Origin of the sequence: Shimia haliotis (assembly GCF_900114415.1) — a bacterium.
GTDB lineage: Bacteria > Pseudomonadota > Alphaproteobacteria > Rhodobacterales > Rhodobacteraceae > Shimia > Shimia haliotis.
This window is the reverse complement of the sequence record NZ_FOSZ01000005.1, coordinates 227,723-317,691: the sequence shown is the minus strand read 5'-3', so window position 1 is coordinate 317,691 and position 89,969 is coordinate 227,723. Positions and strand designations below refer to the sequence as shown.

General features: G+C 58.4%; 92 protein-coding genes, 3 tRNA genes and 1 riboswitch (1 of these 96 cut by a window edge). Of the genes, 36 read left to right on the top strand and 59 right to left on the bottom strand.

Annotated elements, in window-relative coordinates:
* Positions 1-275, top strand: a 275-nt coding sequence (locus tag BM069_RS14045; protein ID WP_139216207.1) for an integrase core domain-containing protein, incomplete at its 5' end; no start/stop codon positions are given.
* A 131-nt stretch (positions 276-406) separates the two neighbouring features.
* Here BM069_RS14045 and BM069_RS14040 read toward each other — a convergent pair.
* Positions 407-480: transfer RNA gene (locus BM069_RS14040), tRNA-Cys, on the bottom strand.
* 222 nt (positions 481-702) lie between these two features.
* Here BM069_RS14040 and BM069_RS14035 point away from each other — a divergent pair.
* The 3 genes from BM069_RS14035 (at position 703) to BM069_RS14025 (ending at position 3,972) form a co-directional block, all read left to right on the top strand.
* Positions 703-1,356 (top strand): protein-L-isoaspartate O-methyltransferase family protein, encoded by a 654-nt coding sequence (locus BM069_RS14035; RefSeq protein WP_093324579.1) that lies wholly within the window; start codon positions 703-705, stop codon positions 1,354-1,356.
* A gap of 46 nt (positions 1,357-1,402) precedes the next feature.
* Positions 1,403-2,812: a TolC family outer membrane protein gene (locus BM069_RS14030; protein ID WP_093324636.1), complete on the top strand. Its 1,410-nt coding sequence runs from the start codon at positions 1,403-1,405 to the stop codon at positions 2,810-2,812.
* 74 nt (positions 2,813-2,886) lie between these two features.
* Positions 2,887-3,972: a hypothetical protein gene (locus tag BM069_RS14025; protein ID WP_093324577.1), complete on the top strand. Its 1,086-nt coding sequence runs from the start codon at positions 2,887-2,889 to the stop codon at positions 3,970-3,972.
* 72 nt (positions 3,973-4,044) lie between these two features.
* On the opposite strand, the gene BM069_RS14020 is transcribed toward BM069_RS14025, so the two are convergent.
* On the bottom strand, positions 4,045-4,365 hold the full coding sequence (locus BM069_RS14020; protein WP_093324576.1) for a DUF6280 family protein: 321 nt from the start codon (positions 4,363-4,365) through the stop codon (positions 4,045-4,047).
* Between the two features lie 216 nt (positions 4,366-4,581).
* Here BM069_RS14020 and efp point away from each other — a divergent pair, with 216 nt between their 5' ends.
* Entirely contained in the window at positions 4,582-5,145 is a 564-nt protein-coding gene (efp, locus tag BM069_RS14015; protein WP_093324574.1) for an elongation factor P, read from the top strand.
* 133 nt (positions 5,146-5,278) lie between these two features.
* On the opposite strand, the gene ygfZ is transcribed toward efp, so the two are convergent.
* Complete coding sequence (gene ygfZ / locus BM069_RS14010; RefSeq protein WP_093324573.1) at positions 5,279-6,016, bottom strand: CAF17-like 4Fe-4S cluster assembly/insertion protein YgfZ; 738 nt, start codon at positions 6,014-6,016, stop codon at positions 5,279-5,281.
* Between the two features lie 80 nt (positions 6,017-6,096).
* On the opposite strand from ygfZ, the gene BM069_RS14005 reads away from it, so the two are divergent.
* Positions 6,097-6,771 (top strand): TIGR04283 family arsenosugar biosynthesis glycosyltransferase, encoded by a 675-nt coding sequence (locus tag BM069_RS14005; RefSeq protein ID WP_093324571.1) that lies wholly within the window; start codon positions 6,097-6,099, stop codon positions 6,769-6,771.
* Positions 6,772-6,835: 64 nt separating this feature from the next.
* Here BM069_RS14005 and truA read toward each other — a convergent pair whose 3' ends face one another.
* Complete coding sequence (gene truA / locus BM069_RS14000; RefSeq protein WP_093324570.1) at positions 6,836-7,609, bottom strand: tRNA pseudouridine(38-40) synthase TruA; 774 nt, start codon at positions 7,607-7,609, stop codon at positions 6,836-6,838.
* Positions 7,610-7,717: 108 nt separating this feature from the next.
* Between truA and BM069_RS13995 the strand changes: the two genes are divergently transcribed.
* The 3 genes from BM069_RS13995 to BM069_RS13985 are packed head-to-tail and all read left to right on the top strand — an operon-like array spanning position 7,718 to position 10,844.
* Positions 7,718-9,133 carry a YcjX family GTP-binding protein gene (locus tag BM069_RS13995; RefSeq protein ID WP_170846750.1) on the top strand — a complete coding sequence of 472 codons (1,416 nt, stop codon included), beginning with the start codon at positions 7,718-7,720 and terminating at the stop codon, positions 9,131-9,133.
* The gene (locus BM069_RS13990; RefSeq protein ID WP_093324569.1) at positions 9,130-10,125 is read left to right on the top strand and encodes a YcjF family protein; all 996 of its coding nucleotides are present in this window, start codon (positions 9,130-9,132) and stop codon (positions 10,123-10,125) included. The genes BM069_RS13995 and BM069_RS13990 overlap by 4 nt, the downstream gene beginning before the upstream one ends.
* 5 nt (positions 10,126-10,130) lie before the next feature.
* Positions 10,131-10,844: a VIT1/CCC1 transporter family protein gene (locus BM069_RS13985; RefSeq protein WP_093324567.1), complete on the top strand. Its 714-nt coding sequence runs from the start codon at positions 10,131-10,133 to the stop codon at positions 10,842-10,844.
* Positions 10,845-10,868: 24 nt separating this feature from the next.
* Here the strand turns inward: BM069_RS13985 and BM069_RS13980 are convergent, their stop codons facing one another.
* Positions 10,869-11,276, bottom strand: coding sequence for a group III truncated hemoglobin (locus BM069_RS13980; RefSeq protein ID WP_093324566.1), 408 nt, complete (start codon positions 11,274-11,276; stop codon positions 10,869-10,871).
* A gap of 233 nt (positions 11,277-11,509) precedes the next feature.
* On the opposite strand from BM069_RS13980, the gene ileS reads away from it, so the two are divergent.
* Together ileS and BM069_RS13970 are read left to right on the top strand one after the other, a co-directional pair.
* Positions 11,510-14,416: an isoleucine--tRNA ligase gene (ileS, locus tag BM069_RS13975; protein ID WP_093324565.1), complete on the top strand. Its 2,907-nt coding sequence runs from the start codon at positions 11,510-11,512 to the stop codon at positions 14,414-14,416.
* A 72-nt stretch (positions 14,417-14,488) separates the two neighbouring features.
* On the top strand, positions 14,489-14,941 hold the full coding sequence (locus tag BM069_RS13970) for a methylated-DNA--[protein]-cysteine S-methyltransferase (protein ID WP_093324564.1): 453 nt from the start codon (positions 14,489-14,491) through the stop codon (positions 14,939-14,941).
* Here the strand turns inward: BM069_RS13970 and BM069_RS13965 are convergent, their stop codons facing one another.
* From BM069_RS13965 to BM069_RS13830, 28 genes are all read right to left on the bottom strand, one after another.
* Positions 14,942-15,637 carry a CDP-alcohol phosphatidyltransferase family protein gene (locus BM069_RS13965; protein WP_093324563.1) on the bottom strand — a complete coding sequence of 232 codons (696 nt, stop codon included), beginning with the start codon at positions 15,635-15,637 and terminating at the stop codon, positions 14,942-14,944. It abuts the gene before it with no gap.
* A gap of 101 nt (positions 15,638-15,738) precedes the next feature.
* Positions 15,739-16,566 carry an NAD(P)-dependent oxidoreductase gene (locus tag BM069_RS13960; RefSeq protein ID WP_093324537.1) on the bottom strand — a complete coding sequence of 276 codons (828 nt, stop codon included), beginning with the start codon at positions 16,564-16,566 and terminating at the stop codon, positions 15,739-15,741.
* Positions 16,567-16,606: 40 nt separating this feature from the next.
* Positions 16,607-17,260: a ribosome biogenesis GTP-binding protein YihA/YsxC gene (gene yihA, locus BM069_RS13955; protein WP_093324536.1), complete on the bottom strand. Its 654-nt coding sequence runs from the start codon at positions 17,258-17,260 to the stop codon at positions 16,607-16,609.
* Positions 17,260-18,003 (bottom strand): MOSC domain-containing protein, encoded by a 744-nt coding sequence (locus BM069_RS13950; RefSeq protein WP_093324534.1) that lies wholly within the window; start codon positions 18,001-18,003, stop codon positions 17,260-17,262. Before BM069_RS13950 ends, yihA begins: the two co-directional genes overlap by 1 nt.
* On the bottom strand, positions 18,003-19,814 hold the full coding sequence (gene yidC, locus BM069_RS13945; RefSeq protein ID WP_093324533.1) for a membrane protein insertase YidC: 1,812 nt from the start codon (positions 19,812-19,814) through the stop codon (positions 18,003-18,005). Before yidC ends, BM069_RS13950 begins: the two co-directional genes overlap by 1 nt.
* A 118-nt stretch (positions 19,815-19,932) precedes the next feature.
* The gene (locus BM069_RS13940) at positions 19,933-21,477 is read right to left on the bottom strand and encodes a putative bifunctional diguanylate cyclase/phosphodiesterase (protein WP_093324531.1); all 1,545 of its coding nucleotides are present in this window, start codon (positions 21,475-21,477) and stop codon (positions 19,933-19,935) included.
* Positions 21,478-21,537: 60 nt separating this feature from the next.
* A complete protein-coding gene (gene ttcA / locus BM069_RS13935) occupies positions 21,538-22,407 on the bottom strand; it encodes a tRNA 2-thiocytidine(32) synthetase TtcA (protein WP_093324529.1) in 870 nt (289 codons plus the stop codon).
* A 361-nt stretch (positions 22,408-22,768) separates the two neighbouring features.
* Entirely contained in the window at positions 22,769-23,272 is a 504-nt protein-coding gene (locus BM069_RS13930) for a hypothetical protein (protein ID WP_093324528.1), read from the bottom strand.
* 63 nt (positions 23,273-23,335) lie between these two features.
* On the bottom strand, positions 23,336-23,578 hold the full coding sequence (yidD, locus tag BM069_RS13925) for a membrane protein insertion efficiency factor YidD (protein WP_093324526.1): 243 nt from the start codon (positions 23,576-23,578) through the stop codon (positions 23,336-23,338).
* Between the two features lie 92 nt (positions 23,579-23,670).
* Positions 23,671-24,564 (bottom strand): metal ABC transporter solute-binding protein, Zn/Mn family, encoded by an 894-nt coding sequence (locus tag BM069_RS13920; RefSeq protein WP_093324525.1) that lies wholly within the window; start codon positions 24,562-24,564, stop codon positions 23,671-23,673.
* Positions 24,561-25,463, bottom strand: a complete 903-nt coding sequence (locus BM069_RS13915; RefSeq protein WP_212611544.1) for a metal ABC transporter permease — start codon at positions 25,461-25,463, stop codon at positions 24,561-24,563. The genes BM069_RS13920 and BM069_RS13915 overlap by 4 nt, the downstream gene beginning before the upstream one ends.
* A complete protein-coding gene (locus tag BM069_RS13910; protein WP_093324523.1) occupies positions 25,456-26,214 on the bottom strand; it encodes a metal ABC transporter ATP-binding protein in 759 nt (252 codons plus the stop codon). Before BM069_RS13910 ends, BM069_RS13915 begins: the two co-directional genes overlap by 8 nt.
* Before the next feature lie 306 nt (positions 26,215-26,520).
* Positions 26,521-26,728, bottom strand: a riboswitch (cobalamin riboswitch).
* Between the two features lie 254 nt (positions 26,729-26,982).
* Positions 26,983-28,290: an ATPase gene (locus BM069_RS13905; protein WP_093324522.1), complete on the bottom strand. Its 1,308-nt coding sequence runs from the start codon at positions 28,288-28,290 to the stop codon at positions 26,983-26,985.
* Positions 28,291-28,406: 116 nt separating this feature from the next.
* A complete protein-coding gene (locus BM069_RS13900; RefSeq protein ID WP_093324521.1) occupies positions 28,407-28,940 on the bottom strand; it encodes a prepilin peptidase in 534 nt (177 codons plus the stop codon).
* 14 nt (positions 28,941-28,954) lie between these two features.
* Positions 28,955-29,803: a tetratricopeptide repeat protein gene (locus BM069_RS13895; protein ID WP_093324519.1), complete on the bottom strand. Its 849-nt coding sequence runs from the start codon at positions 29,801-29,803 to the stop codon at positions 28,955-28,957.
* 30 nt (positions 29,804-29,833) lie between these two features.
* Positions 29,834-30,241 carry a tetratricopeptide repeat protein gene (locus BM069_RS13890; protein WP_342028858.1) on the bottom strand — a complete coding sequence of 136 codons (408 nt, stop codon included), beginning with the start codon at positions 30,239-30,241 and terminating at the stop codon, positions 29,834-29,836.
* Positions 30,242-30,412: 171 nt separating this feature from the next.
* Positions 30,413-31,387: a type II secretion system F family protein gene (locus tag BM069_RS13885; protein ID WP_093324516.1), complete on the bottom strand. Its 975-nt coding sequence runs from the start codon at positions 31,385-31,387 to the stop codon at positions 30,413-30,415.
* A gap of 13 nt (positions 31,388-31,400) precedes the next feature.
* Positions 31,401-32,369: a type II secretion system F family protein gene (locus tag BM069_RS13880; protein ID WP_093324515.1), complete on the bottom strand. Its 969-nt coding sequence runs from the start codon at positions 32,367-32,369 to the stop codon at positions 31,401-31,403.
* Positions 32,370-32,375: 6 nt separating this feature from the next.
* Positions 32,376-33,854: a TadA family conjugal transfer-associated ATPase gene (locus BM069_RS13875; protein WP_093324513.1), complete on the bottom strand. Its 1,479-nt coding sequence runs from the start codon at positions 33,852-33,854 to the stop codon at positions 32,376-32,378.
* A 15-nt stretch (positions 33,855-33,869) separates the two neighbouring features.
* The gene (locus BM069_RS13870) at positions 33,870-35,117 is read right to left on the bottom strand and encodes a CpaE/TadZ family protein (RefSeq protein ID WP_093324511.1); all 1,248 of its coding nucleotides are present in this window, start codon (positions 35,115-35,117) and stop codon (positions 33,870-33,872) included.
* Positions 35,118-35,398: 281 nt separating this feature from the next.
* Entirely contained in the window at positions 35,399-36,064 is a 666-nt protein-coding gene (locus BM069_RS13865; RefSeq protein WP_093324509.1) for an OmpA family protein, read from the bottom strand.
* Positions 36,065-36,076: 12 nt separating this feature from the next.
* On the bottom strand, positions 36,077-37,474 hold the full coding sequence (locus tag BM069_RS13860) for a type II and III secretion system protein family protein (protein ID WP_093324508.1): 1,398 nt from the start codon (positions 37,472-37,474) through the stop codon (positions 36,077-36,079).
* Positions 37,475-37,668: 194 nt separating this feature from the next.
* Positions 37,669-38,526: a Flp pilus assembly protein CpaB gene (cpaB, locus tag BM069_RS13855; protein ID WP_093324506.1), complete on the bottom strand. Its 858-nt coding sequence runs from the start codon at positions 38,524-38,526 to the stop codon at positions 37,669-37,671.
* A 257-nt stretch (positions 38,527-38,783) separates the two neighbouring features.
* On the bottom strand, positions 38,784-38,987 hold the full coding sequence (locus tag BM069_RS13850; RefSeq protein WP_093324504.1) for a hypothetical protein: 204 nt from the start codon (positions 38,985-38,987) through the stop codon (positions 38,784-38,786).
* 94 nt (positions 38,988-39,081) lie between these two features.
* A complete protein-coding gene (locus BM069_RS13845; protein WP_093324502.1) occupies positions 39,082-39,285 on the bottom strand; it encodes a hypothetical protein in 204 nt (67 codons plus the stop codon).
* Positions 39,286-39,395: 110 nt separating this feature from the next.
* Positions 39,396-39,599, bottom strand: coding sequence for a hypothetical protein (locus BM069_RS13840; RefSeq protein WP_093324500.1), 204 nt, complete (start codon positions 39,597-39,599; stop codon positions 39,396-39,398).
* Between the two features lie 93 nt (positions 39,600-39,692).
* The gene (locus BM069_RS13835) at positions 39,693-39,896 is read right to left on the bottom strand and encodes a hypothetical protein (RefSeq protein WP_093324630.1); all 204 of its coding nucleotides are present in this window, start codon (positions 39,894-39,896) and stop codon (positions 39,693-39,695) included.
* Between the two features lie 94 nt (positions 39,897-39,990).
* Positions 39,991-40,194: a hypothetical protein gene (locus tag BM069_RS13830; RefSeq protein ID WP_093324500.1), complete on the bottom strand. Its 204-nt coding sequence runs from the start codon at positions 40,192-40,194 to the stop codon at positions 39,991-39,993.
* A 347-nt stretch (positions 40,195-40,541) separates the two neighbouring features.
* Between BM069_RS13830 and BM069_RS13825 the strand changes: the two genes are divergently transcribed.
* Complete coding sequence (locus BM069_RS13825) at positions 40,542-41,360, top strand: lytic transglycosylase domain-containing protein (RefSeq protein ID WP_425288683.1); 819 nt, start codon at positions 40,542-40,544, stop codon at positions 41,358-41,360.
* Positions 41,361-41,419: 59 nt separating this feature from the next.
* Here BM069_RS13825 and BM069_RS13820 read toward each other — a convergent pair whose 3' ends face one another.
* Together BM069_RS13820 and BM069_RS13815 are read right to left on the bottom strand one after the other, a co-directional pair.
* Positions 41,420-42,793: an L-serine ammonia-lyase gene (locus BM069_RS13820; RefSeq protein WP_093324498.1), complete on the bottom strand. Its 1,374-nt coding sequence runs from the start codon at positions 42,791-42,793 to the stop codon at positions 41,420-41,422.
* Positions 42,793-43,491, bottom strand: coding sequence for a glutathione S-transferase family protein (locus BM069_RS13815; protein WP_093324497.1), 699 nt, complete (start codon positions 43,489-43,491; stop codon positions 42,793-42,795). Before BM069_RS13815 ends, BM069_RS13820 begins: the two co-directional genes overlap by 1 nt.
* 199 nt (positions 43,492-43,690) lie before the next feature.
* Here BM069_RS13815 and rpiA point away from each other — a divergent pair, with 199 nt between their 5' ends.
* From rpiA to BM069_RS13785, 6 genes are all read left to right on the top strand, one after another.
* Positions 43,691-44,479: a ribose-5-phosphate isomerase RpiA gene (gene rpiA, locus BM069_RS13810; protein WP_093324495.1), complete on the top strand. Its 789-nt coding sequence runs from the start codon at positions 43,691-43,693 to the stop codon at positions 44,477-44,479.
* Positions 44,480-44,494: 15 nt separating this feature from the next.
* On the top strand, positions 44,495-45,850 hold the full coding sequence (gor, locus tag BM069_RS13805; RefSeq protein ID WP_093324493.1) for a glutathione-disulfide reductase: 1,356 nt from the start codon (positions 44,495-44,497) through the stop codon (positions 45,848-45,850).
* A gap of 83 nt (positions 45,851-45,933) precedes the next feature.
* Positions 45,934-47,070: an FtsH protease activity modulator HflK gene (gene hflK / locus BM069_RS13800; protein WP_093324490.1), complete on the top strand. Its 1,137-nt coding sequence runs from the start codon at positions 45,934-45,936 to the stop codon at positions 47,068-47,070.
* Position 47,071: 1 nt separating this feature from the next.
* Positions 47,072-47,944, top strand: a complete 873-nt coding sequence (hflC, locus tag BM069_RS13795; protein ID WP_093324488.1) for a protease modulator HflC — start codon at positions 47,072-47,074, stop codon at positions 47,942-47,944.
* Entirely contained in the window at positions 47,944-48,138 is a 195-nt protein-coding gene (locus BM069_RS13790) for a DUF2065 domain-containing protein (RefSeq protein ID WP_093324486.1), read from the top strand. Before hflC ends, BM069_RS13790 begins: the two co-directional genes overlap by 1 nt.
* A gap of 206 nt (positions 48,139-48,344) precedes the next feature.
* Entirely contained in the window at positions 48,345-49,769 is a 1,425-nt protein-coding gene (locus tag BM069_RS13785; protein WP_093324485.1) for a Do family serine endopeptidase, read from the top strand.
* A gap of 56 nt (positions 49,770-49,825) precedes the next feature.
* Here the strand turns inward: BM069_RS13785 and BM069_RS13780 are convergent, their stop codons facing one another.
* Positions 49,826-50,368 carry a peptidoglycan-binding domain-containing protein gene (locus BM069_RS13780; protein ID WP_093324483.1) on the bottom strand — a complete coding sequence of 181 codons (543 nt, stop codon included), beginning with the start codon at positions 50,366-50,368 and terminating at the stop codon, positions 49,826-49,828.
* A 71-nt stretch (positions 50,369-50,439) separates the two neighbouring features.
* On the bottom strand, positions 50,440-50,814 hold the full coding sequence (locus BM069_RS13775; RefSeq protein WP_093324482.1) for an OB-fold nucleic acid binding domain-containing protein: 375 nt from the start codon (positions 50,812-50,814) through the stop codon (positions 50,440-50,442).
* 109 nt (positions 50,815-50,923) lie between these two features.
* Between BM069_RS13775 and BM069_RS13770 the strand changes: the two genes are divergently transcribed.
* Positions 50,924-51,247 (top strand): 2Fe-2S iron-sulfur cluster-binding protein, encoded by a 324-nt coding sequence (locus tag BM069_RS13770; protein WP_093324481.1) that lies wholly within the window; start codon positions 50,924-50,926, stop codon positions 51,245-51,247.
* 26 nt (positions 51,248-51,273) lie between these two features.
* Positions 51,274-52,002, top strand: coding sequence for an FG-GAP repeat domain-containing protein (locus BM069_RS13765; protein WP_244503626.1), 729 nt, complete (start codon positions 51,274-51,276; stop codon positions 52,000-52,002).
* Between the two features lie 258 nt (positions 52,003-52,260).
* On the opposite strand, the gene purD is transcribed toward BM069_RS13765, so the two are convergent.
* Positions 52,261-53,523 (bottom strand): phosphoribosylamine--glycine ligase, encoded by a 1,263-nt coding sequence (purD, locus tag BM069_RS13760; protein ID WP_093324478.1) that lies wholly within the window; start codon positions 53,521-53,523, stop codon positions 52,261-52,263.
* A gap of 74 nt (positions 53,524-53,597) precedes the next feature.
* On the opposite strand from purD, the gene xseA reads away from it, so the two are divergent.
* Entirely contained in the window at positions 53,598-55,115 is a 1,518-nt protein-coding gene (xseA, locus tag BM069_RS13755) for an exodeoxyribonuclease VII large subunit (protein WP_093324476.1), read from the top strand.
* Here the strand turns inward: xseA and BM069_RS13750 are convergent.
* The gene (locus tag BM069_RS13750; protein WP_093324475.1) at positions 55,112-55,504 is read right to left on the bottom strand and encodes a hypothetical protein; all 393 of its coding nucleotides are present in this window, start codon (positions 55,502-55,504) and stop codon (positions 55,112-55,114) included. The two genes, xseA and BM069_RS13750, sit on opposite strands and share 4 nt — an antisense overlap.
* Positions 55,505-55,536: 32 nt before the next feature.
* Positions 55,537-56,577, bottom strand: coding sequence for an alkane 1-monooxygenase (locus tag BM069_RS13745; RefSeq protein WP_093324473.1), 1,041 nt, complete (start codon positions 56,575-56,577; stop codon positions 55,537-55,539).
* Positions 56,578-56,777: 200 nt separating this feature from the next.
* Between BM069_RS13745 and rpmG the strand changes: the two genes are divergently transcribed.
* Together rpmG and BM069_RS13735 are read left to right on the top strand one after the other, a co-directional pair.
* Positions 56,778-56,945, top strand: a complete 168-nt coding sequence (rpmG, locus tag BM069_RS13740) for a 50S ribosomal protein L33 (protein ID WP_007814563.1) — start codon at positions 56,778-56,780, stop codon at positions 56,943-56,945.
* Between the two features lie 104 nt (positions 56,946-57,049).
* A complete protein-coding gene (locus BM069_RS13735; RefSeq protein WP_093324472.1) occupies positions 57,050-57,562 on the top strand; it encodes a GNAT family N-acetyltransferase in 513 nt (170 codons plus the stop codon).
* Here the strand turns inward: BM069_RS13735 and BM069_RS13730 are convergent, their stop codons facing one another.
* The 3 genes from BM069_RS13730 to BM069_RS13720 form a co-directional block, all read right to left on the bottom strand.
* Complete coding sequence (locus tag BM069_RS13730; protein WP_093324470.1) at positions 57,563-57,949, bottom strand: hypothetical protein; 387 nt, start codon at positions 57,947-57,949, stop codon at positions 57,563-57,565.
* Between the two features lie 109 nt (positions 57,950-58,058).
* Positions 58,059-58,838 carry a Bax inhibitor-1/YccA family protein gene (locus BM069_RS13725; protein ID WP_093324469.1) on the bottom strand — a complete coding sequence of 260 codons (780 nt, stop codon included), beginning with the start codon at positions 58,836-58,838 and terminating at the stop codon, positions 58,059-58,061.
* A gap of 139 nt (positions 58,839-58,977) precedes the next feature.
* A complete protein-coding gene (locus BM069_RS13720) occupies positions 58,978-59,187 on the bottom strand; it encodes a DUF1127 domain-containing protein (protein WP_093324467.1) in 210 nt (69 codons plus the stop codon).
* 124 nt (positions 59,188-59,311) lie between these two features.
* Between BM069_RS13720 and BM069_RS13715 the strand changes: the two genes are divergently transcribed.
* Positions 59,312-60,205, top strand: coding sequence for a LysR family transcriptional regulator (locus BM069_RS13715; RefSeq protein WP_093324466.1), 894 nt, complete (start codon positions 59,312-59,314; stop codon positions 60,203-60,205).
* 17 nt (positions 60,206-60,222) lie between these two features.
* On the opposite strand, the gene BM069_RS13710 is transcribed toward BM069_RS13715, so the two are convergent.
* Entirely contained in the window at positions 60,223-61,185 is a 963-nt protein-coding gene (locus tag BM069_RS13710) for an NADPH:quinone oxidoreductase family protein (RefSeq protein WP_093324464.1), read from the bottom strand.
* A gap of 314 nt (positions 61,186-61,499) precedes the next feature.
* Between BM069_RS13710 and BM069_RS13705 the strand changes: the two genes are divergently transcribed.
* The 3 genes from BM069_RS13705 (at position 61,500) to BM069_RS13695 (ending at position 64,184) form a co-directional block, all read left to right on the top strand.
* Entirely contained in the window at positions 61,500-61,865 is a 366-nt protein-coding gene (locus BM069_RS13705) for a helix-turn-helix domain-containing protein (protein WP_093324463.1), read from the top strand.
* A gap of 73 nt (positions 61,866-61,938) precedes the next feature.
* A complete protein-coding gene (gene hisN / locus BM069_RS13700) occupies positions 61,939-62,733 on the top strand; it encodes a histidinol-phosphatase (RefSeq protein WP_093324461.1) in 795 nt (264 codons plus the stop codon).
* A 107-nt stretch (positions 62,734-62,840) separates the two neighbouring features.
* Entirely contained in the window at positions 62,841-64,184 is a 1,344-nt protein-coding gene (locus tag BM069_RS13695) for an 8-oxoguanine deaminase (protein WP_093324459.1), read from the top strand.
* 41 nt (positions 64,185-64,225) lie between these two features.
* On the opposite strand, the gene BM069_RS13690 is transcribed toward BM069_RS13695, so the two are convergent.
* Both BM069_RS13690 and BM069_RS13685 read right to left on the bottom strand, forming a co-directional pair.
* Positions 64,226-64,300 (bottom strand) — tRNA-Gly (locus BM069_RS13690).
* Between the two features lie 140 nt (positions 64,301-64,440).
* Positions 64,441-64,515 (bottom strand) — tRNA-Gly (locus tag BM069_RS13685).
* A 132-nt stretch (positions 64,516-64,647) separates the two neighbouring features.
* Here BM069_RS13685 and BM069_RS13680 point away from each other — a divergent pair.
* The gene (locus tag BM069_RS13680) at positions 64,648-65,001 is read left to right on the top strand and encodes a hypothetical protein (RefSeq protein ID WP_139216206.1); all 354 of its coding nucleotides are present in this window, start codon (positions 64,648-64,650) and stop codon (positions 64,999-65,001) included.
* A gap of 214 nt (positions 65,002-65,215) precedes the next feature.
* On the opposite strand, the gene BM069_RS13675 is transcribed toward BM069_RS13680, so the two are convergent.
* Complete coding sequence (locus BM069_RS13675) at positions 65,216-68,656, bottom strand: pyruvate carboxylase (RefSeq protein WP_093324456.1); 3,441 nt, start codon at positions 68,654-68,656, stop codon at positions 65,216-65,218.
* Between the two features lie 303 nt (positions 68,657-68,959).
* Entirely contained in the window at positions 68,960-70,093 is a 1,134-nt protein-coding gene (locus BM069_RS13670) for an alpha-hydroxy acid oxidase (protein WP_093324454.1), read from the bottom strand.
* 112 nt (positions 70,094-70,205) lie between these two features.
* Here BM069_RS13670 and BM069_RS13665 point away from each other — a divergent pair, with 112 nt between their 5' ends.
* Entirely contained in the window at positions 70,206-72,866 is a 2,661-nt protein-coding gene (locus BM069_RS13665; protein WP_093324453.1) for an ATP-dependent helicase, read from the top strand.
* A 158-nt stretch (positions 72,867-73,024) separates the two neighbouring features.
* Positions 73,025-73,654 (top strand): glutathione S-transferase family protein, encoded by a 630-nt coding sequence (locus BM069_RS13660; RefSeq protein ID WP_093324451.1) that lies wholly within the window; start codon positions 73,025-73,027, stop codon positions 73,652-73,654.
* Positions 73,655-73,713: 59 nt separating this feature from the next.
* On the opposite strand, the gene BM069_RS13655 is transcribed toward BM069_RS13660, so the two are convergent.
* A complete protein-coding gene (locus BM069_RS13655; protein ID WP_093324450.1) occupies positions 73,714-75,021 on the bottom strand; it encodes a serine hydroxymethyltransferase in 1,308 nt (435 codons plus the stop codon).
* 96 nt (positions 75,022-75,117) lie between these two features.
* On the opposite strand from BM069_RS13655, the gene BM069_RS13650 reads away from it, so the two are divergent.
* On the top strand, positions 75,118-75,987 hold the full coding sequence (locus BM069_RS13650; protein WP_093324448.1) for a LysR family transcriptional regulator: 870 nt from the start codon (positions 75,118-75,120) through the stop codon (positions 75,985-75,987).
* Between the two features lie 606 nt (positions 75,988-76,593).
* On the opposite strand, the gene BM069_RS13645 is transcribed toward BM069_RS13650, so the two are convergent.
* A complete protein-coding gene (locus tag BM069_RS13645) occupies positions 76,594-76,812 on the bottom strand; it encodes a DUF1127 domain-containing protein (protein ID WP_093324446.1) in 219 nt (72 codons plus the stop codon).
* A 247-nt stretch (positions 76,813-77,059) separates the two neighbouring features.
* Between BM069_RS13645 and BM069_RS13640 the strand changes: the two genes are divergently transcribed.
* A complete protein-coding gene (locus BM069_RS13640; protein WP_170846749.1) occupies positions 77,060-78,145 on the top strand; it encodes an Mrp/NBP35 family ATP-binding protein in 1,086 nt (361 codons plus the stop codon).
* A gap of 62 nt (positions 78,146-78,207) precedes the next feature.
* Here BM069_RS13640 and BM069_RS13635 read toward each other — a convergent pair whose 3' ends face one another.
* The 4 genes from BM069_RS13635 to ctaD form a co-directional block, all read right to left on the bottom strand.
* Positions 78,208-78,516: an EthD family reductase gene (locus BM069_RS13635; RefSeq protein ID WP_093324445.1), complete on the bottom strand. Its 309-nt coding sequence runs from the start codon at positions 78,514-78,516 to the stop codon at positions 78,208-78,210.
* Between the two features lie 98 nt (positions 78,517-78,614).
* Positions 78,615-79,097 (bottom strand): DUF2244 domain-containing protein, encoded by a 483-nt coding sequence (locus tag BM069_RS13630; RefSeq protein ID WP_093324443.1) that lies wholly within the window; start codon positions 79,095-79,097, stop codon positions 78,615-78,617.
* A gap of 91 nt (positions 79,098-79,188) precedes the next feature.
* Complete coding sequence (locus tag BM069_RS13625) at positions 79,189-79,803, bottom strand: class I SAM-dependent DNA methyltransferase (protein ID WP_093324442.1); 615 nt, start codon at positions 79,801-79,803, stop codon at positions 79,189-79,191.
* Positions 79,804-79,884: 81 nt separating this feature from the next.
* Complete coding sequence (ctaD, locus tag BM069_RS13620; protein ID WP_093324440.1) at positions 79,885-81,564, bottom strand: cytochrome c oxidase subunit I; 1,680 nt, start codon at positions 81,562-81,564, stop codon at positions 79,885-79,887.
* A gap of 231 nt (positions 81,565-81,795) precedes the next feature.
* Between ctaD and BM069_RS13615 the strand changes: the two genes are divergently transcribed.
* Positions 81,796-82,647 (top strand): isocitrate lyase/PEP mutase family protein, encoded by an 852-nt coding sequence (locus BM069_RS13615; protein ID WP_244503625.1) that lies wholly within the window; start codon positions 81,796-81,798, stop codon positions 82,645-82,647.
* Positions 82,648-82,729: 82 nt separating this feature from the next.
* Here BM069_RS13615 and BM069_RS13610 read toward each other — a convergent pair whose 3' ends face one another.
* Positions 82,730-83,644: a manganese-dependent inorganic pyrophosphatase gene (locus BM069_RS13610; protein WP_093324438.1), complete on the bottom strand. Its 915-nt coding sequence runs from the start codon at positions 83,642-83,644 to the stop codon at positions 82,730-82,732.
* A gap of 117 nt (positions 83,645-83,761) precedes the next feature.
* Positions 83,762-84,769 carry a TraB/GumN family protein gene (locus BM069_RS13605; RefSeq protein ID WP_170846748.1) on the bottom strand — a complete coding sequence of 336 codons (1,008 nt, stop codon included), beginning with the start codon at positions 84,767-84,769 and terminating at the stop codon, positions 83,762-83,764.
* Positions 84,770-84,866: 97 nt separating this feature from the next.
* On the opposite strand from BM069_RS13605, the gene BM069_RS13600 reads away from it, so the two are divergent.
* Positions 84,867-85,529, top strand: coding sequence for a DUF2161 domain-containing phosphodiesterase (locus tag BM069_RS13600; protein WP_093324434.1), 663 nt, complete (start codon positions 84,867-84,869; stop codon positions 85,527-85,529).
* A 135-nt stretch (positions 85,530-85,664) separates the two neighbouring features.
* A complete protein-coding gene (gene bla / locus BM069_RS13595) occupies positions 85,665-86,549 on the top strand; it encodes a class A beta-lactamase (RefSeq protein WP_093324433.1) in 885 nt (294 codons plus the stop codon).
* 32 nt (positions 86,550-86,581) lie between these two features.
* Here the strand turns inward: bla and BM069_RS13590 are convergent, their stop codons facing one another.
* Positions 86,582-86,935: a hypothetical protein gene (locus BM069_RS13590; RefSeq protein ID WP_093324431.1), complete on the bottom strand. Its 354-nt coding sequence runs from the start codon at positions 86,933-86,935 to the stop codon at positions 86,582-86,584.
* Between the two features lie 171 nt (positions 86,936-87,106).
* Between BM069_RS13590 and BM069_RS13585 the strand changes: the two genes are divergently transcribed.
* Complete coding sequence (locus BM069_RS13585) at positions 87,107-87,607, top strand: fasciclin domain-containing protein (protein WP_093324429.1); 501 nt, start codon at positions 87,107-87,109, stop codon at positions 87,605-87,607.
* Positions 87,608-87,671: 64 nt separating this feature from the next.
* On the opposite strand, the gene BM069_RS13580 is transcribed toward BM069_RS13585, so the two are convergent.
* Positions 87,672-89,747 carry a bifunctional sulfate adenylyltransferase/adenylylsulfate kinase gene (locus BM069_RS13580; RefSeq protein WP_093324428.1) on the bottom strand — a complete coding sequence of 692 codons (2,076 nt, stop codon included), beginning with the start codon at positions 89,745-89,747 and terminating at the stop codon, positions 87,672-87,674.
* Between the two features lie 117 nt (positions 89,748-89,864).
* Positions 89,865-89,969, bottom strand: the 3' end of a protein-coding gene (locus BM069_RS13575) for an adenylate/guanylate cyclase domain-containing protein (RefSeq protein ID WP_244503624.1). The gene runs 1,593 nt beyond the window's last position; the window shows 105 of its 1,698 coding nt (coding positions 1,594-1,698); its start codon lies beyond the right edge, outside the window; the stop codon is at positions 89,865-89,867.

The window sequence follows — 89,969 nt, the reverse complement described above, 5'->3', positions numbered from 1 at the left end:
ACAATGGCCCTGAATACGTCAGTGGTCGATTGCAGACTTGGGCCGAGAACGCCGGGATCGGCCTAATCTACATCCAACCCGGAAAGCCGCAGCAGAACGCCTATGTCGAACGCTACAATAGGACAGTCCGGACAGAATGGCTGGGGCGGTATCACTTCAACAGCATCGAGGAGGTGCAAGACCACGCCACTCACTGGCTCTGGACATACAACAACGAAAGACCAAACATGGGGATCGGTGGCGTGACGCAGATACAGAAATTGAAAGCAGCTTAGATTCTACTGACGCGCCCCTCTAAAAATGGGGGGATTACCCATACATTTGGGCACATTTAGGTAAATGTGACGAGGTTCGTAAAATCACCGCATTTTTGGGGATTTAGTGTTGATTTTTCTAGGAAAATGCTTGGAGGCGAGTACCGGAATCGAACCGGTGTACACGGATTTGCAATCCGCTGCGTCACCACTCCGCCAACTCGCCACCGTGGTGTTTCGAGGCACCGCCCCGAAGTGGCCGCATACATGAAATGAATCCGCAGGACGTGCAAGCGGTTTTTTGTCGTGCGGCTTCCTAAGTCCGGGCCTTGGGCTGCAACAAGCGACAAATTTGACGAATGATCTAAAATCCGCCGAAGCGGCGTTGCCCAAGTTTGGGCTTTGTGGCAAGACAGAATGACACGAGTCCGATCAAAACGAGTTTGGAATGACGAACTATACTGCCCTTCGCACAACCATGGTCGACACGCAGATCCGGCCTTCTGATGTGACCAAATACACCGTCATTGAAGCGATGTTGTCGGTGCCGCGGGAATCTTATGTGCCCAGCACCAAACGCGATGCGGCATATATGGGTGAGCACGTCGAGCTGGATGGTGGTCGCGTTGTGCTTGATCCGCGGGTTTTGGCGAAGGTGCTTGATGAATTGGACATTCAGGCTGATGAGTTGGTGCTCGATATCGGCACGGGGCTTGGTTATTCGGCGGCAGTGATGGCGCGGATGGCTGAAGCTGTTGTGGCGCTGGAAGATGACGAGTCGCGCGCGGAAGATGCGCAGACAACCCTGTCCGAGCATGGGGTGGACAACGCGATTGTGCATGTGGCGCCGCTGACTGAAGGGGCGGCTGAGCATGGACCCTATGATGTTGTAGTTCTTCAGGGTGGCGTTGAAACGCTTCCGGAGGCCATAGTGGATCAAATCAAAGACGGCGGGCGTATTGCGGCGCTGTTTGTCGAAGGCGCCCTTGGCGTCGTGCGGGTCGGTTACAAGATCGACGGTGAATTGAACTGGCGCTTTGCATTCAATGCTGGAGCCCCCGTATTGCCTGGCTTCAAAAAGAGCCGAGCGTTCGAACTTTAAAACACTGCGCGACATGTGCGCAAAAAAGGCGGAGCGACAAGAAAACATGCTGCAAAAGCTATTTCAAGCGGTTCAAGTTAGCGCGGTTGCGCTGACAGTTTCTTTTGGCACGGCGCAGACAGCCGCCTCTCAGACGCTCGCGGACGCCATGGCGACCGCCTATGAACATAGTGGGCTGCTGGATCAGAATCGCGCGCTCTTGCGGGCAGCTGACGAAGATGTGGCCATTTCCATGGCGGCCCTGCGTCCGGTGGTAAGCTGGATCAGCAACGTGCAGCACAACTATGGAAACGGCGGCAACTCGACAGTCTCATTGACAAGCAACAAGTCCTTTATCGATTTTGGCGTTTCCGCCGATCTTCTGATCTTTGACAATGGCGTGTCCAAGTTGTTGACGGAATCTGCCAAAGAAACGGTTTTGGCTACGCGTCAGGGGCTGGTTTCGGTTGAGCAATCAGTTCTCTTTAATGCGGTGCAGGCGTTCATGGACGTGGTTGCAAACCGCGAAATTGTAGAGTTGCGCCAAAACAACCTGCGCCTTCTGCAGCGTGAATTGCAGGCTGCACAGGATCGCTTTGAAGTGGGTGAAGTGACGCGTACCGACGTGTCGCTGGCAGAGGCCCGTTTGGCCGGAGCCCGTGCACAACTGGCGGCCGCGCAGGGTGACTTCGCTGCGAGCCAGGAGTTTTATGCGGCTGCGGTTGGTGTCCGGCCAGGCAATTTGATCGCGCCGCGGTCTTTGCCGCGATCTGCGAAATCGATCGAAGACGCAAAAGAAGTGGCGATCCGCGCCCATCCGTCCATGCTTCAGGTGCAGCACCAGATTGCGGCTGCTGAGCTGGCAGTGGATCAGGCGCGCGCTGCTATGGGTCCTTCGGTCACTCTGCGGACCGGGGTGTCCGTTGAACGTGAGTTTGGCAATTCCAATTTCACTGATGGTGCCTTTGTCGGCCTGCGAGCGTCTGCGCCAATCTATCAAGGCGGACGGTTGTCCGCATTGGTACGGAAATCTCAGGCCGTCCGTGATCAGCAACGGGCCAACCTGCACGTCACGCGTCACAACATTCGCCAAAATGCGGGGACCAGTTGGTCGCAACTTTCTGCTGCAGGGGCGCAAATTCAAGCCTCCGTTCAGCAGGTGGAAGCCTCCCGTATCGCTTTTGAAGGTGTACGCGAAGAAGCAAAGCTCGGCGCACGTACCACATTGGATGTTCTGACTGCGGAGCAGGATCTTCTGGACGCGGAAACAGACCGGATTTCGGCGCAGGCAACGCAGGTTGTTGCCGCTTATGCGCTGTTGTCCTCGATGGGGCAGTTGACGGTGGATCGTCTGAACCTGAAGGTCGAGCGCTATGATCCGGAAGCGTATTACAACATGGTGAAAGATGCGCCGACCATTCGTTCGGAGCAGGGGCAGAAGCTGGATAAGTTGCTCAAAGCCATTGGGAAAGAATAACAATTCTTCCTATCTGTTGTGTGGTCGGGCGCCTATCGTTACACTCTTTCCGAGGTTAAGAGTGGTGACAGAATATGCCCGATCCCGTCAGCAACGCTGAAATTGAAGATGTTTTGACGTCTATTCGCCGACTCGTTTCAGAGAATCGGCCTGTAGACAGCGCGCCCGTTGTAGATGATGAAGCAACGGATGATGAAACTGCGCATCAGGGCCAACCTTCTGAAGTTCCTGCTAAATCCGTGCCTATGGCGCTTGTTCTCACGCCTGCGTTGCGGGTTGAGGATGCGCAAGATCGCGCGTTTGATGAGTTTGATGCCGAAGCTGGCGACGAAGACTCATCCGAGATTCTGGATGTGGCAGAGTTTGAGAGTGACCACGCCGAGTCGCTGGAGATTCCCGAAGAAGAGGAAACTTTGGAGGCGGACCGGTTTGATGATGTCGAAGAGGTCGCGGAAACCACAGAGGCCTTTGCCGACCCAGAGATCGAGGGGCCTGAGCTCGTGGCCGAGGACGACGATGGCACCGATGACGTGGAGCCAGCGTTAGAGGACGGTCAGGATGACGCAGAGCATACGTCGGACATGGACGCTTATGGTCTTCAAGAGACAGCAGATGAGTTGAATGGCGAGCTGGCGACGGATGATCTGGAAGACGTGAGTAAGCCAGAAGGCGAGGATGGCGACGCTCTGGGCAATTCAGGGTTTGTGGAAGCGACAGACGAGTCTTTTGACGAAAGCGACGTAGAGGAGCCTTTTGATTTCAAAAAGGTTCTTGAGGCGCGGCTGGTCAACTGGCGAGATGGTGAAGAAGCAGTCACTGTCGAAGGTGAGCCCGTGGATAGCGACTATGCCGAGGCGGAGCTGACGGTATCTGCCGAGCCGATTACGCCCTCTGCAGAACCATTGGATGCGATGGCATATGCTGCAGAGACCCAGATTGAAACCGAAGCGGTCGAGGGAATCGCCGAGGAGGTGGAGCAGGGGCTTGCGGACGCTTTGGATGATCCCGCGGTCATCGACGAAGAGGCGTTGCGCGAGATGGTTGCGGATATTGTGCGCCAGGAGCTTCAGGGCGCGTTGGGTGAGCGGATCACACGCAATGTACGCAAGCTCGTGCGGCGGGAAATCCACCGGGCATTGGCGGCGCACGACCTCGACTGATCAGAGATCTAGGAAAAAGAAAAAGACGCGCCCGTTTTGGGCGCGTCTTTTTTCGGGCAGCTTGAAAACTGCTTAGGCGGCTTCAGCCTGAGCAGCAGCATTGCGACGCTCGCTTTCCTCGCGAGACAGCGCAACGGAAGTCCGGACGCCTTTGGCGACAAACTCCATCAAGCCAGACACAACCCGTTCGTTCGGGTCGATGCCAGCGCAGGACAGCACTTCGCGACCATCGCGAGAGCGTGCCCAACGAGCGATTTGCTCGGGACCATTGCCGTACTTTTTGTCGTCGGCAATTGCATCATCAAGCGCAGCCAACACAACGGCTGCAAACAGTTTACGGGCGCGGTTGCCTTGTTCGTTATTAAAAGCCGCTCCGTCAACGAAATCTCTCATCTCGTCGTCCTTATATTATTGCTCTTGTGTTTTTGGCGTGCCGCTCCTTATGGAGCAAAACGTATGATTCGGGTAGGCTGATAATGCATAGCTCTTATGCTGCGTGTGCATAACCAAAGTCTTGTCGCACAATCCGCAGGCTGCCTTGCCACCTGCCGACTGGGCAGATATAGGACATCAAATCCTTCAATCAACCTTAATGATAAGGTTTTCGACATGCCCAAAATTAATGGTAACGAAATTCGCCCCGGCAATGTGCTGGAACATAACGATGGTCTTTGGGCCGCGGTTAAGGTGGATCACGTGAAACCCGGCAAAGGCGGCGCCTTTGCTCAGGTAGAACTGCGCAACTTGCGAAACGGCTCCAAACTGAACGAACGCTTCCGGTCTGCCGACAAGGTCGAGCGTGTACGTCTGGAACAGAAAGACCAGCAGTTCCTCTATGAGGATGACGGCATGCTGATGTTCATGGACACGGAAACTTATGAGCAAATTCAACTGCCTGCGGACCTTTTGGGTGATCGTCGCCCGTTCTTGCAGGACGGTATGACCATCGTCGTGGAATTCTACGAAGAGGAAGCTTTGAACGCCACTGTGCCGCAAAAAGTGACCTGCAAGATCGTGGAAACCGAGCCGGTCGTGAAAGGTCAGACGGCTGCAAACTCGTTCAAGCCGGCAGTTTTGGACAATGGTGTAAAGGTGATGGTACCGCCGTTTGTGGGGCAGGACGAGATGATTGTGGTCAACACAGAGACCATGGAATACTCCGAACGCGCCTGAATTCGGGCACCTGAGACAAGCGAAAAGCCGCCCCGATTGGGCGGCTTTTTGCTGTTTTGGGCTGTCTGCATCACGTCGGTACTACGTCGGTATCGCGACGGTGCGGATTTAACGGGATCGATGATTCGTAAATTTATGGCATTTGCAGCGTCGCGTTGCCCGCCTGCATCCCGTCGCCGGCGCGGTCAAAACGCAGATACGCCAGCGCTTGGCCGTTGGCCTGAGTGAAGAGAGTCCCAACAGTGCGGCCGTCGCGTGTGATCTCTGAGCCTACCGGAGCTTCTCCGTCGATAGATAGCAGAGCCAACCCTTTGCGCAGTTCGGTTTTGTGCTTCATGCGGGCGGTCACTTCCTGACCGACATAGCAACCTTTGCGGAAATCGACTCCGTTCAGGCGTTCGAAACCGTTTTCCAGAATGTAGCTGTCGCCGGTCAACTCAACGCCCGACATGGGGATTTGGTGGGCGACATAGTGCGCGGGCCAATCGGTTTGATCGTCCGTCTGGGGCGCATCGCGATAGGCGCGCCAGCCGAGGCCGTCTGCGCGGGGGTCGGCAAAGCCGTCGGCGGGCGTGTCGCTCAGGCCCCGATGTAGGTTAAGGGCGGGGTCCTCGATCGTGACATCGGCGCGCAGTTTGTACATGTTCAGTCGCTGCATAAGCGATGGGGCCTGTTCTGCGTCGACATCCATCAGGATCGCGTCATGGGCGCGACAGAGAAAGAAGTCGGCGAGATATTTGCCCTGCGGCGTCAAAATGGCCGCATAAAGCAGGCCATCATCCATCTTTTCGAGATCGTTGGTTATGAGTCCTTGCAGGAAGGTCTCTGTATCGGTGCCTGAAAGGCGAAGTATTTTACGGGGTCGGTCCATGGGTTCGGAGCCTGTTCTGTTCTTGCGCGTCTTCGTTCATATAGACAGGAGAGGTCAGTGCAACAGGCTGGAGGTCACAAATGCGCGCACCATTGTCAGTGGTGATCCCCACTTTGAACGCAGAGAAAGCTCTGCCGGTCAGTCTGGCGGCCATTTATGAGGGCGTCGAGGCGGGTCTGCTGCGGGAGTTGATTGTGGTGGACGGGGGATCTGAGGACGATACCTGCAAGATCGCGGAAGAGGTCGGTGCGGAGGTTTTGCAGCGTGCGCCCTCGCGGGGCGGGCAATTGAAAGCCGGCGCGGAGGCCGCGGGCGGGGATTGGGTGTTGTTTTTGCACGCGGACACGGAACTGGCCCCTGGATGGACCGATGTGGTGGGCGCCCATATGGCCCGCACAGCGGAGCGCGCGGGGTATTTCAGGCTTGGATTTGACGAAGGGGGCGCGGCGGTGGCCGGATGGGCCAATCTGCGTTCTCGGGCGTTCGGATTGCCTTATGGGGATCAGGGATTGCTGGTGTCTGCGCGCCTTTATCGGGAGGTCGGCGGATTTCGAGAGATGCCGTTGATGGAAGATGTGGCCATGGCGCGCGCTTTGCGTGGACGGTTGAAAGCGTTGGATCATCTGGCGGTGACAAGTTCGGCAAAATATCGGGCGCAGGGGTGGATCCGTCGTGGCGCACGCAATCTCTGGACGCTGGCGCGCTATTTCTGCGGGGTCTCGCCGGAGAGGCTGGCAGCGGCGTATCGGAAATAGGGGGCGTTGCCCCCGTCACAGCAAGCTGTGACTCCCCCAGAGTATTTGAAGCAAGCGAGAAGCATTAGGATTGGGCGAAAACATCGGTGGGGTAGGTGACGCCGGCAAGGTAGAGACCTTGTGGCGGGCAAACCGGACCGCAAGCGGCGCGATCGCGGGCTTCGAGCGCGGTTGTTACATCGTCGGGCGTCCATGCGCCTGCGCCGACACGTTCGAGTGTGCCCACAAAGCTGCGGACCTGATTGTGCAGGAAGGAGCGGGCACGGACATGGAAGTGGATTTCCGGGCCGCTTAAGGTGTCGACATATTCCACGCGCAGCTCATCCAGTGTTTTCTGCGGCGATGCGGCCTGACAAATGGAGCTGCGGAATGTGGTGAAGTCGTGGTTGCCCAACAACCGATCCGCGCCGACTTGCATGGCGGCGACGTCGAGGTCGTTTTTCACTTGCCAGACGAGGCCGGCCTGATGAGTGGCCGGAGCGCGGCGCATCAGCAACCGGAATAGGTAGCGCCGCTCCAACGCCGAAAAACGGGCGTGCCAATCCTCCTCCACCTGCGCGCAGGCGGTGATGGCCACGGGAGCGGGTTTGAGTTGGAAATTCAGAGCCTCGGACAGGCGGAAAGGATCCCAATCTTTGTCGAGATCGCAGTGGGCGACTTGCGCCAGCGCATGAACGCCTGCGTCGGTGCGACCCGCGGCAGCGATGGTGTGCGCGCCCGGCTGCAGTTTCGCCAGCGCAGCCTCTATTGCGCCTTGAACCGAGGGTTGGTCGGCTTGGCGTTGCCAGCCGGCGAAGGGCTGACCATGGTATTCAACTTGGAGCGCATATCTAGGCATGGCGGGGCAATAGCTCAACTTAGGGGGAAAGAGAAGAGACCCGTGCCCTAGCAATGCAGGCGGGCAGGGCCTAGGTTTTGGAATGAAACAGGAAAAGGGGCCGGACGTTTGGTCATTTCCAGCATTGCCGACGGAGTTTTGCGTCGGGTGGAAGCGGCAGGCGATGGCCTGTCGGAAGCATTTTTTGAACCGGTGGTCCGGTTGGGTGTGACCGGCATGGCGCGCTCGGGCAAGACTGTGTTTATCACGTCCCTTGTGGCGAACCTGCTTGATCGCGGACGCATGCCGCAGTTGGCGGCACACGCGGAGGGGCGGATCGAGGCGGCATTTTTGCAGCCACAGCCCGATGATCTTGTGCCGCGGTTTGACTATGAAGCGCATTTGGCGGCGATGACGGGGGCGGCGCCGGTCTGGCCCGAGAGCACACGCGCCATCAGCGAACTGCGGGTGACGATGAGGGTGAAGCCCTCGGGCATGTTTGCCGGGCTTCAGGGCGCACGGACCGTGCATCTGGATATTGTTGACTATCCCGGCGAATGGCTTCTGGATCTGGCGCTTTTGGACAAGAGTTTTGCGCAGTGGAGCAGTGAGGTGCTTACGCGTCTGCAAGGGCGGGAGGAAGCAGTCGGATATCTGGCGATGCTTGACGGGATCGACGCTGCGGCGGAACTGGATGAGCCCAAAGCGCAGGCCATGGCCGCGAGTTTTACTGACTATTTGCATGAGGCGCGCGGGGCGGGATACAGCGATTGCACGCCGGGGCGGTTTTTGTTGCCAGGAGAGTTGGAAGGCTCGCCCGCGTTGACTTTTGCGCCGTTGCCGGAGGTCGAAAAAGCATCGCGGCGGTCACTGTGGCGGGCGTTTGAGCGTCGGTTTGAGGCCTATAAGGCGCGCGTTGTGGCGCCATTTTTCCGTGATCATTTCTCGCGACTGGACAGGCAGGTGATCCTTGTCGATGCACTGGGGGCCATCCATGCGGGGCCGCGCGCGGTTGAAGATCTGCGGAGTGGGTTGCGGGACACGCTTGCGGCGTTCAGGCCGGGGCGTAATTCGTTCCTGACTCGGCTTCTGCGGGGAAAACGGGTGGAAAAGGTGCTTTTTGCCGCGACAAAAGCGGATCATCTGCATCATTCGCAACACCCAGAACTGACCGCGATCATGCAGGCACTGACGCGCGATGCCGCGGATCGGGCGCAGTTTGCCGGCGCGGGCACGCATGCCATGTCGCTTGCGGCGGTGCGGGCCACGGTGGAGGAAACCGTGGCGCATGACGGCAAAGCTTTGGAGTGTGTGCGCGGGCGGTTGCTGGAGAGCGGCAAGCAGGCGGCGTTGTATCCCGGGGCTTTGCCGCAGGATCCGAGCGTGTTGTTGACACCGGCGCGGCAGGGGGCCGTGGCATGGTTGGGGCAGGATTATCAGGTGATGAAGTTTGCACCAGCGCCGTTGACCTTGCGTCCCGGTGAAGGGCCGCCGCATATCCGGCTGGATCGCGCGGCGCAGTTTTTGATTGGAGATCTGTTGTGACACAGGGACCGGTTCTGATCGACCTGGACGAGGGGCAGACGCCCGATGTGGCTGAGGCTGCACCGGTTCCGGAGCTTGGCATGCCGGCGCCGGAAGGACAGGCGATGCAGGTGGCTGCGCGGCTGGGCGCGCGCAAAGTGAGTTGGCTGGGAAGTCTGTTCTGGGGCTTGTTGGCGACCTTTGTGAGTGCCGCTGTGACCGTCGCCGCGTGGGACTTTGCCGTCGGACTGGTCGGCCGGTCGCCTGCGTTGGGCATGGCGGTGAGCGTTATTGGCGTCGCTTTGCTGGTGGTGGCAGGCCTTATGGTTTTGCGCGAGTTGGCCGGTTTTGCGCGGCTGCGTCGGGTGGATGGTCTAAAGACAATTGCTGCACAAGCGGTGGAAGCCGGAGAGTTGGCGCAGGCGCGGGGGCTGGTGGACAGTCTCTTGCAGTTCTATCGCGGTCGGGACGATTTGCGGTGGGGCCGTGACACGCTGGCGAAACAGCGGGCGGACATGCTGGATGGTGATGCTCTTTTGAAAGTGGCAGAGGCTGAATTGATGGGGCCGCTCGATAAGGCGGCGCAATTGGAGGTGGAGGCGGCGGCGCGGCAAGTGGCGGCGGTGACGGCGCTGGTGCCGCTTGCGTTGGCGGACGTGGTGGCGGCCCTGACGGCGAACCTGCGGATGATCCGGCGAGTGGCCGAGATTTACGGCGGACGGACCGGCGTGCTGGGCAGTTGGCGGCTTTTCCGGGCGGTGATGACACATTTGGTGGCGACCGGAGCCGTGGCTGCCGGTGACGACTTGATCGGGTCGATGGTGGGTGGCGGGGCTTTGGCCAAGGTGAGCCGCCGCTTTGGCGAGGGTATCGTCAACGGGGCATTGACCGCACGCGTTGGGGTTGCCGCGATGGAAGTGTGCCGACCGATGCCGTTTGGCGAGGGACGCAGGCCCGCCGTGACGGGGTTGGTCAAACGCGCGCTGACCGGATTGTTTGGCAAGGAAGGCTAACGGTCATGGCACCGCATGGTCACTCGCAAAAAGAAGTTGAACACAGGATCGGCAACCCGCCTGGGCGAGGTTTGTTGCGGGATGTCGTCTATGGCGGCATCGATGGCTCGGTCACGACCTTTGCCATTGTGGCGGGCGTCGCCGGTGCAGGGTTGTCGCCCTTTATCATTGTGGCGCTGGGCATTGCCAATGTGCTGGCAGACGGGTTTTCGATGGCGGCAGGCAACTTCCTTGGCACGAAGGCTGAGTTGGATGACGCAAAACGCTTGCGGGCGGTGGAGAAGCACCATCTGAAAGAATGGCCCGAGGGCGAACGGCGGGAGATCCGAGAGATTTTGCGCCTGAAGGGACTTGAGGGCGAAGTGCTGGAAGCCGCCACAGATGCGATTGCGGCCAATGAAGAGGCGGCGGTGCAGTTGATGCTTGAGGGCGAATACGGTCTGGCTGGCGTGGACCCGCACCCGCAACGCGCGGCGATGGCGACGTTTCTGGCGTTTCTGGTGGCGGGATTTGTGCCGCTTTTGCCGTTTATTTTCGGCGTGCCGGATGCGTTCACTTGGTCGGCTATGATGACCGGCGTGACGTTCTTTGCGATTGGCACAATGAAAGCGAAGTGGTCGCTGGAGCCGTGGTGGAAATCGGGGCTTGAGACGCTGGCGATTGGCGGTGTGGCAGCGGCGATTGCCTATGGTGTGGGCAGCTTGTTCAACGTCGGGTGACGGAGAGAGGCTCTTGGCCTTAGATCACTTGAGGATCGGGATGCCACCTGGCCCTTTGACTTTTTCAACAACGCCAGCGCGCAGGCTGCGGCCGATGTTGTGGGCCAGTGCGGACCATGCGGCGGCTTGGGTCTCGTTGAGTTCTTGCACCAGTATTCGGTCAAAGAGTGCCAACCATGTTTCAAACATGCCAGGCTGCACGTTGCCTGCCTTGCGGTGAACGGCGAGCGGGTTGCCGTCGTAGGATCGCTCAAACAGGATCGCATTGGCCCAGAAGTTGGCCACTTTGGCCTCGTGCGGCTCCCAATCAGAAATATGTGCAGCAAAGACCGGTCCCAATCCGGGGTGTTCGCGGATGCGTGCGTAAAACGCGGCCACAACGCGTTCGATCTCGGGGCGGGTGATGTCGAATTTCGGGGGGATGGTAGCCATGGTACTCTCCGTCTTGGCACCGAGATAGGCGATTTGCACAGATGCGACAAGGATCGCGGCTTTACCCTGTGGTCGCAGGGGCCTATAACGCGGCCATGATGAAGATACATGCCATCATTATTCGAATTATCAGCCCGGCGCTCTGATCCATCGAGCCGCCGGGACAAGGCGTATGGACTGCCGCGCCGCCCCTAGACCTTTCCGAATAAGACTTCCTGAAAAGGACCGGACACATGTGTGCCGAAACACCTGACTACAAAGAAACTCTGAACCTGCCGAAAACTGATTTCCCGATGCGCGCGGGGCTGCCCAAGCGCGAGCCTGCGTGGCTGGAGCGTTGGGAGAAGATCGGCGTTTATGATCGCCTGCGCGAGAAGGAAGGCCGCACGCCTTTCACGCTGCATGATGGCCCGCCCTATGCGAATGGCCACCTGCACATCGGTCACGCGCTGAACAAGACCATCAAGGACATGATCGTGCGCTCCCATCAGATGATGGGCCATGACGCGCGTTATGTGCCGGGTTGGGATTGTCACGGTCTGCCGATCGAATGGAAGATCGAAGAGCAGTACCGCAAGAAGGGCCGCGACAAGGACGCAGTTGATATCGTCGAGTTCCGTCAGGAATGCCGCAAGTTTGCCGAGGGCTGGATCGACATCCAGCGTGAGGAGTTCAAACGGCTTGGCATCACCGGCAACTGGCCTGCGCCCTATATCACCATGGACTACCATGCCGAGGCGGTGATCGCCGAGGAATTCATGAAGTTCCTGATGAATGGCACGCTTTATCAAGGCTCTAAGCCTGTGATGTGGTCGCCGGTTGAAAAGACCGCGCTGGCCGAGGCTGAGGTCGAATACCACGACAAGGAAAGCTTCACGATCTGGGTGAAGTTCAAGGTTGCCAACGAAGACACTGACCTGAAAGACGCACAGGTAGTGATCTGGACCACGACGCCATGGACGATCCCGTCCAACAAGGCGGTCGTTTATGGTGCCGACATTGCCTATGGCCTTTATGAGGTCACCGGCACGCCCGAGGAAAGCTGGGCCAATGTGGGCGATCGCTTCTTGCTGGCCGATAATTTGGCGGCGGATGTGATGACGCGGGCCCGTCTGGACGGCGACATGTGGACGCGTGTGCGTGATGTGGCGGCGGATGAACTGGCTGCGCTTGATCTTAAACACCCGCTGCATGGTGCCGAAGGTGGCGAGGGTGAATGGGATGATCTGCGTGATTTCCGCGCCGCACCTTTTGTGACCGACACCGAAGGCACCGGTTTTGTGCACTGTGCGCCGAGCCACGGTATGGAGGAATTCGAGCTCTACCGTGATCTGGGCATGTTGGAGAGTGTGCTGACCTATAACGTCATGGATGATGGCGGTTTTCGCGCAGACCTGCCGTTCTTTGGTGGCAGCTACATCCTGAACCGCAAGGGTAAGGAAGGCGACGCCAACAAGAAGATCATCGACAAGCTGGTCGAGGTTGGCGGGCTGCTGGCGCGTGGCAAGATCAAGCACTCCTATCCGCACAGCTGGCGCAGTAAGGCGCCGATCATCTATCGCAACACGCCGCAGTGGTTTGCGAGTGTGGATCGCGCGGTGGGTGACGGTCAGGACACATTGGGCACGACGATCCGTGAGCGGGCGCTGAACGCGATTGACCAAGAGGTGAAATGGTGGCCGCAGACCGGGCGCAACCGTCTGTATTCCATGATCGAAGCGCGGCCCGATTGGGTTCTGTCGCGCCAACGGGCGTGGGGCGTTCCGCTGACCTGTTTTGTGCGCAAGGGCAAGCTGCCGACCGATCCGGACTTCCTGTTGCGCGATACGGCGGTGAATGCGCGGATTTCCGAAGCGTTTGAGGCCGAAGGCGCGGATTGCTGGTACATGGACGGCGCGAAAGAGCGCTTCCTTGGTGGCGATTACAATGTGGACGAGTGGGAGCAGGTCTTTGACGTGCTCGACGTATGGTTTGACTCAGGTTCCACGCATGCGTTTGTACTGCGCGATCGTGAGGACGGCACCGCCGACGGCATCGCGGATGTCTATATGGAAGGCACCGACCAGCACCGTGGCTGGTTCCACAGCTCGCTGTTGCAGTCCTGTGGCACCAATGGCCGCGCGCCTTACCGCAATGTGGTGACGCATGGGTTCACGCTGGACGAGAAGGGCAACAAGATGTCCAAATCGCTCGGCAACACCATCGTGCCGGAAGAGGTCATCAAACAGTATGGCGCGGATATCCTGCGTCTTTGGGTGGCACAGACCGACTACACCGCTGATCAACGGATCGGGCCGGAAATCCTCAAAGGTGTGGCGGACAGCTATCGCCGGTTGCGCAACACCATGCGGTTTATGCTTGGCTCGCTCAGCGAGTTCACAGAAGCGGATCGTGTGGATGTGGCGGATATGCCCGAGCTTGAGCGCTGGGTTCTGCATCGTCTGGCCGAGTTGGATCATCAGGTTCGCAAGGGCTATGCCGAGTTCAACTTCCAAGGTGTGTTCAGCGCGATCTTCAACTTTGCGACCGTTGAGTTGTCGGCGTTTTACTTCGATATCCGCAAGGATGCACTGTATTGCGACGGAGACACGCTGCGTCGCCGGTCGGCGCGCACGGTTCTGGATATTCTGTTCCACCGCCTGACCACATGGCTTGCACCGGTTCTGGTGTTCACCATGGAAGAGGTCTGGCTTGAACGCTTCCCGGGTGATGACAGCTCTGTGCATTTGATCGACTTTGCCGACACGCCTGCGGATTGGTTGAACGAACCGCTGGCGGCGAAATGGGCCGGTGTGCGTGACGTGCGTCGCGTCGTGACGGCTGCGCTGGAGATCCAGCGGACAGACAAGGTGATCGGGGCCAGCCTTGAGGCGGCGCCGGTGGTGCATGTGCGCGACGCTGAGGTGGTTGAGGCGCTGAAGTCGGTGAACTTTGCCGATATCTGCATCACCTCGACCATTCAGGTCACGAACGACCCAATGCCCGCAGAGGCGTTCCGCTTGCCAGAGATCGAAGGCGTCGGCGTGGTGTTTGAACGTGCCGAGGGCGAGAAGTGCCAGCGTTGCTGGAAGATCCTGCCCGACGTTGGTCAAAGCGGCCATGACGGCGTTTGCGGTCGGTGTAGCGAAGCGTTGGGCTGAGCCCACTCCGAATGATGCTTAATCAGAGGCGTCCCGCTTGCGGGGCGCCTTTTTCTTGGGCAGGGTGAGACTATGTTTGAAACCACTGTTGCAACCCCGACCGGCCCGATGGTCCTGCGTGAAAAGGACGGCGCGGTTGTGCGGGCGGAGTGGGGGACGGGCGGGTCTGATGACACACCCTTGCTGCGGAAGGCCGCAGCTCAGTTGGCAGCGTATTTTGAGGATGCGGCCAACGGGTTTGACCTGCCGTTACGGGTGGAGGCGTCTGAGTTTCAGCAAGCCGTTTGCGACGCGATGCTGGCCATACCGCTTGGCGAGACGAAAACCTATGGAGAGTTGTCCAAAGAGTTGGGCGTACCCGCGCAGGCGATTGGTCAGGGCTGTGGCGGCAATCCGATACCGGTGATTATCCCCTGTCATCGGGTGCTGGGGGCAAATGGTCTTGGTGGGTTTTCCGGTGAAGGCGGTGTTGAGACCAAAGTTTGGCTGCTCAAACATGAGCGCGCCGGTGGCTTGCTGATCTGATTAGAGAGTTTCGCGGTAAATGATTTGTTGCGCGGCGCCGGCCAAGGTCAGATAAACGGAGGTGGCGACAAGCCCCTGAATGGCCCAGCTTTCCGGATGGAAATCGACCCAAGCGGCCCAGCCGGCAAAAAAGGTCCAGCCAAGCGCCATCGGCAGCGTGACCATGCGCCAGCGCTCGGTGCGTACGGGATGTACGAATTTCACCGGCACAAACATGGCAATGGCCAAGGCGGTAACAAGGCCGAAGCTGACCCAGAAGTTGGGTTCAACCGCGAAGATCACAATCACCAGCATGTTCCAGCAACCGGGAAAGCCGGAGAAAGAATTGTCTTTTGTTTTCATGCGGGTATCGGCGAAATAAAGCGCCGAAGCGAAAGTGATTATGATGATCGCAAACCACCCGGTCCAGCCTGCCATGAGCCCTGATTTAAAAAGAGCAAAGGCGGGAATGAAAACATAGGTGAGATAGTCGATGATCAGATCGAGCAACACGCCGTCAAACTCTGGCGCGTTTTCTTTCACGTTATAGCGGCGCGCGAGAGGGCCGTCGATGCCATCCACCACAAAGGCCACCACAAGCCAGAGGAACATGAGGCTCCACTTGCCATCGACGGCGGCAAGCATGGCGAGCATGGCAAAAACCGCACCAGTGGCAGTGAATAAATGGACGGCGAGGGCGCGGCTGCGAAGTGTCATTGGGACGTCATGCAGGAAATGGGACGATTTGGCAACGGCTAGGTCGCGGCCACAACGTTTCAGATTTTCGGCGAAATCTTGAGAGGTAACAAAACCTTTTGCTAAGCGTCTGGTTTGTCGGCGCGTGGCTTGAGAGCGCGGACGGTTGACTGCACGGTTTCGGGCAAAGTGGTGTCCGCGTTTTGCGGAGCAGCATCCAGTGCGGAGGCGACGTCTTTGGTCAAGATGCCGATGGTGTTGTCCGCCTGCCAGCCATCGCGGGAAAATTCGATCGTATCAAATCCGGAAGCGAACCAGTTTTGGCCCGAGCTTGTGTTGATCAAATCCAGAAGGGCGGTTTCTTCAATGCCCGCCTGATCGGCCCAATCGAGCACCAGTCGCGTCATGGCGGTGTTTGAGGCGGCAAGCAGGTTGTTGAGAACCTTGGCTTGCATACCCGCGCCGTAGCCGCCCATGCGATGAAAGTGTGCGCCCATTGCGTCAAAGAGCGGCTGGTGTGTGTCGAGGTCGGATGTCGCGCCGCCGAGCATGAAAGAAAGGCGGGCTTCTTGTGCAGCGATGGCGGCGCCGGACATCGGTGCGTCAATGAGAGAGATGTGATCAGGGACACGGGCACGCAGGTCGGCAACGTAGCGCGGCGAAAGCGTGGAGGAGACAATGATCGTGCGCAGATCGGGCGCGGTCTTGATCAGGTTTTGGGCGCCAAAAAGAACGTCGTCGGTTTGGGCGATGTCGCGTACCACCGTGATCAGGATTTTCAGGTGATTGCGAAATTCAGGCAGAGTGCGCATCTGCGGCGCGCGGGTGCCAAAATCACTCGCGGGCCGGACATCAAAGCCATTGGCGTCAAACCCAGCCGTGGTGAGCGCATCAAGCATTGGGCCGCCCATCCGTCCGCAGCCCGCAATTCCGATGCCTGTGAGTGTCATGTGTCCCCCCGCGTAGTTGGGGGGAGCTTAGCGATTGGGATCAGTCCAGACCAGCAATGATGGCCCGCAACGTCGCGATGCCGTCGCCTTTTTCCGAGCTGGTCAGCACCAGTTCGGGGTAGGCTGCGGGGTGCTTGGAGAGTTTCTCGCGTACCTGATTAAGCGTCTTTTCGCGGTCTTTGTCTTTGACCTTGTCGGCCTTGGTCATCACCACCTGAAAGGTCACGGCGGAGCTGTCCAGAAGGCTCATGATCTCTTCGTCAACGGCTTTGACGCCGTGGCGGGTGTCGATCAGGACAAAGGCGCGGCGCAGGTTGGCGCGGCCCGAAAGGTAGCGTTTTAGAAGGCGCTGCCATTTTTCCACAACAGGAATCGGCGCATTGGCGTAGCCATAACCTGGAAGGTCCACGAGGTAGTGGCTGTCCATCAGGGTGAAGAAGTTGATTTCTTGTGTGCGGCCCGGGGTGTTAGAGGCGCGTGCCAGACCCTTGCGGTTGGTCAGCGCGTTGATGAGGCTGGACTTCCCGACGTTGGAGCGGCCGGCAAAGCAAACTTCCATACGGTCGCCGGCGGGCAGGCCGTCCATGGCGACGACGCCTTTGAGGAAGTCGGAGTTGGAGCCGTCAAAGAGTTTGCGGCCACGCTCCAGCGCGATGGGTTCTGGCTCGTCGACCAGCGGGAAGGGCAGTTGCATCAGAGAACCTCTGCGATGTCGCCGACAGTGATGTCGCCGGATTTGGTCACAACACCGTAGACGCCAAAGTCCTGATGGCCAAAGGAGTCGTTCAGAACGCCAAGCGTGTCGGCGTCTCGCCGGCCGGTGTCGGGGTTGGATGTGGTGGCGAGGCAGCGGGTGATGCGTTCGCGCACTTCGATTTCTGTGGTGCCGATGCGGAGGGTTTTGCCGATCCAGTCGAACTCCTCCCACGGGGCAAAACCGTCAAGCCAGATGTTGCCGCGCCAGCGCTCGGTGGAGAGCGAGCGGCCAAGGCGGCCTTCGACAGCGCGGTGGCTGGCGGTGGTGTGGATGGCGATGGACGGGAAGGGGCTGTCGGTCATGCCGACCTCGCCTGCTGGCACCAGTTTGGTGGAGGCGGCGCGGTCGGCGGGCATCAGAGGGCGCACCCACTGTATCAGCTTGTCGCCTTGGGTCTCGGGATCAAAGGTCAGCTCCCACAGCTCGGGGTGCTGCAGGGTGATCTTGCCGCTGCGCTCATCCACTTTGGCGGTGATCGCCTGCAAGGCAGGAGCTTTCGCAGCGCGGGAGAAGTTGGCGCAGGAGGCCCATTCTCCGCCCTCGGTTTTGGCAGCCTCGTGGGCGACGGCATAGCAGCGGTCCCACGGGAAGGTCTGGCCCTCAACCAAAGAAACATGACCCACGGACTCGCGTCCGTGGGCCTTGATTGGGTGTCGCCAAAGAGCTGTTACCAGGCCCATTACTTGGCGTCCTCCTTGGGCTTTTTCTTGAAGCTCGACCTGATGTTGCCAAAGACGTCAGGCTTGTAGCCGTGCTGACGCATGATCGCATACTGCTGCACGAAAGTGATGACGTTGTTGGTGATCCAGTAGACAACCAGACCGGAGGCAAAGCTGCCGAGCATGAACATGAAGACCCACGGCATCCATGCAAAGATCATTTGCTGGGTCGGATCGGTGGGGGCCGGATTCAGTTTCTGTTGCAGCCACATCGAAATACCCAGCAGGATCGGCAGGATGCCGAGGCTGAAGATTTCGAAGAAACCAAGATCGCCAATCACAAACGGTAGAAGGCCGAACAGGTTGAAGATCGAGGAGGGATCGGGCATCGACAGGTCGGTGATCCAGCCGAACCATGGCGCGTGGCGGAGTTCGAGCGTGACGAAAATCACCTTATAGAGCGAGAAGAAGATCGGAATCTGGATCAGGATCGGCAGACAGCCGGCAGCTGGATTGACCTTTTCCTTCTTGTAGAGCTCCATCATGGATTGCTGCATCTTCTGGCGGTCGTCGCCCGCAGCTTCCTTGAGCTTTTCCATCTGTGGCTGAAGTTCCTTCATCTTCGCCATGGAGGCGTAGGATTTGTACGCCAGCGGGAAAACGATGATCTTGAGGATCACAGTCAGGGCGATGATCGCCCAGCCCATGTTGCCGATCATGGCGTTCAGCCAATGCAGCAGGGCAAAGATCGGTTTGGTCAGGAAGAAGAACCAACCCCAGTCGATGGTGTCGAGGAAGCGGAAGATGCCTTGGTTTTTCTCGTAGTCGCGAATGGTTGACCATTCTTTTGCACCCGCAAACAAGCGGCTGTCGATTTCGGCGCTTTGGCCGGCCTCAACCGACATGGTCGGGAAACGCGCGATGGCTTCATATGTGTCGTGGCTGTCGCTGTAGCGGAATACAGAGGTGAAGGGTTGATCCGACTGCGGGATCATCATCGCCATCCAATAATGGTCAGTGAAACCCATCCAGCCGTTGGAGGAGACTTCTTCTGCTTCGGCTCTGCGTCCCCATACGGGGTCCGCGCCAAAGTCGGCGATATCGGAATAGTCGATGTCGTTGCGTTCTTTTTCACCCTGACGCATCGCCCCTTCGTGCAGAATGAAGAAGTTCTTCATGTCTGCAGGTTCGCCGTGGCGGGTCAATGTACCGTAGGGCGCGAGGGAAATGGTGCTGGAGCCGTTGTTCTCGACGCTTTGTTTGACGGTGAAAAGATAGTTGTCATCCACCGAGATTGTACGGCGGAAAACCTGGCCGTTGCCGTTGTCCCACGCAAGAACGATGGGGGCATCGGTGGTCAGGGTGTCGTTGCCCTCAACTGTCCACAGTGTGTTGGCGCCGGGAACCTGATCGGGGGTGAGACCTGCACCAGGTGCCCAACCGTAAAGCGCATAATACGCGTTTGGCTCACCGCTTGGCGTCAGGAAGGATACGATGGGCGAGTCCTCGTCCAGCGTATCGCGGTAGTCGTTGAGTTTCAGGTCGTCGATCCGGCCACCCTGCAAAGAGATCGAGCCGGACAGGCGATCGGTGGCAATATCCACGCGTGGCGCATCGGCCACTTCGGTGGCTTCCTCGGTGACGCCGCCCGCCTGCGTTGTTGCCGCTGGTGTACCAGACGCAGTTGGCGCGGCGGGCACTGTGGCTTCTGCCACAGGGAGCGCGTTGGGGTCTTCGACCGCTTCGGGGGGCGGAAACAGGAGGAACCAGATCAGGATGACGCCAAAGCTGAGCGCCGTCGCGAGAATGAGGTTCTTGTTCTGATCGTCCATTGCCACTTGCCATCTGTCGTTGAAACGTTGGGGAGGTTCAACAGAGATGGGGGGCAAAGGTCAAGTGGATTCCGCCGGTGGAGCCGCTTGTAGGCAAGGTTTGTCAGGGATTCTTGGGTCAGTTGGACTTTTGCCCGATCTGGAGGGCGGGGCCTAGTTTTGCTTTGTGCTCTTCCATCCATGAAATGGTGTCGTCAAACGGCATGGGGCGGGCAATGCCGAACCCTTGCACATGAGCGCATCCCAATTGTGAGAGCATCGCGTGCTCCGCCGCGTTTTCAACGCCTTCTGCGAGGGTCGACAGATCAAGACGTTCTGCCATGGTGACGATGGCGGCGATCATGCGTTGCTGATCAGTGTCGCGGTCGACGTTGGTGACGAAAGACCGGTCAATCTTGATGCGTTTCACCGGCAGACGGCGAATCGAAGAAATCGAGGCATGGCCTGTGCCGAAATCATCAAGATCAATGTTACAACCGAGTTTTGCGATTGCTTCGACGTTGCGCACCACCATGTCGTCGGGCGTTCCGGCAATCACGCTTTCAAGAACTTCGATGCCAAGTCTGCTTGCGTCCAGTTCGTTGCGGTCCAGTTCCCAGTGAATACGGTCCACCAGTGTTGGGCTGCGCAGTTCATCTCCGGCAAAATTCACGCCAACGCAAGGCACGTGCAAACCCGCGTCATCCCATGCCCGTACCGCATTAAGTGCCTGTCTGGTCATCAGGTCGGCAAGTTCGCCCATCTGGCCGGTCTGGTTCAGTACATCGAGGAACTGGACCGGAGCCAAAATTCCGCGTTCGGGGTGCTCCCAACGGGCCAGAACTTCGAAACCGGTCACTTCGCCGGTGTCTGTGGAAATCTGCGGCTGGAACCAAGCCTTGATTTGATCTTTTTGCAGGGTGCGGGCGGCCTCAGATTGCGTTTTACGGCGCGATATCACCTTGCGGCCCATGTCGGCGGTATAAGCGCGGATACTGGACGGGCCGGACAGACGCGCCTCGGACATGGCCATCTCGGCGCCTTGGATCATCGCTGTGGCGCTTGGTCGGTTCAGGCGCGATGACAGACAAAAGCCGACCGAGCAGGTGACATAGATTGATGCCATCTGGAGCGGGATCGCCTCTTCGATGCTTCCTTGAAAACGCTTGGCCATTGTGATCGCGGTTTCCAGATCAAGGTGCGGCACCGGATCAAGCGAAACCAGAAAGGCGCTGTCGCCCGAACGGGCAACGATGTCTTTGGTGCGCAGTGCCTCGCGGATGCGGTTGGCGAGCACACGCAGCACTTCTTCTGCGGTTTGATCGCCATGGTTTTCCCGCAGGCGGGCAAAGCTGTCGATCTTGATCGAAAAACACACAGAAGCGTTGCCGACTTCGGCAAGATGCGCCATTTGGGCGTCCATCCGGCGTTCCAGCGCAGACTGCAAAAGCAAGCCGGTCAGGCCGTCAAAATCCGCCTCTTCCCCAGAGGAGGCAGCGCTGTCGCCTAGGGGTGCCAGAAGGAAAGGCAGGGGCAGCACGGTGGCTGCCAGCAGAAGGCCATACTCACCAAACGCCATCCAAAAAGCCAAAGTCAGAAAAGGAATAGACGCAGGGAACACGCGGCGGCGCAGAAATTCCCGTCCATCAGTGGACTTCAATGATCTGATGAGTTTTGCCGGCATGAGGCTTCCTGATCAAGGTATAGTCGGTGAGGAGCTTACGTGAGTTTTCTCATTCCGGGGTTAACGAAGCAGCGGAACGTCCCCATCCTTTTCTTCAAATTTGAATGAGTTTGTTAACAAACCGGCGAAATCGAAAAGCTTCGGGTCCAGCATATGCGACGGGCGCACGTTGGTGAGCGCACGGAACATAACCTGTCGCCGTCCCGGGCTGTTGCGTTCCCATTGATCGAGGATCTGCTTGACCTGTTGGCGTTGCAGACCATCCTGTGATCCGCAAAGGTCGCAGGGAATAATCGGGTAATTCATGGACTTGGCGAACTTTTCGCAGTCGGCTTCGGCGACATGAGCGAGGGGGCGGTAGACGAAGAGATCGCCCTCTTCGTTGACGAGTTTCGGCGGCATCGTTGCGAGGCGTCCACCATGGAACAGGTTCATAAAGAAGGTTTCAAGAATGTCGTCGCGGTGATGGCCGAGAACAACAGCAGAGCAGCCTTCCTCGCGGGCGATACGGTAAAGATTTCCGCGTCGCAATCGGGAGCAGAGCGCACAATAGGTGCGTCCGGCGGGCACCTTGTCTTTGACGATCGAGTAGGTGTCCTGATATTCGATTCGATGCGGAACCTGCATTTTTTTCAGAAATTCGGGCAGCACGGTTGCCGGAAACCCTGGTTGGCCCTGATCCAGGTTACATGCCAGTAGATCCACAGGCAGAAGGCCGCGCCATTTGAGTTCATGCAATACCGCGAGCAGGGTGTAGCTGTCTTTGCCACCGGACAGGCAAACCAGCCAGCGCGTGCCGCGTTGGATCATCCCATACTGTTCGATGGCTTCGCGGGTTTGTCGGACAATTCGTTTGCGCAGCTTCTTGAAAGAGGCCGAAGAAGGCGCGCCGTGAAAGAGCGGGTGAATATCGTCAAGATCATCAAGCATGTCTTGCCTTACGTGACTTACAACTCGGCGGTCAATCACAGACCAGCTTGGTTGCGGTGCGGTCGAACGAAACTTTTGGCGCGGCGTTTCTTGGGTTGGGTCATATTTATTAAAAAATTCAGGAAATTGCATTTGTGCAAGAGTGCCAAAAAGCTGCGATTCCCTGCCGTGTGCGCTGTGGATAGCGAAGTCCTGCCATGAAATCGGCTGCGTTGGCGGAGAATCCTATGCGGCTGTTAACCTTTTGGGCGCGGGGTTTTGCAGCTTAGTCGCGAACCGGCCTTCGGTGATTCCCCTAAGAAGGAAAAGGCCGCACCCATGGGGATGCGGCTCGGCTTGAATTGTTCGATCGTGACGGTCGTCAGTTCATTTGCGCTTGGGTACATTCGCGGGCCAACTCAAGAGCCTTGTATGTGCCGTCAAGGTTCACAATGAAGGAAAACTCTTCTTCGGGAAACACGACCATCACGCGCTCCTTGGCAATGTCTTCGATCACCTGAGGATTATCGGTAAGGACGTAACCGCCGCTGTAGCCCTTGGTGATGTTGCCACGCATGCCGGTGGCTTCGCCGAGATACACGTTTTCACCAAGTAGGATGGCGACTTCTTTTTTGAAACCGCGCTGAATGTCGGTCTTGTCCTTGGTAAAGATACCAATGTAGGCGACATCTCTTTCTTCGGTGAGGCCCATTTGCACAACGTTGTCGAGATCATCCTTGGTCTCGATCATACAGCTCTTTTTTTCCGTGTCCACGTAGACATTCCAGCCTTCGACAGCGCCATAGCCGACAAATTTGTCAGCGAAAGCGGGGGCAGCAATGAGTGTGGCGAAAAGGGCAGCAATTGCGGTTTTAAAAATACGCACGGGAACCTCCAAGTTTCAAAATGAGGACAATGCTAATGCGCAGATGCCGGATTGTCTATCGGTCTAGGAGTCGTCATGGTTGCAAGAGGGCGGAACAGGGTCATACCCGCTTCCGCCCAAGGGGTGGCACCTGCCGATCCGGCGCAGAGTGAGCCAGCTTCCTTTGATCGCTCCGTGGTTTTCCAGCGCTTCCAGCGCGTAGGCGGAACATGTCGGCTGATAGCGGCAATTGAACCCGACCCAAGGGCTGAAGAGCAGGCGATATGCGCGAACTGGCAAAGCAGCAATATGGGCGAGTGGGGTCATGGGGGATATGTAGGGCAGGCCGGCGGCCGAGGGAAGGGCAGGCTTAGAATTGAGGGGCGGCACAGACATGACCGCCCCCACAGAAGAGTGGATCAGCTGTTGCTGTCAGAAAGAGCCGTCAGCAAAGTGCTCAAGTTGTGTTCAAACATCGCGAGGTAGCTTGTGGCAGGGCCGCCGCGCTCGGACAGGGCGTCTGAGAACAGACGCCCGCCAATATCGATGCCGGTTTCGTCGGATACCTGTTTGATCAACGCGGGGCTGGTGATGTTTTCAACGAATAGGGCCGCGACTCCTTCGGATTTGATCTGACGGATCAGAACGGCAAGGTCTTTGGCCGAAGGTTCCGCCTCTGTGTCGATGCCAACGGGGGCAAGGAAAGTCAGGCCATAAGCCTCTGCCAGGTAACCAAACGCATCATGCGCGGTCACGACGGTGCGGCGGTTATCGGCCAATTCCGCGAGCTTGGCTTTCGTTGTGGTATCCAACGCTTCGAGCTTGGCGATGTAGGCGGCTGCGTTGGCAGAAATTTCGTCGGCGTGGTCGGGGAGGGCTGCTTTAAGGGTGTCCGCCACATTGGTCACATAGATGACTCCGTTCAGCAGTGAATTCCACGCATGCGGGTCGATGGCACCGTCCACTTTGACCGGTGTGATCCCCGTTGTCGCAACATGGACATCCGCTGTGGTGCCGGATTCTGCAATCAGGGTATCGGACCAGGTTTCAAAGCCGAGCCCGTTCACAAAGATAATGTCGGCCTGAGCCACCGATTTGGCGTCTGCCACGGATGGCTGATAAACATGCGCATCCGCGTCAGGGCCGACGATTGTTGTCACGCTCGCCAGATCGCCGACGACCTGCTCAACCATATCACCCAAGATGGAAAAGCTGGCGACGATTTTCAGATTGTCTTGGGCCGCTGCCGGAAGGGCGCTGAGCGCGATCGAGGTGGCGGTCACACAGGCAAAAACGGATTTCATCAGGGTCATTGTGCTTTCTCTTCCTGTTGAATTGTCGCAACCGGGGCGTCTTTGGAAACGGAGGGTTTGCGGAGTTGGCGGCCAAAGCCGAGCGGGCCGACAACTGCGGAAACCAGAAAGAACCCGCCGGCGACCAAAACAATTGCGGGGCCAGACGGGGTTTCAGGGAACAAGTAAGACAGAGTCAGGCCGATCCAGCAGCTGGACACGGCAAAGATAAAGCCGAGGATAAGCTGTGCCGTGATCGTGCTTGCCCAATACCGCGCGGCGGTGGCTGGCAAGATCATGAGGCCAACGGCCATGAGCGTGCCAAGTGTTTTGAATGCCGCGAGAAGGTTCAGCACCAGCAAGAGCATAAAACCCTGATCAACAAGCCAAGGGCGGCGCGTCTGGGTTTCGAAGAAAACCGGATCGCAGGTACTGACAATCAGGGGGCGCAGAAGAAACGCGAAGGACACAAGTGTGACGGTGGCGACGCCCCCGACCAACAACATTGATGGATCGTCGATGCCAAGAATGGAGCCAAAAAGGAAGCTTTTGAGCGGTACGGCGGAGCCGGCGGCCGAGAGAATGAAAATGCCGACCGCCAGCGCGATCAGATAGAGCGACGCGAGACTCGCGTCACTGCGCAAAATGGTGCGACGTGCGAGAAACGCGGTCAGGATTGCCACGCCGACACCTGCAATCAGGCCGCCAATCAGGAGGGACATAACCGACAGGCCGGCGGACACGAAACCGATGACAATGCCAGGCGTGATCGCGTGGGCCATGGCTTCACCGGCCAAAGACAGACGGCGCAGAACCAAAAAGGCGCCGACGGGGGCGACCGATGCGGACAAAACGGTGGTCACGACAAAGGCGCGGCGCATGAAGGCGAAGCTCCACATTTCCTGCAAGAGTTCAAACATGTGCGGCCTCCTGCATCGGCGTGGGGCTTCGGAACATCCAGGACGCCTGACTCTCGGACATATAGCCCTGTGCCACCAAGCGGGCGGGAGTGAGCACGTCTTTGACGGTACCATAGGCCGCTTCCTGACCTCCGAGCAGCAGCGCGTGGCTGCAATGATCAAGTACGGAGGAGAGATCGTGCACAACCAAGACCACGGCGCGGCCTTCGGCCCGCCACCGGCGGATGATCGACAAAAGATGGGCTTCGGTGCTTTGGTCGACGGCTGCGAACGGTTCATCCAAAAGGATCAGCGGCGCATCCTGCATGATGACACGGGCAAAAAGCGCGCGTTGCAATTGGCCACCGGACAGTTGGTGCAAAGGGCGGTCTGCAATGTCGAGAACACCGGCCTCATCCAAAGCCGCAGAGACACGTTTCTGGGCCGCGGCGTCCAAGCCGCGGCGCAGGCCAAATCCGCGCCATGCGCCCATCGCAGCAAGATCGCGCACCCGGATCGGAAAACGACGGTCAAATTCGGTCATTTGCGCCAGATAGCCGATCTCTCTTGGTTTGCCCTGTGTCCAGTTCAGGTTTCCCGCCAGCGGATCAATCAGGCCGAGCAACATTTTGACGAAGGTGCTTTTGCCTGATCCATTGGCGCCTAGGACCGCCAGAGTGGAGCCGGACTCGATGTCCATGGACAGGCCGCGAAACAGGGTCAGGTCGCGGTAGCCGAGCGCAAGGTTGCGAAGTTCAAGAACCGACGACATTCAAAGCACCGCATATATGGCAAGCCAGAGGATGGCCGAGACAACAAGAGCGCCAGCTATCAGGATCGGCAGGCTAAGTTCTGTGAGGCATCGCAGCGAAGGGCGCGAAGTCGGTGTTTTGGCAGCCCGCATTAGTGCACCCCCAAAAAAGGTGCGTCGGCGCGAGAGCGCGGCATCCGAATTTCAAGTCTAGCGCAATGCAACAGCATGGCCTCCTCCGGTTGGACGGGAGCAAAGCGAGCGCAAGGTTTGCACGGAAAAGACCGCCGGAAACTTTGTCATCTCCCTCCGGGACACCCCGCCCAGGTTCGTTTAGTGCGGATGGCAGGTCTCCTGACTTGCGGGTCAAAGCTGTCCCGATCCTTCCCAGACAAAATGTCCAGTGGTCGATCTCGGGTCGCTCGCCGCCTACAGTTGCGGGGGCAGTCGCGGAGTTGATCTTTGGGGATCGCACCGCATTCCCTTTTACACCTCACCACGCGCGCGGTTCGGAGCCATCTCTTTCGTCAAAGCATGATTAGGTGTGATTCGCCAAGAGTCGTTGCCGGATGACGAAGTGTCGCTGCGGGTTTAAGGGGCTGAAATCACGGCGGAAACACCCGCGAGGGTCGGTAGGGTTTCTAGCGTTTTATTGTGCGAATTGCTCAAAAGGCCGTTGGCGCTGTCTTTTGTGAGGCCGCGCTCCGCTTGCCTTTTGCCAAAAGCGGGCGGGCCTTAATCCACGGATCGGGCTGCGCGAAGAACGCCAGCAGCCCGGTCTTGTCGGGCTTATTTGACGATGTGTTCGTCCTTGACGAACATGTTTGCCCAAGCGCGGTCAATCAGGTCGGGCGACATCTGATAGGGGATGCCTTCGAACTCGCAAATCGAAATCATCTGATCGATCAGGAAGACCGGCTGGTAGTTGGCATAGATGTTGTCGATCGTGGGATATTTGTGTTTGAGCAAGTGGATGAGCGCACTTTCGTCGAGCGGCATGCCCTTTTTCTTGGCCACGAGCGCAAAGATTTTCAGGAAGTTTTCCTGACTTGGTCCATCGATTTTGATCTTGTAGAAAATCCGGCGCAGGGCGGCTTGGTCAAAGATCTCATTCGGATGGAAGTTGGTGGAGAAAATCACCAGCGTGTCAAACGGCACCTCGAATTTTTCCCCAGATTGCAGCGCGAGGATGTCCTTGCTTTCCTCAAGCGGAACAATCCAGCGGTTTACCAGGGACTGCGGGGGCTCTTCCTGGCGGCCAAGGTCGTCGACGATGAAGATGCCTCCGGTGGATTTTAGTTGCAGGGGGGCCTGATATGTGCGCGCGGTGGGATTGTAGACCAGATCCAGCATGGACAGTGACAATTCACCACCGGTGATCACTGTGGGGCGGTCGCATTTGACATAGCGGCTGTCAAACCGCGCGGTGCGGCGCAGGCTGTTGGCGTCTTGCAAATCGCCCTCGGCCGCAGAATGCACGATCGGGTCGTAGACGGTGATCACCTGACCGGAATATTCGATCGCGTGAGGCACGTAGACCTTGTCACCCATTGCGTCGCGGATGCCGTTGGAAATCGAGGATTTACCGTTGCCCGGCGGGCCATACATCAGGATCGAGCGACCAGAGCTGACGGCTGGACCCAATTCCGACAGAAGGGTCGGCGGCAGGATCAAGTGACCCATAGCGTTGGTCAGCTGATCGCGGGTGATTTGGATGTTGCGGATCGACTGACGCTTGATCTGCTCACGGTAAACATCCAGCGGCACGGGCATGGCGCCAAAGTATTCGGACTGTGCCAGAGCATCGAGTGCGCGGGCTTTGCCTGCATCGGTGAGCTGATAGCCCATTTCGTTGCCGCTGTTGGCGTTCAGGGTGCCGGTGGCCTCCAGAAGGCGCTGTTCGCGGGCCATATCAACGAGTTGTTGGGTCACCGCCAGCGGCAGGCAAACCGCCTTGGCCACATCCGACACCATATCGACGTTTTTGCGGAACATGGTTTTCAGCAGGATGTCCCGCATCATCACGGCCGAAAGCTGCATGTCTTCCAACCTCTTGGGAGGAGGAGGGGCCATGACGTTGCTGGTCTGCATGTTCATCGTCGAAAACTCCAAGTTCGAGGCATTCTGCCCCTTTCGTGTTTCCAAATCTTAAACAGTGAAAAATGGGCGAATTTGGGGCCAGTTGTGGCCAGTAGCGGGGAAAGTGACGTGCCTTACTGGCCTGTCAAAGCGCCGAGGATCAGGTAGGTGCAGAGCATGAGGCCAAGACCGGTGCCCATTGGCACGGTGAATTGTTTGCCGCCGCCCACTGCGTTCGGATCGTCCTGGTCCGGTGTGTGCCATGCCGCCCAATCGGGGGCCAGCCGCTTGAGCGGTGTCCAGCGCGCCAAGAGCGTGGCCGCTGTGGCGCCGAGTATGGCCGCGAAAGCAATCCAGAGCACACTGTTGGCATCCGCCCGATCAATAAACAGCGCCATAACAGCCCCGAGTTTGACATCTCCGGCCCCCATCTGACGAGCCATCCACATGATAAACCCGACAGCAAAAACAACGGCATAGTTGGCAAATCGCCAGAGGAATGTTTCAAACGGAAGGAGGGCTAGACCGAAGACCACAAAGACAAGGAACAGCACCCAAACGACCCTGTTGCTGATCTTTTTGTATTTCATGTCCACATAGAAGATATGCAGACAGATCGGCAGCACCGGCAAAAGAAACCAGAGCGCCGTTGTGGCTTCGATGTGCATAGGCTCTGCTCGCGTCAGGCGTCTTCGAGGGCACGCAGCGCACGCACGGCGGCTTCAAAGTGCTGCGGGTGGGTCGAAATCGCGTCGCGCAAAAGGGCTTTGCCGGTTTCGGTGTCACCCTGTTTGATGGCTGACAATGCCATTGTGTGCAGCAACTGAGCGCGTTCGGTCTGGACCATCGGGAAGACCGGAAGCGTGTAGTTGCGCTGGGCGCCGCGGGCCAAAACCATGTTGTTCTTGGCCGTGAACAAGGTGCTGTCCTGACGAATGGCGTCCCCAAACAGACGTTCGGCTTCGGCATAGTCGCCGCGGGTCAGTTTGGAATAGCCCCAGTTGTTCATCACACCGGCGGGGCGGGTCGTCAGACCAACAGCGGTTTCATAAAAGCTGTCGGCCTTCTTCCACTCTTGATTGCTGTCCGCAATCATCGCTTCGAGGCGATAGCGTTTGAAAGTTTCATGCGTGGGCGGTACCGCGTCCAGTGTGGCTTCAGCCTCGTCCCATTGACCTGCACGGATCTGCGTGTCCGCAAGATCGACGCGATCGCTGTCGGTGCTGTCAGCGTGCTTGACCACGCGCTGCCATGCTGGCACGGCCTCGGTGAACCGTTTCGCCCTGACAAAAGAAATTGCCAGACCTCTTTGCAGGTCGATCCGGTCCGGATTGTCCTGAAGGGTGCGTTGGAAATACACAACGCCTTCGTCCGGATCCGCCACCGTGAGCATCACGTCAGAAAGATTTGTCCCGTCGACCGCGTTCACGTCCTGAATCGCGCGTTCAACATTGGCCTCTTCGTTGTCTGTGCAAGCCGACAGAGCGAACGCTCCGACAAGACAGACTGTCCCAATGAAAGGATGGCGCATGCTGTGCGTCCCCTACTGCTTCAACCTCGATCATGGTGTTTGCCGGATCAGGTAGTCGCTGCTACCCCGCCGCACCAATTTGTATTCTTGTGTGTTTCCGCCATCATAAGCAGGATTTTCCGCTTTTGCGAGTGCTAAGCGTAAATTATCGCGAATTGCGTCACTTTCGCCATTGTCCAGTGCGAAAGCCTTTTTGAGGATGAGTTCAGCCTCGGGCAATTTGCCTTGTTCCATGAGCGCGACACCGAGATTGTTCCATGTTTCGGCGTGATCCGGTTCCAGGTCGAGTGACTGGCGGAGCAGGTCTTCGGCTTGTCCAAGGCGCCCCAGTCCAAGGTTGGCGGTTCCTGCCGCCGCAAGGAGGTCTGCTGTAGCTCCGGTTTGGGCTGCCGCGCGGTAGAACGATTGCAGGGCCAGTTCAAATTCTCCGGCCTCCATCAGGCGCCAGCCCACGACAACGGGATCTACAGCCTCTTTGGACGTATCGACAGGCGGTGCAAAGGGGCTGTCTGCAGGCGCAGACTGGCCGCCCGAAAGACAGGCGGCCAGAAGCAAGGGGGATATCAGTAGGGCAAGGGCCCGGAGTATCATAAGCACGTCAGTCAGTTGTTATTGTGCCCCGAAGCTTGTGATCCCGATAATGGATGGGGACACCAGAATGATCAGAAGTGGAGGCACTGTCAGCATCATTGTGGCAAGCGTCATTTTGGTTGGCAACTTGTTTGCGGCCTCTTCGGCACGCATCACACGTTTGTCACGCATTTCCCCCGCATAGACGCGCAGCGCGTCGGCGATAGATGTACCAAAAGTGGCAGACTGGATGAGCACGGTCACAAAGGAACTCACGTCCTGCACACCGCAACGCTCGCCCATATCGCCGAGAACCTGTGCCTTGTCTTTGCCGGCCTTCATTTCATGCGCGACGATCTGGAATTCCTGAGACAAGGCAGGATAGGAGGCGCGCAACTCGGACGCGACGCGGACAATGGATTGGTCCAGAGACTGACCGGCCTCGACGCAGACAAGCATCATGTCCAGACTGTCGGGAAAACCTGCAGTGATTTCTTCTTTGCGGCTTTCGACACGCCGCGTCACCCAGTATTTCGGGAGCATATAGCCAGCGGCGCCGGGACCCAGAGTCCACATAAGCATGTCTTTGGTGGTCGAGGCATCGGTCTGTTTTACAAGAATAAAATAGGTAACGCCTAGAACAAGGCCGCCGATGCCCAGAACCATTTGCGCCAAGTGAAAAGCGCGCACGGCGTCGCGGCTCGGATAGCCCGCCTGCATCAATTTGAGGCGCACCGAAGACAACTCTTCTGCGTTCTGCGGTTCAAGGAACGCCTTGTACTTGTCGAGCTTGGCGTTTGCCGACTTGCGGCGCAGCTGTTCTTTTTTGCCGTCCCTTTTGGACCCGCCTGCTTGCTGGCGCTTGAGTTTCTCGATGGGATCGTCGCGGCGCGACAGGATCATCGGGATAAAAGCCAACCCGAAGAAGGCAATCATCACACCTGCTGCGATCATGGGGCCGTTGGGGCCGAGCATGTCGGTGAGCATCAGTTGGAGTGCTTCCATTGTTGTCATGGTCGTCTCCTCCTCAGACTTTGATGTTGGTGAGCACGCGCATCACGAACAGGTTGCAGGCCAGGAACATGCCCACGGCGATACAGCCGGGAATGAACAGTTCATGGGTTTTCACTTCGTCATAGTAGTTCGGATCCATCACGTTGATCGCGATCAGCGCGGCAACAGGGAAGCCGGACAGGAACTTGCCGGACCATTTTGCTTCGGCGGTGATGGCTTTTACGCGGCGGAACAGGCGGAAACGGGCGCGGATCACCTTGGACAGGCCGGCCAGAATTTCGGCAAGGTTACCACCGGACTGCTGCTGGATGGTGACGGCGACGGCAAGGAAGCGTAAATCCTGCATGTCCAGACGTTCGGCCATATCCTTTAGCGCCTCGCCTACATCGCGGCCATAGGCGCTTTCGTCTGCGATCACGCCAAATTCCGTGGCCAGCGGGTCTTCGATTTCCTTGGAGACAATCTGGATTGCAGAGCTGAACGGGTGGCCGACGCGCAGCGAGCGGACCATAAGTTCAATTGCGTCAGGCAGCTGTTCTTCGATCAGCGAGATGCGTTTGCCTGCCTTCATGCTCACCCAAGTATAGACGCCGCCGACACCAACCATAATTGCAATCGCAATGCGCACGGTCAGGCCGGTGCTGGTGCCAATAGACAGACCTGCGAAGGCAAAAACGGTCATGCCTGCCATCATCAGCATAAGCTGTTGCGGCGTGAAGGCGATCGCGGCCTTTTGGGCTTTTTCGGCCAGAAGTGAATAGAGCGGGATTGTTCTGTTTTCGGAGTGTTGGCTCATCTCCTTGCGGAGCTGTTCGAGAACCTCGTCGCGCTTGGCGCCTTTGTCCATCATCTCCAGCCGGCGATTGACGCGGCTGTTGAGGCTGATGGATTTGCCAAAAACGGTCAGATAGACGCCTTCGACGAGGACGAAGACACCGATGAAGATCGCTCCATAAACGAGGAGTTCGGGAGAAAATGGCATGGTCGCTTACCCCGCGGTCGGTTCATAAATCGCTGCGGGGAGGTCGTAGCCCCACAGGCGGAAACGCTCAGAATAGTGGCTACGCACACCAGTGGCGGTGTAGTGGCCGATGATTTTGTTGTCGGGTGTCAGGCCTGTACGCTGAAACCGGAACAATTCCTGCATGGAGATCACGTCGCCTTCCATGCCGGTGATTTCGGTGATTGATGTCATGCGACGTGAGCCGTCTTGCAGGCGGGAGGCCTGTACAATCAGGTTCACAGCCGAGGAAATCTGGCTCCGCACGGCCTTAAGCGGCATTTCAATGCCGGCCATGGCGATCATGTTTTCCAGACGGGAAATGCCGTCACGCGCATTGTTGGCGTGGATCGTGGTCATCGAGCCGTCGTGGCCGGTGTTCATTGCCTGAAGCATGTCGATCACTTCTTCGCCACGCGTCTCGCCCACGATGATGCGGTCAGGGCGCATACGAAGCGCGTTTTTCAGACAGTCGCGCGGGGAGACTTCGCCTTTGCCTTCGACGTTGGGCGGGCGGGATTCCATGCGGCCGACGTGGGTCTGTTGCAGCTGGAGTTCCGCCGTGTCCTCGATCGTGAGAATGCGTTCGGCGTTGTCGATGAAAGAGGACAAAGCGTTGAGCGTTGTGGTCTTACCGGAGCCAGTACCGCCAGACACGATCACATTGAGGCGGGTGGACACGGCAGCCTGCAAAAAGGCGGCCATCTCTTCGGAAAAGGCGCCAAAACGCACTAGGTCGTCGATGCCCAGCTTGTCCTTTTTAAACTTACGAATGGACACCAGAGAGCCGTCCACGGCGATTGGTGGCACCATGGCGTTGAAACGCGAGCCGTCCTGCAAGCGGGCATCCACATACGGGTTGGATTCATCAACGCGACGACCAACGGCCGACACGATTTTGTCGATGATGCGCAGTAGGTGCTTTTCGTCTTTGAACACGATGTCGCTGAGTTCGAGCTTACCATCGCGTTCCACAAAGATCTGCTTGGGACCGTTCACCAGAATATCGTTCACGGTATCGTCTTGAAGCAGTGTCTCCAGGGGACCGAGGCCGGTGACTTCGTCATACAGCTCCTGAAACATCGTGGTCCGCTCTTCGCGGTTCAGCACGATGGCTTTTTCCTGCAGGACTTCGGTCGCAATTGACCCGATTTCGGCGCGCAGGTCTTTTTCTGTCGCTTTGTCGAGAGCGGCAAGGTTCAGGTTGTCCAAAAGCTCGCGGTGCAGTTCAAGCTTGATTTCGCCAAGACGCTCCTTGCGGCGCCGCTCTTTGTCGCCGGATTGGGCGATGGCGGCTTTCGGCGCGAGAGGGCGGCGCATGACTTTGGATTCTTCGCTCACCGCTTCCGGGCGCGGAGCTGCGGTCGGGGTTTTGGGTGCCGACTTGGCTTGAGCGGCTGCCTTGGGGGCGGCCGTGGCCTTTTCTGCCGGCTTGCCAGCCTCAGGCTTTTTGTAACGTGAAAACATCTAGGTCACTCCGGGTCACGCGGCCTGTTCGTCGGTCTGATCCAGATCGAGCAGGGATTTTGCGAGTTTCGCGATTTCTTTGCGCAGCGGATTTTTCGGCGCATTTTCAGCCAGTGTTTGGCCATGATCGGCGGCTTGGCCGACTTGTTTTGAGCCGTCAGGCAGGTGTACGTCGATGGCGATGCCAAGGCTTTCGGCAAGACGTTTCACCCGACTTTTTCCAGCCAGATCGGTGAATTTGGGCGCACGGTTCATCACGTAGCGCAGTTTTTCAAATGGCAGATCTTCGGCTTGGAACGCGCGTTTGATGCGCATGGCGTTCTGCGCCGAGCGCATGTCGATTTCCATGGTCGCGAAATACACGTGCGCGGCGTTCAGGATGACCTCGGTCCAGACCACGAGGGTCGATGGCATATCAATGATCACATAGTCATAGTGTTTGCGTGCCATGTCGATCAGACGTTCCACGTCTTCCGGCCCGATCAGGTCGAGTGGGATCACATCAGACGGTGCGGTCAGGACGTGCAGCTTTTCTTCGTAGGTCTGAAGCGCCTGCCCGAAGCTTTCGCTGTCCATGCTGTCGGTGTCGGTGATCAATTCGAAAACCGATTCAATGCGTGGCAAATCCAGAAATGTCGACACCGATCCAAATTGCAAATCCAGATCCAGAACGCAGACGGACGGCGATTTCTTTTTGTCGATGTTCGCCAGTTCCCAGCCAAGGTTCACGGCCAAAGTGGTCGCGCCTGTGCCGCCAGCAAGACCATGCACCGCAAGCACCACACCTTCGCGCGATTCGCCGTTGGTCGAAAGCTTCACGGACTGCTGTGGCTGTTCTATTTCAGGTTCGGACGGGGCCGAGCGGATCTTGTCGATCGCAGCCTGCAATTCGCCTGGGGGAATGGGGTAGGGGATGAACTCATCAGCGCCGTGGCGCAACAGATGGTGCAGCGATGCGGGGGTGACATCCTCGGCAATGAGCAAAATTCGGATGTTGCGATTGCGCGCTTCTGTGATGATATCGGTCAGGACATTCAGGTCGTCCTCGTCCATGTCATCGATGGCAAGTGCAATAAATTCAAGGTGATGGGCGTCGGGCTGGGCCATAAACGGAATAGCGTCCTCGAACCCTAGGTCGCCCCATTGTTCTCCAAGCGCCTCTTCCATGTCCACGATCAGAAGCTCAAAATTCTGAACGTCCCGGCAAATGGTACATGCCAGGATCGGACTTGGTTCGGTCTGCATTGCGTCGTTACTCGACATCAGCCTCAAGTTCCTTCTTCGCGCTTGTTGCGCATTATTGGTGGGGACACGGCCTAAAAAAGCTGACCGGTCTCCTTATTCATGTTCAGACACATCGACTCTGCGTAGACATACCTTTCCCATGTTTAAGAAAGTCACCTCCAAGTTGGGCAACATTGGGGCCAAAAAGCCGAAATTGTGCGGAATTGTGCGACGATCGGGGGAAATGCTTGCCATCGTTTCCGCAACGAAAAAGGCCGCATCCCTTCGGAAGCGGCCCTTAGCAAGGTGTTTGATGCGATTTATTCGCTTGTGCCAGTTGAGGTCAGGCCCGCCAAACCGGTCGGTGCAACGCCGCTTCCGACGTAGTCGCGATAGATGATTTCGGCGTATTTTCCGTCAAGTACAGTAGGGTGGCGATCCACAAAGCCGGTGACTTCGGTCACGGTGCGACGGTTTTTGCGCTCGCGGCCCTGAGTGACGATCAAAGGCTGAGTTTTTCCAAGCGACACGACTGCCTCAAGTCTGGAGCGATCGACGCCTTGCGAAACCAGATAGTTCACAACAGCGCGTGCGCGGCGCAGACCAAGAGATTTGTTATAGCTGGCGCTTCCGACGGCATCTGTGTGCCCATATACGCGGAACCGGACCTCAGGGAATTGGCGGATCCAGTTGGCCTGTTCGTTCAAAACAGGAATGGCAGTGGCATCAACAACCGCGCTGTCGAATTCAAAATTGACGGTGCTGTCAACTTCTTCGGCAAAACGGGTGGCCAGTGACAACACATAGCTGCGATCACCGTTGTGAACGCCGATATTGTTGTTCACCGCTTGACCAAAACTTTCGGAATCGATCACGGAGCCGGCTTCTCTGAACCAGGACGGCGTGACCGCCCCGTCGCCGTCAGAACATGCCGAGAGCGAGAAGGTTGCAAGGATCAGGGCAAGGGTTGCAATTTTCTTGAACATCGCGTGTCTCCCTTAGTCCATCACGTAGCCGTAGGACCCGGAAAAGTCCTGTTTCGCCACTTCGCCAGCTGCGCCTTTTTGCTTGCGCTCGCCACCGGTTACATGACCAAACAGGAAAAGTTCCTGTTCTGTCGGTGGTTTCACCCGATCGGTGGGTAGGGCAAGAGCCTCGCCGCGAGTCGGCGTCACGAGGTGCGCTGTTACGATGATCACCAACTCGGACTGCGAACGCTGGAAATCGGCGCTGCGGAAAAGGGCGCCAAGAACCGGAATGTCACCAAGCCAAGGCACCTGTGCGGTGTTGTCGGTAAAGTCATCCTCGAGAAGACCTGCGATGGCAAAGCTTTCACCATCACGCAGTTCAACTGTGGTTGATGTTTCACGACGCGAAAAGGCGCTGATGGTGAAGGATCCGTTGGTAAAGCCATTGGCCGGATCGATCGCGGAGACAGCCGCGGCCAGTTCAAGGTTGATCAGGTCGTTGTCGACAACGCGCGGAATAAAGTTGAGTTCCACACCGAAGGGTTTGAATTCAACGGAAATTGTGCCTTCTTCCTGCGCCACGGGAACCGGATATTCGCCGCCCGCAAGGAATTTGGCTTCTTGACCGGAGAGGGCGGTCAGGTTGGGTTCTGCCAGTGTGCGCACAACGCCTTTTTGTTCCAGAGCTTCGAGCAGCACGCTGACTTGGAAGCCGCCGGATCCGAAGCGAATGAGCGACGAGCCTGCCTGACTTGTGCGTTGCAGCAAGTTGCCGTCCGCATCGAGGTTGTTCAGTACTGTGCCTGCAAGGAAGTTGCTGGTGCCATCGGTGATACCGATACCGGCGCTCAGGGATTTGGACACATTGCGCTGCATTTCTGCAAAGCGAACCTTGAGCATGACCTGCTGAACGCCGCCGACAACCATCAGGTTGGACACCCGTTCGGGCGCATAGCGCTGTGCCAGATCAAGCGCGCGTTGCTGACGTTGAACTGAGGATACTACGCCTGACAGAACGATGCCGTCATTCGCGGTGCGTACTTCAATTTTCTCGCCAGGGAGAATTTGCTGAAGACGTTCTTTGAATTCGGAAATGTCAGGAGCGACGCTCACTTCGACGTTTGTGATCAGCTTGCCCGTCGCATCAAGCAGCGTCAGTGTGGTGCGCCCTGGGGATTTCCCAAGAACATAGATGGTGCGGTCCGACAGGGAAGAGATGTCGGCAATGGCCGGATTGGCGATGGACAGCTCGGCAAAGGGAACATCGCTTTCGACAACAACCGCGCGGTTCATTGGAACGCCCAGTGTTGAAGATGTCCCCGAGCGGACAACGCGCAGGGTTTCAGCCAAAAGGGGAGTCGACACCAATGGCATGACCCCGACGGCAAGGCCCAGCAGGGCCGCCTTGATAGAACGTAGATATGTCATGTGACCTGCCTCTCGATCACGCCTCAGATTGCGGGTCTTTTGCCCACGATTGCATCCACTGTGCGTCAGTTCCGGAAATTTTGCAATAATCAATGACTTCGGACGCGAAACGAATGTGTGAAGGATGCCACATATTGACGGACGAAAGGCGCCCGAAGGCGCCTTTGGATGTTCTTTGATCGATTGGGGCTGGATCAATTCGTGCACGGAATGACGATCTTGATCTTCTCGGTGCCTTTGTTGTTGGTGATCGTACAAACCCGTTCTTGCTCGATCTCGGCGACCTCTTCGACGATCTCTTCCTCGACGATGCCAAGCAGTTGACGTTGGTCGATTTCAACAGCCGTGGACACTGTGTCATCCGTCGCGCCAACGAGGGTCAGGGACAGGCGTCCCGTTTGCTGAGCCAATTCGAGGGCGGCGACCTGTTGCAGAGTGCCGGACACGGTCACGGTGCGGGCCACACGGCCGGCTTCTTCTTCTTCGTTTGTGGATTGGTCAATCGCCACGATGCTGACGTTTGCGTCAATCAATTTGGTAATTTCGCCGCGGTCGCGGTCGCCGCTGGGGTTGCCTGTCCACAGGACATCAACGCGGTCGCCAGGGCGCAGGAAGCCGGACACGCCGGAAGTTGCGTCGACTTTGATGGTGAACGCCCGCTGTCCGGAGCTGAGACGCGACGTGATGCCCGCATGCTGTCCAGGTTGTGTGACCTTGGCCGCAATCAAAAGCTCACCCTTCTCCATGCTACGCAGCATCACACGACGGCGGTCGTCGTTGGGGGGGAAGATTTCCTCGGCTTTGAGGAACATGCCCTCGGGCATGGCTTTCTTTGGCCATTTGACGCGAAGGAGATCTTTGGGCTCAAGTGTTTCACCGTATTTCATCGGGCGGGACACAATGAAGCCTTCGACCAATTCAATGGACGGGGTTTCGTTTTTTTGTCTGGCCAGAGCGGATTCGTAGCCTTGAATGTAGTTCTGGGCCATGTAGACCGCGAAACCGGCGATCCCGAGACCGACAAGCAATACTGCAGCAAAAATAGCGCGCATGGCGATTTACCTCGATGTTATTGTCACGCTGACAAAGCGGTCGGCGGACGTGTGCTCGACATGTGTTTTGGGGGTCAAATGTGGCGATTTGTGGGTCGCGGCGGTGTCGTTTTGTGACGGATTCTAGAAAATCCGCGCATTTAGGCGTGATTGGTTCGTATGGCGCAACCAAAGAGAACGGTGGCGATGTGCAAGAAAACAAAAGGGACCGTGCCAGTGACGGCAAGGTCCCTTTTAGGTCGTACGGCAGGCCGCAATCACGGAGTCGTTGGTATCGTGGTCGGGCTTGCATCCTGGGCGCCGACCTGATCGGCGGCGGCCCCCGCGAGGGTAGCGGTGTTGCTTTCGACTGCGGCGAATGCACCGATCGCAAGGCCAACAATGCCAGCGGTCAGCACGACCCAGTCCACGGTGACAGCGCCCGCGTCATCGTCGCGGAAGCGTTTGGAAAACAGTTTCATAGCATCCTCCTCGGTGATGTCATTCTGACATCGGGTCAGAGCTCACGTGGGCGTCGCTTTGACGTCCACGCGAACTGATAGTGCCCACACCCTATTACGGAGTAGTCGGGATCGTGGTCGGCGATGCATCCTGAGTTGCCAGAGTGTCGGCGGTTGCGCCGGCAAGGTTGGCAGTCTGAGTTTCGATCGCGCTGTACGCAGCCACGGCCAGACCGACAACGGCTGCAGTCAGAACAACCCAATCCACGGTGACAGCACCGGTTTCGTCTTTGCGGAAGTTCTTGATAAACTTGATCATGGTTAGTCCTCCAATTGATCAGTTGAGAAAGCAGACGTTCTGTCCGAAAAGACGGGGTGATCCGAAAGATCCCCCGCCTCCGCATTCTGCGACTTAAGACCCGGTTCCTATTACGGAGTGGTCGGGATGGTTGTCGGTGCGGCATCCTGAGTAGCCAGGGTGTCAGCCGTTGCACCAGCCAGAGCGGCAGTGTTTGTTTCGATTGCAGAGTAAGCTGCTACGGCCAGGCCAACTACGGCGGCGGTCAGAACAACCCAGTCAACGGTGACTGCGCCAGCTTCGTCTTTGCGGAAGTTTTTGATGAATTTGATCATGTTGATCTCCAAATGTTCGAGTGTCTTTCACGGCGTTAACCTCAGGCAGCGCTGGAGGAGCTGCCTGAGGGAATTTGTGCTATCCAACCGCTATTACGGAGTGGTCGGGATAGTTGTGGGTGCCGCGTCCTGTGTCGCCAGCGTGTCGGCAGTTGCGCCTGCCAGAGCGGCGGTGTTTGTCTCGATGGCGGTGTAAGCTGCAACAGCCAGGCCAACTACGGCGGCGGTCAGAACAACCCAGTCAACGGTGACTGCGCCAGCTTCGTCTTTGCGGAAGTTTTTGATGAATTTGATCATGTTGATCTCCAAGAATTCTAAATACTGCATTAAGCGTGACTTTCAGGCGATCCGAACTGAGGTGCCTGAAAGCGCGCGGTCAATCACACCGTTATTACGGAGTGGTCGGGATGGTTGTCGGCGCGGCGTCCTGAGTTGCCAGGGTGTCAGCCGTTGCACCAGCCAGAGCGGCAGTGTTTGTTTCGATTGCAGAGTAAGCTGCGACGGCCAGGCCAACTACGGCGGCGGTCAGAACAACCCAGTCAACGGTGACTGCGCCAGCTTCGTCTTTGCGGAAGTTCTTGATGAACTTGATCATGGTTTCGTCCCTCCAAAGGATCAGTTGTGTAATCCACCTTGTCGAACCTTGGTGGCGTCTCTCTCATGCCAGCCCGACTTGGTATGAGAGCAATATGTTGGTGGATTGGGGCGGGATTTGGGCGCAAGTGGTTCCATTTTGGTTCTTGTGCAAAAAGTCCCTGATTGTTTTTTAACCATCTGTTATTAAAGCATAAAAGTCTTAAGATTGTGTGTCTGGAAGCGGTAGATTGGGCGCAACTGTGCACAATCAGAGCGATTTTGGCGCTGTTTTGATGCGGAAACTGGCCCTGAGAGGCGATTTTTGGGATACTTACAGAAAAACAGAGCTATGCAGGTGCAGGTATGATGGGATTTCGCGCGGTTTGGGGCGGTTTGGCAATGCTGTGCGCTTTGGTGATTCCTCTTCAGGCTGAGTCGCCGCCGCCTTTTCCCGACTTCTCCGCAAAAAGAGTGACCCCTCCTAAACCCGGCCAATCCAAACGGATTACAGTGCAGATCACACCCACAACACCGGAAACGGTTGGGGTGGTGGCCTCGATCCCGACGCCAGAAGCAGGCGCGCAGGTTGTGCCATTGGGAATTTATGGCTGGTTCTGGTCTGCGATTTCGCCAGATGTCGGGGATGCCGGGCCAGGGCGGCTAGAGCCTGCTTTGGTGGCCATCGGCAACGCACCGGCAGAGGCGCGTGTGAAAACACCACGGTTGGACGAGTTGCGCGCGACGATAGAAGCCTACGGGACGGATATTCTCTTGGCGACGATTGGAACGCAGGTGTCGCCCGCGCTGGCGCTCGCGGTGATTGCAGTGGAGTCCGGCGGCCGATCGGACGCTGTGAGTTCAGCCGGCGCGCAGGGTTTGATGCAGTTGATGCCTGCGACAGCGGAGCGTTTTGGGGTAGATGATCCGCTGGTCGCCAAAGACAACATCGGAGGCGGGGTGCGATTTCTTGATTTTCTGATGACAGAATTTGACCGCGATCCGATTCTGGTGCTTGCCGGATACAACGCCGGCGAGAATTCAATCCCTGCCCACGATGGTGTGCCGCCATTTGCTGAAACGCGGGACTATGTGCCCAAAGTGCTGGCCGCGTTTCAGGTGGCGAAAGCGTTGTGTGTCACGCCGCCTGAGTTGATCACGGATGGATGCGTGTTCGCGCGCCACTAAGCGGAGCGCGGGAAGCAGTTATCGTGAATTGGGTATCTGTCGCCAGAAAAACGCGGTCTTTAACAGTTGGGCACGTTGACCGCGAGGCCGCCCAGCGACGTCTCTTTATACTTCTCGTGCATGTCGTCGCCGGTCTGGCGCATGGTTTCAATCACCGAATCCAAAGGCACGAAATGTGTGCCGTCCCCGCGCAGGGCGAGCGAGGCCGCGGAAACGGCTTTGATTGCACCTAGGCCGTTGCGTTCGATGCAAGGGACTTGCACCAGACCCTTGACCGGATCACAGGTCATGCCGAGGTGATGTTCCAGCGCGATCTCGGCGGCATTTTCCACCTGTTCGGGGGTGCCTCCCATTACCGCACAGAGGCCTGCGGCGGCCATGGCAGAGGCGGAGCCGACTTCGGCCTGACACCCTGCTTCGGCGCCGGAGATGGACGCGTTGAATTTAACAAGACCGCCGATGGCTGCCGAGGTCAGCAAGAACTCGTCGATGCGGGAGGCGCTGGCACCAGGCACATGATCGAGCCAATAGCGGATCACCGCAGGCAGCACGCCGGCCGCGCCGTTTGTGGGAGCGGTCACGACCTGACCACCGGCGGCGTTCTCTTCATTGACGGCCATGGCATAGGCACTCATCCAGTCGTTGATGGTGTGAGGTGCATTCAGGTTCATGCCGCGCTCGGCCTGTAGCGCATCGTGGATCGATTTGGCGCGGCGCTTAACGCTAAGCCCACCGGGTAATATGCCATCGGTGGTCAGGCCGCGTTCGATACAGTCGTTCATCACCTGCCAAAGTCGCGCGCAGCCTTTGGCCAGGCTGTCGGCACAGCCTCGGGCCACTTCGTTGGCCTTTTTCATCTCGGCAATGGTTTTGCCGGAGGTTTGAGCCATCTCCAACATTTCGGCGGCGGACTTGAACGGATAAGGCACAGGAGGGCCTTCGTTTGTGTCCTTGCCAGCGGCCAATTCGGCCTCGGTCATCACAAAGCCGCCGCCGATCGAATAGAAAGTCTCCTGCAGCAGCACGTCGCCCTGTGCGTCTGTCGCCATGAGGATCATGCCATTGGCGTGACCCGGCAAGTTGGGACCGAAGTCGAATTTCAGATCTTCACGCGGATCAAATTTCAGGGCGGGCAGGTCCGGTGGGTGCACAAGGCCGGTTTCGCGGATTTGCTCGAGGGCCTCTTCGGCTTTGGTGTTGTCATATGTGTCAGGCTGAAAACCCGCGAGGCCCAGAATGGTGGCGCGATCGGTGGCGTGCCCGACGCCGGTGAACGCAAGTGACCCGTGCAGGGACGCCTTGAGGCCGTGAAATTCAAAAGGCGCGGCGCGCAGCATGTCGAGAAAATCGGCGGCGGCCACCATGGGCCCCATGGTGTGAGAGGAGGAGGGGCCGATGCCGACCTTGAACATGTCAAAGACAGAGAGAAACATTACAGAGCGGATCCTTCTGGCGGGGTCGGCGGTTTTGGGGCCGTGAAAGGGTTAGGGGCCATGCCTTCGGCGGCGCAAAGCGCGGCTGTGCTGAGGCGTTGGTCGAGTTTGGCGGTGATCTGGGCGAGGTGGGGCCAGTCTGCAAGGCTGAACCAGTTGGTGTCGCCCTTAGGATAAAGAGCCATCCAGCGCAACATGGCGGCGAGATAGAGATCAAGAGCGCTGGGCGTTAGGGCATTGAGCCAAGTAAAATCCCGGGCGGCGAGGTTATCAAGCAGGGAAAGAGCTGTCTTGAGGTTGTCGCGCGCGCCCGCGCGCAAGGCACTTTGATGCGCTGCGGCGATGTATTGATCCGGATAAAATGTCATGCGCAGGTTGGAGTGCACGGTATTTGACAGATAAAAGAGCCAGCTTACAAAGCCTGCCCGATCAGGGGCATCGGTCGCGGGCGCAAGACCTTTATATGTGTCACAAAGCCAGAGCAGGATGGCTGCGGTTTCAAAAACCGGCCCGTCCGGCGTTTCCAGAGCGGGGATTTTCCCAGCAGGGTTTATGGCCCGGTAGGCTTCGGACCGGTGCGCCGCAACTGAGCGGTCAACCAACAGGGTTTCATATGGCACGCCAAGTTCTTCGAGCGTTAGACGCACGATTAGGGAAGCGTTGTCCGGAGCATAATGAAGGCGCAGCGGTTGGGTCATGGGGGCACTATGTCTGAGTGTCGAATTGCACAGGGGTCGATTTGCGACGTTTCCTATAGGAAACGCGCTCCAAAGGCACGCGCAAGTGCAAAGCTGTGTTGCCTGAGGGGAGCGAATTGCGCAAGTTTTGCCCATTCAGCACTCGCGCGGCGGCAGCTTCTTTCTTATAACCGTTGGAAAGCAATGAGGAGTCGCCGCAATGACCGGAGAACTGTCGCCCATCGACAAGGCAAAATTCGTGGCCGCGAAACAGGCGACTGACTATGTCGAGGACGGCATGCGAGTTGGCCTTGGAACCGGATCAACGGCCGCATGGCTGGTGCGGTGTCTTGGGGAAATGGTGCGAGATCATGGATTGCGGATCAAAGGCGTACCGACGTCTACGCGCACAGCACAATTGGCGCGCGAAGTCGGTATTGAAGTGATCAGCCTGGATGAAGCCAAGTGGCTGGATGTGACCATTGATGGCGCTGATGAATTTGATGCGGATCTCAATCTGATCAAAGGTGGCGGCGGGGCATTGCTGCAGGAAAAGATTGTGGCCACCGCATCCGATCAAATGGTTGTTGTCGCGGACATCGGAAAAGAGGTCGAAACTCTGGGCAGTTTCCCGCTTCCGGTTGAGGTGGTTCCTTTTGGCTGGCAAACGACACAGGCATTGATAGAGGAAACCCTTGTCAGCATGGACGTTCTGGGGCGTACCACGACAATGCGAATGAACGGGGCGGCGCCGTTTGTGACCGATGAGGGAAACCACATTCTGGACCTTCACCTTAACCGGATCGGCGATGCGCGACAGCTTGCCATGGTGCTAAACCAGATGCCGGGCGTGGTTGAAAATGGGCTGTTTATAGATATCTGTGACGCTGTGGTCGTCGGATACGGCGATGGGCGCGTGGAAGTGCGTGACATCAACGCCGGCACTATTGAAGAGGCGATGCTTGATTTCGCCGAGACAGACAATCTGTTCACCGATCTGGTGGACTAAGGGAACGCGAAAACTATGTCGTTTGACTATGATCTATTTGTCATCGGTGGTGGCTCCGGTGGTGTGAGGGCTGCGCGGGTTGCGGCGGCTGGTGGGGCCACTGTGGCTTTGGCTGAAGAGGACCGCTATGGCGGGACCTGCGTGATCCGAGGCTGTGTTCCCAAAAAGCTGATGGTTTTTGCCAGCGAATATTCCGGCATGGTCGAGGATGCTCAGGCGTACGGCTGGGACATTCAATCAGGCGATTTCAACTGGGGCAGCTTCAAAGGCAAATTGCATGCCGAACTGGACCGGTTGGAGGGGATATACCGCAATCTTCTGAAGAACAGCGGCGTAGAGACTTTTGATCAACGGGCCAAAGTGGCGGATGCCCATACGGTTGAGTTGGCAGACGGAACAAAGAAAACCGCCAAACATATTCTTTTGGCTATGGGCGGACGGCCGGTCTGGCCGGACATGCCTGGCGCTGAACTGGGCATCAGCTCAAACGAGATTTTCCACCTTGAGACATTGCCTGAGAGCATTCTGATCATTGGCGGTGGCTATATTGCCTGCGAATTTGCCGGCATTATGAACGGGCTGGGTGTGAAAACCACCCAATATTATCGCGGGGCGCAAATCCTGCGGGGCTTTGACGAAGAAGCCCGCGGTCTGGTTTGTGAGGAGATGTGTCAGCGCGGCGTGGACGTGCATCTCGGCACCAACATTCTCGAGATGCGCAAAGAAGGCGACAAGATCTGGGTGAAGGCCACAAACGGCGATGAACGACTGTTTGATCAGGTGATGTTTGCCACAGGGCGCGCGCCTAATTCTGACAATATGGGTCTTGAAGAGGTCGGTGTTGAGCTGGGCCGTAAAGGTCAGGTTGTCGTGGACGCCTATAGCCAGACTGGCGTGCCGTCGATCTATGCGATCGGTGATGTGACGGATCGGGTGAACCTGACTCCGGTGGCGATCCGTGAGGGCATGGCGTTTGTAGAAACCGTGTTTAAGGGCAACCCGACGCCGGTGGATCACGACCTGATCCCGACCGCAATTTTTACCCAACCCGAGATGGGCACAGTCGGATTGAGCGAGGAAGACGCGCGGGAGCAGGAACCTATTGAGGTCTATGCCACGAGCTTTAAGCCGATGCAGCAGGCCTTTGCAGGGCGGGCGGAACGTGTTCTGATGAAACTGATTGTCAGTCAAGCAACGCGCAAAGTTCTAGGATGTCACATTGTGGCCCCTGGGGCTGGCGAGATGATCCAGCTGGCGGGCATTGCGGTCAAAATGGGCGCGACCAAGGAAGATTTCGATCGGACCGTGGCGGTGCATCCGACCATGTCCGAAGAACTTGTGACGATGAAGGAGCCGGTGCGCACGGCGTGAGCCCGCGCATTGGCTTGATTTTTCCGGTGTAATCCTCAGGTTTAGAGGGACGCCAGAGATGTTTAAGAAAGGGAAGATCCTTTATGGCAGGTAACAACGGCGGCCCCTGGGGCGGGGGCGGCGGCAACCAAGGCGGTGGCAATCGCGGAAACAACGGGAACGGGCAACGCCCGCCCGAAGGCGATGGCCCGCAAATCCCCGATATCGATGATCTGATGAAAAAGGGTCAGGACCAATTGCGCGTCCTCATGGGCGGACGTGGCGGTGAAGGCGGCGGCGGAAAGCGCGGCGGTCAGGGCGGCGGACAAGGTGGTCCGGGCCTCAACAGAGGCACCGTGTTTATCGGCCTCGGCGTTGCAGCCGTACTTTGGGGCATGGCGAGTTTCTATACCGTTAAGCCGGAAGAGAAGTCGGTTGAGCTGTTCCTCGGCGAGTATTACGCCACGGGTGAGCCGGGCCTGAACTTTGCGCCATGGCCGCTGGTCACGGCAGAAGTTGTGCCGGTCACAACCGAACAAACCGAAGACATTCCGGCGCGGGCAGGATCGACTGATGGTCTGATGCTGACCGGTGACGAGAACATCGTTGATATCGATTTCCAGGTGGTCTGGAACATCAGCGATCCGGCGCAGTATTTGTTCAACCTGCGAGACCCGCGTGAAACCATTCGCGCTGTGTCTGAATCTGCGATGCGTGAAATCATTGCACAATCCGAACTGGCACCGGTGCTAAACCGTGACCGTGGTGTGATTGCTGATCGACTGTTCGAACTCATTCAGTCGAATATGGACAGCTATAACTCGGGCGTGAACATCATTCGTGTGAACTTTGACGGTGCGGATCCGCCCGAGCCGGTCAAAGACGCCTTCCGCGAAGTTCAGTCGGCGTCGCAGGAACGTGACCGTTTGCAGAAAGAGGCGGATGCCTATGCGGCGCGTCGGACTGCGTCGGCCCGTGGTGAAGCCGCGCAAATTCTTGAAGAAGCGGAAGCCTATCGTGCACAGGTTGTTAACCAGGCCGAAGGTGAGGCAAGCCGCTTTACTGCCGTTCTGGAAGAATACAGCAAGGCACCTGAAGTAACACGCAAACGTCTGTATCTGGAAACTATGGAACAGGTGCTGGGCGATATCGACAAGGTCATCATCGACGAGCAAAGCGGTGGGCAGGGTGTCGTCCCGTATCTGCCGCTGAACGAGTTGAACAAGAAGGCGGAGAAATAAGATGCGGAAAACAACTTATCTTCTGCCGATTCTGGTGATTGCCATCGCAGCGCTTTTGTCTTCGATATTTATCGTGGACGAACGCGAAAAAGCTTTGGTGCTGCAATTTGGTCGTGTGGTGACAGTCAAGGAAGAGCCCGGATTGGCGTTCAAGCTGCCGCTCATTCAAGAAGTGGTTACCTACGACGACCGCATTCTGAGCCGCGAAGTTGGTCCGCTTGAGGTCACGCCTCTGGATGATCGTCGTTTGATCGTGGACGCCTTTGCGCGCTATCGCATTGCGGACGTCAATCAGTTCCGTCAGGCCGTTGGTGCCGGAGGTGTTCAGGTGGCGGAAACCCGTTTGGACAGCATTCTGCGCTCGCAGACTCGTGAAGTTCTGGGTTCCGTGCGTTCGGATTCGGTTCTGTCGACCGATCGTGTGTCTTTGATGAACCGCATTCGCGATGCGGCCATTACTGACGCGCGAGCTCTGGGTCTTGAGGTCATTGATGTTCGCCTGAAACGTACCGACTTGCCGCAAGCCAACCTCGAAGCGACTTTTGCACGGATGCGTGCAGAACGTGAACGGGAAGCAGCGGACGAGATCGCTCGTGGTAACGAAGCTGCACAGCGTATTCGTGCGCAAGCGGATCGTACTGTGGTCGAGCTTGTGTCTGACGCCAAACGTCAGTCCGAAATCACCCGCGGTGAAGCGGACGCCGAACGCAACGCAATCTTTGCGCAATCTTACGGTGCGGATCCGGAATTCTTTGAATTCTATCGTTCTTTGAGTGCCTATCGCAGTGCGTTGCAGGCTGACAATTCTACGATGGTTATGTCGCCTGACAGTGACTTCTTCGACTATCTGAAGAGCGATCAGGGTCGGAACTGATGACGGTCGCGCTTTATGCGATTGGACTTGTATTGATTGTGGAGGGGCTGGTCTATGTACTGGCCCCTTCAATCGTTGAAGACCTTTTGGCGATGTTGCGGTCCCTTCCGGAAGGGCAGCGTAGGACGCTTGGATTGCTGGCAATGATTGCCGGTTTGATTTTTGTCTGGACAGCCAAAGCACTTGGCGCCTGACCACCGCACGGCGGATTTACCAAATTCACAGACCGGTCACGCGCAATTGTGAACATGCGATTGGGGGGCTGTTGCACTTGGGGCACCAAAAGCCCATTCTTCTGATCAAGCGACAAGCGCCCAGCCTTGTCAGTCGGTTTTAGTAAACAAGGAGATCCAACGTGATTTCGAAGGCATATTCCCTGCAGACCCCGTCGACACCCGCGATGCGCGCCATGGTGGTTGCGTTTGTCGCGGCGGTTGTTGTGATGGTGCAGGCATTGGCCGCTCAGGCGCGGCCCGACAGTTTTGCTGATCTTGCGGAAGAAATCAGCCCCTCGGTGGTCAACATCACCACATCCACAGTTGTCGCAGGTCGCACTGGCCCGCAAGGCATCGTGCCGGAAGGGTCGCCATTCGAGGATTTCTTCCGTGAGTTTCAGGACAGGCAAGGCGACGGGGACCGTCCGCGCCGCACGTCTGCGCTTGGTTCCGGTTTTGTGATCTCTGCAGACGGTTATGTGGTGACAAACAACCATGTGATCGAAGGCGCAGACGAGATTTTGATCGAGTTCTTCGAAGGTGAGGAGCTGCCTGCCAAGGTGATTGGTACGGATCCGAACACGGATATCGCGCTGCTGAAGGTCGAAAGCGATGAGCCGCTGGAGTTTGTCGAATTCGGCAACAGCGACACCGCGCGTGTTGGCGATTGGGTGCTGGCGATGGGCAACCCGCTGGGGCAGGGATTTTCTGTGTCCTCCGGTATTGTTTCGGCCCGCAACCGCGCACTTTCCGGAAGCTATGACGACTACATCCAGACCGACGCTGCGATCAACCGCGGCAACTCCGGTGGCCCCTTGTTCAACATGGATGGTGAGGTGATCGGCGTGAACACAGCAATCCTGTCGCCTAACGGTGGCTCGATTGGTATCGGCTTTTCCATGGCCTCCAACGTCGTGACGCGCGTCGTGGATCAGCTGAAGGAGTTTGGCGAAACCCGTCGCGGCTGGCTGGGTGTGCGCATTCAGAACGTGACCGAAGACATGGTTGAGGCCATTGACGGTCTGGACGATGCCATCGGCGCCATGGTGACGGATGTTCCCGAAGGTCCGGCGATGGATGCCGGAATGGAAGCAGGCGATGTTATCCTGACCTTTGAAGGCGACAAGGTCGACGATGTCCGCGAACTGGTGCGTTTGGTTGGAAACGCGTCCGTGGGCAAGACCGTCGACGTGATTGTGTTGCGTGCGGGTGAAGAGGTGTCACTCGAGGTGACACTGGGACGTCGGGAAGAAGCCGAGGGCGCCGTTCCTGCAAGCCAACCTGCGCCGGAAGACAACGATGAGCCGTTGGAAAAGGAGATTCTCGGTTTGACCGTTACTCCGTTGACCGATGAGATGCGGGGCGAGTTGGGTGTGGCCGAAGATCAGGACGGTCTTGTGGTCAGTGGCGTGGACGAGACGTCGAAGGCTTATGAAAAAGGTTTGCGTGCCGGTGACGTTCTGACCGAAGCAAGCCATCAGAAGTTGCGCACAATTGCGGACTTTGAAACCCGTATCGATGAGGTGCGCGAAGCCGGTCGCAAGTCGGTTTTGCTGCTTGTGCGTCGTGGCGGTGAGCCGCGGTTCGTCGCGCTCTCGATTGAAGAGTAAAACGTATCCACTCACGGATTGGGGGCGCCTTCGGGCGCCCTTTTTTTGTTTGGGGGTTATCCTTCCCGTTCAACAGCTATCAAGCCAAGGCGGCGTGCGCTTTCCATCGACAGAATGGAACTGTCGAGGCCGCCTGCTTTCTGATAGCGGCGAATGGCTGCGCGTGTGCGGCTGTCGAGATCGCCGGTGATGGCGCCGAAGAACAGGCCGCGGGCCTTGAGCGCCCGTTGAACCGAAGAGGTGAATTCGATGGTCCAGATCTGCGGGCAGGGGGTTTCAAACCATGTCTCCCGGCGCTCTCGGACAATACGCTGTTGTTGTTCCGTGCGAAAAACCCCCGGCGTGATCACGGTGCCATCAGCCAGCACTTCGGGCGGCTGCACCATGATCTGTTCGGTCACGGTTTCCAGTATCGCGGGCGTCACATCCCGTCCCCAACAGCTTCCCGGGCGGGCGTTGGGTGGGGCCTTGGCATCCTCGGCACGCACGATTTCAGGCTCGGACCAAGCTGCCAGATAGGGCGGGTCCGAGATCGTCTGCTCACAGCCTGCTGTGGTCAGCAGGGCGAGGGCCGTAAATGGGGCGATCAGGCGTGTCATGCTCGTGCCTCGCGCTCAAGGCGTGTTATTGTTGTGGCCTTTGTAGCGCGTTTTGGCCTTTGTCAAAAGCCTCAGCTTTCGGGTGGCAAAAGCAGGCTGTCGAGCATGGGAGACACGTCCTCCACCCGTTCGGCAATCAGATGGGTAACATTGTTTTCCCGCTGAATTCGTCCGGTGACACGCAAAAGCCGCCCCGCGATCACCGCGCGGCGGAAGGCATCATAAAGTTTGCGCCAGACAATCACGTTCACCACGCCGGTCTCGTCTTCAAGGGTGAGGAAGATCACACCTTTCGCGGTTCCGGGGCGCTGACGTAGAATCACCAACCCGGCCACGGTTACACGCGCCCCGTTGGGTGGCTCGCCCAGTCGGGCGGCGGTAAGGGCGGCGGGGGGCTTGGGCCATGTGGATGTGATAGGCGCATTCATGGAACAAATATAGAACATTTGCATTTTGTCGCAAGGTGATAGAGCTGTGGTCGCAAAAGGGGCTGGCGGGGGGCGTGGCGCTTGACTAACAAAGAGCAACGCACTGCACGAGAAGGAGCCCTAGGGCATGGCCAAGATCACCTATGTCGAGCACAACGGAACCGAACACGTGGTAGAGGTCGCAAGCGGCCTGACCGTGATGGAAGGCGCACGCGACAACAACATTCCCGGCATCGAAGCCGATTGCGGCGGCGCCTGCGCCTGCTCGACCTGCCACGTCTATGTGGATCCTGCCTGGGCGGACAAAATTCCCGCCAAGGACGACATGGAAGAGGACATGCTTGATTTTGCGTATCAGCCAGATCCCGCCACATCCCGTCTGACCTGCCAGATCAAGGTCACGGACGACATGGACGGTCTGATCGTGAAAATGCCGGAAAAACAGATTTGATGTTAGCGCGGGCGCGGCGTTTGACGATGCGTCCTTTGCGCCGTCTCTTGCGCCGCGCAGGGCTGGCTCTGTGCGCTCTGCCGGTGGGTCTTTCAGCACCCGTCTCGGCTGACATCAAGTCGGCACGCTTTGCTGAGCCGACCACACGCTACACCCATGGCGTTTTGGGGGATGCCATCGAATATGGCGCTCTGAAACTCAAGCTGCGCGGCGGCAAAACCATCACAATCACCCTGCCTCAGGATCGGGTTTTTGAGGATCTGGAACCGCGTCTGTTTGACGTGACCGGAGACGGTAACCTTGAAGCGATTGTTGTGGAAAGCAGCCAGTCAGGCGGCGCACGGTTGGCGCTCTACAATCAGGGCGGCCTGATTGCAGCCACCCCGCATATCGGTCAGCGCAACCGCTGGCTGGCGCCTGTGGGGGCTGCGGACATGGATGGCGACGGTCAAGTCGAGATAGCCTATATCGACCGTCCCCATCTGGCCAAAACCTTGCGCGTGTGGCGGTTTGAGAACAATACCCTAGTCGAAGTTGCGAACAGCAAGGGTCTGACCAATCACCGCATCGGTGAAGATTTTATTTCCGGCGGCCTGCGCACCTGCGACACAGGGCCCGAGATGATCACCGTTGACGCCAACTGGCAAAACATCGTGTCCACAAGATTTGACGGCAAACGCCTAGTGTCCAGACCGCTTGGTCCCTTTAATGGACAGGCCTCTTTGCGCGCCGCGCTTGCCTGTGCCTCCGACTGACATCCTATTGCCGGAAATACCTCGCGGAGAGGGGCAGGGGCGATTGGGACCTAGCGCTGAAATGTCGGTAAAGTTTCAGGTGACTTGCTGCAAAAGGTCATCAGGCGCGAATGTGTGGCCAAGCACCGCGCCACTAGAATTCGGTGAAGGTGTCTTTCGCATAGGCCCGATCAATCGATTTTGTCATGATGCGTCCCTCGACGTGAGGCGAGAATAGGTTGCAGGCAATGGCCGTGCAGCGCCCGCAAAACACCCGTGTCAGAGGGCTCGCCACCCGATGTCAGAGCGGTAGAATCCTTCGGGCCAGTCGATCTGGTCAATCATGGCATAGGCCCGGTCGCGGGCTTCTTGCAGACTCTCGCCACGCGCCGTCACGTTCAGAACACGGCCGCCGGTTGCGGTGATCTCGCCATTCTTGGCCGTGGTGCCCGCGTGAAAAACCATATTCTTGCTGTCGCCGGAAACCGCGTCGAGGCCCTTGATGACAGAGCCTTTCTCATAGGCTCCAGGATAGCCGTTTGCCGCCATGACCACCGTGATTGCATGGTCATCTGCCCAGTTCACCTGCGTCTCGTACAGGCGTTCCTCCGCCGCCGCGTGCATCAGGTCAAAAGCCTGTCCACCAAGGCGCATCATAAGCACCTGACACTCCGGATCGCCAAACCGCACGTTGTATTCCACAAGGCGCGGCTGCCCGTCCTTGATCATTAGACCAACATAAAGCACACCCTGATAAGGCGTGCCGCGCTTTGCCATCTCGTCGATGGTTGGTTGTACGATTTCATCCAGCGCCTTTTGCGCAACTTCGTCCGTCAGAACCGGCGCGGGAGAATAGGCGCCCATGCCGCCGGTGTTGGGGCCGGTGTCGCCTTCGCCAACACGCTTGTGGTCTTGGGCCGTGCCCACTGGCAAGGCGGTTTTGCCGTCGCAGAGAATAAAGAAAGAGGCTTCCTCGCCCTCCATAAACTCTTCGATCACCACCTCGGCCCCCGCGCCGCCAAAAGCGCCGCCGAACATATCATCCACCGCGTCCAGCGCGGTTTGTTCGTCCATCGCGACGATCACGCCTTTGCCTGCGGCAAGGCCGTCAGCTTTTACCACGATTGGCGCACCTTCTTTGCGGATATGGGCCTTGGCTGCTTTGGCATCGGTGAAGTGGCCATACCCAGCAGTCGGGGCATTGGCGGCGTCGCAGATTTCTTTGGTGAAGCTCTTGGACGCTTCCAGCCGTGCGGCGGCTTTGGAGGGGCCAAATACCAGCACACCGGCCTCGCGGAGACGGTCCGCCACACCTGAGGCCAGAGGCGCTTCGGGGCCGACGATCACGAAGTCGATTGCGTTGGTCGCGACGAAGTTCACGACCTCGCCACCATCCTCGATGTCAAAAGACGCACAATCCGCGATTTGGGCGATTCCCGCGTTGCCGGGGGCCACAATCAGCTTGTCGCATTTCGGGTTTTGCATCACCGCCCATGCGAGGCTGTGTTCGCGCCCGCCGCTGCCGAGGATGAGGATGTTCATGGGTGTCGCCTTCCGCTTGGCCTTCGGTTGCGGGCGTTCTAAGCTGTGGAGAGCAGTTCTACAAGCGAGCCGAGATGTCTGACCTTATCGACGACCCGATTGAGGGCGAAAACGCACCGGAATTTAGCGTTTCCGAGCTTTCCGGTGCCATCAAACGTATGATTGAGGGCGAGTTTTCCCATGTGCGCATCAAGGGCGAAATCGGGCGGGTGTCTTTTCCGCGTTCAGGCCATGTGTATCTGGACCTGAAAGACGACCGGTCAGTGATTGCCGCGGTGATGTGGAAGGGCGTGGCGTCGCGCATTGCAACACGGCCGGAGGAAGGCATGGAAGTGGTCGCCACGGGGCGACTGACCACCTTTCCGGGGCAGTCCAAGTACCAACTGGTTGTCGAAGACCTGAAACCAGCTGGCGTTGGTGCATTGATGGCGATGCTGGAAAAACGTAAGGCGATGTTGCAGGCCGAAGGTCTGTTTGCACCAGAGTGCAAGAAACCACTGCCCTATTTGCCTGAAGTTATCGGGGTCGTGACCTCCCCTAGCGGAGCGGTAATTCGCGATATTTTGCATAGGCTGCGGGATCGTTTCCCGCGCAAGGTCATTATCTGGCCGGTAGCGGTGCAGGGCGAGCAATGTGCGCCTCAAGTGGCCAACGCCATCCAAGGGTTCAACCAAATGACACCGGGTGGCGCGATGCCGCGACCTGATCTGATCATTGTGGCGAGGGGTGGCGGCTCGATCGAAGACCTTTGGGGGTTCAATGAAGAGATCGTTGCGCGGGCGGCTGCGGGGTCCGATATCCCGCTGATTTCTGCTGTGGGACATGAGACCGACACAACGCTGATTGATTTTGTCTCCGACAAGCGCGCGCCGACCCCGACGGCGGCAGCAGAGCTGGCGGTGCCGGTGCGGTTGGAAATTGCGGGTTGGGTCGAAGAACAGGGTGCGCGCATGACGCGCGGGATCGGGCAGGCGCTGAGCCTGCGAGATCAGCGTTTGCGCGACCTGTCGCGGGCGATCCCGCGTGTGGATATGTTGCTGCAGACACCCCGTCAGCGGTTGGACGCGGCAGGGGATGCTTTGCCACGGGCCTTGCAAGCTGGCGTGCAGACGCGTCGCGTGGCGCTGGCACAGTCCAGTGGCGGGCTGCGGGCACAGTCTTTGCAGCGGATGATTGAAATCAGACGCCAAACCTTGGGACGTCACGCGGACCGGCTGACGCCGGTGAGGCTGAGGCGAGACATTGATCGTCGCCGGGAACGAGTGGCGGATCTGAGTCGCCGGCTTGCGGAAGCAGGCACGCGGCAAGTGCAGGGACTAAAGGATCAGCTGGCGGCGCTGGACCGGATGCGCGAGACCTTGAGTTATCAGGCAACTTTGGAACGCGGCTATGCGGTGGTGCGTGGCGATGGCGCGTTGGTAAAGACCGCGGAAGTCGCGGGCAAAGCCAGCGAGATCGAGATCGAATTTGCCGATGGGCGGCTCAAGGTCGGGCAGGGGGCTGTTGCCGCCACGCCCGCGACGCCAAAGAAGGCTGCGCCTAAACCTAAAGCAAAAAAGCCTGACGCACCGGAGCAGGGCAGCCTGTTTTAAACGCCGATCTCGGGGCCAAGGCAGAGCATCTCTTCGCCCGTGGCCTCGATTTCATACAGCACAGTGCCGGTGTCACCAGTTTCAAACTGCGCCGAAAGGCCCGAGGCCCCTCGGAAGAAGCTCCAGCATTGTGGGGTTGGGTTGTCGTCGTAGACAAAGCAGATGTTGCCGGCCTCCTCGTACCAGAGGCCTTCTTTGCATTGTCCGTCCAAAAAGGACCACCGTACGCGCCGATCGGGCAGATATTCTTCGACGCCATAGCGTGTGCCGTCCGCCGCATAAAAAAGCGTTTTGCCAGACACGTAGGATTCAAATTCGGACGCGGTCATGGCCGTTTGCGACCACGCGGGCGCGGCGACAAGGGCAGCGGCAAGGATCAAGCGTTTCATGGGGCTATGCTGCCACCCATTTGCCTGTTGATCTAGTCACAATCCCCGGACTTGCCCAGCTGTGCCACGCGGGGGTCCATCACCCGCCGCCACATGCGTGGCCAAAGGGCCAGTGAGCCCATCAGCGGCAGGGATCGCGGTAGGATCGGCATGGTGTCTTTAGCGAGCCTCAGCGATGGATAGTCGCGCGTAGGATTGATGTGGTGGTCGGAATGGCGCGGCGCGTTGAGCATTAAAGCCGAAGAATAAAACTCTGGCGCGTTCCAACTGTGTTTAGGGCCAACCGGCTCGTATTTGCCAGTGTCCAGTTGTCTGCGCTCGAGGCCATAGTGTTGCACATAGTCAGACACCAGAAGCTGCATTTGCGCATAGGCGGTGACCAGAACGTAGGCCATCAGGCCTTTCCAATCGAGAGTCAGGTAGCAGAAGAGCAGGCAGAGTGCGGCACCGCCAACATAGGTAACATAAGGATGCGTCCAAGACGGGGGCGGCGCAGACTTGCGCGCCCGCAGAGCGGTTTCCGCCTTCAGACCTTCGCGGAAAGAGCCAATCCATGCGCGCGGCCAGAACCGGTAAAAACTCTCTCCCTTGCGGGGGCTGTTTGGGTCGTTCGGGGTTGCGACCCATATGTGGTGGACACGCGTATGCGCGCTGGTGTGATGCCCAAACAGGAGCGTGATGTAGACCCAAGTGCCCAGTCGCCGAGAGAATCGATCTCCCTTGTGGATCAGTTCATGTGCGTTGGCGTTGCTGACCTGGCCAAAAAATAGCCCAAAGGCGAGGAAACAGAGGATTTGCTCTGCAATTCCGAGACCGGAGCCGCCCGAAAGGGCAACAACCGCAAAAGCGATCAGCGCGAAATGGGACAGGCCAAGAAGAATCGACAGGCGTCTGCCGCTGGGGAATTCGCCGCTTGATTTGATTCTGGCAACAGTGCCCTGAATCAGGCGGTCCATCACGTGCACAAATGCAGTCATGTAAAGAAAGGCGGCCAGCGTCCACCACCCGCCCAAAAAGGCGGCGAGGCTTAGCAAAGCGAGCGGTACAGAGGTGGCAATCCAAAACCAGAGCATTGAAACGATAGGTGTCTTTCCGAACGGGTTTCTAGAACCTAACGGCTTTGGGCGGGGGCGCAATGTCGCCAATCGGCACAAATTTTCATATGCGGCAAGTTTATTGGGGGAATCCCATTGACTCGGGCCAGAGCATCAGTAAAAGGCGAGCTTCATAAGAATTTCACGGGGCGCGTGCGCTCCGGCGCAGGAGAAGCACAATGGCGAAGCCGACGACCATCAAGATCCGTCTGAACTCGACCGCGGGCACGGGCCATTTCTACGTGACCAAGAAAAATGCACGCACCATGACCGAAAAGATGGTCGTACGTAAGTACGACCCGGTGGTGCGCAAGCATGTCGAGTACAAAGAAGGCAAGATCAAGTAAGATCAAACTTTCCGAGACACTGCAAAAGCCGCGCCACACCAAGGCGCGGTTTTTTGTTTTTTGGAGGTCGCGCCCTAAAAAATTCCCCCAACAGGACGCACCTTATGAGACATCCATTTTTTATCAGGCCCGCTCAGCGGGATGACCGCGACGCCTTGAACAGACTGTTTTCGGCGTCTTATCCGGAATTGCTGCCACAGGACTATGACGCTGAAGTTCTGGAAGGGGCCTTGCCGCTGATCACCAGGGCACAGGATGCATTGCTGACCAGCGGTACGTATTTTCTGGCGGAATGCGCGGAAACCGACGAGGTGGTCGGAGCTGGTGGCTGGACGGATTTCGGTCCGTTGCGCGGTGCTGGGGATGCGCATCAAGGGCATGTGCGGCACGTTGCAACGCGGGCAGACTGGTTGCGGCGCGGGGTGGCAAAGGCGCTCATTGAAGTGACGCTGGCATCAGCCGGTGCGCACGGCATGACCAAGCTGAGCTGTATGAGTACGCACACCGCACAGGCCTTTTATCGCATGATGGGGTTTTCTGAGCAGGGTGAGGTCGAACTCACTTTGGCGCCTGGCGTTCATTTTCCGGCGGTTCAGATGCAAATGGCGCTGAACTGATCACTGATCCAGAATGCCGCGTGCCTCGTTACCTTGAAGATTGACGAGGCGCGCGCCGCCCGATTGGGTGTCAAACACCAACTCGGCCACACCGGCCTTGAATGACCGCAGACCGCCATTCCAACGCACGCGGTCCAATATCAGCGCGCCAGGGGCTTCTATATTCCAGTTTGGGTTCGAGTTAAGCCACGCATAGCACCCGACACCATTGCGATCCGACCCAAAGCGGAACCGCAGGGCTGGTCGGTTATTTTCGTCCACCCAGACCCCTTCCAGAGTTTCTTGAAAGCCTGTGCAGAGGTGGTCAGTCCCTTTGGCAGGATTGGGACCCGCCAAAGCAGGCTGCACAAGCAGGGCGAAAGACATTGCGGCAAAAACGCGTTTCATCGATAACTCCAATCCTGAGGTGTCGCCAGAGTAACACAGGCTGGATATCCGCCAACGAAAAAGGGCCGGTCGATGTGACCGGCCCTCTCGAATTTCAGCTGTGCCGAACTTATTCCTGTTGGCCCATGAACATCAGCAGGAACTGGAACATGTTCAGGAAGGAGATGTAGAGGCTCAGCGCGCCATCATAGGCGGCCTTGTCCAGCCATTCCTGATCACCGTGGTGTGCATGCGCCACATAGGTGTTCTTGATGTCTTGCGTGTAGAAAGCTGTCAGGCCTGCGAAGATCAGAACGCCGATCATGGAAATCGCATACATCATTGCGGGCGACTGCAGGAAGATGTTGATCACCATTGCGACGAGCAGTCCAACAACACCCATCATCAGGAAGGTGCCCATCGCCGACAGGTCACGCTTGGTGGCGTAGCCGTAAAGAGACAGCGCAGAGAACGCGATGGCTGTGACGATGAAGGTCTGAACGATCGAATAGGGTGTATAGACGAGGAAGATCGAGCTCATCGAAACGCCCATGATCGCGGCGAAGGCATAAAAGCCCAGCTGAACGGTCGCCGCAGAGCCACGACGCATCAGTGCGCCCCAGCCAAAGAAGATGAACGCCAGCGGCGCAAACATCACAACCCAACGCAGCGGGCTGCCGTAGAGTGTCACACCAAAGTTGGAGAGAAGTGTGCCGTTGGGCAGCTGAGCAGCTGCAACCGACGGATCGGTGGTGGTTGCCAGACCTGCAATAGCCCAAGCGGCCAGAGCAGTGATCACCATGCCTACGGACATGGTGCCGTACACTTTGTTCATATGGGCGCGAAGACCCTCGTCAATCTGGGCTGCACGCGTGCCTGCGGCGCTCCGGATTGTGTCAAATTCAGCCATTTAAGCCTCCGATACTAAACCTTATGAGCCGTCGGGGTGTCCCGACGGCCGTCAGGTGAAATATCGGTTAGGATTGCGGCGATTTCAAGGATTTCCCGCTGGTGAACCGGCAATTTCCGGCTTGAATGCCAATTGCAAACTATCCGCACCGATGGGCGGGAACGTCCCAAAGGGGGCGTTTGATCTCTTGAGCCACGTCTGCGCGGCTAAGCCCCATGTCTTCGAGAGCATAATCATCAAGCTGTGCAAGCTCGCGCCGTTGACGCGCAATCAGGAGCCAGTTGAAGATTTGTACGAACACGTTGGCACGTGGGGTTTTACGCTGGCCTGCGAGGGTGAAGGTGGTCATGGTCGGCTCCTTTCGAAATTTGATTGGTCTTCAGTTTTGCATCAAGTTGCTTGATGTATATGGCAGGCTATGATCTATTTTAAAAACGAATGTTTTTGACGAATTGCATCACGGAGGGTGATGAATGCGAAATTTGGATGTCACAACGCTCAGAAGTTTTGTCGCAGTGGCGGATCTGGGAGGGGTCACAAAGGCCGCTGGTTTCCTGCATCTGACACAGTCTGCGGTGAGCATGCAGTTGAAACGGCTGGAAGAATTGATCGGAGTTGATCTGTTGGATCGCTCGGGGCGCGGCATTGCTCTGACCCCGCAAGGTGAACAGATGCTCGGATACGCGCGGCGGATGGTGACGCTGAATGATGAGGTGATCCGGCGGCTGACGCATGATGAGTTTGAGGGAACAATTTCACTTGGGGTGCCGCATGACATCGTTTATCCGGCCATTCCGCGGGTCTTGCAGCAGTTCAACGCCGCTTTTCCGCGTGTGAAGGTAAAGTTGCACTCGTCTTTCACGATCGAGCTCAAGCAGCAGTACCAGAAAGGCGAGATGGATCTGATCCTCACAACAGAAGCCGAGCGGCCCGCAAATGCCGAACCTTTGTGCCAAATGCCATTGGTGTGGGTTGGCGCGCCCGGCGGGGCAAGCTGGAGGCGGCGGCCGTTGCCGTTTGCATCTGGACGCCATTGTATGTTCCGACCGCGCGCCATCGCGGCATTTGATCGGGCGGGAATTGAATGGGAATCGGCCGTGCAAACGGATTCTGACAGGTCTGTTGAGGCAACGATTTCCGCAGACTTGGCGATTGGGGAAATGCTTGAAGGCACCGAGCCACCGCATCTTGAGATCATTGATCACGGCGGCGCTTTGCCGGATCTGGGGTACCAGCACATCAATATGTACGGCGCCGATCCGACGAAGGGCGACGTGATCGCGTATCTGGCGGAATTGATTCGGGCTGGCTTTCAGCCGATGCGCGGACGACCGGAGCACCCCGTTCGGCTTGGGGTCGTGGGCTGAGGCCCACGACCAAAATTTTACTCGACGGTGACGACCACTTTGCCTGTCGATTTGCGCGTCCGCATCAGTTCGTAGGCCTCACCGGCCTGCTCAAGCGGCAGGACATGGCTGATGTGCGGTTTGATTTTGCCTTCCGCATGCCAGCCGAACAATGTGCGCATTGAATTCAGGATCACTTGCGGCTTGAAGGCCATGTAGCCCCCCCAATAAAGCCCCATCACCGTCAGGTTCTTGACCAGCAAGTGATTGGCCGGAATTTGCGGGATGTCGCCTGATGCAAAGCCGATTGGCAGCAAGCGCGCTTCGGGGCGACAGGCACGGAAGGCGGCCTTGAACTGGTCCCCGCCGACAGGGTCATACACTACGTCGGCACCGCCCAGTGCCTTTACCGCGTCGCGAATATCTTCGCTTCCGGCGTCGATCAGGTGATCGGCACCCATTTTCTTTGCAACTTCAAGCTTTTCCGCACCGCGCGCACAGGCGATGACGTTTGCGCCCATCAACTTGCCGATCTCAACGGCGGTCAGGCCGACACCTCCGGCCGCTCCAAGAACAAGAAGGTTCTCGCCTTCCTGAAGGCGGGCGCGATAGTCCAGCGCGACGTGGCTTGTGCCGTAAGCGACGGGAAAGGCCGCAGCTTCTTCAAATGTCATGCTGTCTGGTAGCGGCACTGCGCTCTCGGCTGGATAGCAGCCAAATTCTGCCAGCCCGCCCTGCCCACCAAACACCAGAACCTTGGAGCCGACTGCCGGCCCTTTGGTGTCGGGGCCGAGGCTTTCGACCTCGCCGGCGACTTCCATTCCGAGAATGAACGGAAGGGGAGGCGTGGCCTGATAAGTGCCCTTCATCATAAGGAGATCGCCAAAGTTCAGAGCGCAGGCGCGAATTCGAACGCGGATCTCGCCTTTCTTGGGCTCCGGCGTGGGAACTTCCTGAACTGCGGGGGGCGTGTCGTGGGACGTGACTTGAAATGCGCGCATGAAGAGTACTCCTGTTGGTTGTCCCGATTAGACAACCAACGGGAGCCCTGTCAAAGCCCGAAGCCGCATCACAAGCGGAACGCGACACCACGTCACCACGGTATTTGCAAAAAGCTTCAATTCTGGATTGTAGTTATAGACAGTCGATTAACCGTTCGGATGTATCATCTCCCTTGATTGTAAGGCCAAAACTGTTAGACTTAAGTATCGCGAAGGGATGCGCGATGAATTCAGAAAGGTAACTTTGCGACACCCAGAGGGTGATCGCGCCAGTTTGGGCCAAAGCCCTAGTTACATTGTAAAGGAGACGCGAGATGACGCATCCAGTGGACGTGCATGTCGGTAAGAAAATCCGCCAGCGACGTTGGCTAACGGGGATGACCCAGCAACAGCTTGCGGAACAGGTTGGCATTAAATTCCAGCAAATTCAGAAGTATGAGACCGGTGCAAACCGTGTAAGCGCTTCTCGTCTTTGGGATATTTCCGATGCACTGGACGTGCCGGTGAGCTTCTTCTTTGAAGGTCTGGAAGCGGCTGAGGGCGACCTCGCAAGCAAGGTACCAGCGGACCTGATGGGGGACAAAGAAGCCCTTGATCTGATCCGCAGCTATTATGCGATCCCTGAAAACCAACGCCGTCGCCTTTTTGAATTGGCGCGCGTATTGAGTGATGTCGCCTGAAAAGATGACACGCCTTGAGTCTTCTTCCGCTGTGGCGTAGCCCGATTGTGGCTACAACAGCGGAGGGAAACCGGTGACAGATCAGGACCACATCGAGATCATCGAAGTCGCACATGAGATGGCCAATGCCGCTCGGCTTGCGATCATGCCGCATTTTCGTGCGGCTTCTCTCATTGCAGAAAACAAACTTGAACACGACTTTGACCCCGTGACCGCGGCGGATCGGGCGGCCGAAGTCGCCATGCGTGACGTGTTGGCCAAGCGTCGGCCTCAAGACGGTATTTTTGGCGAAGAGTTTGGCGTGAGCGAAGGGGAAAGCGGCCTGACTTGGGTTCTGGACCCAATCGACGGCACCCGCGCCTTTATCAGCGGCACGCCCACTTGGGGTGTTTTGATTGCGCTGTCTGACGTTAATGGCCCGATGTTTGGCGTGGTGGACCAGCCCTATATCGGAGAGCGGTTCGTCGGTGGATTTGGGGTGGCTGAAGTGACCGGCCCGATGGGGCGGCACAAACTCGCTACGCGGAGTACCAAAACCTTGGCGGAGGCCACGATTTTCACCACCTTCCCTGAAGTTGGACAAAAGGCCGACCGAGAGGGGTTTGAGGCGGTGGCGCAGCGGTGCAAGCTGACGCGCTATGGCATGGATTGCTACGCATATGCTCTTGTTGCTGCTGGGCAAGCTGATCTGGTGGTCGAGGCCGGCCTGAGTGCGTACGACATTCAGGGACCGATGGCCGTAATTCAGGCTGCTGGCGGTGTTGTGACCAATTGGCAGGGCGGCGCGGCGCATGATGGGGGGCGTGTTTTGGCGGCTGCAAATCCCGAAATTCACGCTGCAGCTCTCGAGATTCTTTCAAGGGCTTGATGCGACGTCGCACGGAGGGCTAAAGTCTCGACGCGTGACGAGTCCTTTACCCGTCTTCTGTCGTTGCGCACTCACACTTCACCGAAGCGGGTTGCAAGGAGTGTGACATGACGCAAACATCCGAAATCCTGATAAAATCGGCGCAGGTCGTCCTGACAATGGACGACAGAAGGCGCGAGTTGGCCGAGGCGGATATCCGCATTCGCGACGGTCAAATCATAGAAATTGGTACGTGCCTTAGGAGCGACGGGGAACAGATTTTGGCCAACGGATGTGTGGTCACCCCGGGGCTCGTGAACACGCATCATCACCTGTATCAGACATTGACGCGAGCTGTGCCAGGTGGGCAGGACGCCCTGTTGTTTGGCTGGTTGCAGACCCTGTATCCGATCTGGTCGAGATTTGGTCCTGAAGAGATGAATATCTCCGCCCAGATCGGCTTGGCAGAGTTGGCTTTGTCGGGCTGCACGCTAACCTCGGATCATCTTTATCTTTACCCCAACGGCTCCCGATTGGATGACACCATTGATGCGGCCAAAGAGGTGGGTATGCGGTTTCATCCGACCCGTGGCGCCATGAGCATTGGCGAAAGCGACGGAGGGCTGCCGCCCGACAGTTTGGTTGAGCGGGAAGAGGATATCCTGAAGGATGCGATCCGCCTGATTGACGCGCACCACGACGCGAGTGAAGGGGCCATGGTCCGGGTCGGCGTGGCGCCCTGCTCTCCGTTTTCGGTTACGCGAGATCTGATGCGTGAGGCCGCGATTCTTGCACGCGACAAAGGGGTGATGATGCACACCCACTTGGCGGAAAACGATGAGGACATCGCCTATTCATTGGAGAAATTCGGCTGTCGTCCCGGGCAATATGCCGAAGACCTCGGGTGGACCGGAGATGATGTCTGGCATGCGCATTGCGTGAAGCTCGACGGGCAGGAGATCGATCTTTTTGCACGCAGCAAAACCGGTGTCGCACATTGCCCCTGTTCCAACTGTCGGCTTGGCAGCGGTATCGCGCCGGTGCGCGGTATGCGCGATGCCGGTGTACCGGTCGGGTTGGGCGTGGATGGATCCGCAAGCAACGACGCAGGGAACCTGATGGCAGAAGCGCGGCAGACAATGCTGTTACAACGGGTGGCGCTGGGGGCGGACGCCATGAGTGCGCGCGAAGCTCTGGAGATTGCCACACGCGGTGGCGCGGAGGTTTTGGGGCGTCACGATTGTGGGCAGATCGCCGTGGGCAAACGCGCCGACATTGCGATCTGGGATGTGTCCGGTATTGAAAGTGCTGGCAGTTGGGATCCGGCGGCGCTTTTGCTTGCGGGGCCAATGCAGGTGAAACACTTGTTTGTCGAGGGGCGTCAGGTCGTGCGGGATAAGCAAATCGCGACCATTGACTTGCCTCGGGTGATTGAACGCCAGAATTCGTTGGCACAGAACCTGATGGTCTGAAACGACAAAGGGCGCAGGAAGATCCTGCGCCCTTTTGTTTTTGGAGCGGGCGATGAGATTCGAACTCACGACCCTAACCTTGGCAAGGTTATGCTCTACCCCTGAGCTACGCCCGCGTCCTATGGGTGAGGGGGATTTAGCGCCACCGCGCGGGGGGTGCAAGGGCTAATTTCAGGAAAGTGCAAAGCCGGGCCGAAAAAGCGAAAAGGCGCGGAATGATCCGCGCCTCTTTCGGCTTTCCCTTCTTGAGGGAAGTTGGAGCGGGCGATGAGATTCGAACTCACGACCCTAACCTTGGCAAGGTTATGCTCTACCCCTGAGCTACGCCCGCATCCTTTGGGTGAGGCGTGAGATATAAAGAGTCGCGCGGGGCTGCAAGTGGAAAATCGGGAGTTTACGAAAAAACTTTCCTGCCGCCGGTTTTTCGGTTTGATGCGTGTCAGGTTGATTAGGAGTGGTTGAAATGATTTCACGACGCGCTGTGGTTTTGGGCGGATTGGGAGTGCCGGTGATGGCGTGGGCGCATGAGGGGCACAACCATTTGCCAGTCACGGTTTCCGCGGAGGCTGTGCGCAAGCGGTCAGGAGCGGTGGTGGTGACGCTGACGTTCTTCAACACAAGCACCGCCGCAGCGACGTTGGGGGCCGTGCGCGTGGAGGGGGCCACAATGGAGGGTTTCGCGCCGGTGGTTGTGCCCGCAGGTGACATTGTTGAAGCGAAGATCACCCTCAGATTTGACAGCGCGGTGCCGTCGGTCATTCCGTTGCATCTGGATTTTGGGACGCGGGGCAGTGGGTCGGTGAGCGCGGCATTTTGATGGTGGTTGTCGAAAAGGCGTTAACCATCTGAAATGTTGATAAAATTTCTGTCGGCATCACGTCGGTAAAACGTCGGTATTGCGACGGTGCGGATTTTGATTCGCAGCTTTGTTAGCCCAAAGCGCTGGCGGGATACGAAATCTTCGGGGAGCGTCACGGCGCAAAAAAAAGGGCGGGGAAATCCCCGCCCTTTGCCGTTTCGATGCCGACGATTTATTCCAGCTCGATGAGCAGGTCCTTGGCGTCGATCTGGCCGCCTGGTGTGACGTGTACGGCTTTGACCGTGGCGTCATGCTCGGCATGGATGCCGGTTTCCATTTTCATCGCCTCGATGGTCAGGAGCATGTCGCCTTCCTTGACCTCTTGACCGGCCGCAACCGCGACGGAGGCGACAACACCCGGCATTGGCGCGCCGATGTGGTTTTTGTTGCCATGCTCGGCCTTGGGGCGCGCTGCGGTGGCAGATTTTACCAAGCGGTTGGGCACGCGGATCACGCGCGGCTGGCCGTTGAGTTCGAAGAAGACTTTGACTTCACCGTTCTCGTCGGTTTCACCAATCGCCTGAAGGCGGATTTCCAGTGTTTTGCCCGGATCAATCTCGGCTGTGATCTCTTCGCCGGGTTCCATGCCATAGAAGAAGGCGCGGGTCGGGAGGGCACGGACAGGGCCGTATTGGCGGTGGCGGCCCATGTAGTCGAGGAAGACCTTGGGATACATCAGGTAACCGTTGAGATCCTCGTCATCGACCTCAAAACCGTTGAGTTCGGCAGAGAGTTCGGCGCGAGTCGCTTCGAGATCAACTGGCTTGAGATGCTTGCCCGGGCGATCCAGATTGGGCTTTTCGCCTTTGAGCACCTTGTCGATGATTGCGGAGGGGAAACCGCCGTGAGGCTGGCCCAAATTGCCGCGCATCATGTCCACCACCGAGTCGGGGAAAGCCAGATCGGTTTCAGGGTTTTCGACCTCTTCGCGAGTCAGGCCTTGGGACACCATCATCAGGGCCATGTCGCCGACCACTTTGGAGGAGGGCGTCACTTTGACGATGTCGCCAAACATCTGGTTCACATCGGCATAGGTCTGTGCGACCTCGTGCCATTTTTCCTCAAGACCAAGGCTGCGGGCCTGTGCTTTGAGGTTGGTGAACTGACCACCGGGCATTTCGTGCAGGTAGACTTCGGAGGCAGGCGCTGCGAGGCCGCTTTCGAATGCGGCGTATTGCGCGCGCACGCCTTCCCAGTAGTCGCTGACCTCGCGCACGGCTTTGATATCAAGGCCGGTGTCGCGGTCGGTGTTGCGGGTGGCTTCGACAATGGAGCCGAGGCAGGGCTGGGACGTGCCGCCGGAGAAGGCATCCATGGCCGCGTCGACCGCATCCACGCCAGCGTCGGCGGCGGCGAGGATGGTTGCGCCTGCGATGCCTGATGTGTCGTGCGTGTGGAAGTGGATCGGCAGGCCGACCTCTTCCTTGAGTGCCTTGACCAGCACCCGTGCGGAGGCTGGTTTCAGAAGGCCCGCCATGTCCTTGAGGCCAAGGATGTGGGCGCCAGCGGCTTCGAGCTCTTTGGCCATGGAGACATAGTAGTTGATGTCATATTTGGCGCGGTTCGGATCGAGCAGATCGCCGGTGTAGCAGATCGTGCCTTCGCAGACCTTGCCGCTTTCCACCACGGCATCCATCGCGACGCGCATGTTTTCAACCCAGTTGAGCGAGTCAAAGACGCGGAAGACGTCGACGCCGGTATCCGCGGCCTGACGCACAAATTCCTGCACCACGTTGTCGGGATAGTTGGTGTAGCCAACGCCGTTGGACGCACGCAACAACATTTGCGTCATGACATTGGGCATGGCTGCGCGCAGGTCCCGCAGACGCTGCCACGGGCATTCCTGCAGGAAGCGGTAGGCCACGTCAAAGGTCGCACCGCCCCAGCATTCGACCGAGAAGAGTTGCGACAGGTTGGCGGCATAGGTGGGCGCCACCTTGATCATGTCGATCGAGCGCATGCGGGTGGCGAGCAGGGATTGGTGCCCGTCGCGCATGGTGGTGTCGGTCAGAAGCAGTTGTTTCTGCGCTTTCATCCAATCGGCGACAGCCTGTGCGCCTTTGTCCTCAAGCAGATTGCGTGTGCCGTAGGCCGGTTCGGCTTTTTTGGCGGGGGCGATCGGTGTTTTGAGGTCAGCAGCGGGGGCCGGACGGTCGGTGGTTTCCGGATGGCCGTTTACGGTGATGTCCGCGATATAAGTCAGAACCTTGGTGCCGCGGTCGCGTCGCTTGGCGAATTTGAACAGGTCCGGTGTCTCGTCGATGAACTTCGTCGTGTACTGGTTGTTCAGGAAGGTCGGGTGTTTGAGCAGGTTTTCCACGAAGGAGATGTTGGTGCTGACACCGCGCACGCGGAATTCGCGCAGGGCGCGGTCCATGCGTTTGATTGCCTTTTCAGGTGTTTGCGCGTGGGCAGTCACCTTGGTCAGCAGAGAGTCATAAAAGCGTGTGATGACGCCGCCTGCATAGGCGGTGCCGCCGTCCAGACGGATGCCCATACCGGTCGCGGAGCGATAGGCGGTGATGCGGCCATAGTCGGGGATGAAGTTGTTCTGCGGGTCTTCGGTGGTGACGCGCGTTTGCAGCGCGTGACCGTTGAGGCGGATGTCATACTGGCTGGACTTGCCGGTGGCCTCGGCCAGAGACTTGCCCTCGGCGATCAGGATTTGCGCCTGAACGATGTCGATGCCGGTGACTTCTTCGGTGACGGTGTGTTCCACCTGCACGCGGGGGTTCACCTCGATGAAGTAGAATTTGCCGGTTTCCATATCCATCAAGAATTCGACAGTGCCGGCGCATTCGTAGTTCACATGGGCGCAGATTTTGCGGCCGAGTTCACAGATTTCTTCGCGCTGCGCCTCTGAAAGATAAGGCGCGGGGGCGCGCTCGACGACCTTTTGGTTGCGGCGCTGCACAGAGCAGTCGCGTTCATAAAGGTGGTAGATGTTGCCCTGCTGATCGCCAAGGATCTGGACCTCGACGTGGCGGGCGCGGGTGATCATCTTTTCCAGATAACCTTCGCCGTTGCCAAAGGCGGCTTCGGCCTCGCGGCGGCCTTCCAGGACTTTCTCCTCAACCTCGTCTTCGGAGAAGATCGGGCGCATGCCGCGTCCGCCGCCACCCCAGGAGGCTTTGAGCATCAGAGGATAGCCAACCTCTGCCGCCTCCTTCTTGATGGCGTCCATGTCATCGCCCAGCACTTCGGTCGCCGGAATGACCGGTACGCCAGCCTCAACGGCGACTTTGCGGGCGGAGGCTTTGTCTCCGAGCGCGCGCATGGTTTCGGCCTTGGGACCGATGAAGGTGATGCCGTTGGCGGCGCAGGCGTCCACGAAGTCGGGGTTTTCCGACAGCAGGCCGTAGCCCGGGTGGATCGCGTCGGCGCCGCATTCCTTGGCGACGCGGATGATTTCGTCGATGCTCAGATAGGCCGCGACAGGGCCAAGGCCTTCGCCGATGCGGTAGGCTTCGTCAGCTTTGAAGCGGTGCAGGCCGAGTTTGTCTTCCTCGGCAAAGACGGCGACGGTCTTTTTGCCCATTTCGTTGGCGGCACGCATCACGCGGATCGCAATTTCGCCGCGGTTGGCGATCAGGATTTTCTGAAAATCGGTCATCGGCAGGCTTTCCCTTTGTGGCTCTGTCGGTGTGTCGGTCGAATTGCTAGCGCTTCGCCGCAGCGCAGCGCAATACCCAGAGACACGGATTTGTAAGATTTGTGTTACATTTCGCGGCGGGCATGTCGGGATTAGCGATAACATGCATTTTCTGTGTAGGAATCGTGCGAATGCGACCGTTTGTACGCAGTTTTATGACTCGGCGGAATGCCGAGAGGCGGCGGGCCGCACCGGAAAATGCGATGAAGGCGCCAGTTTTGGTGAAGCCGGTGCAGGATTCCGGCAGACGGTGTGCCTGTTGGTTTACGTGACCAGACTGGCGGTCAGGTCGGCAAAAGTTTCCGCCCCCAGCTGCCCCATGTTGGCCGCGAGGTCTTGGGCCAGAATGTCCAGGAGATGCGCCGGGCCTGCTTCCCCCAATGCGCAGAGGGCGTAGTGAAAGCCGCGGCCCATGAAGACGAAGTTCGCACCCAAGGCCAGCGCGCGCAGAATGTCGAGGCCGGTTTCAAAGCCGCTGTCGACAATCAGCGGCAGGTCGGTGACGGCGCGGATGGCGGGCAGGGCTTCGATGGTGGCGGGGGAGGCGTCGAATTGACGGCCTGCGTGGTTAGAGAGCCAGAGCGCATCGACGCCGGCGGATGTCAGGCGCTGGGCATCCTCGGGGCGCATCACGCCTTTGACCACAAAGGGGCCGTCCCAATGATCGCGCAGCCATTTGAGGTAATCCCAATCAGGTGAGGTGCGCAGCAGGTAGCCCGCGTGGGCTGTGGAACTCAGTCCGCTGACCTCTTCGGCGTAGTCGTCAATCAGTTTCATGCGCGGCATGCCGGCACGGGCGGAGGCCATGGCCCAAGCGGGACGCATGGCGACTTGCGCCAGCAAACGGGGCGTGAGGCGTGGGGGCGTGGTGAGGCCGGAACGAACCTGACGTTCGCGGCGCGAGGCGGTGGGCACGTCCACGGTGAGGACCAGCGTGGAGAAACCGGCAGCTTTGGCGCGGGCAAGAAGGTCTTTGCGGATGCCCTCGTCACGCGGGGGGTAGAGTTGGAACCACGCGTTTTCCCCCAGATGCGGCGCCATTTCTTCGGGTGTTTTGGTGGCCACCGTGGAGATGCAGTAAGGCACGTTTGCTTTTGCGGCGGCGCGGGCCAGCATGAATTCGGCGTCAGGCCACATCAGGCCGGACATGCCGATCGGGGCCATGCCGACGGGCAGGGGGTAGCGTTTGCCCAGCAAGTCAACCGACGTATCCGGCGTGATGTCGCCATGAAGGATCGACGGATGGAACAGGATGTCGTCCAGTTTGGCGCGGTTGCGGGCCTTGGTGCGCTCGTCGCCTGTGGCGCTGTCGAGGTATTCCCACACAAAGCGTGGGATTCGCTGTTGGGCGCGGGTGCGCAAATCGCTGAGGGCGGGGTATTTGGCGTGCAAATCCATGGTGCGAGTTTCGCCGGATTGCGCCAATTGTCCAGCAATTAACGTGTTTCGCGTTCTGCGCGAACATAAAGAGAACTTCCAATCGAGGATTTGGCGCTGTAGATTGCCGCCCATGAGCAGTTTTGACGACGAATTCGACGCCTTTGAAGGCGCATCCCTGTCGGCGCGCGCGATGATGGCGCGGCCGATGCCTTATCTGGACGAGTTGAACCCCGCACAGCGCGAGGCGGTCGAGAACCTCGACGGACCGGTGTTGATGCTGGCCGGTGCTGGCACGGGCAAGACAAAGGCGCTGACGGCGCGGATTGTGCATCTGCTTAATATGAACAAGGCGCGGCCAAACGAGATTCTGGCGGTGACCTTCACCAACAAGGCCGCCAAGGAGATGAAGACCCGCGTGGGCAACATGCTGGGCCATCAGATCGAGGGGATGCCGTGGCTGGGCACGTTCCATGCGATCTGTGTGAAGCTTTTGCGTCGGCATGCGGAATTGGTGGGGCTCAAGAGCAATTTCACCATTCTGGACACCGACGATCAGTTGCGCCTGCTCAAGCAGTTGGTGTCGGCGGCCAATATTGACGACAAACGCTGGCCTGCGCGGCAGTTGGCGTCGTTGATTGATGGTTGGAAAAACCGTGCGCTGACGCCGGAGCGGCTGCCTGCGGCGGATGCGGGGGCGTATAACCATCGCGGCGGTGAATTGTATGCGCAGTATCAGGTGCGTTTGCGAGAGTTGAACGCCTGTGATTTTGGCGACCTGTTGCTGCATATGGTCACGATCTTTCAGGATCATCCTGACGTGTTGGCGCAGTATCAGCGTTGGTTCCGTTACATCCTCGTGGACGAATATCAGGATACCAACGTGGCGCAGTATCTGTGGCTGCGGCTGTTGGCGCAGGGGCATAAGAATATCTGTTGCGTTGGCGACGATGACCAGTCGATCTACGGCTGGCGCGGGGCCGAGGTGGGCAACATCCTGCGGTTCGAGACGGATTTCCCCGGTGCGCATGTGGTGCGGTTGGAGCAGAATTACCGCTCGACAAAGCATATTTTGGATGCAGCATCCAACGTCATTCGTGGAAATGAAAATCGTCTGGGCAAGGAGCTTTGGACTGCGTCTGGCGATGGCGAGCAAGTTCGACTAATCGGGCATTGGGATGGTGAAGAAGAGGCGCGGTGGGTTGGCGAAGAGATTGAAGGCCTTTTTGACGGTAGTTCGCCAATCGCAAAGAGGCGAGAGGATGTGCGAACGAAAAAGCTCTATGAAGAAGTTGATCGACTGAAGGACGCAGATGCACTTCGTGGGCTAAATAGCATCGATCAGTTGATAGAACGCTTGAGAGAGAACAAGAGCTTTTTAGCGCGAGAGAATAACAAAGATTTGCTTTGGGAATTGGCATCCAGACGCGAAGAAGGGCTTTCACTTGAGCCGTCTTTGAAGCGGCACGATTACAACAAATTTGGGTATGACAAAATAGCAATTCTAGTGCGGGCGTCGCATCAAATGCGGGCGTTTGAAGACCGGTTCCTGACGATTGGCCTGCCTTATCGCGTGATTGGCGGGCCGCGGTTTTACGAGCGGCTCGAAATCCGCGACGCCATGGCCTATTTTCGCGTGGTTGTGTCGCCGGATGATGATCTGGCGTTTGAGCGCATTGTGAACACGCCCAAACGCGGCCTTGGCAATGTCGCGCAGCAGAAGATCCAGAATTGCGCGCGCGCCAATGGGGTGAGCCTTGTGGAAGGGGCGCGCATTCTGATTGAGGAAAAGGGCATCGGCGGCAAAGGGGCCAAGGAGTTGGCAATATTGCTTGATGGAATTGACCGCTGGCGGGCAAAGGGATCGGCCCCGATCATTGAGGTTGCGCTGGACGATGATGCGGTGATTGACGACGGCGCCACGCAGCAGGCGACACGCTTGCAAGAGGGGCAGCCGGAGCTGGGCCACGTGGAGTTGGCGCAGGTTATTCTGGATGAGGCCGGATACACGGCGATGTGGCAGAACGATAAGACGCCGGAAGCGCCGGGGCGGCTCGAGAACCTGAAGGAATTGGTCAAGGCGTTGGAAAGCTTTGACAATCTGCAAGGGTTTCTGGAGCACGTGAGCCTTGTTTTGGACAATGCCAGCGAGGATGCGGACGAGAAAGTCACCATCATGACGCTGCACGGGGCCAAGGGGCTGGAGTTTCCGGCGGTGTTCTTGCCAGGGTGGGAAGACGGGTTGTTTCCGAGCCAACGCTCTATGGATGAGAACGGGCTCAAGGGGCTGGAGGAAGAGCGGCGGCTGGCCTATGTGGGCATCACGCGGGCGGAGGAGATTTGCACGATTTCCTTTGCGGGCAACCGTCGGGTGTTCGGGCAATGGCAGAGCCAGATGCCGAGCCGGTTCATTGACGAGCTGAGCGAGGAGAACGTCGAGGTGCTGACGCCGCCGGGCCTGTATGGGCATCAGGGCGGCGGGAGCAGCGGGTTTTCGTCGGGGATCGAGGCCAAAGCGGCGGAGGCGAATGTCTACAACTCGCCCGGTTGGAAACGGATGCAAGCGCGGTCGGGCAGCTATGGCATGAGCCAACCCAAGGAGAGCAAGGCGGCGGCGATTGATTTGACAGCGGTGAGCAGTTTCACCGTAGGCGATCGGGTGTTTCACCAGAAGTTCGGCTATGGCGCGGTGACGGACATCGAGGGCGACAAGCTGACGGTGGATTTTGAGAAAGCGGGCGAGAAAAAGGTGGTGGCGCGGTTTGTGACATCGCCGGATGACGTGCCGTTTTGAGGTGTCAGGGGCTTTGCCCCCTTGGCCTGCGGCCAATTCCCCCAAGGTATTTTGCGCAAAAGGAATGCGTGGGTCTGTGACCTCGCGTAGGGACGCGCGGGTGGCGTTGACTTTGGGCATGGCTCTGGGTTGGCTGGTGCCAACCACAGGAGAACCGGATGATTTTTTACGATTGCGCCACGGCGCCCAGCCCGCGTCGCGCGCGGATGTTCATTGCCGAGAAGGGCATCGAGGTAGACACCTGCGAGGTGGATTTGCGCCACGACGGGCATCGCAGCCCCGAGTTTCTGGCGTTGAACCCGCATGGCACTGTGCCGGTTCTGGTGACAGATGAGGGCACGGCGCTGACCGAAAATATTGCGATTGCGGGGTATTTGGAGGCGGCATTTCCGGAGCCGACTTTGATGGGCGTGACGCCGGATGAAAAGGGCAAGGTGTTGATGTGGAACGCGATTTGTGAGTTCCACGCAGGTATGGCGATTGCAGAAGCGTTGCGGAACTCGACACCGGCGCTGAAGGGGCGGGCGTTGCCTGGGGCGGTGGACTATGAGCAGATTCCGGCGTTGGCGGCGCGTGGGGTGCAGCGGTTGGGCCGGTTTTTTGACACGCTTGAGGCGCGGCTGTCGGAGAGTGCGTATCTGGCAGGGGATGCGTTTTCGATGGCCGACATCACCGGCTTTGTGTTCTGCGACTTTGCGCGGATTGTGAAGCAGGGGATTCCGGACGGAAATGCTGCATCAAAGGCGTGGTTCGAGACCATCAAGGCGCGGCACAGCGCGACGCTTTAGGCGCCCTAGAGAGGCAAGGCACCAGCGCGGTGTCTGGTGCCTTGTTTTTGTGGCGGTGGTCAATGCACGAAGCAGAGGCTGTCAAAGGTTTGGCGCCATGCGGACACCTCGGGGAGAATGGGCTCGCCGCGTAAGCCACGTTTGATCAGATCAGCGAGGCGGTCGGCGTCGTTTGCGGTCATGCCCCATCGCACCAGTTCGGGCGTGCCGATCCGCAGGCCATTCAGGTCGCCTTCTACCGGATCAGTGGGGAGGCCGATGCCGCAAGCGAGGAAGCCTGCGGTGCGCAGTGTTTTGGAGGCGGCTTGTCCGCCGCCAAAGGGCGCGGCCATCACGGCGAACTGGTGGGAGTTGGTGAAGCCTTGGGTACCCGAAAAGATCGGGACGTCGTTGGCATGCAACGCAGACGCCAGCGCTTTGGACAGGGCAATCATCTCTTGGGCATAGGCGGGGCCGTAGACTTGCCAATCCAGCATCGTGACTGCGAGCGCGGCGGTTTTGGCTGCGTCGAAATTGGCGGTCATGCCGGGGAAGGCGATGGCGTCGAGCGCTTGTGCGATGTCAGGATCGTTTGAGACAATCAGGCCGCCAGCGGGGCCGCCGAGGCTTTTGTAGGTGCTCATGGTCATGAAGTGAGCCCCTTCCGTCAGCGGGTTGGACCATGCGCGGCCGGCGATGATGCCGCATTGATGGGCTGCGTCAAACATCAGTTTGGCATCACATTCATCGGCAATGGCACGGACCTCGGCGACGGGGTGCTCAAAGAGATTGAGGCTGCCACCGATAGTGATCAGTTTGGGTCTTTCGGCGAGTGCGAGGGTGCGGAGTCGGTCGAGGTCAACAGTGTAGCCATCCGCATGCACGGGGGCATCAATGGTGCGCAACCCAAATAGTCCTGCGCAGCCTGCCAGATGATGTGTGACATGTCCGCCAATGGTGGCGGGCGGCGCGATGATGGTGTCGCCAGGTTTGCAGGTGGCCATAAACCCGTAGAGATTGGCAATGGCGCCCGAAGGCACGCGCACCTCCGCAAATTTGGCATCAAACACATCGGCGCAGAGTTCGGCGGCAATCACCTCGATCTCTTCGATTGCTTCCAATCCCATTTCGTATTTGTCGCCAGGATAGCCCAGAGAGGGGCGCGACCCGATTCCGGAGGCAAGAAGCGCCTCGGCTTTGGGGTTCATAATATTGGTGGCAGGATTGAGGTTGAAACACTCGGATTCGTGAATCCGGCGGTTTTCCTGCGCGAGATGCCCGATGCGGGCCAGCACATCTTCGGGCGCTGTGGTTTCAGTGGTTTTTGCAATGGTCTGGACCAGAGTTTCGCTGCTCTCGGGTACCCAGGCTCTTTGTGCGAGTGTCATGGTGTGTCCTCCGTGTTGCCGACAGTGTGATCGGCGCTGCGTGACTTCGCAAACCAGATTTGATATTTCTTGGCGTAGAAAAACTAAGGCTAGAAAATGAGTGTTGCGCCGAAACGTCCCAAAGGACCCCCACTAAACGCGATGCGTGCGTTTGAGGCGGCAGCGCGTCATGTCAGTTTTGTGGCTGCGGCTGAAGAATTGAATGTCACGCCCGGTGCGATTTCGCAGCATGTGAAAACGTTGGAGGACTGGTCAGGTGTCGCCCTTTTCCGTCGCAATGCACAGGGTGTGGATCTGACGACGCAGGGGCGGGCTTTGGTTGCGGAGTTCACCGTGGCGTTTGATCGGCTGGCGGATGCCACCCGCGCGTTGCATGCCCTAAAACCCGAGCCGGTTTTTCACATCGCGGCTTTACCCGCGATCGCGCAGCTTTGGCTTCCCAAACGGCTGAGCCGCATCAGGGCGCGGTTTCCGAATATCTCGTTTTCGGTCACGGCGACCGAGACGCAACCGTCGCTGGCGCGGGAGCTGTTTGATCTGGCGATATTTTTCGATGTACCGGACGGCTCGCCGGAACAGATTGTCATTGCCACAGATGAGATTGCGCCCGTCTGCGCGCCGGATTTTGCAAGGCGGAGCGACGGATTTGAGGGGGTGACTTTGCTGCACGACCAAAGCTGGATTGACGATTGGGCAACCTGGTCAGACGCTGTTGGCGTGCGCGTTTCCGATCCTGCCAGCGGCCCACAGTTTTCTCTCTATAGCCTTGCCGTCGAGGAGGCCAAAGCAGGGGCCGGTGTCCTGATGGGGCATTTGTGTCTGGTCCAAGAGGCGCTGGCGGCAAAGTCATTGGTGCGAATAGATGATCTGAGCTGTGACACGGGGCGGTCGCTTGTGATGGCAGTGCCGCCGCAGACCCGCCAACGGCATGCAACAATGGATATTGTGTCGCTGCTTTTGCAGTAGTGGAACTGTGCTTGGCAGCAATCCGCGCCTGATTCACAGGCGTGGGTGAAGGCGGGTTGGCCAGCAACTGAAAACTGAATTTCGTTAGAACAAAAAAACGGCGGCGCCAGGGAGGAGAGGCGTCGCCGTTCTTTGTGTCAGGACATCCCGGGGAGGAGGAGAGGGAGCCCCGATTGCGGTGGACCTGTGCGGCCCGATGTTGGAGCGCGACGACACCAGGGAGGAGGAGAGGTGCCGTCGCTCTAGTGTCAAGACCTCCAGGGAGGAGGAGAGGAGGTCTTGAGACCGTTGGGCCGATTGGCCCGAATGTCGCTGCGGCGATACCAGGGAGGAGGAGAGGTATCGCCGCGCTTGTTTCAAGTGACCCAGGGAGGAGGAGAGGGCCTCTTGATCTCGTTTGGCCCGTTGGGCCGGAATTTCAGTGCGACGACACCAGGGAGGAGGAGAGGTGTCGTCGCTCTAGTTTCAAGATCTCCAGGGAGGAGGAGAGGAGATCTTGATCCCGTGTGGGCCGAGGCCCTGTGTTCTCGCGGTGACGTCAGGGAGGAGGAGAGACATCACCGCTGAATTGGAAAGCCTGAGGGAGGAGTGGCTTTCCGGAATTTCTTAGTGTTCGCGCGAGGCCTCGATGGCGACGCGGCGGATCATCGAGCGGCTCATGCCCAGATCTGCGAGTTCGCGATCAGACAGAGACATCAGCTCGGAGAATGTGGTGCGGTACACGCGGTACTGACGCCATTTTTCGGCCACAGCCATAAACAGCGCGGTGAGGCCGCGGGCTTCGGTGGCGGTTGCCACTGTGTTGGTGTTTGTTACATATGCCATCTTGATACCTCGAGCATCCGGCGGTGTTCGTTTCGTTTCGTCTTGATGAGGGTGATATAGAGGCGTGCTGCGGATGCACAATACCAAGTGACGCAACGCCGCTATGCGCTGAGCGAATAGGGACGCGGCGTCACTTTGGAAATATGAGGAAATTCAACAAGCTTAAGAAAACAAACGACTAATTATGAAGTTTATGTGACCGAGTGGTGTGCCTAAAAATTATGCTGCAATGCAGAAAGTGGAGAAAATGGTGGCGATAACAAAAGAGTCAGTGCTTGCGACGTTGCGTCGGATCTCGTTGCCGGATGGGGGCGATCTTGTGAGTCACGATTTCGTTCGTGCTCTGTCTGTTGAGTCGGGGCAGGTGCGTTTTGTGATTGAAGCGCCCAATGCCGAGACTGCTCAGAAGATGGGGCCGTTGCGTCAGGCGGCCGAGGATCTGGTAAAATCCATGGCGGGCGTGAATGAGGTTTCGGTTGTCCTGACGGCGCATTCCGGTGGTCAGGCTGCACCCGCGGCAAAGGCGCCCCCTTCGTTGAAAGTGGGCGGGCATCCCAAGCCGCAAGCCGGCCCTATGAAGGTCGCCGGTGTTGATCGCATTCTGGCGGTGGGGTCCGGCAAAGGCGGCGTGGGCAAATCCACGGTGTCCTCAAACCTCGCGGTGGCTTTGGCCAAACAGGGGCGAAAGGTCGGGCTTTTGGATGCGGACATCTATGGGCCGAGCCAGCCGCGCATGATGGGCGTCAACAAGCGACCTGCGTCGCCGGACGGCAAGACGATCCTGCCATTGCACGCGCATGGGGTCACGGTGATGTCTCTGGGCTTTATGCTGGAGGAAGATAAGCCGGTGGTCTGGCGGGGGCCGATGTTGATGGGTGCCCTGCAACAGATGCTGACGCAGGTGCAGTGGGGTGAGTTGGATGTGTTGATAGTCGATCTGCCGCCGGGAACCGGTGATGTGCAGTTGACGTTGTGCCAGAAGACGGAACTGACCGGCGCGATTGTGGTGAGCACGCCGCAGGATGTGGCGCTTTTGGATGCGCGCAAAGCGCTGGGCATGTTTGACCAACTCAAGACGCCTGTGTTGGGGTTGATCGAGAATATGAGCCTGTTCCATTGCCCCAAGTGCGGGCATGAATCCCACATCTTTGGGCATGGCGGTGTGTCGGCGGAGGCTGAAAAGCTGGGTGTGCCGTTGCTTGGGGCGTTGCCGATTGATCTGGACACCCGTCTGGCAGGGGATGGCGGCACGCCGATTGCTGCCGGTGATAGCGAAATGGCGCAGGCCTATGCGCGCATTGCCGAAGGGCTGGTGCGGGGCGGTATGGCTTAAGGTCGCAGGACGGTTGAGTTTTGAAAGGGGGCGCTTGTGAGCGCCCCTTTTTGTTGTCGGCCTTAGAGCACTTCGCCGATCATCACAGTGGGGCGGATGTTGGTGAAGTTGGGCACATCCCCCATCACCGGCCCCGAGGCCGCCATCGCAGCGTCCATGGAGGCCTGATCTGGAAAGACGATGGTGGCAATAGCATGATAGGGAGCCGGTGCGTCGGGACCGCCGCCGCCGAGACCTTTGCTGGCCTGCGCTGAGGTGATGTGCGCGCCCATATGTTCGGCCACGAGGCCCATGTGGGTGGTGGCGTAATAGTCGTGGTCGAAGGTGGTGCCTTCGCCGACGGGGTAAAGAACTTGTAGTGACACGGGCATGGTAGTCTCCCTTTATGACCGGTTCCTGAACACCAGCTTAGCGCGGGAATGGCGTTTTGCATCAGGAATTTATCGCGCGCGACGCGGCGGTGTTTTTATTAGCGGCGGGAGTTCAGGAACTCGGAGAGTTCCGAGAAGAGCTGTTTGCGTTCGTCTTCGGACAGAAAGCGGCCGATCTCTACGGTGCGGCCATTGCCGGTGAGGGTCACATAGTGCGGCACTGGTCCGCCGGTGACATGCATGTCGGCCCGAGCCCAGTAGAGGTTGCATTCCCAGACCTGGGTTTTCCCTTTGGCGGGGCGGTGGGTGAGGGTCAGCATGTCGTCGCAGAGTGCGAGGTCTTCACGGATGTCGCCATCGCGATAGGAGCGTTCCAGTCCCCACCAGAGAGCGGCGACCATGGCGAGGATGAAGGGCAGGATCCCCCAGAGAAATACCGTGCCTAAGAGGCCATAGAGCGGGATCGTGCCCATGGTAAATGCAAAGAGAATCATCGCGGCAAAGCCGCGGCGGGGGAGCGAGCGGTGCGGCCAGAGGGTGAGGACGGGCGCGTTGGGCGTGTCGGACCATTGATGAGGCATTACGGACGGCTTTCAGAGAAGGGGCGTTGCCCCTTGCGACAGCAAGCTGTCGCCACCCCAAGGTATTTTGGGCAATAGGAAAGAAGATCGGTCATGCGGATTTGCAGGTTGCCAGAAGGATGTGATGGCCATGGGTGGCGGGGTCGTTGGCTGTGTAAGTGACGGAGGCGAACCCAAGTTCGGTCAGGGTGTCGATGTATTCCTCGGGTTGCAGGGAGGCGTGATAGACGGTTTCTCCGACGACGGTGCCTGTGACCTCGCCTTCGCTGTCGCCGATGGTCAGGAGCAGGTTGCCGTTGGGCGCGGTGAGTGCGGCGAGTTTTGGCAGGAGCGCGCGTTGTTCAGCGACGGAGAGATGGAACGTGCCGTCCCAGCTAAGCACGGCGTCGAAGGTGTCGCCAAGCGTGAGGGCGGTGAGGTCCATTTCAAGGAAGGTGGCGGATGGAACGGTGGTACGGGCCAGCGCCAGCATGGCGGGGCTGGCGTCGATGCCGGTCAGGGTGTGGCCGAGGCCCGAGATATACTGACCGATCGGGCGGGCGGAGCCGCAGCCGAGGTCGAGCACGCGGGCTGGTGTGGGCAGGCCTGTGAGTAGGCGGTCAATCCACGGGCGCTCTTGCAGGTCAGTGTTGCGGCCTGCGTCCCATTGGGCCGCTACGCGGTCATAGACGTTGTTTGTGTTGGCTTTGATGTCGGCAAAAGTCATCGAGGGACCGATTTGGAAAAGAAAAGGCCCCGGGGCGGTGATGCTCCGGGGCCTCTTTGAACTTTGGTGTGAGGCTGTCGCTTAGTGCGAGTGGCCTTTGTCCCAGTCTTCCTGCTTGGGCAGGATTTCAAAGGTGTGCTCTGGCGGCGGGCTCGGGAGAGTCCATTCCAGAGTATCGGCATATTCGTTCCAGTAGTTGTTCTCGGTCACTTTCGCGCCGCGGAACAGCGAGTAGAACACGATGCCGAAGAAGAACACGAAAGAAGCGAAGGACAGGAACGCGCCGTAGGAGCTGATCTTGTTCCAGTATGCAAAGGCTTCCGGATAGTCGATGTAACGACGCGGCATGCCCTGACGACCCAGGAAGTGCTGGGGGAAGAAGGTCAGGTTGGCACCGATGAAGAACATCCAGAAGTGCAACTTACCAGCCCATTCAGGGTACTGACGGCCTGTCATTTTGCCGAAGTAGAAGTAGATACCGGCAAAGATGGCAAAGACGGCGCCCAAGCTCATCACGTAGTGGAAGTGCGCGACCACGTAGTAGGTGTCGTGGTAGTAGCGGTCCACAGCGGCCTGCGACAGAACGATGCCGGTCACGCCGCCTACGGTGAAGAGGAACAGGAAGCCAAGCGCCCAGACCATCGGGGTTTTGAACTCGATAGAGCCACCCCACATGGTGGCGATCCAAGAGAAGATCTTTACCCCTGTCGGGACCGCAATGACCATGGTGGCCAGCATGAAGTAGGACTGCTGTGTGAGGCTCATGCCCACGGTGTACATGTGGTGTGCCCACACGACGAAGCCCAGAGCACCAATCGCGATAATCGCCCAGACCATCGGCAGGTAGCCAAAGACCGGCTTGCGCGAGAAGGTCGCGATCACGTGGGAGATGATGCCGAAGCCCGGCAGGATCACGATGTAGACTTCGGGGTGTCCGAAGAACCACAGGATGTGCTGATAAAGGATCGGATCACCGCCACCGGCAGGATCAAAGAACGTCGTGCCGAAGTTACGGTCGGTCAGCAACATGGTGATGGCGCCAGCCAGAACAGGCAGAGCCAGCAGGATGAGCCATGCGGTCACGAAAATCGACCAGCTGAACAGCGGAACCTTGAAAAGGGTCATGCCCGGTGCGCGCATGTTCAGGAAAGTGGTGATCATGTTGATCGCGCCCAGAATGGACGAGGCACCCGATACGTGAACAGCGAAGATGGCGAGGTCCATGGACATGCCGCCTTCGGTGGTGGAGAGCGGCGGGTAGAGAACCCAACCAACACCAGAGCCCAACTGACCGTTGCCGCCTGGTGCCAGCATGGAAGCTACACCGAGGGACGTACCAGCCACATAGAGCCAGAACGACAGGTTGTTCATACGGGGGAAGGCCATGTCCGGCGCGCCGATCTGCAGCGGCATGAAGTAGTTGCCGAAGCCGCCGAAGAGCGCCGGAATCACCACGAAGAACATCATCAGGACACCGTGGTAGGTGATCAGGACGTTCCAGAGGTGGCCGTTTGGCGTGCAGGGCCCGTCGCCGGCGCCCAATGTCAGAAAGCGTGCGCCTTCCAGACACATGTACTGAACGCCGGGCTCCATGAGCTCCATGCGCATCAGAACAGTGAAGAATACTGCGATGAAACCGGCAAGGGCGGATACGATCAGGTAAAGAAGACCGATGTCCTTGTGGTTGGTGGACAAGAACCAGCGGGTGAAGAACCCGCGCTCGTCATGATGTTCGTGGCCTTGAATGGCTGCGTCTGCCATGCCTCGCCTCCTGTTGATGCATTTCTGGGGCGCGCGGATTCTTGCCGACGCCCATTCCGGGCTGTTTTTAGGGACTACGGCGCGTAGTCGCAATCTCCGTATTTGACGCAGATCAAAAAAAAGTGTCGCACCCCAGTGAAAGCGGGTCAAAGCCCAAGGTGTCGCAGAGGGGTTGTGTTCCTTTTTTGTTCTTGATTTGGTGCTGTTTAGGCGCATTTGGAGTGATTTGTGGTGTCTGAGATAGAAAAACGGGCGGCGGGAGTGGCCGCGTTTCTTGCAATGCATCGTAAGGGGGCGGGATTCGTTATGCCGAACCCATGGGATGCGGGATCCGCGCGGATTCTCGCTGAGATGGGATTCGGGGCTTTGGCAACCACAAGCGCGGGGGCGGCGGTCAGCGCGGGCTATCGCGATGGTGTGGCCGCGGTGAGTCGGTCCCTGATTCTCGAGAATGCGGCCGCGATTGTGTCGGCGGTGGATGTGCCGGTGTCAGCGGATCTTGAAGACGGGTTTGGAAACACGCCGGAGGTCTGCGCCGAAACCGTGCGGATGGCGGCGGAGGTTGGACTTGTCGGCGGGTCGATTGAGGATGTGACCGGCGGGCCAGAGGGCGGCGTCTATGAGATGGTGGAGGCGGTCGAGCGTGTTGCGGCGGCGGCTGCGGCGGCGCGCGAGGTCGGATTTGTGCTGACGGCACGATGTGAGAACTATTTGGTGGGGCGGCCGGATCTGTCGGACACCATCGCGCGGTTGCAGGCCTTTGGCGAGGCGGGAGCCGACGTTCTTTATGCGCCGGCTTTGCCGGATATTGAGGCGATCCGCACCGTTTGTGCCGAGGTGGCGCAGCCGGTGAATGTGGTGATGGGCCTGCGTGCGCCGTTCTATACGGTGGCAGAGTTGCAGGAGGCAGGCGTGGCGCGCATCAGCGTTGGCGGGTCGATGGCGCGGGCGGCCTATGGCGCACTGGAGCGCGCGGCGGCGGAAGTGTTTCAAGCTGGCACGTTTGGTTATGTGGCTGACGCGCTGCCGGGCGGGGAACTGATGGGATACATGCGCGGGGAGGCGTTGGACAAGCGGGATTGAGGCGCGGCTTTGACCAAGTGATCCGCCAAAAGAAAAGCCGGCCACCTTGCGGGGCCGGCTTTGTTTTGCGATCAGATCAGGCTCAGACCTTGAGGTTCGGGATGATCTGTTTCTTGCGGCTGACAACGCCGGGCAGGACGACGGTGTCGCCTTCGGCATTGGCCTCAAAGGATTTCGCCGCGACAGATTTCACCAGATCGTTGGGCACCAGCAGCGTGGATTCTTCGTTGAGGATGTCGACCACAAACAGCAGCACCTGATCCACACCGTCCTCGGACGCCACTGTGCTCATGCTGTCCATCAGGGACGCCTTGCGGTCCAGAACGGTTGCAGGCGACGTGGTTTCCAGAACGGAGACGCGGAATTTGGTGCCGTCAACTTCGTATTCTTTGGAGTCCATGCGCAGCAGCTCGGCGTCGGAGAAGGACGACACGTCCGATTTGGCGGCGAACATTTCGGCGGCGTAGGACGGGATGTCGATGCCGAGGTCCGCGGCAAGTTTTTCGGCCACTTCGCGGTCAAAGTCGGTGGTGGTCGGGCTGCGGAATTCCAGCGTGTCCGACAGGATGCAGGTTAGCATCGCGCCTTTGATGGCTTCGGGGATGTCGATGTCGCCGATCAGGTCGTACATGATGGTCGCGGTGCAGGCCACGGGGCGGATGTCGATCTGGATCGGGCCTTTGGTTTTCAGACCGCCGACCAGCGCGTGGTGGTCGATGATCGCCTGAATGTCGGCGTCGTTGATCGACGCGGGCAGTTCGGCGGGGTTGTTGGTGTCAACGATGACCACCGGCGCGCCTTCGGCCACGTCTTCGATGATTGCGGGCCTGGGCAGATCCCAGCGGTTCAGGAACCAAGCGGCTTCGGTGTTGGGCTCGCCCAACAGTTTGGGTTCAGCGGCGGTGCCTTTGACTTCGTTCAGATACCAAGCCCAGATGATCGGGGAGCCGGTGGAATCGGTGTCAGGGGATTTGTGGCCAAAAACCTGCGTGGTCATGATGGGAGTCCTCGAAAATACAATGCGGATTTGCGCGCCTTATAGGCAGGCTGCGCAGGTTTGTCACGCGGCCATGCTGCGCTGCGACATCGCTGCGCGGCCTGAGGCGCGCCTCGGTCAGGATCCGTTGCGGTCAAGTCGGGTGATTGAGAAGCCGGCCCGCTGCAACATCCGCAAAAGCCCGTTCTCGCCCGGCAAGTGAAGCGCACCGACGGCAATCAAAGATGGCGTCTGCGCCAGTTCGGGGATCACCTGTTCTGCCCACAAGCGGTTGCGTTTTTCGATCAGTTCGGCCTCCACTTCGGCCAGAAGTGTCGCAAGATCGGATGCGGTGGCATCGTCTTGGGCCTGAGCAAGCGTCATGTGCTGGCCCAGTTCCCAGATCAGTTGAATGTCTTCCTGCTCATAGAGCGCCATCATGGCAGGCATCTGCGACTCGCCGCTGTCCATCAGGTCGAGTTCCAATGACCAGCGCAGTTCTTCTAGTTGTTCCTCAAGAGGGGCGGCGAGGATTGACAGCAGGGTTTCGGTGGTGTCCAACGAGGCCATCGGGATTTGCTTTTGGGTGGCCTCCTGTTCGATCAGGTGATCCAGCCCGCGTTTGCCCGCCGCGATTTCGGCCATGGCACAAGGCGGCATGGCCAGCGTCAACCCAAGAAACCATGGCTGATAGCGGGCCGCCATGAAAGGTGGAATGCCGCGTTTTTTGAGTTCGGCCGAGATGGCCTGCCAGTGGGTGTCGCCCAGAATATCGATCAGGCTATCGCCGCTTTCGATCAGGTAGACGCCGGGATTGTCGAGCAGGTGTTGTTGAAAGGCTTTTTGCGCAGGGGCGGTGAATTCCAGATACACCTTTTGAGGCTGCTCGGGCAGCGCGGCGAGGGTTTGCAGGGTGCGCTGGTGCGTCGGGTGCGACAGGTGCAGTGTGCCAACCAACGTCGAAGTGACGCCGTTTTTCTCGACCGACCAGAGAAGGCCCTGATGGAACGGGGCGCGGGCGGCTTGGGCCTGCAGATCGGCCTGTGTTTGCTCGGGAAGGAGGTCAAAGGCATTGGGGCCGTCGCAGGCGGCCTGTGCCACTGAGGAAGACAACAGAAAAACGAGGGCGGAGAGGAAGCTGCGCATTGAGGGGCCTTTTATCGGTTTGGCGCACCGTAGCAGGTCGCACCACACGGACAAGGTGGGCGTTTGCAGAGCTGCGGGAACAGGGTAGGTATTGGGCATGAGTGGACAAAAAGAAACGGTGCTTTATGCGCCGGTGAAAAGCTGGCTTGAGGCGCGCGGATATGAAGTGAAAGCCGAGGTCGGTGCGGCGGATGTCGTGGCAATGCGCGAAGCTGCAGAGCCGGTGATCATCGAGTTGAAGTTGCAGTTTTCATTGACGCTATTGCAACAGGCGGTGGCACGACAGTCGGTAACGGATGCGGTTTATGTGGCGGTGCCCCGTTGGAAGGGGCGGGCCGGATACAAGGCGTTTAAGAGCAATGTCGGTTTATGCCGGCGTTTGGGGCTGGGCGTGTTGAGTGTGCGCCTTGATGACGGTGCGGTTGATGTGCACGCCGATCCGGTGCCGTTCCAGCCCAAGAAGTCAAAGGTGCGCAAGGACAGATTGCTGTCTGCCTTTGCCAAGCTGGAAGGCGACCCGAACGTCGGAGGGATGCGCGGCGCGCGCGTGACCGTTTACCGTCAGGACGCCATGAAATGTGCGGCCTTTCTTGAGGCGAACGGGGCAAGCCGAGGGCGGGATGTGGTGGCCGGAACCGGCGTTACGCGGGCAACAACACTGATGCGGGACAACCATTATGGGTGGTTCGAAAAGGTGTCGGTCGGGGTCTACATGCTGAGCGAAGCCGGCGTGGCGGCATTGGCGGAGCAGCCGCAATAAGTGCCGGACGCACAGGCAAGAGCGGGCGTGGGTGCGTAGGATTAGGCAATCAGGGTCAGCCGTTTGTTGCCTGTCCAGTTCAGCGAGGGCCAAGAGCCTTGTTGGTTGAGGCAAATGGGTGCCAAAAGCAGTGTCATGAGATCTCTGTTACCCTCTTTGCGGCGTGCTGTTGGCGTCGCCGGTCTTGCCGCGATTTTGCCGCTCCCCGTTTCGGCGGAGCCTGTTCTGGCTGCGGTGCGCGATATTGAGCGCGATCTGGACGCACGTGTCGGGTTTTACATGCATGACACACACAGCGGACAAACGTTGGCCTATGCCGCAGATGACCGATTTCCGTTGAACAGCACCTTCAAATTGCTCGCCTGTGGCGCCTTGTTGGGGCGTGCCGAAAGCGGAGAGGTGTCGTTAAGCCAAAAGGTGCGCTTGCAGGATATCGAGATCGTTGCCTATTCGCCTGAAATCGAGCGCAGGGCGCTGACCGGCCATGAGGACGTGTCTCTTGGCGCTGCCTGTGAGATGACATTGGCGGTCAGCGACAACTCGGCGGCAAATATTGTCCTGTCGGCCATAGGCGGGCCGGATGGGCTCACGGGGTTTTTGCGCTCAATTGGTGATCAGGTGACGCGGCTGGATCGTTGGGAGACCGAACTGAATGCCGCCGTTCCCGGTGATCCACGAGACAGTACCTCGCCGCGCGCGATTGCGTTTTCGGTGGAGCGCTTGCTGTTGGGCGATGCTTTGACGCCTGCTTCTAAGGCAATCCTGCGGGAGTGGCTGGCCGGACATCGGGTTGCTGACGCGTTGTTTCGCGCGGCGTTGCCGTCCTCTTGGGAGATCGAAGATCGCACGGGAGCGGGCGGTTATGGATCGAGGTCGATTGTTGCTGTGCTCTATCCGCCGGAGCGGGCGCCGATTGTGGTGGCGCTTTTTGTGACTGAGACTGAGGCGGATTTTGACCGTCGCAATGCAGCGGCAGCACAGATCGGTGCCGCCATAGTGGCCCATGTCACAAACGAGTAGACGCGCCCGGGTTGGTGCCTGCTTCTGAACCGCTAGGGCAGTTTGAGCTCCGTTACACCTTGTGACCAGCCATCGACAATGCAGCGCGACCGGATAAAGACCGTGTCGACACCGTCCGGCACCGTCACGCCAGATTGGGATCGGGTGAAGGGCTGTTCGTTCACATGCGGATGGGCCAGAACGCGCGTGGTCAGCACGGTGCCGTCTGCCAGTTCCACGCGCCAGCCGTCTGCGTAGTGATCCCAGCCTGTGTCGGGATGCAGAAGAGTTACGTCAAAGCGCCATGTGTCGCCCGAGCGGCTGGCACGGGCGTCGGTGATTTCCGGCGCTTCGGCGAGGGCTTGTGTTGCAAAAACGGCGAGCAATGGCAGGAGAAAATGTTTCATGACTCCAGAGTGCCATAGGCCCCGAGGAATGCGAGAGGTTTGTGGTAACGCTTTTGTCATGTGTTTATTTTCAATGAGTTAAGTGGGGTATTGGGCGAGTTTTGCATTGGTCTGTGATCTGCGGCGCGGGTCGTGGCGTAGTTTTTTCACATGATTTTTGAGGAGATACACATGCAACGTCGCAGCTTTATTGGAATGGTGGCCGGAGCGGCCATGACCGTAACCGCTTTTGGGGCAGCCATCGCGGGCAACCAGAGCGAAATGGATATCGTGGACACCGCCGTAAACGCGGGTAGCTTTGGCACTCTGGTGGCGGCGGTTCAGGCCGCGGGTCTGGTGGACGTGCTGAAGGGAGAGGGTCCATTTACGGTGTTTGCCCCGACCGATGAAGCGTTTGCTGCATTGCCTGAAGGCACGGTGGAGATGCTCTTGAAGCCGGAAAACAAAGAGCAGCTTGTGGCGGTTCTGACCTATCACGTGATCCCGGGCAAAGTTATGTCTGGAGACATCGCAGGTCAGAAGGCGATGGTGCCAACCGTACAAGGCAGTGAAATTTCCGTGGATGCAACGCAGGGCGTGATGATCAACGAAGCGACGGTGGTCAGTGCCGATGTGGGCGCCTCCAACGGTGTGATCCACGTCATCGACAAAGTGCTTATCCCGCAGGGTTAAGAGCACACGCAGAACGAAAAAGGCGCGGTGAAACCCGCGCCTTTTTTGATTTTTCTCAGAGGGCTTAGCCCGAGATCAGGCCCATGCTTTCCAGCTTCAGGATGACCTGATGGGCGCAGTTGTCGACCTCGACATTTTCGGTTTCGACCGACAGTTCCGGATTGGCGGGAACGTCATAGGGGTCGGAGATGCCGGTGAATTCCTTGATCTTGCCTTCGCGCGCCAGCTTGTAGAGACCTTTGCGGTCACGGCGTTCGCATTCTTCGATCGAGGTGGCGACGTGAACTTCGACAAATGCGCCAAAGGCTTCGACGTCTTCGCGCACCGCGCGGCGGGTGGTGGCATAGGGCGCGATGGGCGCACAGATGGCAATGCCGCCGTTTTTGGTGATCTCGGACGCGACATACCCGATGCGGCGGATGTTGAGGTCGCGGTGCTCTTTGGAGAAGCCCAGTTCGCTCGACAGGTTTTTGCGCACGATGTCACCATCGAGAAGCGTCACGGGGCGGCCGCCCATCTCCATCAGCTTGACCATCAACGCGTTGGCAATGGTGGATTTGCCGGAACCGGAGAAGCCGGTGAAGAACACGGTGAAGCCCTGTTTAGAGCGTGGCGGCTTGGTTTTGCGCAGTTCTTTCACAACTTCGGGGAAGGAGAACCACTCGGGGATCTCAAGGCCCTCGGCCAGACGGCGACGCAGTTCGGTGCCGGAGATGTTGAGGATCGTGACGTCGTCTTTGTCCTTGATCTCGTCCATCGGCTCGTATTGTGCGCGTTCCTGTACCCAGACCATATGTTTGAAGTCGACCATTTCGATGCCGATTTCATCCTGATGGGCGCGGAACAGATCCTGTGCATCATAGGGGCCATAGAAGTCTTCGCCTGCGGAGTTTTTGCCGGGGCCGGCGTGATCGCGACCCACGATGAAGTGCGAGCAGCCGTGGTTGGCGCGGATCAGGCCGTGCCAGACCGCTTCGCGCGGGCCTGCCATACGCATGGCGAGGTTCAAAAGCGACATGGAGGTGGTGGACGCCGGATATTTGTCCAGAACGGCCTCGTAGCAGCGCACGCGGGTGAAATGGTCCACGTCGCCCGGTTTGGTCATGCCAACAACGGGATGGATCAGCAGGTTGGCCTGTGCCTCTTTCGCGGCGCGGAAGGTCAGTTCCTGGTGCGCGCGGTGCAGCGGGTTGCGGGTTTGGAAGGCAACAACTTTGCGCCAACCCATCTTGCGGAAGTAGGCGCGCAGTTCGTTCGGGGTGTCGCGACGGCCGCGGAAGTCATAGTGAACGGGCTGCTGGATGCCGGTCACTGGGCCGCCAAGGTATACTTTGCCGGCTTGGTTGTGCAGGTAGTTCACGGCAGGGTGAGCGTCGTCATCCGCACCGAACACTTTTTCGGCTTCGCGGGCTTTGTTGGGCACCCAGCTGTCAGTTACGGTCATGGTCGCGAGGATCACGCCTTCCTGATCGCGCAGGGCGATGTCCTGACCTTCCTCGAGAGAGGCTGCGAAATCTTCGGAGACATCAAGGTTGATGGGCATCGGCCAGAGCGCGCCATCCGCAAGGCGCATGTTTTCCACAACGCCGTTGTAATCTTCTTCGGTCAGGAAGCCCTTGAGAGGGTTGAAGCCGCCGTTCATCAGGAGTTCGAGGTCGCAGATCTGGCGCGGGGTCAAATCCCAGCTTACGAGGTCTGCGGCTTCGACTTTCAACTTCTGCGCGCTTTCATACGACACATAAAGCTCGGGGATGGGAGCCAGATTGTTTTGCATAGGATGCGTCCTGTGTTTGATGGGGGAAAGGCCGGAGGCGGTGCCGGTGAGCTCCGCATGCAGCGCGTTGTATTCGTTTAGTTTGCGGGCCAGAAATTGGTCCGTAAGGCGGACTTTCTCAGTCGCGCCGCGCCGGGTCAGCGTGTAGGCAAACCGCTGGCGTTTGTCGGGGCCGTCGCGGTCACTGATCGAAATAAGACCGGCGTCAGCGGCAGCGCGAAGTTGTCTGTTGAGGTGGCCGAGCGAGATGCCAAGTGCCGACGCCGTAGCGCGCTGGCTGGCACCGGGGGCGGTGTCCAGTTGGCGCAGGAGGCGGAAGCGCAGGTCTTCGTCCTCTGGCGTGGGTTTGGCAACAGTGTCGGTCATCAACAAAACTCAAAGTGTGTTCACGCGTGAACGCAATACACGAAAAAATTCCAAAAGGAAGCTTTTTCTCAACTTGCATAGCCAGATTGCGTGGGGTGCAAGGCCCGCGCGGTGCCATCATTGGACAGGGATAGCTTCGGACGATAGAATGTCTGGGAGGGTTGCCGCCTGTTTCACCGGCAAGGCGGGCATGGGGTGTGCCACGCCGCGCAGTTCCAGGTC

What these genes read in the sequence shown, in the direction of transcription:
- BM069_RS13820 (WP_093324498.1), bottom strand. Translation starts at nt 42,793, where the DNA reads ATGTTTCTCTCTGTCTTTGACATGTTCAAGGTCGGCATCGGCCCCTCC.
- xseA (WP_093324476.1), top strand. Translation starts at nt 53,598, where the DNA reads ATGTCTGACCTTATCGACGACCCGATTGAGGGCGAAAACGCACCGGAA.
- BM069_RS13600 (WP_093324434.1), top strand. Translation starts at nt 84,867, where the DNA reads ATGAGTGGACAAAAAGAAACGGTGCTTTATGCGCCGGTGAAAAGCTGG.
- ttcA (WP_093324529.1), bottom strand. Translation starts at nt 22,407, where the DNA reads ATGCTTGATGATCTTGACGATATTCACCCGCTCTTTCACGGCGCGCCT.
- BM069_RS13920 (WP_093324525.1), bottom strand. Translation starts at nt 24,564, where the DNA reads ATGACCCTGATGAAATCCGTTTTTGCCTGTGTGACCGCCACCTCGATC.
- BM069_RS13835 (WP_093324630.1), bottom strand. Translation starts at nt 39,896, where the DNA reads ATGATCAAATTCATCAAAAACTTCCGCAAAGACGAAGCTGGCGCAGTC.
- BM069_RS13865 (WP_093324509.1), bottom strand. Translation starts at nt 36,064, where the DNA reads ATGTTCAAGAAAATTGCAACCCTTGCCCTGATCCTTGCAACCTTCTCG.
- BM069_RS13640 (WP_170846749.1), top strand. Translation starts at nt 77,060, where the DNA reads ATGGTGGCGATAACAAAAGAGTCAGTGCTTGCGACGTTGCGTCGGATC.
- BM069_RS13655 (WP_093324450.1), bottom strand. Translation starts at nt 75,021, where the DNA reads ATGACACTCGCACAAAGAGCCTGGGTACCCGAGAGCAGCGAAACTCTG.
- BM069_RS13980 (WP_093324566.1), bottom strand. Translation starts at nt 11,276, where the DNA reads ATGGCTACCATCCCCCCGAAATTCGACATCACCCGCCCCGAGATCGAA.
- BM069_RS13840 (WP_093324500.1), bottom strand. Translation starts at nt 39,599, where the DNA reads ATGATCAAATTCATCAAAAACTTCCGCAAAGACGAAGCTGGCGCAGTC.
- BM069_RS13950 (WP_093324534.1), bottom strand. Translation starts at nt 18,003, where the DNA reads ATGGGCCTGGTAACAGCTCTTTGGCGACACCCAATCAAGGCCCACGGA.
- BM069_RS13815 (WP_093324497.1), bottom strand. Translation starts at nt 43,491, where the DNA reads ATGACCCAACCGCTGCGCCTTCATTATGCTCCGGACAACGCTTCCCTA.
- BM069_RS13890 (WP_342028858.1), bottom strand. Translation starts at nt 30,241, where the DNA reads ATGGAGGCCGGAGAATTTGAACTGGCCCTGCAATCGTTCTACCGCGCG.
- BM069_RS13730 (WP_093324470.1), bottom strand. Translation starts at nt 57,949, where the DNA reads ATGAAACGCGTTTTTGCCGCAATGTCTTTCGCCCTGCTTGTGCAGCCT.
- ctaD (WP_093324440.1), bottom strand. Translation starts at nt 81,564, where the DNA reads ATGGCAGACGCAGCCATTCAAGGCCACGAACATCATGACGAGCGCGGG.
- BM069_RS13765 (WP_244503626.1), top strand. Translation starts at nt 51,274, where the DNA reads ATGCGTCCTTTGCGCCGTCTCTTGCGCCGCGCAGGGCTGGCTCTGTGC.
- BM069_RS13670 (WP_093324454.1), bottom strand. Translation starts at nt 70,093, where the DNA reads ATGGATTTGCACGCCAAATACCCCGCCCTCAGCGATTTGCGCACCCGC.
- BM069_RS13785 (WP_093324485.1), top strand. Translation starts at nt 48,345, where the DNA reads ATGCGCGCCATGGTGGTTGCGTTTGTCGCGGCGGTTGTTGTGATGGTG.
- BM069_RS13770 (WP_093324481.1), top strand. Translation starts at nt 50,924, where the DNA reads ATGGCCAAGATCACCTATGTCGAGCACAACGGAACCGAACACGTGGTA.
- BM069_RS13885 (WP_093324516.1), bottom strand. Translation starts at nt 31,387, where the DNA reads ATGACAACAATGGAAGCACTCCAACTGATGCTCACCGACATGCTCGGC.
- BM069_RS13660 (WP_093324451.1), top strand. Translation starts at nt 73,025, where the DNA reads ATGATTTTTTACGATTGCGCCACGGCGCCCAGCCCGCGTCGCGCGCGG.
- BM069_RS13830 (WP_093324500.1), bottom strand. Translation starts at nt 40,194, where the DNA reads ATGATCAAGTTCATCAAGAACTTCCGCAAAGACGAAGCTGGCGCAGTC.
- BM069_RS13745 (WP_093324473.1), bottom strand. Translation starts at nt 56,577, where the DNA reads ATGCTCTGGTTTTGGATTGCCACCTCTGTACCGCTCGCTTTGCTAAGC.
- BM069_RS14030 (WP_093324636.1), top strand. Translation starts at nt 1,403, where the DNA reads ATGCTGCAAAAGCTATTTCAAGCGGTTCAAGTTAGCGCGGTTGCGCTG.
- BM069_RS13880 (WP_093324515.1), bottom strand. Translation starts at nt 32,369, where the DNA reads ATGCCATTTTCTCCCGAACTCCTCGTTTATGGAGCGATCTTCATCGGT.
- BM069_RS13960 (WP_093324537.1), bottom strand. Translation starts at nt 16,566, where the DNA reads ATGACACTCACAGGCATCGGAATTGCGGGCTGCGGACGGATGGGCGGC.
- BM069_RS13970 (WP_093324564.1), top strand. Translation starts at nt 14,489, where the DNA reads ATGTTTGAAACCACTGTTGCAACCCCGACCGGCCCGATGGTCCTGCGT.
- BM069_RS13625 (WP_093324442.1), bottom strand. Translation starts at nt 79,803, where the DNA reads ATGACTTTTGCCGACATCAAAGCCAACACAAACAACGTCTATGACCGC.
- BM069_RS14035 (WP_093324579.1), top strand. Translation starts at nt 703, where the DNA reads ATGACGAACTATACTGCCCTTCGCACAACCATGGTCGACACGCAGATC.
- BM069_RS13870 (WP_093324511.1), bottom strand. Translation starts at nt 35,117, where the DNA reads ATGTCGAGTAACGACGCAATGCAGACCGAACCAAGTCCGATCCTGGCA.
- BM069_RS13985 (WP_093324567.1), top strand. Translation starts at nt 10,131, where the DNA reads ATGGCACCGCATGGTCACTCGCAAAAAGAAGTTGAACACAGGATCGGC.
- BM069_RS13905 (WP_093324522.1), bottom strand. Translation starts at nt 28,290, where the DNA reads ATGAACATGCAGACCAGCAACGTCATGGCCCCTCCTCCTCCCAAGAGG.
- BM069_RS13715 (WP_093324466.1), top strand. Translation starts at nt 59,312, where the DNA reads ATGCGAAATTTGGATGTCACAACGCTCAGAAGTTTTGTCGCAGTGGCG.
- BM069_RS13775 (WP_093324482.1), bottom strand. Translation starts at nt 50,814, where the DNA reads ATGTTCTATATTTGTTCCATGAATGCGCCTATCACATCCACATGGCCC.
- efp (WP_093324574.1), top strand. Translation starts at nt 4,582, where the DNA reads ATGCCCAAAATTAATGGTAACGAAATTCGCCCCGGCAATGTGCTGGAA.
- BM069_RS14020 (WP_093324576.1), bottom strand. Translation starts at nt 4,365, where the DNA reads ATGAGAGATTTCGTTGACGGAGCGGCTTTTAATAACGAACAAGGCAAC.
- BM069_RS13720 (WP_093324467.1), bottom strand. Translation starts at nt 59,187, where the DNA reads ATGACCACCTTCACCCTCGCAGGCCAGCGTAAAACCCCACGTGCCAAC.
- BM069_RS13635 (WP_093324445.1), bottom strand. Translation starts at nt 78,516, where the DNA reads ATGCCCGTGTCACTACAAGTTCTTTACCCCGTCGGCGAAGGCACCACC.
- BM069_RS14025 (WP_093324577.1), top strand. Translation starts at nt 2,887, where the DNA reads ATGCCCGATCCCGTCAGCAACGCTGAAATTGAAGATGTTTTGACGTCT.
- BM069_RS13940 (WP_093324531.1), bottom strand. Translation starts at nt 21,477, where the DNA reads ATGCCGGCAAAACTCATCAGATCATTGAAGTCCACTGATGGACGGGAA.
- BM069_RS13850 (WP_093324504.1), bottom strand. Translation starts at nt 38,987, where the DNA reads ATGAAACTGTTTTCCAAACGCTTCCGCGACGATGACGCGGGCGCTGTC.
- hflC (WP_093324488.1), top strand. Translation starts at nt 47,072, where the DNA reads ATGCGGAAAACAACTTATCTTCTGCCGATTCTGGTGATTGCCATCGCA.
- rpiA (WP_093324495.1), top strand. Translation starts at nt 43,691, where the DNA reads ATGACCGGAGAACTGTCGCCCATCGACAAGGCAAAATTCGTGGCCGCG.
- BM069_RS13895 (WP_093324519.1), bottom strand. Translation starts at nt 29,803, where the DNA reads ATGCGCCATCCTTTCATTGGGACAGTCTGTCTTGTCGGAGCGTTCGCT.
- BM069_RS13875 (WP_093324513.1), bottom strand. Translation starts at nt 33,854, where the DNA reads ATGTTTTCACGTTACAAAAAGCCTGAGGCTGGCAAGCCGGCAGAAAAG.
- BM069_RS13675 (WP_093324456.1), bottom strand. Translation starts at nt 68,656, where the DNA reads ATGACCGATTTTCAGAAAATCCTGATCGCCAACCGCGGCGAAATTGCG.
- BM069_RS13725 (WP_093324469.1), bottom strand. Translation starts at nt 58,838, where the DNA reads ATGGCTGAATTTGACACAATCCGGAGCGCCGCAGGCACGCGTGCAGCC.
- BM069_RS13965 (WP_093324563.1), bottom strand. Translation starts at nt 15,637, where the DNA reads ATGACACTTCGCAGCCGCGCCCTCGCCGTCCATTTATTCACTGCCACT.
- bla (WP_093324433.1), top strand. Translation starts at nt 85,665, where the DNA reads ATGAGATCTCTGTTACCCTCTTTGCGGCGTGCTGTTGGCGTCGCCGGT.
- BM069_RS13825 (WP_425288683.1), top strand. Translation starts at nt 40,542, where the DNA reads ATGGGATTTCGCGCGGTTTGGGGCGGTTTGGCAATGCTGTGCGCTTTG.
- gor (WP_093324493.1), top strand. Translation starts at nt 44,495, where the DNA reads ATGTCGTTTGACTATGATCTATTTGTCATCGGTGGTGGCTCCGGTGGT.
- BM069_RS13650 (WP_093324448.1), top strand. Translation starts at nt 75,118, where the DNA reads ATGAGTGTTGCGCCGAAACGTCCCAAAGGACCCCCACTAAACGCGATG.
- BM069_RS13630 (WP_093324443.1), bottom strand. Translation starts at nt 79,097, where the DNA reads ATGCCTCATCAATGGTCCGACACGCCCAACGCGCCCGTCCTCACCCTC.
- cpaB (WP_093324506.1), bottom strand. Translation starts at nt 38,526, where the DNA reads ATGCGCGCTATTTTTGCTGCAGTATTGCTTGTCGGTCTCGGGATCGCC.
- BM069_RS13605 (WP_170846748.1), bottom strand. Translation starts at nt 84,769, where the DNA reads ATGCGCAGCTTCCTCTCCGCCCTCGTTTTTCTGTTGTCTTCCTCAGTG.
- BM069_RS14005 (WP_093324571.1), top strand. Translation starts at nt 6,097, where the DNA reads ATGCGCGCACCATTGTCAGTGGTGATCCCCACTTTGAACGCAGAGAAA.
- BM069_RS13735 (WP_093324472.1), top strand. Translation starts at nt 57,050, where the DNA reads ATGAGACATCCATTTTTTATCAGGCCCGCTCAGCGGGATGACCGCGAC.
- BM069_RS13580 (WP_093324428.1), bottom strand. Translation starts at nt 89,747, where the DNA reads ATGACCGACACTGTTGCCAAACCCACGCCAGAGGACGAAGACCTGCGC.
- hflK (WP_093324490.1), top strand. Translation starts at nt 45,934, where the DNA reads ATGGCAGGTAACAACGGCGGCCCCTGGGGCGGGGGCGGCGGCAACCAA.
- ileS (WP_093324565.1), top strand. Translation starts at nt 11,510, where the DNA reads ATGTGTGCCGAAACACCTGACTACAAAGAAACTCTGAACCTGCCGAAA.
- BM069_RS13585 (WP_093324429.1), top strand. Translation starts at nt 87,107, where the DNA reads ATGCAACGTCGCAGCTTTATTGGAATGGTGGCCGGAGCGGCCATGACC.
- BM069_RS13900 (WP_093324521.1), bottom strand. Translation starts at nt 28,940, where the DNA reads ATGCACATCGAAGCCACAACGGCGCTCTGGTTTCTTTTGCCGGTGCTG.
- purD (WP_093324478.1), bottom strand. Translation starts at nt 53,523, where the DNA reads ATGAACATCCTCATCCTCGGCAGCGGCGGGCGCGAACACAGCCTCGCA.
- BM069_RS13860 (WP_093324508.1), bottom strand. Translation starts at nt 37,474, where the DNA reads ATGACATATCTACGTTCTATCAAGGCGGCCCTGCTGGGCCTTGCCGTC.
- yidD (WP_093324526.1), bottom strand. Translation starts at nt 23,578, where the DNA reads ATGACCCCACTCGCCCATATTGCTGCTTTGCCAGTTCGCGCATATCGC.
- truA (WP_093324570.1), bottom strand. Translation starts at nt 7,609, where the DNA reads ATGCCTAGATATGCGCTCCAAGTTGAATACCATGGTCAGCCCTTCGCC.
- BM069_RS13665 (WP_093324453.1), top strand. Translation starts at nt 70,206, where the DNA reads ATGAGCAGTTTTGACGACGAATTCGACGCCTTTGAAGGCGCATCCCTG.
- BM069_RS13790 (WP_093324486.1), top strand. Translation starts at nt 47,944, where the DNA reads ATGACGGTCGCGCTTTATGCGATTGGACTTGTATTGATTGTGGAGGGG.
- BM069_RS13590 (WP_093324431.1), bottom strand. Translation starts at nt 86,935, where the DNA reads ATGAAACATTTTCTCCTGCCATTGCTCGCCGTTTTTGCAACACAAGCC.
- BM069_RS13705 (WP_093324463.1), top strand. Translation starts at nt 61,500, where the DNA reads ATGACGCATCCAGTGGACGTGCATGTCGGTAAGAAAATCCGCCAGCGA.
- BM069_RS13610 (WP_093324438.1), bottom strand. Translation starts at nt 83,644, where the DNA reads ATGACCACGCAGGTTTTTGGCCACAAATCCCCTGACACCGATTCCACC.
- BM069_RS13915 (WP_212611544.1), bottom strand. Translation starts at nt 25,463, where the DNA reads ATGTTTGAACTCTTGCAGGAAATGTGGAGCTTCGCCTTCATGCGCCGC.
- BM069_RS13910 (WP_093324523.1), bottom strand. Translation starts at nt 26,214, where the DNA reads ATGTCGTCGGTTCTTGAACTTCGCAACCTTGCGCTCGGCTACCGCGAC.
- BM069_RS13845 (WP_093324502.1), bottom strand. Translation starts at nt 39,285, where the DNA reads ATGATCAAGTTTATCAAGAACTTCCGCAAAGACGAAACCGGTGCTGTC.
- BM069_RS13710 (WP_093324464.1), bottom strand. Translation starts at nt 61,185, where the DNA reads ATGCGCGCATTTCAAGTCACGTCCCACGACACGCCCCCCGCAGTTCAG.
- BM069_RS13645 (WP_093324446.1), bottom strand. Translation starts at nt 76,812, where the DNA reads ATGGCATATGTAACAAACACCAACACAGTGGCAACCGCCACCGAAGCC.
- BM069_RS13680 (WP_139216206.1), top strand. Translation starts at nt 64,648, where the DNA reads ATGATTTCACGACGCGCTGTGGTTTTGGGCGGATTGGGAGTGCCGGTG.
- BM069_RS13750 (WP_093324475.1), bottom strand. Translation starts at nt 55,504, where the DNA reads ATGAAACGCTTGATCCTTGCCGCTGCCCTTGTCGCCGCGCCCGCGTGG.
- ygfZ (WP_093324573.1), bottom strand. Translation starts at nt 6,016, where the DNA reads ATGGACCGACCCCGTAAAATACTTCGCCTTTCAGGCACCGATACAGAG.
- yidC (WP_093324533.1), bottom strand. Translation starts at nt 19,814, where the DNA reads ATGGACGATCAGAACAAGAACCTCATTCTCGCGACGGCGCTCAGCTTT.
- yihA (WP_093324536.1), bottom strand. Translation starts at nt 17,260, where the DNA reads ATGCAACTGCCCTTCCCGCTGGTCGACGAGCCAGAACCCATCGCGCTG.
- BM069_RS13780 (WP_093324483.1), bottom strand. Translation starts at nt 50,368, where the DNA reads ATGACACGCCTGATCGCCCCATTTACGGCCCTCGCCCTGCTGACCACA.
- BM069_RS13695 (WP_093324459.1), top strand. Translation starts at nt 62,841, where the DNA reads ATGACGCAAACATCCGAAATCCTGATAAAATCGGCGCAGGTCGTCCTG.
- rpmG (WP_007814563.1), top strand. Translation starts at nt 56,778, where the DNA reads ATGGCGAAGCCGACGACCATCAAGATCCGTCTGAACTCGACCGCGGGC.